This is a genomic window from Streptomyces sp. NPDC048696 (assembly GCF_043198895.1).
Classification (GTDB): Bacteria; Actinomycetota; Actinomycetes; order Streptomycetales; family Streptomycetaceae; genus Streptomyces.
In genome coordinates, this window is record NZ_JBICVJ010000013.1 from 110,788 (window position 1) to 223,047 (window position 112,260).

General features: G+C 71.8%; 103 protein-coding genes, 2 tRNA genes and 1 riboswitch (2 of these 106 cut by a window edge). Of the genes, 66 read left to right on the forward strand and 39 right to left on the reverse strand.

Features of this window, described 5'->3' with window-relative positions:
* On the reverse strand, positions 1-407 hold the 5' portion of the coding sequence (locus tag ACGFRG_RS26390) for a TetR/AcrR family transcriptional regulator (protein ID WP_361422798.1). The gene continues 235 nt to the left of window position 1, outside the view; only the first 407 of its 642 coding nucleotides appear in the window; the start codon lies at positions 405-407; the stop codon falls past the left edge of the window.
* Between the two features lie 146 nt (positions 408-553).
* Positions 554-775, reverse strand: coding sequence for a hypothetical protein (locus ACGFRG_RS26395; RefSeq protein WP_361422801.1), 222 nt, complete (start codon positions 773-775; stop codon positions 554-556).
* A 118-nt stretch (positions 776-893) separates the two neighbouring features.
* Between ACGFRG_RS26395 and ACGFRG_RS26400 the strand changes: the two genes are divergently transcribed.
* The 13 genes from ACGFRG_RS26400 to ACGFRG_RS26460 all read left to right on the forward strand — a co-directional run bounded on the left by ACGFRG_RS26400 (position 894) and on the right by ACGFRG_RS26460 (position 16,975).
* On the forward strand, positions 894-1,862 hold the full coding sequence (locus ACGFRG_RS26400) for an alpha/beta fold hydrolase (RefSeq protein WP_393267835.1): 969 nt from the start codon (positions 894-896) through the stop codon (positions 1,860-1,862).
* An 8-nt stretch (positions 1,863-1,870) separates the two neighbouring features.
* Positions 1,871-3,454 (forward strand): DUF3152 domain-containing protein, encoded by a 1,584-nt coding sequence (locus tag ACGFRG_RS26405; RefSeq protein ID WP_393267837.1) that lies wholly within the window; start codon positions 1,871-1,873, stop codon positions 3,452-3,454.
* Positions 3,455-3,542: 88 nt separating this feature from the next.
* Positions 3,543-3,638, forward strand: coding sequence for an Ms4533A family Cys-rich leader peptide (locus tag ACGFRG_RS26410; protein WP_361422807.1), 96 nt, complete (start codon positions 3,543-3,545; stop codon positions 3,636-3,638).
* A 186-nt stretch (positions 3,639-3,824) separates the two neighbouring features.
* The gene (locus ACGFRG_RS26415; RefSeq protein ID WP_393267840.1) at positions 3,825-5,543 is read left to right on the forward strand and encodes an ABC transporter substrate-binding protein; all 1,719 of its coding nucleotides are present in this window, start codon (positions 3,825-3,827) and stop codon (positions 5,541-5,543) included.
* Positions 5,544-5,545: 2 nt separating this feature from the next.
* Positions 5,546-6,535: an ABC transporter permease gene (locus ACGFRG_RS26420; RefSeq protein WP_361422813.1), complete on the forward strand. Its 990-nt coding sequence runs from the start codon at positions 5,546-5,548 to the stop codon at positions 6,533-6,535.
* Positions 6,532-7,521 (forward strand): ABC transporter permease, encoded by a 990-nt coding sequence (locus tag ACGFRG_RS26425; protein WP_361422816.1) that lies wholly within the window; start codon positions 6,532-6,534, stop codon positions 7,519-7,521. Before ACGFRG_RS26420 ends, ACGFRG_RS26425 begins: the two co-directional genes overlap by 4 nt.
* A complete protein-coding gene (locus ACGFRG_RS26430) occupies positions 7,518-9,176 on the forward strand; it encodes a dipeptide ABC transporter ATP-binding protein (RefSeq protein WP_393267845.1) in 1,659 nt (552 codons plus the stop codon). Before ACGFRG_RS26425 ends, ACGFRG_RS26430 begins: the two co-directional genes overlap by 4 nt.
* 191 nt (positions 9,177-9,367) lie before the next feature.
* Positions 9,368-11,854, forward strand: coding sequence for a DUF3492 domain-containing protein (locus tag ACGFRG_RS26435; RefSeq protein WP_393267848.1), 2,487 nt, complete (start codon positions 9,368-9,370; stop codon positions 11,852-11,854).
* Entirely contained in the window at positions 11,851-13,266 is a 1,416-nt protein-coding gene (locus ACGFRG_RS26440) for a hypothetical protein (protein ID WP_393267850.1), read from the forward strand. The genes ACGFRG_RS26435 and ACGFRG_RS26440 overlap by 4 nt, the downstream gene beginning before the upstream one ends.
* 101 nt (positions 13,267-13,367) lie before the next feature.
* Positions 13,368-14,339, forward strand: a complete 972-nt coding sequence (locus tag ACGFRG_RS26445) for an NAD-dependent epimerase/dehydratase family protein (protein WP_361430607.1) — start codon at positions 13,368-13,370, stop codon at positions 14,337-14,339.
* Positions 14,327-15,076, forward strand: coding sequence for a spherulation-specific family 4 protein (locus ACGFRG_RS26450; RefSeq protein ID WP_393267854.1), 750 nt, complete (start codon positions 14,327-14,329; stop codon positions 15,074-15,076). Before ACGFRG_RS26445 ends, ACGFRG_RS26450 begins: the two co-directional genes overlap by 13 nt.
* 72 nt (positions 15,077-15,148) lie before the next feature.
* Positions 15,149-16,327 (forward strand): adenylyltransferase/sulfurtransferase MoeZ, encoded by a 1,179-nt coding sequence (gene moeZ / locus ACGFRG_RS26455; protein ID WP_393267857.1) that lies wholly within the window; start codon positions 15,149-15,151, stop codon positions 16,325-16,327.
* Between the two features lie 162 nt (positions 16,328-16,489).
* Positions 16,490-16,975, forward strand: a complete 486-nt coding sequence (locus ACGFRG_RS26460) for a hypothetical protein (RefSeq protein WP_361430611.1) — start codon at positions 16,490-16,492, stop codon at positions 16,973-16,975.
* A gap of 32 nt (positions 16,976-17,007) precedes the next feature.
* On the opposite strand, the gene ACGFRG_RS26465 is transcribed toward ACGFRG_RS26460, so the two are convergent.
* Together ACGFRG_RS26465 and ACGFRG_RS26470 are read right to left on the reverse strand one after the other, a co-directional pair.
* Positions 17,008-18,573 carry an alpha/beta hydrolase gene (locus tag ACGFRG_RS26465; RefSeq protein WP_361430612.1) on the reverse strand — a complete coding sequence of 522 codons (1,566 nt, stop codon included), beginning with the start codon at positions 18,571-18,573 and terminating at the stop codon, positions 17,008-17,010.
* 101 nt (positions 18,574-18,674) lie between these two features.
* Positions 18,675-21,608: a lysylphosphatidylglycerol synthase transmembrane domain-containing protein gene (locus ACGFRG_RS26470; RefSeq protein ID WP_361430613.1), complete on the reverse strand. Its 2,934-nt coding sequence runs from the start codon at positions 21,606-21,608 to the stop codon at positions 18,675-18,677.
* Positions 21,609-21,856: 248 nt separating this feature from the next.
* Here ACGFRG_RS26470 and ACGFRG_RS26475 point away from each other — a divergent pair, with 248 nt between their 5' ends.
* The 5 genes from ACGFRG_RS26475 to nudC all read left to right on the forward strand — a co-directional run bounded on the left by ACGFRG_RS26475 (position 21,857) and on the right by nudC (position 32,737).
* Positions 21,857-22,333 (forward strand): MGMT family protein, encoded by a 477-nt coding sequence (locus ACGFRG_RS26475; RefSeq protein WP_393267861.1) that lies wholly within the window; start codon positions 21,857-21,859, stop codon positions 22,331-22,333.
* Between the two features lie 152 nt (positions 22,334-22,485).
* Positions 22,486-26,124: a UvrD-helicase domain-containing protein gene (locus tag ACGFRG_RS26480; RefSeq protein ID WP_393267864.1), complete on the forward strand. Its 3,639-nt coding sequence runs from the start codon at positions 22,486-22,488 to the stop codon at positions 26,122-26,124.
* A gap of 321 nt (positions 26,125-26,445) precedes the next feature.
* Positions 26,446-30,219, forward strand: a complete 3,774-nt coding sequence (locus ACGFRG_RS26485; protein WP_393267866.1) for a UvrD-helicase domain-containing protein — start codon at positions 26,446-26,448, stop codon at positions 30,217-30,219.
* Between the two features lie 10 nt (positions 30,220-30,229).
* Positions 30,230-31,648 carry a dipeptidase gene (locus ACGFRG_RS26490; RefSeq protein ID WP_393267868.1) on the forward strand — a complete coding sequence of 473 codons (1,419 nt, stop codon included), beginning with the start codon at positions 30,230-30,232 and terminating at the stop codon, positions 31,646-31,648.
* Between the two features lie 150 nt (positions 31,649-31,798).
* Positions 31,799-32,737, forward strand: a complete 939-nt coding sequence (nudC, locus tag ACGFRG_RS26495) for an NAD(+) diphosphatase (RefSeq protein ID WP_393267986.1) — start codon at positions 31,799-31,801, stop codon at positions 32,735-32,737.
* Positions 32,738-32,851: 114 nt separating this feature from the next.
* On the opposite strand, the gene ACGFRG_RS26500 is transcribed toward nudC, so the two are convergent.
* On the reverse strand, positions 32,852-33,094 hold the full coding sequence (locus tag ACGFRG_RS26500) for a mycoredoxin (RefSeq protein ID WP_361430620.1): 243 nt from the start codon (positions 33,092-33,094) through the stop codon (positions 32,852-32,854).
* 151 nt (positions 33,095-33,245) lie between these two features.
* Here ACGFRG_RS26500 and ACGFRG_RS26505 point away from each other — a divergent pair, with 151 nt between their 5' ends.
* The 5 genes from ACGFRG_RS26505 to ACGFRG_RS26525 all read left to right on the forward strand — a co-directional run bounded on the left by ACGFRG_RS26505 (position 33,246) and on the right by ACGFRG_RS26525 (position 37,108).
* Entirely contained in the window at positions 33,246-35,429 is a 2,184-nt protein-coding gene (locus ACGFRG_RS26505; protein WP_393267871.1) for an ATP-dependent DNA helicase UvrD2, read from the forward strand.
* A gap of 179 nt (positions 35,430-35,608) precedes the next feature.
* Complete coding sequence (locus ACGFRG_RS26510; protein WP_393267874.1) at positions 35,609-35,950, forward strand: hypothetical protein; 342 nt, start codon at positions 35,609-35,611, stop codon at positions 35,948-35,950.
* Between the two features lie 161 nt (positions 35,951-36,111).
* Positions 36,112-36,480 carry a WhiB family transcriptional regulator gene (locus tag ACGFRG_RS26515; protein WP_067163768.1) on the forward strand — a complete coding sequence of 123 codons (369 nt, stop codon included), beginning with the start codon at positions 36,112-36,114 and terminating at the stop codon, positions 36,478-36,480.
* Positions 36,477-36,800: a hypothetical protein gene (locus ACGFRG_RS26520; RefSeq protein WP_188276010.1), complete on the forward strand. Its 324-nt coding sequence runs from the start codon at positions 36,477-36,479 to the stop codon at positions 36,798-36,800. Before ACGFRG_RS26515 ends, ACGFRG_RS26520 begins: the two co-directional genes overlap by 4 nt.
* 122 nt (positions 36,801-36,922) lie before the next feature.
* Positions 36,923-37,108, forward strand: coding sequence for a hypothetical protein (locus ACGFRG_RS26525; RefSeq protein WP_188276009.1), 186 nt, complete (start codon positions 36,923-36,925; stop codon positions 37,106-37,108).
* A gap of 137 nt (positions 37,109-37,245) precedes the next feature.
* On the opposite strand, the gene ACGFRG_RS26530 is transcribed toward ACGFRG_RS26525, so the two are convergent.
* Positions 37,246-38,607 (reverse strand): ABC1 kinase family protein, encoded by a 1,362-nt coding sequence (locus tag ACGFRG_RS26530; protein WP_393267878.1) that lies wholly within the window; start codon positions 38,605-38,607, stop codon positions 37,246-37,248.
* Positions 38,608-38,672: 65 nt separating this feature from the next.
* Entirely contained in the window at positions 38,673-39,806 is a 1,134-nt protein-coding gene (locus tag ACGFRG_RS26535) for a ThiF family adenylyltransferase (RefSeq protein WP_393267881.1), read from the reverse strand.
* Between the two features lie 256 nt (positions 39,807-40,062).
* Between ACGFRG_RS26535 and ACGFRG_RS26540 the strand changes: the two genes are divergently transcribed.
* The 4 genes from ACGFRG_RS26540 to ACGFRG_RS26555 all read left to right on the forward strand — a co-directional run bounded on the left by ACGFRG_RS26540 (position 40,063) and on the right by ACGFRG_RS26555 (position 44,017).
* Entirely contained in the window at positions 40,063-40,659 is a 597-nt protein-coding gene (locus ACGFRG_RS26540; protein WP_361430624.1) for a M48 family metallopeptidase, read from the forward strand.
* 151 nt (positions 40,660-40,810) lie between these two features.
* Positions 40,811-42,550: a TerD family protein gene (locus ACGFRG_RS26545; RefSeq protein WP_393267884.1), complete on the forward strand. Its 1,740-nt coding sequence runs from the start codon at positions 40,811-40,813 to the stop codon at positions 42,548-42,550.
* A gap of 13 nt (positions 42,551-42,563) precedes the next feature.
* On the forward strand, positions 42,564-43,244 hold the full coding sequence (locus ACGFRG_RS26550) for an AIM24 family protein (protein WP_361430627.1): 681 nt from the start codon (positions 42,564-42,566) through the stop codon (positions 43,242-43,244).
* Positions 43,245-43,261: 17 nt separating this feature from the next.
* The gene (locus ACGFRG_RS26555; protein ID WP_361430629.1) at positions 43,262-44,017 is read left to right on the forward strand and encodes an AIM24 family protein; all 756 of its coding nucleotides are present in this window, start codon (positions 43,262-43,264) and stop codon (positions 44,015-44,017) included.
* 122 nt (positions 44,018-44,139) lie between these two features.
* On the opposite strand, the gene ACGFRG_RS26560 is transcribed toward ACGFRG_RS26555, so the two are convergent.
* Both ACGFRG_RS26560 and ACGFRG_RS26565 read right to left on the reverse strand, forming a co-directional pair.
* Positions 44,140-44,661 (reverse strand): NUDIX hydrolase, encoded by a 522-nt coding sequence (locus ACGFRG_RS26560; protein ID WP_393267888.1) that lies wholly within the window; start codon positions 44,659-44,661, stop codon positions 44,140-44,142.
* Positions 44,658-46,100 carry a zinc-dependent metalloprotease gene (locus ACGFRG_RS26565; protein WP_393267891.1) on the reverse strand — a complete coding sequence of 481 codons (1,443 nt, stop codon included), beginning with the start codon at positions 46,098-46,100 and terminating at the stop codon, positions 44,658-44,660. Before ACGFRG_RS26565 ends, ACGFRG_RS26560 begins: the two co-directional genes overlap by 4 nt.
* A 189-nt stretch (positions 46,101-46,289) precedes the next feature.
* Between ACGFRG_RS26565 and ACGFRG_RS26570 the strand changes: the two genes are divergently transcribed.
* The 4 genes from ACGFRG_RS26570 to ACGFRG_RS26585 all read left to right on the forward strand — a co-directional run bounded on the left by ACGFRG_RS26570 (position 46,290) and on the right by ACGFRG_RS26585 (position 49,662).
* A complete protein-coding gene (locus ACGFRG_RS26570; RefSeq protein WP_361430632.1) occupies positions 46,290-47,396 on the forward strand; it encodes an SDR family oxidoreductase in 1,107 nt (368 codons plus the stop codon).
* A gap of 101 nt (positions 47,397-47,497) precedes the next feature.
* Positions 47,498-47,959 (forward strand): molybdenum cofactor biosynthesis protein MoaE, encoded by a 462-nt coding sequence (locus ACGFRG_RS26575; RefSeq protein WP_361430633.1) that lies wholly within the window; start codon positions 47,498-47,500, stop codon positions 47,957-47,959.
* Positions 47,960-48,282: 323 nt separating this feature from the next.
* Entirely contained in the window at positions 48,283-48,453 is a 171-nt protein-coding gene (locus ACGFRG_RS26580; RefSeq protein ID WP_361430634.1) for a hypothetical protein, read from the forward strand.
* A 120-nt stretch (positions 48,454-48,573) separates the two neighbouring features.
* Entirely contained in the window at positions 48,574-49,662 is a 1,089-nt protein-coding gene (locus ACGFRG_RS26585; protein ID WP_361430636.1) for a PDZ domain-containing protein, read from the forward strand.
* 51 nt (positions 49,663-49,713) lie between these two features.
* Here the strand turns inward: ACGFRG_RS26585 and ACGFRG_RS26590 are convergent, their stop codons facing one another.
* A complete protein-coding gene (locus tag ACGFRG_RS26590) occupies positions 49,714-50,271 on the reverse strand; it encodes a PPA1309 family protein (protein ID WP_361430637.1) in 558 nt (185 codons plus the stop codon).
* A gap of 135 nt (positions 50,272-50,406) precedes the next feature.
* Between ACGFRG_RS26590 and ACGFRG_RS26595 the strand changes: the two genes are divergently transcribed.
* From ACGFRG_RS26595 to ACGFRG_RS26610, 4 genes are all read left to right on the forward strand, one after another.
* Positions 50,407-53,322, forward strand: coding sequence for a UPF0182 family protein (locus ACGFRG_RS26595; RefSeq protein ID WP_393267988.1), 2,916 nt, complete (start codon positions 50,407-50,409; stop codon positions 53,320-53,322).
* Positions 53,323-53,388: 66 nt separating this feature from the next.
* Positions 53,389-53,462 (forward strand) — tRNA-Met (locus ACGFRG_RS26600).
* Between the two features lie 183 nt (positions 53,463-53,645).
* Complete coding sequence (locus ACGFRG_RS26605) at positions 53,646-55,460, forward strand: sel1 repeat family protein (RefSeq protein WP_361430638.1); 1,815 nt, start codon at positions 53,646-53,648, stop codon at positions 55,458-55,460.
* Between the two features lie 121 nt (positions 55,461-55,581).
* Positions 55,582-55,658, forward strand: a tRNA-Met gene (locus ACGFRG_RS26610).
* Between the two features lie 120 nt (positions 55,659-55,778).
* On the opposite strand, the gene ACGFRG_RS26615 is transcribed toward ACGFRG_RS26610, so the two are convergent.
* A complete protein-coding gene (locus tag ACGFRG_RS26615) occupies positions 55,779-56,195 on the reverse strand; it encodes a Fur family transcriptional regulator (RefSeq protein WP_361430639.1) in 417 nt (138 codons plus the stop codon).
* Positions 56,196-56,321: 126 nt separating this feature from the next.
* On the opposite strand from ACGFRG_RS26615, the gene ACGFRG_RS26620 reads away from it, so the two are divergent.
* A complete protein-coding gene (locus tag ACGFRG_RS26620) occupies positions 56,322-57,791 on the forward strand; it encodes a catalase (RefSeq protein ID WP_361430640.1) in 1,470 nt (489 codons plus the stop codon).
* A 101-nt stretch (positions 57,792-57,892) separates the two neighbouring features.
* On the opposite strand, the gene ACGFRG_RS26625 is transcribed toward ACGFRG_RS26620, so the two are convergent.
* Both ACGFRG_RS26625 and hisN read right to left on the reverse strand, forming a co-directional pair.
* Positions 57,893-58,294, reverse strand: a complete 402-nt coding sequence (locus tag ACGFRG_RS26625; protein ID WP_361430641.1) for a CBS domain-containing protein — start codon at positions 58,292-58,294, stop codon at positions 57,893-57,895.
* Between the two features lie 241 nt (positions 58,295-58,535).
* Positions 58,536-59,336, reverse strand: a complete 801-nt coding sequence (hisN, locus tag ACGFRG_RS26630) for a histidinol-phosphatase (RefSeq protein WP_361430642.1) — start codon at positions 59,334-59,336, stop codon at positions 58,536-58,538.
* A 215-nt stretch (positions 59,337-59,551) separates the two neighbouring features.
* Between hisN and ACGFRG_RS26635 the strand changes: the two genes are divergently transcribed.
* Positions 59,552-60,190, forward strand: coding sequence for a TetR/AcrR family transcriptional regulator (locus ACGFRG_RS26635; RefSeq protein WP_393267897.1), 639 nt, complete (start codon positions 59,552-59,554; stop codon positions 60,188-60,190).
* A 54-nt stretch (positions 60,191-60,244) separates the two neighbouring features.
* Here the strand turns inward: ACGFRG_RS26635 and ACGFRG_RS26640 are convergent, their stop codons facing one another.
* The 4 genes from ACGFRG_RS26640 to ACGFRG_RS26655 form a co-directional block, all read right to left on the reverse strand.
* Positions 60,245-60,568 (reverse strand): multidrug efflux SMR transporter, encoded by a 324-nt coding sequence (locus tag ACGFRG_RS26640; protein ID WP_188275989.1) that lies wholly within the window; start codon positions 60,566-60,568, stop codon positions 60,245-60,247.
* A gap of 69 nt (positions 60,569-60,637) precedes the next feature.
* A complete protein-coding gene (gene rsgA, locus ACGFRG_RS26645) occupies positions 60,638-61,651 on the reverse strand; it encodes a ribosome small subunit-dependent GTPase A (protein WP_361430646.1) in 1,014 nt (337 codons plus the stop codon).
* Between the two features lie 15 nt (positions 61,652-61,666).
* Entirely contained in the window at positions 61,667-63,016 is a 1,350-nt protein-coding gene (aroA, locus tag ACGFRG_RS26650; RefSeq protein ID WP_393267901.1) for a 3-phosphoshikimate 1-carboxyvinyltransferase, read from the reverse strand.
* Between the two features lie 26 nt (positions 63,017-63,042).
* Positions 63,043-63,735, reverse strand: a complete 693-nt coding sequence (locus ACGFRG_RS26655) for a M50 family metallopeptidase (RefSeq protein WP_393267991.1) — start codon at positions 63,733-63,735, stop codon at positions 63,043-63,045.
* A 61-nt stretch (positions 63,736-63,796) separates the two neighbouring features.
* Between ACGFRG_RS26655 and ACGFRG_RS26660 the strand changes: the two genes are divergently transcribed.
* From ACGFRG_RS26660 to def, 8 genes are all read left to right on the forward strand, one after another.
* Positions 63,797-64,612, forward strand: a complete 816-nt coding sequence (locus tag ACGFRG_RS26660) for an SOS response-associated peptidase (protein WP_361430650.1) — start codon at positions 63,797-63,799, stop codon at positions 64,610-64,612.
* Between the two features lie 130 nt (positions 64,613-64,742).
* Positions 64,743-65,375, forward strand: coding sequence for an alpha/beta family hydrolase (locus ACGFRG_RS26665; protein ID WP_361430651.1), 633 nt, complete (start codon positions 64,743-64,745; stop codon positions 65,373-65,375).
* Positions 65,376-65,678: 303 nt separating this feature from the next.
* On the forward strand, positions 65,679-66,323 hold the full coding sequence (locus ACGFRG_RS26670) for a sigma-70 family RNA polymerase sigma factor (protein WP_393267994.1): 645 nt from the start codon (positions 65,679-65,681) through the stop codon (positions 66,321-66,323).
* Positions 66,320-66,613: a mycothiol system anti-sigma-R factor gene (rsrA, locus tag ACGFRG_RS26675; protein WP_188275984.1), complete on the forward strand. Its 294-nt coding sequence runs from the start codon at positions 66,320-66,322 to the stop codon at positions 66,611-66,613. The genes ACGFRG_RS26670 and rsrA overlap by 4 nt, the downstream gene beginning before the upstream one ends.
* Positions 66,614-66,853: 240 nt before the next feature.
* The gene (locus ACGFRG_RS26680; RefSeq protein WP_393267905.1) at positions 66,854-68,287 is read left to right on the forward strand and encodes an HD-GYP domain-containing protein; all 1,434 of its coding nucleotides are present in this window, start codon (positions 66,854-66,856) and stop codon (positions 68,285-68,287) included.
* 164 nt (positions 68,288-68,451) lie between these two features.
* Entirely contained in the window at positions 68,452-69,708 is a 1,257-nt protein-coding gene (locus tag ACGFRG_RS26685; protein ID WP_393267997.1) for an HD-GYP domain-containing protein, read from the forward strand.
* Positions 69,709-69,869: 161 nt separating this feature from the next.
* A complete protein-coding gene (locus tag ACGFRG_RS26690; RefSeq protein ID WP_361430656.1) occupies positions 69,870-70,859 on the forward strand; it encodes a hypothetical protein in 990 nt (329 codons plus the stop codon).
* A gap of 246 nt (positions 70,860-71,105) precedes the next feature.
* A complete protein-coding gene (def, locus tag ACGFRG_RS26695) occupies positions 71,106-71,738 on the forward strand; it encodes a peptide deformylase (protein ID WP_361430657.1) in 633 nt (210 codons plus the stop codon).
* Positions 71,739-71,804: 66 nt separating this feature from the next.
* Here the strand turns inward: def and ACGFRG_RS26700 are convergent, their stop codons facing one another.
* The 5 genes from ACGFRG_RS26700 to ACGFRG_RS26720 form a co-directional block, all read right to left on the reverse strand.
* Entirely contained in the window at positions 71,805-72,821 is a 1,017-nt protein-coding gene (locus tag ACGFRG_RS26700; RefSeq protein WP_361430658.1) for a ribonucleotide-diphosphate reductase subunit beta, read from the reverse strand.
* A complete protein-coding gene (locus tag ACGFRG_RS26705; protein ID WP_361430660.1) occupies positions 72,821-75,196 on the reverse strand; it encodes a ribonucleoside-diphosphate reductase subunit alpha in 2,376 nt (791 codons plus the stop codon). Before ACGFRG_RS26705 ends, ACGFRG_RS26700 begins: the two co-directional genes overlap by 1 nt.
* A 129-nt stretch (positions 75,197-75,325) precedes the next feature.
* A riboswitch (cobalamin riboswitch) is annotated at positions 75,326-75,485 on the reverse strand.
* 112 nt (positions 75,486-75,597) lie between these two features.
* Positions 75,598-77,229: a monocarboxylate uptake permease MctP gene (gene mctP / locus ACGFRG_RS26710; protein ID WP_393267909.1), complete on the reverse strand. Its 1,632-nt coding sequence runs from the start codon at positions 77,227-77,229 to the stop codon at positions 75,598-75,600.
* A complete protein-coding gene (locus ACGFRG_RS26715) occupies positions 77,226-77,480 on the reverse strand; it encodes a DUF3311 domain-containing protein (protein WP_393267912.1) in 255 nt (84 codons plus the stop codon). Before ACGFRG_RS26715 ends, mctP begins: the two co-directional genes overlap by 4 nt.
* 215 nt (positions 77,481-77,695) lie before the next feature.
* Entirely contained in the window at positions 77,696-78,460 is a 765-nt protein-coding gene (locus ACGFRG_RS26720) for a GntR family transcriptional regulator (protein ID WP_361430663.1), read from the reverse strand.
* A gap of 285 nt (positions 78,461-78,745) precedes the next feature.
* On the opposite strand from ACGFRG_RS26720, the gene ACGFRG_RS26725 reads away from it, so the two are divergent.
* The 4 genes from ACGFRG_RS26725 to ACGFRG_RS26740 all read left to right on the forward strand — a co-directional run bounded on the left by ACGFRG_RS26725 (position 78,746) and on the right by ACGFRG_RS26740 (position 83,527).
* Positions 78,746-80,029 (forward strand): extracellular solute-binding protein, encoded by a 1,284-nt coding sequence (locus ACGFRG_RS26725; RefSeq protein WP_361430664.1) that lies wholly within the window; start codon positions 78,746-78,748, stop codon positions 80,027-80,029.
* A 79-nt stretch (positions 80,030-80,108) separates the two neighbouring features.
* Positions 80,109-81,104, forward strand: coding sequence for a sugar ABC transporter permease (locus ACGFRG_RS26730; protein WP_361430665.1), 996 nt, complete (start codon positions 80,109-80,111; stop codon positions 81,102-81,104).
* Between the two features lie 29 nt (positions 81,105-81,133).
* Positions 81,134-81,988, forward strand: coding sequence for a carbohydrate ABC transporter permease (locus ACGFRG_RS26735; protein ID WP_361430667.1), 855 nt, complete (start codon positions 81,134-81,136; stop codon positions 81,986-81,988).
* A 9-nt stretch (positions 81,989-81,997) separates the two neighbouring features.
* The gene (locus ACGFRG_RS26740) at positions 81,998-83,527 is read left to right on the forward strand and encodes a glycoside hydrolase family 3 protein (protein ID WP_393267918.1); all 1,530 of its coding nucleotides are present in this window, start codon (positions 81,998-82,000) and stop codon (positions 83,525-83,527) included.
* A 194-nt stretch (positions 83,528-83,721) separates the two neighbouring features.
* On the opposite strand, the gene nagB is transcribed toward ACGFRG_RS26740, so the two are convergent.
* Positions 83,722-84,507: a glucosamine-6-phosphate deaminase gene (nagB, locus tag ACGFRG_RS26745; RefSeq protein ID WP_361433307.1), complete on the reverse strand. Its 786-nt coding sequence runs from the start codon at positions 84,505-84,507 to the stop codon at positions 83,722-83,724.
* Positions 84,508-85,011: 504 nt separating this feature from the next.
* On the opposite strand from nagB, the gene ACGFRG_RS26750 reads away from it, so the two are divergent.
* Complete coding sequence (locus tag ACGFRG_RS26750) at positions 85,012-86,478, forward strand: PAS domain-containing sensor histidine kinase (RefSeq protein WP_361433371.1); 1,467 nt, start codon at positions 85,012-85,014, stop codon at positions 86,476-86,478.
* A 209-nt stretch (positions 86,479-86,687) separates the two neighbouring features.
* Here the strand turns inward: ACGFRG_RS26750 and ACGFRG_RS26755 are convergent, their stop codons facing one another.
* Together ACGFRG_RS26755 and ACGFRG_RS26760 are read right to left on the reverse strand one after the other, a co-directional pair.
* Positions 86,688-86,945, reverse strand: coding sequence for a WhiB family transcriptional regulator (locus ACGFRG_RS26755; protein WP_004937597.1), 258 nt, complete (start codon positions 86,943-86,945; stop codon positions 86,688-86,690).
* A 315-nt stretch (positions 86,946-87,260) separates the two neighbouring features.
* On the reverse strand, positions 87,261-88,229 hold the full coding sequence (locus ACGFRG_RS26760; RefSeq protein ID WP_361433310.1) for a diacylglycerol kinase family protein: 969 nt from the start codon (positions 88,227-88,229) through the stop codon (positions 87,261-87,263).
* A 114-nt stretch (positions 88,230-88,343) separates the two neighbouring features.
* Between ACGFRG_RS26760 and ACGFRG_RS26765 the strand changes: the two genes are divergently transcribed.
* Complete coding sequence (locus ACGFRG_RS26765; protein WP_361433312.1) at positions 88,344-88,808, forward strand: hypothetical protein; 465 nt, start codon at positions 88,344-88,346, stop codon at positions 88,806-88,808.
* 74 nt (positions 88,809-88,882) lie between these two features.
* Here ACGFRG_RS26765 and ACGFRG_RS26770 read toward each other — a convergent pair whose 3' ends face one another.
* The 3 genes from ACGFRG_RS26770 to ACGFRG_RS26780 form a co-directional block, all read right to left on the reverse strand.
* Entirely contained in the window at positions 88,883-89,830 is a 948-nt protein-coding gene (locus ACGFRG_RS26770) for an RNA polymerase sigma factor SigF (RefSeq protein ID WP_393267923.1), read from the reverse strand.
* A 14-nt stretch (positions 89,831-89,844) separates the two neighbouring features.
* The gene (locus ACGFRG_RS26775) at positions 89,845-90,258 is read right to left on the reverse strand and encodes an anti-sigma regulatory factor (protein ID WP_067163834.1); all 414 of its coding nucleotides are present in this window, start codon (positions 90,256-90,258) and stop codon (positions 89,845-89,847) included.
* Positions 90,259-90,562: 304 nt separating this feature from the next.
* Positions 90,563-90,823: a UBP-type zinc finger domain-containing protein gene (locus tag ACGFRG_RS26780; protein WP_361433318.1), complete on the reverse strand. Its 261-nt coding sequence runs from the start codon at positions 90,821-90,823 to the stop codon at positions 90,563-90,565.
* Positions 90,824-90,863: 40 nt separating this feature from the next.
* On the opposite strand from ACGFRG_RS26780, the gene ACGFRG_RS26785 reads away from it, so the two are divergent.
* Positions 90,864-92,462: a Na+/H+ antiporter gene (locus ACGFRG_RS26785; protein ID WP_393267927.1), complete on the forward strand. Its 1,599-nt coding sequence runs from the start codon at positions 90,864-90,866 to the stop codon at positions 92,460-92,462.
* 3 nt (positions 92,463-92,465) lie between these two features.
* On the opposite strand, the gene ACGFRG_RS26790 is transcribed toward ACGFRG_RS26785, so the two are convergent.
* Positions 92,466-93,368 carry a pyridoxal-phosphate dependent enzyme gene (locus ACGFRG_RS26790; RefSeq protein ID WP_361433324.1) on the reverse strand — a complete coding sequence of 301 codons (903 nt, stop codon included), beginning with the start codon at positions 93,366-93,368 and terminating at the stop codon, positions 92,466-92,468.
* A gap of 196 nt (positions 93,369-93,564) precedes the next feature.
* Here ACGFRG_RS26790 and ACGFRG_RS26795 point away from each other — a divergent pair, with 196 nt between their 5' ends.
* Together ACGFRG_RS26795 and ACGFRG_RS26800 are read left to right on the forward strand one after the other, a co-directional pair.
* A complete protein-coding gene (locus tag ACGFRG_RS26795) occupies positions 93,565-94,962 on the forward strand; it encodes a family 2B encapsulin nanocompartment shell protein (protein ID WP_393267930.1) in 1,398 nt (465 codons plus the stop codon).
* A 161-nt stretch (positions 94,963-95,123) separates the two neighbouring features.
* On the forward strand, positions 95,124-96,155 hold the full coding sequence (locus ACGFRG_RS26800; protein ID WP_361433329.1) for a family 2 encapsulin nanocompartment cargo protein polyprenyl transferase: 1,032 nt from the start codon (positions 95,124-95,126) through the stop codon (positions 96,153-96,155).
* Positions 96,156-96,505: 350 nt separating this feature from the next.
* Here the strand turns inward: ACGFRG_RS26800 and ACGFRG_RS26805 are convergent, their stop codons facing one another.
* Entirely contained in the window at positions 96,506-97,081 is a 576-nt protein-coding gene (locus ACGFRG_RS26805; RefSeq protein WP_393267933.1) for a TetR/AcrR family transcriptional regulator, read from the reverse strand.
* Between the two features lie 113 nt (positions 97,082-97,194).
* Here ACGFRG_RS26805 and ACGFRG_RS26810 point away from each other — a divergent pair, with 113 nt between their 5' ends.
* The 4 genes from ACGFRG_RS26810 (at position 97,195) to ACGFRG_RS26825 (ending at position 99,761) form a co-directional block, all read left to right on the forward strand.
* A complete protein-coding gene (locus tag ACGFRG_RS26810) occupies positions 97,195-97,770 on the forward strand; it encodes a dihydrofolate reductase family protein (protein WP_393267936.1) in 576 nt (191 codons plus the stop codon).
* A 57-nt stretch (positions 97,771-97,827) separates the two neighbouring features.
* On the forward strand, positions 97,828-98,277 hold the full coding sequence (locus ACGFRG_RS26815; RefSeq protein ID WP_361433336.1) for a DUF6304 family protein: 450 nt from the start codon (positions 97,828-97,830) through the stop codon (positions 98,275-98,277).
* Positions 98,278-98,421: 144 nt separating this feature from the next.
* Positions 98,422-99,393 (forward strand): DUF1648 domain-containing protein, encoded by a 972-nt coding sequence (locus tag ACGFRG_RS26820; protein WP_393267938.1) that lies wholly within the window; start codon positions 98,422-98,424, stop codon positions 99,391-99,393.
* On the forward strand, positions 99,393-99,761 hold the full coding sequence (locus ACGFRG_RS26825) for a GntR family transcriptional regulator (protein WP_361433341.1): 369 nt from the start codon (positions 99,393-99,395) through the stop codon (positions 99,759-99,761). The genes ACGFRG_RS26820 and ACGFRG_RS26825 overlap by 1 nt, the downstream gene beginning before the upstream one ends.
* Here the strand turns inward: ACGFRG_RS26825 and ACGFRG_RS26830 are convergent.
* From ACGFRG_RS26830 to ACGFRG_RS26850, 5 genes are all read right to left on the reverse strand, one after another.
* Positions 99,755-100,165: a VOC family protein gene (locus ACGFRG_RS26830; RefSeq protein WP_361433343.1), complete on the reverse strand. Its 411-nt coding sequence runs from the start codon at positions 100,163-100,165 to the stop codon at positions 99,755-99,757. The genes ACGFRG_RS26825 and ACGFRG_RS26830 overlap by 7 nt on opposite strands.
* A 23-nt stretch (positions 100,166-100,188) precedes the next feature.
* Positions 100,189-100,830 carry a hypothetical protein gene (locus ACGFRG_RS26835; protein WP_393267942.1) on the reverse strand — a complete coding sequence of 214 codons (642 nt, stop codon included), beginning with the start codon at positions 100,828-100,830 and terminating at the stop codon, positions 100,189-100,191.
* Between the two features lie 14 nt (positions 100,831-100,844).
* On the reverse strand, positions 100,845-101,441 hold the full coding sequence (locus ACGFRG_RS26840; protein WP_361433348.1) for a hypothetical protein: 597 nt from the start codon (positions 101,439-101,441) through the stop codon (positions 100,845-100,847).
* The gene (locus ACGFRG_RS26845) at positions 101,441-103,039 is read right to left on the reverse strand and encodes a hypothetical protein (RefSeq protein WP_393267945.1); all 1,599 of its coding nucleotides are present in this window, start codon (positions 103,037-103,039) and stop codon (positions 101,441-101,443) included. Before ACGFRG_RS26845 ends, ACGFRG_RS26840 begins: the two co-directional genes overlap by 1 nt.
* Before the next feature lie 189 nt (positions 103,040-103,228).
* Complete coding sequence (locus ACGFRG_RS26850) at positions 103,229-104,107, reverse strand: AraC family transcriptional regulator (protein ID WP_361433352.1); 879 nt, start codon at positions 104,105-104,107, stop codon at positions 103,229-103,231.
* Between the two features lie 182 nt (positions 104,108-104,289).
* Between ACGFRG_RS26850 and ACGFRG_RS26855 the strand changes: the two genes are divergently transcribed.
* Positions 104,290-104,847 (forward strand): flavoprotein, encoded by a 558-nt coding sequence (locus ACGFRG_RS26855; RefSeq protein ID WP_361433373.1) that lies wholly within the window; start codon positions 104,290-104,292, stop codon positions 104,845-104,847.
* A 306-nt stretch (positions 104,848-105,153) separates the two neighbouring features.
* On the opposite strand, the gene ACGFRG_RS26860 is transcribed toward ACGFRG_RS26855, so the two are convergent.
* Both ACGFRG_RS26860 and ACGFRG_RS26865 read right to left on the reverse strand, forming a co-directional pair.
* Positions 105,154-105,714, reverse strand: a complete 561-nt coding sequence (locus tag ACGFRG_RS26860) for an NUDIX domain-containing protein (RefSeq protein ID WP_393267948.1) — start codon at positions 105,712-105,714, stop codon at positions 105,154-105,156.
* The gene (locus ACGFRG_RS26865; protein WP_393267951.1) at positions 105,711-106,973 is read right to left on the reverse strand and encodes an XRE family transcriptional regulator; all 1,263 of its coding nucleotides are present in this window, start codon (positions 106,971-106,973) and stop codon (positions 105,711-105,713) included. The genes ACGFRG_RS26860 and ACGFRG_RS26865 overlap by 4 nt, the downstream gene beginning before the upstream one ends.
* A 241-nt stretch (positions 106,974-107,214) precedes the next feature.
* On the opposite strand from ACGFRG_RS26865, the gene ACGFRG_RS26870 reads away from it, so the two are divergent.
* From ACGFRG_RS26870 to ACGFRG_RS26895, 6 genes are all read left to right on the forward strand, one after another.
* On the forward strand, positions 107,215-107,715 hold the full coding sequence (locus ACGFRG_RS26870) for an ATP-binding protein (protein ID WP_393267954.1): 501 nt from the start codon (positions 107,215-107,217) through the stop codon (positions 107,713-107,715).
* Between the two features lie 191 nt (positions 107,716-107,906).
* Positions 107,907-109,037, forward strand: a complete 1,131-nt coding sequence (gene amcB, locus ACGFRG_RS26875) for a cyclophane-forming radical SAM peptide maturase AmcB (protein ID WP_393267957.1) — start codon at positions 107,907-107,909, stop codon at positions 109,035-109,037.
* Complete coding sequence (gene amcA / locus ACGFRG_RS26880; RefSeq protein ID WP_393267960.1) at positions 109,015-109,194, forward strand: multiple cyclophane-containing RiPP AmcA; 180 nt, start codon at positions 109,015-109,017, stop codon at positions 109,192-109,194. Before amcB ends, amcA begins: the two co-directional genes overlap by 23 nt.
* A gap of 43 nt (positions 109,195-109,237) precedes the next feature.
* Positions 109,238-109,927, forward strand: a complete 690-nt coding sequence (locus ACGFRG_RS26885) for a pentapeptide repeat-containing protein (protein WP_393267963.1) — start codon at positions 109,238-109,240, stop codon at positions 109,925-109,927.
* Between the two features lie 16 nt (positions 109,928-109,943).
* A complete protein-coding gene (locus tag ACGFRG_RS26890) occupies positions 109,944-110,657 on the forward strand; it encodes a hypothetical protein (RefSeq protein WP_393267966.1) in 714 nt (237 codons plus the stop codon).
* Between the two features lie 55 nt (positions 110,658-110,712).
* A complete protein-coding gene (locus ACGFRG_RS26895) occupies positions 110,713-111,042 on the forward strand; it encodes a deoxyxylulose-5-phosphate synthase (RefSeq protein WP_393267969.1) in 330 nt (109 codons plus the stop codon).
* Between the two features lie 184 nt (positions 111,043-111,226).
* Here the strand turns inward: ACGFRG_RS26895 and sodN are convergent, their stop codons facing one another.
* Entirely contained in the window at positions 111,227-111,622 is a 396-nt protein-coding gene (gene sodN / locus ACGFRG_RS26900) for a superoxide dismutase, Ni (protein ID WP_188278399.1), read from the reverse strand.
* A gap of 166 nt (positions 111,623-111,788) precedes the next feature.
* Here sodN and sodX point away from each other — a divergent pair, with 166 nt between their 5' ends.
* Positions 111,789-112,214 (forward strand): nickel-type superoxide dismutase maturation protease, encoded by a 426-nt coding sequence (gene sodX, locus ACGFRG_RS26905; RefSeq protein ID WP_361433355.1) that lies wholly within the window; start codon positions 111,789-111,791, stop codon positions 112,212-112,214.
* On the opposite strand, the gene ACGFRG_RS26910 is transcribed toward sodX, so the two are convergent.
* On the reverse strand, positions 112,118-112,260 hold the final stretch of the coding sequence (locus ACGFRG_RS26910) for a CGNR zinc finger domain-containing protein (protein ID WP_361433358.1). The gene runs 487 nt beyond the window's last position; only the last 143 of its 630 coding nucleotides appear in the window; its start codon lies off the right edge, out of view; its stop codon occupies positions 112,118-112,120. The two genes, sodX and ACGFRG_RS26910, sit on opposite strands and share 97 nt — an antisense overlap.

Genomic DNA, 112,260 nt, shown 5'->3' on the forward strand with positions numbered 1-112,260 from the left:
CGCTCGACGCGCTCGCGCACGGCGGGCTCGTTGGTGAGGTCGGACTCGAAGACGAGCCGGAAGGCGCCGCCCTCGTCCTCCACGTACGCGAAGTAGGCGTCCATGGTGGCGGCGACGCGCAGCTTGTTGTCGCTGGTCGAGGCGAGCGCCGTGCGCACCGCCAGGAGCAGCGCCTCGCAGTGCTGGTCGAGCAGGGCGAGGTAGAGCTCCAGCTTTCCGGGGAAGTGCTGGTAGAGGACCGGCTTGGAGACGCCCGCCCGCTCCGCGATGTCGTCCATCGCGGCCGAGTGGTAGCCCTGTGCGACGAAGACTTCCTGGGCGGCGCCCAGAAGCTGATTGCGGCGGGCCCGGCGCGGCAGGCGCGTGCCCCGCGGGCGCGCCGCCTCGGTCTGCTCGATGGCTGTCACGCCGCCTCCCAAATGTTGATCTCGTGCGCGAAGCACGCGCGCCGCCATCGTACTTTTGGGTAACCCGGCTGTGCGCGGTGCGCACGCAGAATTTCACGGACCGGACAGGCTGGGTAGCTGGAGATACGCCCGGTTATCCGAACAAATCAGCGGTAGTCGTCTTCGTCGAGTGCGACGACGCGAGCCTGTTCGACGCTGTCCGCCTCGTTGGCCGCGTCCGGGTGGACGCGGGTCAGCGGCTCGTCGTGTTCCTGTCGTACGTCCGTGTGCTGCTCGGCGGCATCCGCTTCAGGGGTTTCCTCGGGGATCTCGGCGGTGTCGTCGTCTACGTCCTGGAAGGTCTCAGGGTCGCTGGGGTCGACGGGCATGGCTGCTCCCTTTAAAGAGGGCTTGCTACGAGCCTAGGGGGTGGCTCTGCGCAGCGCTATGCGATCTGTGACGGCGAACACATGAACCACGGTGTGATCGTCTCGTAACATTGCCCGCATGTCTTCGACCGAGCTGCCGGAATCCCTAGCCGCCGCCGTCGCCCCGGCACCTCGGGTGGGCGCGGTCCGGGTGGCGCCGGGCGAGGAGCTGCGTTCGGTGAGCCTGCCCGGCCTGACGCTGACCGTCCGGTCGCGCCCCGGGACCCGGCCCGGCCTGGCCCCCGCCCTGTTCGTGCACGGGCTCGGCGGGTCCTCGCAGAACTGGTCGGCGCTGCTGCCGCACCTCTGTGACCTGGTCGACGGCGAAGCCCTCGACCTGCCCGGCTTCGGGGACTCCCCGCCGCCGGACGACGGCAACTACTCGGTCACCGGCCACGCGCGCGCGGTGATCCGGCTGCTTGAGTCGGCCGGGCGCGGGCCCGTCCACCTCTTCGGGAACTCGCTGGGCGGCGCCGTCGCCACCCGCGTCGCAGCCGTCCGCCCGGACCTGGTCCGCACCCTCACCCTGATCTCGCCCGCGCTGCCCGAGCTGCGCCCCCAGCGCACCGCCTGGCCCACCGGACTGCTGGCGGTGCCGGGAGTGGCCTCGCTGTTCATGAAGCTGTCCAAGGACTGGACGGCCGAGGACCGTACGCGCGGAGTCATGGCCCTTTGCTACGGCGACCCGGGCCGGGTCGGCCCCGAGGCGTTCCGGGCGGCCGTCGAGGAGATGGAGCGCCGCCTTCGGCTGCCGTACTTCTGGGACGCGATGGCCCGCTCGGCGCGGGGCGTCGTCGACGCGTACACGCTCGGCGGCCAGCACGGACTGTGGCGCCAGGCCGAGCGCGTGCTCGCGCCGACGCTGCTCGTGTACGGCGGCCGCGACCAGCTCGTCGGCTACCGGATGGCCCGCAAGGCGGCCACCGCGTTCCGCGATTCGAGATTGCTGACCCTGCCCGACGCCGGGCACGTGGCGATGATGGAGTACCCGGAGGTGGTCGCGCAGGCGTTCCGGGACCTGGTCGACGACTGCGGAAACAGGAGCTGATCCGGGGCGTGGGACGACACAGCCGACCCAAGGGCGCCGCGTCCGGCGACCCGGGCATACCCAACGGGGACTCCGGGACGCGGACAGCGGAACCGGGGATCCCCGCCGCGTACCGGGGCGACTTCGCAGCCGAGTACGAGCACCCGGACGACCTCGGAGCCGCATTCCGGGGCGACTCCTCGGTACGCCCCACCGAGCACGGTCCGTCCGCCGACCGCTTCGCCGCACCCGCCGGGCACCCCGGCGCCGCCGATGCCGCACCCGTCGCTCCGGGCGCGGGCAGGCGCCGCCGTATCGACGGTCCCGCCACCGGGCCGATTCCGCGGGTCCGGCCGGTTCCCGGCGGCCCCGCGCCCGAGCACGTCGGCGGCTCCACCCCGGCGCACGGCGTGCCCCGGGTGCGCGGCGGCCACCCCGAACACCATGAGGGCGGCGGCGGTTGGGGCGAGCCCTCCGCCGTACGCCACGACGACTGGTACGACACCGCGCGCCCCATGGCCCCCACCGGCACCGGCCCGGCCGGTCCCGTCGGCCGCACCGGCCCGGCCGTCGGCCCTGTCGTCCGCATACCGGGACCCCGACGCGAGTACGTGGACGCCTTCGACGGGCGGGAGCGGACCGACACCTTCGAGGGACAGGGGCGGACCGATGTGTTCGAGGGGCGCGACCCGTCGGACACCGGCGCGCGGCGCACAGCGGCGCAGCCGACCGTCCCCGCGCCCCGGCCGGTCCCGGTCGAGGACCCGCACGAGCACCCGGACGCCCCCGCCGACCCCAAGCCGGTCAAGGGCAAGGGCCGCACTCTCACCGGTATCGCGGCCGCCGCCGTGACCACCGTGCTCGCGGTCGTCGTGGCCGGGCAGGTCACCTCCGACGGCGGCCACCACATCGGCGCCCAGTCCGCCGGGGACAGCAGCCGGGACGACGAGGGGACGGCCTCCCGCTCCCACAACCGGGCCACGCCCGAGCAGGCGGCCCCGGCCCAGGAGGCCTCGTACGAGCAGAAGATGGCGCTCCAGTACCCCATCGACCCGAAGCTGAAAGGTTCCGGCGACTTCGAGGCGGTGCCCGGGTTCGTGGCGGCGCCCGGCAAGGGGCGCAAGTACCGCTACCGGGTCGACGTCGAGAAGGGCCTCGGCCTGGACGGCCAGCTCTTCGCCGACGCCGTGCAGCGCACCCTCAACGACGACCGCAGCTGGGCGCACGACGGCGCGATGACCTTCGAGCGGATCTCGTCCGGACAGCCGGACTTCGTGGTCACGCTGGCGAGTCCGGGCACCACGGCGACCTGGTGCGGCAAGTCGGGCCTGGACACGACCGAGGACAACGTCTCCTGCGACTCGGCCGCCACCGAGCGCGTGATGATCAACGCGTTCCGCTGGGCGCAGGGTTCCCAGACGTTCGGGGACCGGGCGATGTACGCCTACCGGCAGATGCTCATCAACCACGAGGTGGGGCACCGGCTCGGCCACGGTCATGTGAGCTGTCGCACTCCCGGCGCCCTCGCCCCGGTGATGCAGCAGCAGACCAAGTCCCTGGACATAGACGGGATCAAGTGCCGTCCCAACCCCTGGGTCTTCCCGACTGGTTGAGACCTGTACGACCCCGCTGTCCACACTGTGGGACGGCTGTCTCAATCCTGGTTGACAGTGGACAGCGGGGCTTTGCATAGTTCTCGGCATGCCGCACCGCCCCGTCACCCCCGCACGCGCCGCCATCGAGCTGGCGCTGATCGGCGTGACCGGGCTCTGCGTAGCCGACGTTCACTGTTGCTGACGCCCACCCGCGCGCCCCTTCGTACGGTTTCGTCCGTATGTCGCGCCCGGGTACTCCGTCGTCGTTCATTCGCGCGGGCGCAGCACTCCCTCATTCTTTGAAGACTCATGACCTCGTCATGGGCCGAGGCAGACGCCCGCGTCCCGTTTGCCCCAGCCCGGCAGTCATCGAGAGGTCTTCAGTCCCATGCGCCAGATGTCCGGAAACGTCGCAAGAGCGGCAGCGATAGCCGTGGTTCTCGCCGTGGGCGCTGTCGCCTGCGGCCCCGACGACAGCGGCGCCAAGAACGCCGGGGGTACGGGCGGCAAGCCGCAGAAGGGCGGCACGCTCTCCGTCCTCAACAATGAGCCGCAGACCGACTTCGACCCGGCCCGCCTCTACACCTCCGGCGGCGGAAACGTTCCGTCCCTGGTCTTCCGTACGCTCACCACCCGCAACCGCGAGGCGGGCGCCGCGGGCACCAAGGTCGTCCCCGACCTCGCCACCGACACCGGCAAGCCCAACGCCGACGCCACGGTGTGGACGTACACCCTCAAGGACGGCCTCAAGTACGAGGACGGCACGCCGATCACCACCGCCGACATCAAGTACGGCATCGAGCGGTCGTTCGCCGCCGAGCTCTCCGGCGGCGCGCCCTATCTGCGCGACTGGCTGGTCGGCGGCGCCGACTACCAGGGTCCGTACAAGGACGGCGGCAAGGGCCTGGCGGCCATCGAGACGCCCGACGCCAAGACCATCGTCTTCCATCTGAACAAGCCCGAGGGCGAGTTCCCGTACCTGGCGACCCAGACCCAGTTCGCGCCGGTCCCCAAGGCCAAGGACAAGGGCACCAAGTACCAGGAGCACCCGGTCTCGTCCGGCCCGTACAAGGTCGTCAAGAACGAGAACAACGGCGAGCACCTGGTCCTGGAGCGCAACCCCAACTGGTCCGAGGCCACCGACGCCCAGCGCAAGGCCTACCCGGACAGCATCGACGTCCGCTCCGGGCTCGACGGCTCCGTCATCAACCAGCGCCTGTCCGCGTCCCAGGGCCCGGACTCGGCGGCCGTCACCACCGACACCAACCTGGGCCCGGCCGAGCTCGCCAAGATCGGCGGCGACAAGGCGCTCAACGCGCGCGTGGGCACCGGCCACTTCGGCTACACCAACTACATCGCCTTCAACCCGAAGGTGAAGCCGTTCGACAACCCGAAGGTGCGCCAGGCGATCGCGTACGCGGTGGACCGCACCTCGGCCGTCAACGCGGTCGGCGGCTCCTCGCTCGCCGAGCCCGCCACCACCTTCCTGCCGAACCAGAAGTCGTTCGGATACACCGCCTACGACCACTTCCCGGCCGGTGACTCGGGCAACGCGGCCAAGGCCAAGGAGCTCCTGACGGAGGCGGGTTACGCGGACGGCCTGACCGTCACGCTCACCCACTCCAACGCCAAGGGCGGCCCCAAGGGCCCCGAGGTCGCCACCGCCCTCCAGGACGCGCTGAAGAAGGCCGGCATCACGGTCAAGTTCCAGGGCCTGGAGGCCAACGACTACAGCGACACCATCCAGAGCGTCGGCAAGGAGCCCGGCTTCTTCCTGCGCGGCTGGGGCGCGGACTGGCCGTCCGGCGGCCCGTTCCTCGCGCCGATCTTCGACGGCCGCCAGATCGTCAAGGACGGCGCCAACTTCAACACCGGCTTCCTCGACGACCCCTCGGTCAACAAGGAGATCGACGAGATCAACAAGCTGACCGACCTGTCGGCGGCCGCCCCCCGCTGGGGCGCGCTCGACAAGAAGATCGGTGAGCAGGCCGTCGTGGTCCCGCTCTTCCACCCGGTCTACAAGCGGCTCGTCGGCAAGGACGTCAAGAACGTCGTCATCAGCGACTGGACCGGTGTGCTCGACATCTCCCAGGTCGCGGTCAAGTAGTCATGACCGAAGCCCTGTTGGCTCCCGACGCGGGAGCGGCCACCGCGGCCGCTCCCGTTTCCGGGGCCCGCCAGTTCTGGCGGCGGCTGCGCGCCCAGCGCGCCGTGACCGTCGCCGCCGTCGTCTTCGCGCTGCTCGTCCTGGTCGCGCTCGCGGCGCCCCTGCTCACCGCACTGGAGGGGCAGGACCCCAACGCGTTCCACCCGGGCCTCGTCGACTCGGCGGCCGGCGGTGTGCCCAAGGGCTCCTTCGGCGGGATCAGCGCCGAGCACTGGCTCGGCGTCGAGCCCCAGACCGGCCGCGATCTGTTCGCGCGGATCGTCTACGGAGCCCGGGTCTCCCTCGGGGTCGCCTTCATCGCCACCGTGGTGCAGGTGTTCATCGGCGTGAGCCTCGGCCTGCTCGCCGCGCTCGGCGGACGCTGGGCCGACCAGGTCGTCAGCCGCTTCACCGACGTGGTGGCGGCCCTTCCGCTGCTCGTCATCGGGCTCGGCCTGATCGCCGTCGTCCCGGACTCGGTGCCGCGCCCGGTACTGATCACCCTGGTCATCGCGGTCGTCGGCTGGCCCGGCACCTCCAAGATCGTGCGCTCCTCGGCCCTCGCCCTCAAGTCGCTCGACTACGTCGCGGCGGCCCGGCTCAGCGGCTGGGGCCGCCTCGCCATCGCCCGGCGCGAACTGCTGCCCGCCCTCGCGGCGCCCGTCATCACCTACGGCGTGCTGCTCGTGCCCGCCAACGTCTCGATCGAGGCGGCCCTGTCGTTCCTCGGCGTCGGCATCAAGCCGCCCACCCCGTCGTGGGGGCAGATGCTCACCGAGGCCAACACCTGGTACCAGTCGGCGCCCACCTATCTGCTGCTGCCGGCCGGTTTCCTGTTCGTGACCGTGCTCTCGCTCACCGTCGTCGGCGAAGGCGTGCGCACCGCGCTCGACCCGAGGGCCGCCTCCCGGCTCAAGGTCGGCGTCAAGTCCCGTAAGGAGGCCGCGAAGTGACCGGCTTCCTGCTGCGGCGGATCGGCGGCGCCGTCTTCGTGCTGCTGGCCCTGTCCGTCGTCGTCTACCTCGTCTTCTACGCCGCCCCCGGCAACGTCGCGCAGATCGTCTGCGGCGAGCGCTGCTCCCCGGCGCAGGTCGCCCAGGTGCACGACCGCCTCCAGCTGGGCGATCCGCTCTACCTCCAGTACTGGCACTTCCTCGAAGGCCTGCTCGTGGGCCGCGACTTCTCCTCCGGTGTCGGCGTCGTCCACTGCGACGCGCCGTGCCTGGGCCTGTCGTACCGCCAGGACTCGCCGGTCACCGACATCCTGCTGAACAAGCTGCCGGTCACCGGGTCGCTGGTCGTCGGGGCGTTCGTGCTGTGGATCGTCCTCGGCGTCGGCACCGGCCTGCTCTCCGCGTGGAAGCGCGGCTCGGCCGTCGAGCGCGGGCTGACCGGGCTCACCCTGATCGGCTTCTCCACGCCGGTCTTCGTGATCGGCCTGGTCCTGATCATCGTCTTCTGCTCGACGCTGGCCTGGCTGCCGTTCCCGCAGTACACGCCGTTCTCCGACGACCCGCAGCAGTGGTTCTGGGGACTGCTGCTGCCGTGGATCTCGCTGGCGCTGATCGAGAGCGCCAAGTACGCGCGCCTGGTGCGCAGCTCGATGCTGGAGACGCTGGCCGAGGACCATGTGCGCACCTTCCGCGCGTACGGGCTGACCGAGCGGGCCATCGTCGGCAAGCACGCCCTGCGCGGCGCGCTGGCCCCCGTGATCGCGCTGAGCGCGCTGGACGCGGGCTCGATGTTCGGCGGCGCGGTGCTCACCGAGTCGCTGTTCGGCATCCAGGGCATCGGCAAGCTCCTGGTGGACTCGGTCCGCCAGGTCGACCTGCCGATCGTGGTCGGCGTCGTCATGACGACCGGGTTCTTCGTCGTACTGGCCAATGCCGTCGCGGACGCGCTGTACGCGGTGGCGGACCGACGGGTGGTGCTGTCATGACCGCGCAGGAGACTTCCGCGACGAGCGAGGCCGCCGCGTTGGTGGAGGTGACCGACCTCTCCATCGCCTTCGGCGAGACGCGGGCCGTGGACGGGCTCTCCTTCAGCCTGGCGCCCGGCGCCGCGCTCGGCGTGGTCGGCGAGTCCGGCTCCGGCAAGAGCGCGTCCGCGTACGCGCTGCTCGGGCTGCACCGGGGCACCGGCGCCGTCGTCGAGGGCACCGTCAAGGTGGCCGGAACCGATGTCCAGCGGGCCTCGGACGCCGAACTGCGGCGGCTGCGCGGGGGAGTGGCCGCGATGGTCTTCCAGGACCCGCTCTCCTCCCTCGACCCGTACTACACGATCGGCGACCAGATCGCCGAGGTGTACCGGGTGCACCGGGGCGGCTCGCGCAAGGCGGCACGCGCGCGTGCCGTCGACGTGCTCGACCGCGTGGGCATCCCGGACGCGGCGCGCAAGGCGCGCTCGCGCCCGCACGAGTTCAGCGGCGGCATGCGCCAGCGCGCGCTCATCGCGATGGCGCTGGCCTGCGAGCCGAAGCTGCTCATCGCCGACGAGCCGACCACGGCCCTGGACGTCACCGTCCAGGCCCAGATCCTCGACCTGCTGCACGGGCTGCGCCAGGAGACCGGGATGGGGCTGCTGCTCGTCACCCACGACGTGGGTGTCGCGGCGGAGAGCGTGGACGACGTCCTGGTGATGCGGCAGGGGCGCGCGGTCGAACGCGGGCCGGTGCGCGAGGTGCTGGGCGCGCCCAGGGCCACGTACACCAAGGAGCTCCTGTCCGCGGTGCCGCGCCTGGACGCGCCGAAGACCGTCGGCGAGTTCGCCGCCGGGGAGCCGCTGCTCGAAGCCGTCGACCTGCGCAAGGTCTTCGGTCGCGGCAAGGCGTCGTTCACCGCCGTCGACGGCGTCTCGCTCACCGTGCGGCGCGGCGAGACGCTGGGTGTGGTCGGCGAGAGCGGCAGCGGCAAGACGACGCTGGGCCGGATGCTGGTGGGCCTGCTCGACACGACGTCGGGCTCCATCCGCCGCGAGGGCACGGCCGTCCAGATGGTCTTCCAGGACCCGGTCGCCTCCCTCAACCCCCGGCGCCCGATCGGCGAGTCGGTCGCCGATCCGCTGCGGGCCTCGGGCGTACGGGACGAGAAGCGCATCCGCGCGCGCGTGGGCGAGCTCCTGGAGCGGGTCGGCCTCGACCCGGACCGCTACGACCGCTACCCGCACGAGTTCAGCGGCGGCCAGCGCCAGCGGGTCGGCATCGCGCGGGCGCTCGCGGCCGAGCCGCAGCTGATCGTCTGCGACGAGCCGGTGTCCGCGCTCGATGTGACCACCCAGGCCCATGTCACCGAGCTGCTCGCCGAGCTGCAGCGCGAACTCGGGCTCGGACTGGTCTTCATCGCGCACGACCTCGCCGTCGTACGCCAGGTCAGCGACCGGGTCGCGGTCATGCGCCAGGGCCGGATCGTCGAGGAGGGCGCGGTGGACGAGGTGTACGGCTCGCCCAAGGACGCCTACACCCGGCAGCTGCTCGCCGCCGTCCCCACCGTCGACCCGGTGCTCGCCGCGGTGCGCCGCGCGGCCCGCAAGGAGCTGCGCGACCAGCTGCGCGAGCAGAGCGGCGAACGCGGCCGCGATGAACTGGCCGCGGCCTGACGCTGGGTGACCCCCCAACCCCTTAGCGCTACAAAACGCGACCGGGGTGGGAAAGTTACGTGCATTCACCCCTTCCGGTGGCGCGATGGACAACCGTCCATCGCGCCACCGTCGTATCCGCTTACGTTCTTCCCGCTGCGAGTCGCCGGTGCAACGGCGGCCGCCCACAAGGGAGATCGGGGGTGCGTTGCATGCGGATCGGACTGCTCACGGACGGCGGGTATCCGTACACGACCGGCGAGTCCAGGCTGTGGTGCGACCGGCTCGTGCGCGGGCTCGCGCGGCACGAGTTCGACATATACGCGCTGAGCCGCACGGCGGCCCAGGAGGAACGCGGCTGGGTGGCCCTGCCGCCCCAGGTCCGCCGCGTCCGCACGGCCCCGCTGTGGTCCGCGGAGGAGTGCGCCAACCCCCGCTTCGCCCACCGCGGTTACGGCCGCCGCGAGCGCGGCCGCTTCGCCGGGTGCTTCCGGGAGCTGGCGGGCGCGATCTGCGGGGACGGGGCCGGGACCGGCTCGGGCGCGGCGCCCGTACGGGGCGCGCGGGGGCGCGGTGCGGCGGCGGCCGGGCTCGCGGCCGACGTGGCGCGCACGTTCGGCGAGTTCGGGCTCGCGGCGGGCGGGGGCGCGGTGTTCGGCGTGTCGGGGCCCGGCGCCGCCTCGGCCGACGACGAGCCGCCTTCCGCCCCGGTGACCGGCGCCTCGCGGTTCGCCGAGGGGCTGTACGGGCTCGCCGACCTCGCCCGGGAGTGCGGCGGGCTGCACACCGCGCTGCGCTCCGAGACGGCCGTGCGCGTCCTTGAGGCCGCCTGCCGCGCGCCCGGCGCGAGCCGCGCCGTGCAGGCCGCGCGCGTCCCCGACTACCTCGCCTTCGCCGACCTCCTGGAGCGCGCGCTGCGGCCGCTCTCGCTCGACTGGTACGACGCGGCGAGCCTCGGCGACGTCGACCTCTGCCATGCCGCCGGCGGTGGCTCCGCCGCCCTCCCCGGTCTGCTGGCCAAACGCTTCTTCGGGGTTCCGCTGCTGGTCACCGAGTACGGCGTCCAGCTGCGCCGGCAGTACCTCGCGGCCCGCGAGGCGCGCGTTCCGGTACGGGCGCTGCTGGCCGCCTTCCACCGGCGGCTCGCGGCCGAGGTGTACGACCGGGCCGCGCTCATCACCCCCGGCAACACCCACACCCGCCGCTGGCAGGAGAAGTGCGGCGCGGACCGCGCGAAGCTGCGCACGGTGTACCCGGGGATGGCCGCCGACCGCTTCCAGGGGGTCGGCGAGGGCCCGTCCGGCGGCGACCCCGGCACGCTGGTCTGGGTCGGCCGCGTCGACCCCACCAAGGACCTCATCGCCCTGCTCCACGCCTTCACCGAGGTCCGCCGCAAGGAGCCGGACGCCCGCCTGCGGATCTTCTACGCGGGGCCGGGTGCGGGCGGTGCGGCCGGTCCGGTGTCCGGGCCGCTGTCCGGGGCGGGTCCGGTGTTCGGGGCCGGTGGGGCGTACGCGGGGGGCGCGGCGGGGTACGACGGGTCCGGCGCGGGCTCCTACGGGTCGGGCTCGGGCGGGCAGGGGAGCGGCGTCGGCGGGTTCGGCTCGGCTTCGTACGGCGCGGCTTCCCATGGCTCGGCTCCGTACAGCGCCGCTTCGTACAGCGCGGCTCACGGGTACGCGTCGCCCCACGGCTTCGGCGCGGGCGCCGGGTCGTTCGGCGATTCCGCCGGGCTGTCTCCCGAGTCGGCCGCCTATCTCGCCCACTGCCGCGCCCTCGCGGCCCAGCTCTTCCCGGACGAGGCCGCCGACGCGCACGCGGTCGGCGACAACCCGGTCTCCTTCGAGGAGATCGGCGGTCCGGAGGCCCCGGACCTGGCCGACGCGTACGCGTCCGGCAGCGTCGTCGTGCTCTCCAGCGTCGTCGAGGGCTTCCCGGTCAGCCTGGTCGAGGCGATGTTCTGCGGCCGGGCCACGGTCTCCACGGACGCGGGCGCGGTGGTCGAGGTCATCGGCGGCACCGGGCTCGTGGTGCCGCCGCGCAACCCCCGCGCGCTCGCGGACGCGTGCGTGGCGCTGCTGCGCGACCCGGAGCGGCGCGAACGGCTCGGCGCCGCCGCCCGCGCCCGCGCGCTCGAACTCTTCACGGTCGAGCAGAACCTCGCGGCATTTCGCGGCATTTACCTGGAGCTGATGTCGCACTCCCCGGTCCGCCGCGAAGAGCTCGACGACAGCGCCGACCCGGTGCCGTTCGCGCACCCCGCCGAGGCCCATGTCCCCGGCAACTGGACCACGTCGAGCACCGCCCGCCCGGCCGCCGGGCACGCCCCGAGCTGGGCGGACCCGGGTACGCGCGCGTGGCGCACGCCCGACGCGGACGCGGTCGGCGACACGCTCGGGGACGTGGACCGGGGCCGCACGGGGGTCACCGGGGCCTCCGGGCAGACGCTCCCGGCCGACCCCGACCGCCGTAACGGATCAAGCCACTCCGCTACTTGGCACTCTGGCCTCTCCCGCCCCACAGCCGCAGACTCGGCCCCGAACCTCCCGGGTCCGACCGACGCCGACTCCGACTCCGACCCCGGCCGCGCGGACGTGCGTCCGCCCCACTCCCCGCCGCCCTTCTCAGCCCCGCCCCCCTCGTCCTCGTCCGACATCGGCCGCTCCGGCTCCGCCCGCGCCGAGGAGGCGACCCGATGACCATTCCCCCCACGACCCGCCCGGCGGACGGCCCCGCCGAGAGCGACATCCCGCGCGCCCCGGAGAGCGCCGGTGCCTGGGACATCCGCTCCGAGGCCCTGCTCACCGACCCGCCCCCGAAGCGCAGCACCGGCCCCCGGCGGCCGCGCACACCGGCGCGCGTCGCGAACAACTCCCTTCTCCCGGCGCCGAGTGCGCCTGAACCGGCCACGTCACCCGAATCGCCCACGTCACTCGCAGAGGCCGAACCGCCCGAACCACCTGCGTCAGCCGAACCGCCCGACTCCGAGCGCCCCGCACCGCCCGCGTCATCCGAGTCATCCGCACCGCCCGCCCGCCCCCGCACCCGGCGCGGACCCGCCGACCCCGTCAAGGCCCTCATGCACCGCCACCGCGAACTCTGCGAGCGGGCCGTCGACCCGCTGGAGATCGCGGCCGGTCTGGAGGCGCACGGGATGACCGACCGGACCGCCGCCCGCTTCCGGCACCGGGACGTGTTCTCGCTCGCCGACGAGCTCTACGCGCGCGTGCCGCGCGGCACCGAACCGCCCGGCGGCGACGTGGAGTTCGCGCCAGGGTCCGCCGGGCGGACCCTTCGGGTGCTGCGCGCGCTGCTGCCCGGCGCGCTGTGCGCCCTGTCCGTGACGGCCGCCCGTCTCACCGTCGGCCATGTGCGGCTCTCCGTAGTGGCCGCCGGGACCGCCGTGGTCGGCGCGGCCCTCGCGTACGCCGTGCGGAGCGGCGCGCTGCGGGCCGGGCGCGGCGCCGGGCTGCCCTGGGCGCTCTGGCTCGCCGCGTACGCCGTCGTCGGCGACGGACTCCTCGACGCGCTGCTCGCCGGAGGTCCGGACGGCGCGCCCGGGCACGGCTGGGCGACCGACCCGGCCGCGGCCGTCGGCCTGACCCTCGCCGTCGCGCCCGCCACCTGGTGCGCCCGCCTCTTCGCGGTACGGGCCCGCCGCTCCCTCGCCACCAGCCGCGGCCTCGAAGAGTTCGCCGGACGCGCCCGCCCGCTGCTGCTCGGCGCGGTCGCCCTCTTCCTGGCCGCCCTCGCCGCCGTCCTGCTGATCGCCCAACTCGCGTACGGACACGGCTCGTTCGCGTCCGCGATCACGCCCGGCGCCCTGCTCTTCCTGGCCCGGCTGCTCGCCCTGCACGGCTTCGCCGCGGCGGCCGTCGCCGGGCTGCGGGCGGCCGCCTGCGCGGAGGCGACCGCCCTGGGACTCGTGCTCGCCGGGCGCCTGCCGGGCTGCGGCCTCCTCGCCCGGCCGGTCTCCGCCGCCGTCGAGGCGGGCGGCGCCGGGACCGTTCCGGCGGCCCTGTGCGCCGTCGCGGCCCTCGCCCTGCTCGTCCGGGCCACCGCGGTCCTCGCCCGCGCCTCCGCCCACTCGGACCGCCCACCGACCCTCTGACCCGCACTACACGCATTGACGCGCACTGATGCCCGAAGGAGAACGAGACACATGACCGCCCTGCCCCCGGCCTCCTGCCGATCGCACGGAAAGGCCGTGCGATGAGGGTGCTACTGCTCGGTGCCAACGGATATCTGGGCCGTTTCGTCGCCGACCGCCTGCTGGCCGACCCGGCCGTCCAGCTCACCGCGCTCGGGCGCGGCGACGACGCCGACGTACGGTTCGACCTCGCCTCCGGCAGCCCGGGAGCCCTGACCCGCTTCCTGGACGCCGTCCACCCCGGGGTCGTGATCAACTGCGCGGGAGCCACCCGAGGCGGCGCCCGCGAGCTGACCCGGCACAACACCGTCGCCGTCGCCACCGTCTGCGAGGCCCTGCGCCGCAGCGGCTGCGGCGCCCGGCTCGTCCAGCTGGGCTGCGCCTCCGAGTACGGCCCCTCGCAGCCGGGCTCCTCGACCGCCGAGGACGCCGTGCCGCGCCCCGGCGGCCCGTACGGCGTGAGCAAGCTCGCCGGCACCGAGCTGGTCCTCGGCTCCGGCCTGGACGCCATCGTGCTGCGGGTCTTCTCGCCGGTCGGCCCCGGCACCCCCGCCGGGTCCCCCCTCGGGCGGCTCGCGGAGGCGATGCGCCGCGCCATGCAGTCCGGCGACGGCGAGCTCAAACTGGGCGGCCTCGGAGTGCAGCGCGACTTCGTCGACGTACGCGACGTCGCGCGCGCGGTGCACGCCGCCTCGCTCTCCGCGGCCCAGGGCGTCGTCAACATCGGCACCGGCCGCTCGGTGAAGCTGCGCGACGCGGCCGCCGTACTGGCCCGGGTGGCCGGATACGGCGGCGCGCTGCACGAGCTGGACGGCCCGCCCGGGCTGCGGCCGGGCGTCATCGGCGCCCCCCGCCCGTCCGCCGACGCGGTCCTGGAGCACCTGGCCGCCTCCCCGGCCCCCTACCCCGACGGCTGCGGCAGCTGGCAGCAGGCGGACGTCCGCACCGCGCGCGACCGGCTCGGCTGGCGGCCGCGGATCAACCTGGAGGAGTCGCTGGCCGACATCTGGATGGAGGCGGCGTGCCGCATCTGACCACCACCGGCGCCCTGTGCGCGGCGACCTCGGGCAGGCTCGGCGTCGGGGTCCCGGGCTGTGCCCATCCGCTGGTCGCACCGGTCGAGTGGGCCGAGCTGACCCGCCCCGGCACCCCGCTGCACTGGGCCGTCCTCAATGTCGCCGACGGCCCCGGCACCCGGCCCGACCCGCACTGTCTGGAGGCCGCCGGAAAGCTCCGCAACGCGGGCGTGCGCGTCCTCGGCCACCTCGACACCGCGTACGGCACCCGCTCCTTCGGCGAGCAGATCTCCGACGCCCACCGCTTCCTCGACTGGTACCGCGTCGACGGCTTCCTGCTGGACCGCTGTCCCACGGACCGGGACGCGCTGCCCGAGGTGCGGCGCACGGTGTCGGCCCTGCGGGCCCTGTGCGACGGCGCCCACCTGGTCCTCGGCCAGGGCACCCACCCGTACCCCGGCTACGCGGAGACCGCCGACCAGCTGGTCACCTTCACCGGGCCGTGGAGCGAGTACCGGTGGTCCCAGGTGGCCGAGTGGACCGCCGACTACCCGCCGGAGAGCTTCTGCCACTTCGTCCACGGAGTGCCCCGCAGCCACCTGGAGGAGGCCCTGCGCATCGCCCGCTGGCAGGGCGCGGGAACGATCTACTTCACCGACCGCGGCGACCGAGGCGGACAGATCGACCCATTCGAGACGCTGCCCGGCTACTGGGACGAAATCGTCTCGCGGATCGGACCTGGTATCTCGGAATGAGAAGCAGCGTGGCAGTGTTACGGGGAGAACAACCGTACTGACATACCGACCGACTGCGTAATAGAGGTTCACGTGTCGCTGCCACCCCTGGTAGAGCCGGCTGCCGAGCTCACCGTAGACGAGGTCCGCAGGTACTCGCGCCACCTGATCATCCCGGATGTCGGGATGGACGGCCAGAAGCGGCTGAAGAACGCCAAGGTGCTGTGTGTGGGCGCCGGCGGCCTCGGCTCGCCGGCCCTGATGTACCTGGCCGCCGCCGGTGTCGGCACGCTCGGCATCGTGGAGTTCGACGAGGTCGACGAGTCGAACCTGCAGCGCCAGATCATCCACAGCCAGGCCGACATCGGCCGCTCCAAGGCCGAGTCCGCCAAGGACTCGGTGCTCGGCATCAACCCGTACGTGAACGTGGTCCTGCACGAAGAGCGGCTCGAAGCCGAGAACGTGATGGACATCTTCAGCCAGTACGACCTGATCGTCGACGGCACGGACAACTTCGCCACGCGATACCTCGTCAACGACGCGTGCGTGCTGCTGGGCAAGCCGTACGTGTGGGGCTCGATCTACCGCTTCGACGGCCAGGCCTCGGTCTTCTGGTCCGAGCACGGTCCCTGCTACCGCTGCCTCTACCCGGAGCCCCCGCCGCCGGGCATGGTCCCCTCCTGCGCCGAGGGCGGCGTCCTGGGCGTGCTCTGCGCGTCCATCGGCTCCATCCAGGTCACCGAGGCCATCAAGGTCCTCACCGGCGTCGGCGACGCGCTGGTCGGCCGCCTGATGATCTACGACGCCCTGGAGATGCAGTACCGCCAGGTCAAGGTCCGCAAGGACCCGAACTGCGCGGTCTGCGGCGAGAACCCGACCGTCACCGAGCTCATCGACTACGAGGCCTTCTGCGGCGTCGTGTCCGAGGAGGCCCAGGAGGCGGCGCTCGGCTCGACGATCACTCCCAAGCAGCTCAAGGAGTGGATCGACGCCGACGAGAAGATCGAGATCATCGACGTCCGCGAGCCGAACGAGTACGAGATCGTCTCCATCCCGGGCGCAAAGCTGATCCCGAAGAACGAGTTCCTGATGGGCAACGCCCTCCAGGACCTCCCGCAGGACAAGCGCATCGTGCTGCACTGCAAGACCGGTGTCCGCTCGGCCGAGGTGCTGGCCGTCCTGAAGTCCGCGGGCTTCGCGGACGCGGTCCACGTGGGCGGCGGCGTCATCGGCTGGGTCAACCAGATCGAGCCGGAGAAGCCCATCTACTAGAGCCCGTCTCCCAGAGCCCATCCAAGGGATGGGCAGGCCGTTCCCCGGCGACCAGGACATTTGTCCTGCGGGACCCGGGACGGTTCACTCTGCCGGGCACAGTGCCCCCTCAGCGAAGCTTTCTGTTGTCAGCGAGAGAGCGCACGCGAAGGGGGCACTGTGATGAGCACGGTGGCAATCGAGAACCAGGTCCGCACGGTCGGGGCCGAGGCGCGCAAGACCGAGGCGCCGCAGACCGGGACGCAGCCGCGGAGCGCGGCGCAGCCGGAGATCAAGGGCCTGCCCACCTGGTACTTCCCGCTCGTCGGCTGCTTCGCCGGGGTCTTCGACATCGCCCGCGCGTACCCGGTGGTCTACTGGGCGATCCCGGTCGTGGCCGCCCTGAACATCGTCCTCACGCTCACCGTGCTGAAGGCCCGGATGCGCTACATGAAGGCGCTCTGGAAGAACAAGCGCACCCGGCTGCTCGCGCTCGGCCTGCTCGTCATCCGCTTCGCGGTCCGCTTCGGCCTGAGCCTCGCGGGCCTCGCCATGGGCGCGGAGAGCGGCAGCCTCGTCGTCGGCGTCGTCATGGCGGTCCTGGGCACCGCGATGGCCTGGGGCGACCAGTGGCTGATCCTGCGCACCCTGAAGCGCGCCCAGGCCTGACGCACGCCCGACCGGCTGCCGCCCCCGCCGCGCTACTGGCAGACCGTCCCGGCCGCCGGAGCCTTGCCGTCCAGCAGATACGTGTTCACCGCGTCCCGCACGCATGTGTTCTTGCTGTTGTACGAGCCGTGGCCCTGCCCCTTGTACGTCAGCTCCACGCCGACGCCCGGGCCGAGCTTCTCGACCATGTGCTGGGCGCCCGCGTACGGCGTGGCCGGATCGCCCGTGTTGCCGATGACGACGATCGGCGCCGCGCCCGGCGCGCTCACGTCCGGGGTGCTCCACTGACCCGGCACGGGCCAGGAGGTGCAGCCGAGCAGCCCCCAGCCGAGGTAGTCACCGAAAACAGGGGACGCCTTGCGGAACTCCGGCAGCTTGGCCTTCGTTTGGTCCAGTGAGTAACGATCCTTGAAATCAGCACAGTTGACGGCCGTGTTGGCGGCCTGGATGTTGCTGTACGTGCCGTCCTTGGCCCGGCCGTTCATCGCGTCCGACAGAGCGAGCAGAAGGGCGCCGTCCCCGCCCTCCGCGTCGTCCACGCCCTGTTCGAGGAGCTGCCAGTACTCCTTGGAGTACAGCGACTGCGCGATGCCGTTGGTCGCCTCGGTCTGGGTCAGCAGCCGGGGGCCGCTGCCCGGGATGGGCTGCTTGTCGAGGTCGGCGAGCAGCTTGACGATCCCGGCCTCCACCTCCTTGGCGGTCGCCCCCTTCAGCCGGCACTTGTCGCCCCGGTTCACGCAGTCCTGGGCGAAGTTGTCCAGGGCGAGCTGGAAGCCCTTGGCCTGGCCGAGCGCGCCCTGCTCGGCCGTGCTGGTGGGGTCGACGACGGCGTCGAAGACGGCCCGGCCGACGTTCTTCGGGAACAAGTGGGCGTAGACCCCGCCCAGTTCGGTCCCGTAGGAGATGCCGAAGTAGTACAGCTTGTCGTCGCCCAGGACCTGGCGCATCAGATCCATGTCGCGCGCGGCGCTGGTGGTGCCGACATGGGGCAGCACCCGCCCCGAGTTGGCCTGGCAGGTCGCGGCGAACTCCTTCATGTTCTCGGTGAGGCTCTTCTCCTCGGCCGCGTCGTCGGGCGTGGAGTCCTGGGCGAAGTAGCGGTCGAGCTGGCTGTCGCTCTCGCACTCCACGGGCGCGCTGGACCCGACGCCGCGCGGGTCGAAGCTCACCAGGTCGTACCGGGTCCTGAGCTTGTCGTAGTCGCTGGCGGCGGAGGGCAGGGTGGTCACCCCGGAGCCGCCAGGACCGCCGAAGTTGAAGATCAGCGACCCGATGCGCTTGTCCTTCTGGGTGGCCTCGGCCCGGATGAGGGCGAGCTCGATCGTCCCGGCGGCGGGCTTGTCGTAGTCGAGCGGCACGCGCATGGTGGCGCACTTCCACTCGCCTCCGCCGGGCGGCGGCGAGGGCGCCTGCCCGCTCCCCTCCGCCTGGGAGGGCGCGGCGCACTTCTTCCAGCTCAGCTTCTGGGAGGCGAGCGCCGACGGCTTGGCCGGGGACGACTCCTTGGTCCCGCCGCCGGAGCAGCCGGTGGCGGCCAGCAGGACGACGGCGGTGGCGGTGGCGAGAGAGGCGGCACGCAGAGCGGCGGAGTTCTCCATGCTCTCCATCGTGGGCCCGGCGGCCCGGGCCCGCGCGCATCCGCGGGCCATGCGGGTGGCCTTCGGACGCACGCGAGGGTCGCGCACGCCCGCGCGTCAGCTCAGAGCTCGCCTCTGCGCGTCAGGTAGTTGAAGCACAGCCAGCCCGGGAGCACCGGCAGCCAGAAGGTGAGCAGCCGGTAGAGCAGCACGGCCGAGGCCGCCGTCTCGGCCGGCAGACCCGCGAAGGTCAGCGCCGTGGACAGGGCCAGCTCCACCGCGCCGACACCGCCCGGCGTGGGCGCGGCCGACCCCAGGGCGTTGGCGGTCAGGAAGACCACCGCCACGCTCGCGTAGCTGAGGGTGTTGGCGCCGGAGCCGAACGCCCGGATCGAGGCGTCGAGGCACATCACGAAGGTGCCGGTGATCAGCAGTATCCCGCCGATGCCGGTGAGCAGCTTCTGCGGACGCTGGAGCACGTCGAGCATGCGCGGCACGACACCGGCGAAGAGCGACCGGACCCGGGTGACCACGAACTTCCGCAGGAACGGGATGGCGGTCACCACCAGGATCAGTACGGCCGCCGTCAGCAGACCCGCGATCACCGTGCGGGACGGCGAGAGGTCGGGCGTCTTCTCGGTGCCCGTCACATAGCCGAAGACCAGCAGCAGCGAGATGTGCGAGGCGAGCCCGAACAGCTGGGACGCGCCCACACTGGCCACCGCGAGCCCCGGCCGCACCCCGGCGCGCTGCAGGAACCGCGTATTGAGCGCGACACCGCCGACGGCGGCGGGGGCGACGAGCTTCACGAACGACCCGGCGACCTGGGCGATCACGGCCCGCCCGAACGGCACCTTCTCGGGCACGAAGCCCAGCAGGCTCGCCGCCGCCGCCGGATACGAGAGCGCCGAGAAGAGCACGGCGGCCGCCACCCAGCCCCACTGCGCGTTCGCGACGAGTTCGCCGAACTGGATGTGGGTGATCTGCACCAGCAGGTAGTAGGCGGCGATCGCACCGGCGACGAACGTCAGCAGCGTCTTCACCTTGATGCGCTCAAGACGCACCGGCTCCACCGGCGCCTGCGGACGGATCAGCAGCACCTGACGGCGGATCTGGGTGAGCAGATCGTCCTCGCGCGCGTTCTCCAGCGCCTCGTCGATGGCCTCCTTCTCGGCCTTCTTCTCGGCGCGCACGGCCTTGCTCTCGGCGCGTCCGGCCTTGCGCTCGTCCTCGGCGCCGACGGCCGTCGCCCCTGCGGCGCTCGGCGCCGTGCCGTTCACCGCTGCGCCGTTCACCGCCGTGCCGTTCACCGTCTCGGCGTCGCGATGGCGGGCCGCGGCGGCCTCGGCGACCCGCGCCTCCTTGGCCGCCAGCGACGCCTCGATGACCGCGTCGCGCTCGCGCTGCGCCTGCTCGCGCGCCAGCTTGCGCAGCGTCGCGCGCGTGGAGCGGCTCAGCGCGATCGGCTGGAGCAGCGGGAGGCTGTCGGCGACGGTGTCCGGGCCGAGCACGTCCACCGCGGCGGCCACCGCCCGCTCGGCGCCGACCCGCAGCCCCAGGGTGACGAGCAGCTGGGCGATGTCCATCCGCAGCACCACATCACCGGCCGCGATCTCGCCGCCGCGCAGATCCGTCAGGATGACGGTGCCGGAACGATCCACCAGAATCGCGTCTCCCGCGAGCCTGCGGTGGGCGATGCGCCGCGACTTCAGCGCCCGCACCTGACGCCAGGCGCCGCGCATCAGCTCGTCGGTGATCTCCTCGTCGCCGAGCGAGTCCAGGGAGCGGCCGCCGGTGTGCTCGTACACGAGCATGACGGCGTCCGGGCCGAGTTCGGAGGTCGCGATGAGCTTCGGCGCGTTGGCCCCGGCGGCGATCGCCGCGTACGCCAGCAGCGCCTCCTGCTCCAGGGCCTGGCGCAGCGACTGGATGGAACGGCGGGTGGAGATGGAGCGCAGCGTGAGCCGGCGCCACACCCGGTAGAAGAAGCCCTGCGCCTGCTGTTCGCGGTCGACGACGGTGACGTCGAGCGGGGAGGCGTCCTCCAGCGTGACGAAGTAGCGCCGGCCCCGGTCGCCCTGCTCCATGGAGTCCGGGACGTCCTCCGCGCGCATCGCGGTCAGCGGGCGGAAGCCGACGTTGCGCAGCCCGGCGAGCAGGGTCTGCCCGGTGGGCCGGACGTTCGGCGACCCGACCGCGTACAGCGTTCCGTACGCGACGGTCCAGCCGATCAGGACCGTGACCAGGATCGAGAACGGGGTCGTCTGGCCGCCGACGAGGACGGCGAACGAGTTGAGCAGCAGAACCGCCCACAGGGCGACCCGCCAGCGGGGTCTGCGGGCCATGCCGACGGCCGTCATATAGGCGATGACCGGCGCGAGATAGCCGTGCACGGGGTCGGTGAGGCCGCCCGTGCCGGACGGCTGGGTGAGCGCGTCGGTGATCGACTCCGGCGCGGACCTGGCCACCCAGAGGTCGGTGGCGAGGGCGACCCCGTGCGCCAGCACGGCCGCCAGCACACCGTCCGCGATGCGCAGCCCGTCGCGTTTGATCAGCCGCTCGATGGCGAACGCGACCGGAAGGATCAGCACGGCGATCGAGGACACCAGACCGGCCAGCCGGATCAGCACGTCCGGTGCCTGGTCCGAGCCCTTGCTGATGTCCTGCTCCAGGCCGGACGTGGTGTGGTGGGCGATGGCGGCGATGGTGAGGACGATCGCGATGGCGAGGACGCCGCTGATCAGCCGTACGAGGTCGGAGGGGCGGTGCACGCGCGCGGGGAGCAGGGGTTCGTCCACGGAGACGCGGTCGATGGAGGCGGCGCCCGCACAGCCGTCGGGACCGGGCTTGCCGCCCGCCTTCTCGGCGTTCTTCGCGGCCTTCGCGCCCGCCGACGCGGCCGTGGCGCCCGACGGATGCCGGGGCTCACCCGCGCCGGTGGAGCCGGGCGCGGGCACGGACGCGTGATCGGACGCGGACGTGGGGCCGGACGCGGGTACGTCCGGGCGCGCCCCCGCCTGTGGGGTGCTGCTGGCCGCCGCTTCGGGTGGCTGCACGCCCCGCTCCTTCGCCGTCTGGTCCGCTGTCTCGTGGTCCGCTGTCTCGCCGGTCTGGTCTTCCGCCCGGTCTTCGTGCTCTCGTATCACCGGTCACCGCCCGGATGATGGTGGCATGACCAGGCCCCCCAGGGGGGCATCAGGGTGCGTCGAGGGGGCGTACGCGGTGCGGTACACGCCCTCCAGCCATAGTGCGCGCGGTCTGCGGGAGCCTGCTCCCGGCTCCACTGTCGGTGGCGTACGGCAGGATGAACAGGGTGAGCGATGAGCTGCCGGAACTCCCGGAGTATGCCGAACGGGTCCTGGACGTCGCCGAGCGGATCCCGCCGGGCCGGGTGATGACGTACGGGGACGTCGCCGAATGGCTCGGCGAGGGCGGGCCCCGCCAGGTCGGCCGCGTCATGGCGCTGTACGGCGGCGGTGTGCCGTGGTGGCGTGTGGTGCGCGCGGACGGCGCGCTGCTCCCCGGCCACGAGCTGCGCGCGCTCGGGCACTACCGGGAGGAGTCCACCCCGCTGCGCGAGGCGAGCCGGTCCGCCGAGGGCCATGTGCCGCGCCTGGACATGCGCCGCGCGCGCTGGGATGGCGGCGCCCTGGACGGTACGGACGAAGCGGGGAGCCGGGACGGCGGTCCTGTGGGCCGGGACGGCGGCGGGCATGCCGAGGACACCGCGCGGGCGGCGGGCGCGGAGCGCGAGGTCGGCGGCGGGGCGGCTCATATCTGACAGCTTCGACCATCGGGCGCCGGCGGGGGCGGCCACAGGCCCGTACGGATGACTCGCCGCACGACGGGTCCGCTTCGGCGTACCGTCGACAGTCGGCACGGGCATCTTCCCCACCGTCACCACCAGCACACCCACCAGGACCGGCGATCCACGTGAGCTCCTCCTCTTTCACCGGGCGTACGACGTACCCGCAGGTACGACGGCGGTCCGCCGGCGCGTACCGACTGGTGCGTACCCCGCTGAGCCCGGTGGATCCCCCTGTGCTGGACGCACGCCAGCGGGCGGTGGTTGACCATGCTCAGGGGCCGCTGCTCGTCCTCGCCGGACCCGGTACCGGCAAGACCACCACACTCGTCGAGGCGGTCGCCGCGCGCGTGGCCGCGGGCGCCGACCCCGAGCGGATCCTCGTCCTCACCTTCAGCCGCAAGGCGGCGGTCGAGCTGCGCGACCGCATGGCGCTGCGCCTGGGCGGCACCCGCGGGCCGCAGGCCACCACCTTCCACTCCTACTGCTACGCCCTGGTCCGCGCCCACCAGGACGCCGACCTGTTCGCCGAACCGCTGCGCCTGCTGTCCGGGCCCGAACAGGACGTGGCCGTCCGTGACCTGCTGGCCGGCCACCTCGGCCTGGAGAAGGCCGGACTCGACCACGTCCGCTGGCCCGACGAACTGCGCGCCTGTCTGACCACGCGCGGCTTCGCGGACGAGGTGCGCGCGGTGCTCGCCCGCAGCCGCGAACTGGGCCTGGCCCCCGACTCGCTGGCCGACTTCGCCCGGCGCACCGGCCGCCCCGACTGGCGCGCGGCGGCCGGGTTCTTGGCCGAATATCTCGACGTCCTCGATCTGCAGGGCGTACTGGACTACGCGGAACTGGTCCACCGGGCCGTCCTGCTCGCCGAGCGCGGCAGCCGCCTTGGCACGTCGTCCCACGTCTCCTCCTCCGCACCGCACGGCGCCTGGCTCGCCGACGCGTACGACGCCGTGTTCGTGGACGAGTACCAGGACACCGACCCCGCTCAGGTCCGCCTGCTGCGGGCCCTCGCGGGCGACGGCCGCACGCTGGTCGCCTTCGGCGACCCGGACCAGTCGATCTACGCGTTCCGGGGCGCCGACGTCAACGGGATCCTTGCCTTTCCGGACACGTTTCGGCGCGTTGACGGCGCTCCGGCGCCGGTCGAGGTCCTGACCACGTCCCGCCGCTCGGGCGCCGCGCTGCTCACCGCGACCCGGCTGCTGACCCGGCGGATGCCGATGCCGCGGCTGCCCGCCGAGAAGGTACGGGCCCACCGCGAGCTGACGGCGGTGCGTTCGGGGGGCCGGGTCGAGGCGTACACCTACCCGACGGCCTCCGCCGAGCTGGAGAACATCGCCGACATCGTGCGCCGCGCCCACCTGGAGGAGGGCGTGCCGTGGCATGAGATCGCGGTCCTCACCCGAGCGGGCACCCGCGCCCTGCCCGCCCTGCGCCGCGCCCTGACCTCGGCGGGCGTCCCGGTCGAGGTGGACGGCACCGACGTCCCCCTGCGCCACGAGCCGGCGGTGACACCCCTGCTGTCCGCCCTGCGGGCGGTGGCCACGGCGGCGCTGGCATCGCCGCCGCGGATGGCGGGGGAGTCGGCGGAGGAGGCCGGGGAGGCGGCGCCGGGTGCGGTGAGTCCTGCCGAAGCGGTGGCCGAGGCTGAGGCTGGAGCCGTGTCCGGGGCCGCGTCTGGGTCCGAGGCCGTCGCCGTGTCCGAGGACGCCCCTGGGTCTGAGACTGCCTCTGTGTCCCAGGCCGCCCCTGCGACCGACGCCTCCGGGCCCGAAGCCGCCCAGGACAGCGCATCGCAGGCCGACGCCTCCGCCCCGGACGGCAGCGCGCCGCAGGCCGACGCCCCGGGTCCGGACGACGACGCCCCCCAGCCCTCCGCCGCGCCCGGCTGGCTCGACCCCGAGACCGCTCTCGACCTGCTCACCTCCCCCCTCGGCGGCATGGACAGCGCCGACATCCGCCGCCTCGGCCGCGCCCTGCGCGACGAGGAGCGGGCGGCGGGCAACCGGGTGCCGCCGCCCTCCGACGTCCTCCTCGCGCGCGTGCTCGCCGAGCCCGAACGGCTCGTCGCCCACGACCCCGCGTACGCCCGGGGCGCCCAGCGCCTGAGCGCGCTGCTGCGCAAGGCCCGCGAGCTCCTGGAAGGCGGCGGCACGGCCGCCGAGGCCCTGTGGGAGCTGTGGAGCGGCACCCCGTGGCCCCAGCGCCTGGAGCGCGCGGCCCTGCGCGGCGGCGCCGCGGGCCGCAACGCCGACCGCGATCTCGACGCGGTGTGCGCGCTGTTCGACACCGCCGCGCGCGCCGAGGAGCGCACCGGCGGCCGGGGCGCCCTCAACTTCCTGGAGGAGGTCGACGCGCAGGACATCGCCGCCGACACCCTCACCCGGCGTGCCGCGCGGCCCGACGCCGTACGCCTGATGACCGCCCACCGCTCCAAGGGCCTGGAGTGGAGCCTGGTCGTCGTCGCGGGCGTCCAGGAAGGGCTCTGGCCCGACCTGCGCCGCCGCGGCTCCCTCCTGGAGGCCGACCGCATCGGCCGCGACGGGCTCGCCGAACCGCTCACGCCCGGCGCCCTGCTGGCCGAGGAGCGCCGCCTCTTCTACGTCGCCGCCACCCGCGCGCGCGACCGTGTCGTGGTGACCGCCGTCAAGGCCACGGCCGACGACGGCGACCAGCCCTCCCGTTTCCTCGCCGAGCTCGGCGAGGAGCCCAAGGACGTCACGGGCCGCCCCCGCCGCCCTCTCGCCGTCGCCGCGCTGGTGGCGGAGCTGCGCGCCACCACCGTCGACCCCGACGCGTCGCCGCAGCTGAGGGACGCAGCCGCCCGCCGCCTCGCCCGCCTCGCCGCCCTCGCCGACGACGAGGGCCAGCCGTTGGTGCCCGCGGCCCACCCGTACCGCTGGTGGGGGTTGAACGAGCCGACGCGTTCCGAGGTTCCCCTGCGCGACCGCGATCACCCGGTCGTGCTCTCCGGCAGCGCGCTCGACCAGCTCGCCAACACGTGCGCCCTGCAATGGTTCTTGGGGCGCGAGGTGAAGGCGGACGCGCCCGCCACCGCCGCACAGGGCTTCGGCAACGTCGTGCACGTGCTCGCGGACGAGGTCGCCTCCGGCCGTACGCCCGCGGACCTGGCCGTACTGATGGAACGGCTCGACTCGGTGTGGGACGCGCTCGCCTTCGACGCGCCCTGGAAGTCGCTTCAGGAGAAGAACAACGCGCGCGTGGCGCTGGAGAGGTTCCTGCGCTGGCACACCCTGGACCGCACCGGCCGCACCCCCGTCGCGACCGAGCACGACTTCGACGTGACGCTGGAGGCGGGCGAGTACGAGGTCCGCATCCGGGGCTCTATGGACCGGGTCGAGCGGGACGAGGCGGGCCGGGCCTACGTAGTCGACTTCAAAACCGGCAAGCAGGCGCCCACCGCCAACGAAGTGGCCGCGCATCCGCAGCTGGCGGTCTATCAGCTGGCGGTCGCCGAGGGCGCGGTCGACGAGGCGTTCGCGGGCGCGCGCCCGGCCCCCGGCGGCGCCGAACTGGTCCATCTGCGCCAGGCCGCGCCCAAGAAGGAGGGCGGCGAGGCGTACCCGAAGGTGCAGGCCCAGGAGCCGCCGGCGGGGGAGTGGGTCGGCGACCTGCTGGCCACGGCGGCGGGCCGCGTCCTGGACGAACGCTTCACCCCGAACCCGGGCCAGCACTGCACGACCTGCACCTTCCGTACATCGTGCTCGGCCCAGCCGGAGGGGCGGCAGGTGCTGGAGTGACGAGCCTGGAGTGCCGGACGGGCCCGACGTGACGAGGGTCACCCCCACCTGTCATGTATCCATCAGCGCCCAGCAGTCCCACAGAATTACGGATTCTCGCGCCTGTTGAGGGAGAGGCCTGACGCAGAGCGGGGGCCTGACGCCGAGCGGGGACCCGCCGCCCACGACGAGCCCCACCGCCCACGACGGGCCCCACCGCCCACGACGAGCCCCACCGCCCACGACGGGCCCCACCGCTCACGACGGGCCCACCGCTCACGGGACCTCGCCATCACGACGGGCCACCGCGCACGGAGCTTGACGACATGACGCGGACCACAGTTGTCAGTGGTCCCCGTTAGCCTCTCTGGGGTGCCCATCCTCACCGACCCCGAAGAGCTCAAAGAACTCCTCGGCATCCCGTTCACCCCGGAGCAGACGGCGTGCATCACCGCCCCGCCCGCCCCGCAGGTCGTCGTGGCCGGCGCCGGGTCCGGGAAGACCACCGTGATGGCGGCCCGGGTGGTCTGGCTGGTCGGCACCGGGCAGGTGGCCCCCGAGCAGGTCCTCGGGCTCACCTTCACCAACAAGGCCGCGGGCGAGCTCGCCGAACGCGTGCGTACGGCCCTGGTCCGCGCGGGCATCACCGACCCGGACGTGATCGACCCGGACAACCCCCCGGGCGAGCCGCGCATCTCCACCTACCACGCCTTCGCCGGGCAGCTCCTCGCCGACCACGGCCTGCGCATAGGGCTCGAACCCACCTCGCGGCTGCTGGCGGACGCCACCCGGTACCAGCTCGCCGCGCGCGTGCTGCGCGAGGCCCCCGGCCCCTACCCCGCGCTGACCAAGTCCTTCGCCTCCCTGGTCAGCGACCTGCTGGCGCTGGACGCCGAGCTCGCCGAGCACCTCGTACGACCGGACGCGCTGCGGGCGCACGACCGCGAGCTGCTGCGCGCGCTGGAGGGCGCGAAGCTCAGCAACGCCGATCTGCGCAAGGTGCCCGAGGCGGCCGAGGGAAGGCTGGAACTCCTCGACCTCACCGTCCGTTACCGGGATGCCAAGAAAAGCCGTGACCTCCTCGACTTCGGCGACCAGATCGCCCTCTCCGCCGAGCTGGCCCTGACCCGCCCCGAAGTCGGCCGGATCCTGCGCGACGAGTTCCGCGTCGTGCTGCTCGACGAATACCAGGACACCTCGGTCGCCCAGCGCCGTCTGCTCGCCGCCCTGTTCGGCGAGGGCACCGGACACGCCGTGACCGCCGTCGGCGACCCCTGCCAGGCCATCTACGGCTGGCGCGGCGCCTCCGTGGCCAACCTCGACGACTTCCCGCGCCACTTCGCGTACGCGGACGGCCGCCCCGCCACCCGCCACTCGCTCAGCGAGAACCGCCGCAGCGGCGGCCGCCTCCTGGACCTCGCCAACTCGCTGGCCGCGCCCCTGCGCGCGATGCACGAGGGCGTCGAGGCGCTGCGCCCCGCCCCCGGCGCCGAGCGCGACGGCACCGTCCGCATCGCCCTGCTCGACACCCACCAGCAGGAGATCGACTGGCTCGCGGACTCCCTCGCGCACCTCGTGCGCACCGGCAAGGAGCCCGGCGAGATCGCCGTCCTGTGCCGGACGGCGGGCGACTTCCCGCAGATCCAGGGCGCCCTCGTCGCGCGCGACATCCCCGTCGAGGTCGTCGGCCTCTCCGGGCTGCTCCACCTCCCCGAGGTCGCCGACCTGGTGGCCGTCTGCGAGGTCCTGCAGGACCCGGGTGCCAACGCCTCGCTCGTCCGCGTCCTGACCGGCCCCCGCTGGCGCATCGGCCCCCGTGACCTGGCCCTGCTCGGCCGTCGGGCCCGCCGGCTGGTCAGCCGGGACAGGGCCGGGTCGGACGACCCGGACCAGCGGCTCGCGGACGCCGTCGAAGGCGTCGACCCGGCCGAGGTGATCTCCCTCGCGGACGCCCTCGACACGTTCCTGGAGTCGGCCGACGGCGAGGACGACGGACTGCCGTTCTCCGCCGAGGCGCGCGTCCGCTTCGCCCGGCTCGCCGCCGAGCTGCGCGAGCTGCGCCGCTCGCTCGCCGATCCGCTCATGGACGTACTCCACCGCGTCCTCACCGTGACCGGCCTGGAAGTCGAGCTCTCCGCCTCGCCGCACGCGCTGGCGGCCCGCCGCCGCGAGACCCTCGCCAACTTCCTGGACACGGCCGCCGGGTTCGCCGCCCTCGACGGCGAGGCCACGCTCCTCGCCTTCCTCGGCTTCCTGCGCACCGCCGCCCAGTACGAGAAGGGCCTGGACAACGCCCTGCCCGGCGGCGAGAACACGGTGAAGGTGCTCACCGCCCACAAGTCCAAAGGACTTGAGTGGGACGTGGTCGCCGTCCCCGGCCTGGTCACCGGGACCTTCCCGTCCACCCAGCCGCGCGACGCCTGGACCGCCCAGGCCAAGGTCCTGCCGCACGCGCTGCGCGGCGACGCCCCGACGCTGCCGGGCACCCCGCAGTGGGATGCCAAGGGCCTCAAGGCGTTCAAGGAGGATCTGAAGGAGCACCAGCACACGGAGGAACTGCGCCTGGGCTACGTGACGTTCACCCGCCCGCGCTCGCTGCTCCTGGGCTCGGGCCACTGGTGGGGCCCCAGCCAGAAGAAGAGGCGCGGCCCGTCCGAGTTCCTGCACGCCCTGTACGCCCACTGCGAGAGCGGCCACGGCGAGATCGAGGTGTGGGCCGGCGAACCGGCCGAGGACGCCGAGAACCCCGCGCTGGGCGAGTCCGCCGCCACGCACGCGTGGCCGCTCCCGCTCGACCCCGCTTCCCTGGCACGCCGCCGGGCCGCGGCCGAGACGGTCCTGGCGTACCTGGACGCGGAGGGAGCACCCGCCGCGGACACGCACTACGCGCGCGAGGAGCGGGCGTTCGCGCACGAGGAAGGCGTGTACGAGGACGATGCGTACGCAGACGGCGCCTACGTAGACGGCGTCCATGAAGATGGCGCCTTCGAGGACAGCGTCTTTGAGGGCAGCGACTCCGAGGGTGACGTCCACGCGGACGGTCCCTACGAGGACGACCCCTTCGCGCCGGACGACCTGCGCGACTTCGACTTCCCGCACGACGGTACGGGCGACGACTTCGCCGACCTGTCCGCGCTGGCGGACGACTGGGACGGACTGCCGACCCAGCGCCCGGCCCCGCCGCAGCCACCCACGCACGCCCAGGCACGCCCGCACGCCCCAGCGCCCCACCCGGCCCCGCCGCAGGCCCGCGCGCACGCCGACGTGCCCGTTCAGCACAGCCGCGCCGACGCCGACCCCCCGTACGCGCTCACCCCCGAGGAGCGCCGCGCCATCAACTCCTGGGACCGCGACCTGGAGGCGCTGACCACCGAGCTCCGCCGCTCCCGCGCCGCCACCCGTGACGTCCCCGTGCCGTCCTCGCTCACCGCCTCCGAGCTGCTGCGGCTCGCCGCCGACCCCGACGGCTTCGCCCAGGAGCTGGCCCGCCCGATGCCGAAGCCGCCGCAGCCCGCGGCCCGCCGCGGCACCCGCTTCCACGCCTGGGTGGAGTCCCGGTTCGAGGAGCTGCCCCTGCCCATGCTCGGCCCCGACGAGCTGCCCGGCGGCGACGACACCGACGCGGACATCGCCGACGAGCGCGATCTGGCCGCCCTCAAGGAGGCCTTCGAGCGCTCCCCGTACGCGCGCCGCACCCCGCTCCGCACCGAAGCGCCGGTCCAGCTCACGCTCGCGGGCCGGGTGATCCGCGGCCGTATCGACGCGGTGTACGCGGGCGAGGCCCCCGGCACGTACGAGATCGTCGACTGGAAGACCGGCCGCGGCGCCACCGGCGATCCCCTCCAGCTCGCCGTCTACCGCCTCGCCTGGGCCGAACAGCACGGCGTCCCGCTGGAATCCGTCACCGCCGCCTTCCTGTACGTACGGACCGGGCAGACCGTACGTCCGGCACGCCTGCCCGGCCGCGCCGAACTGGAACGGATCCTGCTGGGCGGGAGCGAGCACGCGCGCGAGGGCGGCGCGGAACGCGGGCACGCGCGCGAGGCCGCCTTCCGCGCGTCCCCGCAGGGCCTGGCCGGGACACCGGCGGACATGCCACCACCAGCGGCCGGATAGGCTCAATGGCATGAGCGAGACCCCGGACAGCGCCGTCCAGACCGCAGTCGACGCGACCGTACGCGCGTACATCGAGCAGCACCGCGCCGCCTTCCTCGACGACCTCGCCGAGTGGCTGCGGATCCCGTCCGTGTCGGCCCAGCCCGAACACGACGCCGACGTACGGCGCAGCGCCGACTGGCTCGCCGCCAAGCTCAGGGAGACCGGCTTCCCGGTCACCGAGGTCCTGGAGACCCCGGGCGCCCCGGCCGTCTACGCCGAGTGGCCCTCCGGTGACCCCGAGGCCCCCACCGTCCTCGTCTACGGCCACCACGACGTACAGCCCGCCGCGCGCGAGGACGGCTGGCACACCGAGCCGTTCGAGCCGGAGCTGCGCGAGGGCCGGCTGTACGGGCGCGGCGCGGCGGACGACAAGGGCCAGGTGTTCTTCCACACCCTGGGCGTCCGCGCGCATCTGGCCGCCACCGGCCGCACCGCTCCCGCCGTCAACCTGAAGCTGCTGGTCGAGGGCGAGGAGGAGTCCGGGTCGCCGAACTTCCGCGCCCTCGTCGAGGCGCACGCGGACCGGCTCGCCGCCGACGCCGTGATCGTCTCCGACACCGGCATGTGGTCGAAGGACACACCTACGGTGTGTACGGGCATGCGCGGCCTCGCCGAGTGCGAGATCCGGCTGTACGGGCCGGACCAGGACATCCACTCCGGCTCCTTCGGCGGCGCCGTGCCCAACCCGGCCACCGCCGCCGCCCGCCTGGTCGCGGCGCTGCACGACGGCGACGAGCGCGTCACCGTGCCCGGCTTCTACGACGGCATCGCCGAACTGACCGACGCCGAGCGGCAGCTCGTGGCCGAGCTGCCCTTCGACGAGGAGGAGTGGCTGCGGACCGCCAAGTCGCGCGCGCCCCACGGCGAAGCCGGATACTCCACGCTCGAACGCGTCTGGGCCCGGCCGACCGCCGAGGTCAACGGCATCGGCGGCGGCTACCAGGGCTCCGGCGGCAAGACGATCATCCCGTCGTCGGCGATGGTGAAGCTGTCCTTCCGGCTGGTCGCGGGGCAGGACCCGGACCGGATCGAGAAGCTGGTCACGGAGTGGGTCGCGACGCAGGTGCCGGACGGCATCCGGCACGAGACGGCCTTCAGCGCGGGCACGCGCCCGTGCCTGACGCCGCTGGACCACCCGGCCCTGCAGTCGGTCGTACGGGCCATGGGCCGCGCCTTCGGGCAGAAGATCCGCTTCACGCGCGAGGGCGGCTCCGGCCCGGCCGCCGACCTCCAGGACGTGCTCGGCGCGCCGGTGCTGTTCCTGGGGATCTCGGTCCCCTCCGACGGCTGGCACGCGCCCAACGAGAAGGTCGAGATCGACCTCCTGCTCAAGGGCGTCGAGACCACCGCCCACCTGTGGGGCGACCTCGCGGCCGTACGCACCTGAACCAGCGGGCCGTACGAGCTGGTGGCCGCGCGGTCACCAGGTCCACGGCCCGCACCCGAGCACCACCGCTGAACGAACGCCGCTGAACCCATCCACCCGGGGGAGTTGGAAGCACCTGTGAGCACCACCAGCACCACCAGCAGTGACGCCATCGCGGACCGGCCGATCGGGCTGACCACGCCCATCGGCCTCACCGAGCCGAGCGGCATCGACCGCGCGGCGCACCACCGCCTGGACGAGGCCTGGCTGGCGGCGGCCTGGAGCCACCCGTCGACCAGGGTCTTCGTGGTCTCCGGCGGGCAGGTACTGATCGACGACACCGCCGACGGCCGCACCGAACTCGTGATGACCCCGGCCTTCGAGGCCCCCGTCACCGAGACCCACCGCTACTTCCTGGGCACCGACGACGACGGCGTCAGCTACTTCGCGCTGCAGAAGGACTCCCTGCCGGGCCGGATGGACCAGTCCGCGCGCGCGGCCGGGCTGCGCGAGGCCGGGCTCCTGCTCTCGCCCCGCGACGCGGGCCTGCTGGTCCACGCGGTCGCCCTGGAGAACTGGCAGCGGCTGCACCGCTTCTGCTCGCGCTGCGGCGAGCGCACGGTCATCGCGGCCGCCGGCCACATCCGGCGCTGCCAGGCGTGCGGCGCCGAGCACTACCCGCGCACCGACCCGGCCGTGATCATGCTGGTCACGGACGAGGAGGACCGCGCGCTGCTCGGCCGCCAGGTGCACTGGCCGGAGGGCCGCTTCTCGACGCTGGCGGGCTTCGTCGAGCCCGGCGAGTCCATCGAGCAGTCGGTGCGCCGCGAGGTCTTCGAGGAGGCGGGCGTCACGGTCGGCGAGGTCGAGTACGTCGCCAGCCAGCCCTGGCCGTTCCCCTCCAGCCTGATGCTCGGCTTCATGGCGCACGCCACATCGTCCGAGATCAACGTGGACGGCGAGGAGATCCACGAGGCCCGCTGGTTCTCCCGCGAGGACCTGAGCGCCGCCTTCGAGTCCGGCGAGGTGCTGCCCCCGTTCGGCATCTCGATCGCGGCCCGCCTCATCGAACTCTGGTACGGCAAGCCCCTGCCCAAGCCGACACACTGAGGCCCGGAGCCAGGCCCGGACGCGAGCCCGGGCGGTACGCGAAAGGCCCCCACCTGCACGGTGGGGGCCTTCGTACGCGCGCGTGGCGGACGCCTGACGGCGAAGCAGCCCGGATCAGACGCCGATCTTCTGCTTGACCTGGGCGAGCGACGGGTTCGTGAGGGTCGAGCCGTCGGCGAAGAGCACGGTCGGAACCGTCTGGTTGCCGCCGTTCGCCTTCTCGACGAAGGCCGCCGAGTCCGGGTCCTGCTCGATGTTGATCTCGTTGTACGCGATGCCCTCGCGGTCCATCTGGCTCTTCAGCCGGCGGCAGTAGCCGCACCACGTGGTGCTGTACATCGTCACAGTGCCCGGCATGCTCTCGCACTCCTCATGTTCGGCTGGATGGGTGAACGCCAAGGGATTGAACGTACGCGACCCGGCCGCCATTCCCGCGTTAATACGATGAATCTCACCCCCTGTGGACAACGCGTCCCGTCCGCCTCCGCCGACCTGGCAGCATGTTGGGGTGACAGCAGCAACGCACTCCTCCCTCTTCCCACAGGTCCCCGACTCGGCGGACGCGGTGCTCGACGGGCTCGACCCCGAGCAGCGCGAGGTCGCGACGGCCCTGCACGGACCGGTGTGCGTGCTGGCAGGAGCCGGCACGGGCAAGACGCGCGCGATCACCCACCGGATCGCGTACGGAGTGCGGGCCGGAATACTGCACCCCGGCAGTGTGCTGGCTGTCACGTTCACCAACCGCGCCGCGGGCGAGATGCGCGGCCGCCTGCGCCAGCTCGGCGCGGGCGGCGTCCAGGCCCGCACCTTCCACTCCGCCGCCCTGCGCCAGCTCCAGTACTTCTGGCCCAAGGCGGTCGGCGGCGAACTGCCCCGGCTCGTCGAGCGGAAGGTCCAGCTCGTCGCCGAGGCGGGCGCCCGCTGCCGCGTCCGGCTCGACCGCAACGAACTGCGCGATGTCACCAGCGAGATCGAGTGGGCGAAGGTCACCCAGACCGTCCCCGCCGACTACCCGGCCGCGGTCGCCAAGTCCCTGCGCGACGCCCCGCGCGACCCCGCCGAGATCTCCCAGATCTACGCGACCTACGAAGAGCTCAAGCGCGACCGAGGCGTGATCGACTTCGAGGATGTGCTGCTCCTCACAGTCGGCGTCCTCCAGGACCGGCACGACATCGCCGAACAGATCCGCAGCCAGTACCAGCACTTCGTGGTCGACGAGTACCAGGACGTCAGCCCCCTCCAGCAGCGCCTGCTCGAACTGTGGCTCGGCGACCGTGACAGCCTCTGCGTCGTCGGCGACGCCAGCCAGACCATCTACTCGTTCACCGGCGCCACCCCCGACCACCTGCTGAACTTCCGCACCCGCCACCCGAACGCGACGGTCGTCAAGCTCGTCCGGGACTACCGCTCGACACCCCAGGTGGTCCACCTCGCCAACGGCCTGCTCGGCCAGGCGCGCGGCCGCGCCGCCGAACACCGCCTGGAACTCGTCTCCCAGCGTGAGCCCGGCCCCGAACCGCTCTACACGGAGTACGTGGACGAGCCCGCCGAGGCCGAGGGCACGGCCCGGCGCATCCGCGACCTCATCGCCTCCGGGATCTCGGCCGGCGAGATCGCCGTGCTCTACCGGATCAACGCCCAGTCGGAGATCTACGAGCAGGCCCTGGCCGACGCGGGCGTGCCCTACCAGCTGCGCGGCGCCGAACGGTTCTTCGAACGGCCGGAGGTGCGCGAAGCGGGCGTGGCCCTGCGCGGTGCCGCCCGCGCCGGCGGCAACGACTCGCTGCTCGACGACGCCGTGGACCTGCCGTCCCAGGTGCGGGCCGTCCTCGGCACCAAGGGCTGGACCTCCCAGCCCCCCGCGGGTTCGGGCGCGGTGCGCGACCGCTGGGAATCGCTGGCGGCGCTGGTCCGCCTCGCAGAGGACTTCGCGCGTGCCAAGACCGGCGCGACCCTCTCCGACCTGGTCGCCGAGCTCGACGAACGCGCCGCCGCCCAGCACGCGCCGACCGTCGAGGGCGTCACCCTCGCCTCGCTGCACGCCGCCAAGGGCCTGGAGTGGGACGCGGTCTTCCTGGTCGGCCTCACCGAGGGCATGATGCCGATCACGTACGCGAAGACCGACGAGCAGATCGAGGAGGAGCGGCGCCTGCTGTACGTGGGCGTCACCCGGGCCCGGGTGCACCTGGCCCTGTCCTGGTCGCTCTCGCGGGCTCCGGGCGGACGCCCCTCGCGACGCCCCAGCCGCTTCCTCAACGGCCTGCGGCCGGGCTCCGCCGCGCTCGGCGCCCGGTCGGCGACAGGGGGCGGCACGGCCGGCGTCGAGCGCGGCCCCGCCCGCAAGCGGACCCGGCGCGGCCCGGTCCTGTGCCGGGTGTGCGGCAAGACGCTCACCGAAGCCGGTGAGATGAAGCTGATGCGCTGCGAGGACTGCCCGTCGGACATGGACGAGGGCCTGTACGAGCGGCTGCGCGACTGGCGGGCCGGCCAGGCGAGCCGGCTGGGGCAGCCGCCGTACTGCGTGTTCACCGACAAGACGCTGATGGCGATCGCCGAGGCCGTGCCGTCCACCGGCGGGGAGCTTGCGGTGATCTCCGGCGTCGGCGCCCGCAAGCTGGACCGGTTCGGCACCGATGTCCTGGCCATCTGTGCAGGTCAGGAGGTTGTGGGAGACGACGGGCAAGGTTCCTGAAAACTCGTCGAAAAAATAGTTTGCGCCCGCCCCAGGAATCCCCATAGGTTCTTAACCACGGAAACAGTGGCTTCTCAGAGGCCCTGCGGCCGTGTTCTACTTGCTGTACTTATCCGAATACGCATGGGATCAAGGCCCCCGGGCCGAGCTCCCCGAGACGCCGAGAGGAGGCGAGACCAGTGATCAGCTTCATGAACTTCACCAGCTTCAGCACCGCCAAAATGACCGATCGCTCGGTCGTCGTCACCTGCCCGCTCGGCTCTTCCTTCCAGGGCACCGGTCTGTCCACCGGCGTCTCCGGTCTGCTCGGCCTCTCGGTCGTCATTCCGTCCTCCCTGGCGAAGCCCCCCGTGCGTAACGGCAATGAGCGACCGACCCAGGCACCGGAAGCAGCAGTAGCGAAGGGGCAGGCCCAGGCCTATGCCTTCGCGGCGGCCGGTGCCGGAGCCGAGAAGCAGACGACGCAGCACCACACGATGTGGGCCTTCCGTGGGCTCGAACCCTGGAGTGATCCAGCCTGATCCAGGATCAGGCAGGCGCCTTCAGGGCCGCGGAACCCCACCAGGGATCCGCGGCCCTTCTGTTTGTCCCCGAACGGGGACGACAGCGCGAAGGGGTCTCGGTACCAGCCGAAACCCGGCCGACCGGCCGGACCGACAACAAGACGAGGAAGAAAAACACCGTGCAACTCGAAGCGCACGCCCCGTCCGTACCGCCCGCCCAGACGATCCCCCCGCCCGGTCTCACGGAGGACCCCGCCTTGACTCCCCTCACCGCGCTCACCGCGCTCGACGACGCCATCGAGAACCTCGGCGTACCCGTCCCCTGCCGCTCGTACGACCCGGAGGTCTTCTTCGCCGAGTCCCCGGCAGACGTCGAGTACGCCAAGTCCCTCTGCCGCACCTGCCCCCTGGTCGAGGCCTGCCTCGCCGGCGCCAAGGAGCGGCGCGAGCCCTGGGGCGTCTGGGGTGGCGAGCTCTTCGTCCAGGGCGTGGTCGTGGCCCGCAAGCGGCCGCGTGGCCGCCCGCGCAAGAACCCGGTCGCGGCATGAACCGCCCGGGAACCATCGACCGCCCCCTCACGAACGACCCCCAGAAGCAGGCCCCGATGACGACGTCCGCCACCGAGCCCATGGGCTCCGCGACCCCAGACTTCACCACCACCGGCGCGAACGCCTCGCGTCAGAACAGGACCCTTGAAATGCAACTCATGCCAGAAGCCCTCGCCCGTGCCCATATGCACGAGCGCCTGCGGGAAGCCGAGGTCGAGCGACAGGCCCTGCGCCTGCTCGCCGCCCGGCGGATGCAGCGCCGCGCCGAGCGCGTCTCGCTGCGTGCCCGCCGCGCCCTGGCCATGGCCGTCATGCAGTAACGGCCGTACCACCGGGCAGCGCCAGGAGTAACGAATCAGCCCGCGGGGGCCGGTCCGAACGGACCGGCCCCCGCGGTGCGTTGTGTCCCCGCAACCACCGGCCGTGGCGGTATCGTCACGAAATGGACGACCCGACTCAGCCGGTTGCCGAGACCGTTGTGTGCTCGCGCTGCGGCACGCCCGCCGAGAGCACTCCGCCGACCTGGACCTACTCCGTCGAGAACGGCACCCGTCTCTACTTCTGCGACACCTGCGCACGCGCCAACATCAGGGCGATCGAGAGCCGACTCGACTCCGTGTGGTGGTGACGGGGGAGGGGGCCCCTCCCCCCCGCCCCCGCCCCTCCCCCCCCGCCCCACTCCGCGCGCACCCCGCAGTCCGGCCTGGCCTGGCTAGACCTGGCCCGGCCCGGCCCGGCCCGGCCCGGCTCGGCTCGCCCCCGCCCCTACGCCCCAGCGGGCTGCTCGTCCTCCTCGCCGTCGGGTAGGAACCCCGGAACCCATTCCTCCAGCTCGTCCCGCAGCCGTACCGTCGCGTCCAGCTGGCACAGCACTCCGATGGTGGAGAGCGTGACGCGGTGTATCAGCAGATACGAGGGCGGCAGGTTGAGCTGCTTGCCCAGTTGATGGGCGGGGGAGCGGGGGTCGGCGATCCTGGCTGCCTGGCCGCGCATCCAGGATCGGGTGAAGGTGAATTCCTCGGCCTGTGCGGGCTCGATGATCGGGAGCAGATAGTCGAGTACCGCGTCCGGGTCGAGCTCTATCGACTCCTTGACGAAGCCCTCCTCGCACAGCAGCCCGTAGACCGCTTCCGCGTCGCCCTCCAGGGTCATCCGCAGCGAGTCGCCGATGGTCTGCGGCAGCCCGCCCGGCAGCCGGTCCACCGTTCCGAAGTCCAGCACCCCCAGTCGGTACTCGCCGCCTTCCTTCTCGGGCGGCAGCAGCCGGAAGTTGCCCGGATGCGGGTCCGCGTGGAGCAGTCCGGTCCGTGCGGGGCCCGAGAAGAGGAATCTCGCCAGCAGCTGGCCCGCCCGGTCGCGCTGTTCGGGCGTGCCGTCGGCGATCACCTCGGAGAGCGGCGTGCCGTCGATCCACTCCGTCACCAGCACCTGGTCGCGCTGGTGGACCACATCGGGCACCACCACATCCGGGTCGTCCGCGAACTCCGCCGCGTGCTCCCGCTGGGCCCGTGCCTCCAGTTCGTAGTCCAGTTCTTCGGATACCCGGTCGCGCAGCTCGGAGATGAGCGGCTTGATGTCCATTCCGGGGATCAGCGGTCCCAGCAGCCGGGCGAACCGGCTGAGCTGGGTCAGGTCCGAGAGCAGCGCCTCGCCGGCGCCCGGGTACTGCACCTTGACCGCGACCTCGCGGCCGTCGTGCCATATCGCCCGATGCACCTGGCCGATCGACGCGGCGGCGGCCGGCTTCTCCTCGAACTCCAGGAACAGCTCCCGCCAGTTCGGCCCGAGCCGTTCCGCCAGCACCGCGTGTACGGTGCGGGTCGGCATGGGCGGGGCCGCTTCCTGCAACTTGGTCAGCGCTGCCCGGTAGGGCCCCGCGATCTCTTCGGGCAGGGCGGACTCGAAGACGGACATGGCCTGCCCGAACTTCATCGCACCGCCCTTCAGTTCGCCCAGGACCTTGAAGAGCTGTTCGGCGGTGCGCTGTTGCAGCTCCCGGCCGACGATCTCCGCGGACTTGCCACCGATCCTCTTGCCCAGCCCCCAGGTGGCACGACCGGCGAAGCCAAGTGGCAGCGCGGCCAACTTGGCGGTCCGGGTGACCGCCTTCCGGGGAAGATCAGACATACGCCCCTCCAATTCCCAGCCGGCCGTGCCGCGGGTGCCTTGCGGCAGTGCGTCGTTGACAGCGGTTACCGGGCCATTGTGTCCTGCGGCTGCTCGCCCCCCGAGGCGTCCTCCCCTTCAGTGTTCCCACCAGCACCGCAGGAACAGTCGAGGCGCGCCCCGACGGGCTCGGGGCGCCAGCCGAGCAGCGGCAGCGATGTCTCCCACCGTGTGCCCGTACTCGCCGGGAGATCGCCGTCCAGGAAGGCCAGCGCGTGGGCCGCCGCCAGGCCGCCCACCGCCGTCGCGAGCGCGGCATCGCAGGCCGGGACGGCTCCCTCGCGGCGGCCCGAGCGCCACTGCGCCAGCATCCGGGGCCAGCCCGGGTCGTGCTCGGTGCGGGTGAGCGCCAGGCACCCGGCGCATCCGGTGCCGCCGGGCAGGACGAGTGGGCCCACCAGGCCGGTCGTCTCCACAACTCCCGCGTACAAGTGGGGGATTCCTGCCGCCAGCCACTCCTCGGCGGTGGTCGGATCCGGTGCGTACACCTCAAGGCCGTCCCTCGGGGCCACCACGATCAGTGACAGGCCGGGCGGTTCGGCGTCGTCGTCGGCGCGGGGTGGGCGGCCCGGTGCCGCGCTCCGCACCAGCCGCCGTGCCGCCGGGGCCCGCCGTTCGCCGACCGCCTCCTTGGGCAGCGCGCCGGGCGCGACGTCCCACGGCTGGACCGTCCCGCCGTCCAGCACTTCCACCCGGCCCACCCCGGAGGCGGCGAGCAGGGAGGCGATCGTGGCGCCGACGCGGCCCGCGCCGCGCACCTGGACCCGCAGGGACCGGCGGGCCGCGAGCCGCCGGGCGCCGCCGCCCGGTTCTCGGTGGACCAGGGAGAGCGAGGCCAGATCGGCTCTGGTCCGGTCGAAGGCGTCGGTCCGTTCGCGCAGTGCGTCAGCCTCCGGGCCCCCGGCGGTCGGATCGTCGAGCACCCCGGCTTTCGTCAACCGCTCGACCATCGCGTCCACTTGGCCGGGCGACAGATCCACGGCTCTCGCCTCCTCGTACAGCAGGGGCAGTCCGCGTGTGCCGTCGAGGAGGCCGAGGAAGCTTCCTGTCGCCGTGTCGACCGGCGACACGACCACGGCCCGTGCGGGGGTGACCCCGAATTGCACGGTGTTCCGGTTCCGCCATGCCCGGCGCAGTGCCGGTTTCACCATCGGATGCATGTCAACCCCCGTTGTCCTGCCTTGTCGTGTGTTGTCCGGACCGGGCGCGGTCGGTCGTGTGCCGGTCCAGGTCTCTGTCCGGTCACGATTTTTCGTGTGATCCGTTGCCAGAATGACCGGTGCGGGGGACGGGCGGGAGAAGTTATCCACAGGGGCGGGGTATTAGTCGTTCAAATGGTGCGCGCCCCTGAATGGATCATGGGCCAACCCTTCCGGAGGCGGGACTTCCCCCACTGACAGCGGGTAACGTCGGGGCGTGCCCGCCGACCCACTGCAGAGTGCCGGAAGCCCGCCACGCAGTCCGACAAGTCCGCCGCCCCGCGGTCATGCGACGAGCGCGGTCGAGGTGCGCAGAAGCGCCCGGCGCAGCAGGACCGTCTCGGCGTACCGCGAGGGCGACCGCACCATCGTCCTGATTCCGGCCCGGATGTCCGAGGCCGAGGAACAGCGCTGGGTGAACGTGATGCTCGACAAGCTCGCCGCCCAGGAGAGCAAGCGGATGCTGGGCGACGCGGAACTGACCGAGCGCGCCGAACGGTTGTCGGACCTCTACTTCGAGGGCCGGGCCCGCCCGGCGTCGGTGCGCTGGGTGACCAACCAGAACACCCGCTGGGGCTCGTGCACCCCGGCGGAGGGCAGCATCCGCCTCTCGCACCGGCTTCAGGGGATGCCCGAGTACGTCCTCGACTATGTGCTCGTCCATGAACTGGCGCATCTGCTGGTGCCGGGGCACGGCCCGCGGTTCTGGCGGCTCCTGGAGGCGTATCCCCGGACCGAGCGGGCGCGCGGATACCTCGAAGGAGTGGTCGCGGCCGACCGGCTTCCGTACCTGCCCGCCGCCCGCGGTGAGTGACCTCCCCGACTGTGTCCCGGACCGGTGACGAACTGTGTCCCGGAGGGGTACCGAACTGTGTACCGAACGTGTACCGGCTTGGCCGGTTGTCGCTGGCAGCCGCTAGCCTGGCGCGACCAATCACACTCGGGATGGGGGACGGTCGTCACGCATGGCCAGGCAATTCCAACGCGGCCACAAGGCCAGGATCAGTGATCTGACGGCAGGTACGGACCTGTATGTGGGCGTGCAGATCGCTGCCCCCGGACTGACCTTCGACATCAGCTGCTTCGGCCTCGACGCGAACGAGCAGCTCTCCGACGACCGGTACTTCGTCTTCTTCAACCAGCCCAAGTCGCCCGAGGAGTCCATTCAGCTGCTCGGTGCCCAGGCCGGTGACACCGAGTCGTTCCGGGTCACCCTGGACCGCGTGCCGGCCCACATCAAGAAGCTCTCCTTCACCGCGACGATCGACGGCGCGGGCCAGATGTCGCAGGTCGGGCCGGGTTACATCCGGGTCGTCGCCGGTGGCGAGGAAGTCGCGAGATACGCGTTCACGGGCGCCGAGTTCAGCACCGAACGCGCGGTCATGCTGGGCGACTTCTACCTGAAGGACGTCTGGCGGTTCGCGGCCGTGGGCCAGGGCTTCGACGGCGGCCTGGAGGCGCTGCTGAAGAACTTCGGCGGCGAGGTCGTCGAGGAGGAGCCGGCGGCGGCGCCGCAGCCGCAGGGCGCGCCTGTGGGCTTCGCCCCGCCCGCGCAGGCGGCCGCTCCCGCGCAGCCCGCCCCCGCGCCCCAGTTCGGCGCCCCGGCGGCCCCGGCGCAGCACCAACCCCCGCAGCCGCCCGCGCAGTTCGGCGCCCCGGCCCCGGCTCCCGCGCAGCACTACACGCCCCCGCAGGGGGCCACGCCGCCCCCGGCGCCCGCGCCGAGCCCGCAGATCCACTCGGCGCCGACCATGGCCGCGCCGATGACGCTGCCGCCGGGCACCGTCCCGCCCCCGGCCCCGCCCGCCCCGTACGGACAGCCCCAGCAGCCCTCGTACGGGCAGGTCCCGGGCCAGTACCCCGGCCAGGTCCCGCCGCCGGGCGCACCGGCCCCGTACGGTCAGCCCGCTCCCTACGGTCAGCCCGCTCCCTACGGTCAGCCCGCTCCCTACGGTCAGCCCGCTCCCTACGGTCAGCCCGCTCCCTACGGGCAGCAGCCCGGCTTCCCGCAGGGGATGCCGCAGCAGGGGACGCCGCAGCCCGGCGGCGGGCTCGCGGGGGCCATGCAGCTGTACAAGGAAGTGCCCACCGGGCAGCGCTGGGCGTCGCAGAACAAGCAGCTCGTGCGCGTCGACCTCGGCATGGGCGGCACTCCGGTGCTGGCCCGCCAGGGCAGCATGGTGATGTACCAGGGCAAGGTCGACTTCGGCTACAAGGGCGCCGGTTTCGCCGGGCGGCTCGTCGGCCACGCGACCGGCCAGGAGATGCAGCTCATGCGCTGCACCGGCCGCGGCCAGGTCTTCCTCGCCGAGAACAGCGCCTATCTGCACCCCATCGAGCTCCAGGGCGACGGCATCTGCGTCTCCGCCGAGCACGTCCTCGCGTTCGACGAGTCCCTTCAGTACGAGGTCCGCCGCATCGAGGGGCATGGGATCCCCGGCGGCGCGCTGTTCACGATGCTGTTCCAGGGCGCCGGCACGCTCGTGGTGATGACCCACGGCACGCCGGTCGTGCTGCCCGTCACCCCGACCACGTTCGCCGACAGCGACGCGATCGTGGCCTGGTCGGCCGCCTCGCAGGTGATCGTCTCCAGCCAGGTCCGGCTGCGCCGCAACGCCTACCCGGGCCACAGCGGCGAGTCCGTCAACCTGCAGTTCCGGGGCGCGCCCGGGAACTTCATCGTCGTCCAGCCGTACGAGGTCTGAGGGAGCCCGACCAATGAACCAGCAACTCGCGGGCTATGCCCCCACCCCCGTCGCCGCCCGGATGGAGAACCACGGCAGCGCCATGCTCAAGGTGGCCATGGCCACCGGGCAGGACCTCTTCGCGCGCGTGGGCTCGATGGTCGCCTACGAAGGCTTCATCCAGTACGAGCCGAACCCGCCCGCCGTACGCCAGATCGCCCGCGACTGGATCACCGGTGAGGGCGCCCCGCTGATGAAGTGCACCGGCGACGGGCTGCTCTACCTCGCCGACTACGGGGCCAACGTCGTCGTCATCCATCTGAACAACGACGCGCTCTCCGTCAACGGCACCAATGTGCTGGCCTTCGACGCGAGCCTGCAGTGGGGTGTCGAGCGGGTCAAGGGCCTCGCCAAGTTCGCCGGCCAGGGCCTGTTCAACGTGAAGATCTCCGGCACCGGCTGGGTCGCGCTCACCTCGCGCGGCACACCTGTCGTCGTCGACTGCGGCAGCGGCGAGGACGAGACGTACGTCGACCCGGACGCCCTCGTCGCCTGGTCCCCGAACCTCAAGGTCAAGGGCAAGCGCAGCTTCAAGGCGTCCTCGCTGATCGGCCGGGGCAGCGGAGAGGCGTTCCAGATGGCCTTCTCGGGCCAGGGCATCGTCGTCGTACAGCCGAGTGAGGACAGCACCGACCGCCTGCGGGCCCGGGGCTGAGGGGGAGCGAACACACCATGCAGAGCCCGCTTTTCAGCTACACCGAGCAGCAGTCCCAGGAGCGCTACAGCGCGCAGAACGCGCAGCTGCTGCGCGTGGTGCTCACCGGCCACGACGACATCCTCGCCCGCAAGGGCTCGATGGTCGCCTACCAGGGGCTGATGGAGTTCGACGGCGAGTACCTCTCCAGCGGCCACCAGCACGCGCGTGCCAGCACCGGCGAGGGCCTGGACCTGATGCGCGTCTCCGGCCAGGGCACCGTCTACCTCGCCAACCTCGCCCAGCACGTCCACGTAGTGGACGTGGACCGCGACGGGCTGACCGTGGACGGCGGTTACGTGCTGGCCATGGACTCCTCGCTGCACTACGAGGTCATCGCCGTGGACAGCCAGTACGGCATCTCCGGCACCGGCAAGTACCAGCTCAACATCACGGGCACCGGCAAGGTCGTCCTGATGACGTCGGGTCAGCCGCTGATGCTCCAGGTCACGCCGGACAAGTACGTCAACGCCGACGCCGACGCGATCGTGGCCTGGTCCACCTCGCTGCGGGTGCAGATGCAGGCCCAGACGCACTCCACGGGCGTGTGGCGCCGGCGCGGCAACACGGGTGAGGGCTGGGAGCTGAGCTTCCTCGGCCAGGGCTTCGCGCTGGTCCAGCCCAGCGAGGTGCTGCCGCCGCAGAACGCCGTGATCGGCCAGGGCCTGCGGGCCCAGTACGGCATGGGACAGCAGGGCGTCCACGCCCAGAACCAGGGCAACGCCTGGAGCTGAACCGGTCACCGGCATACGGCCACCGACAGCCGGTCACCGGCGGACGCTAACCAGTAAGGGGCGGTCGTCCATGGCGACCGCCCCTTACCCGTGTACTCAACGCGACCCGAGCGCGCCCGGCCTCACAGCCGGGCCCGGGTCGCCTCCACCAGCCGTACGACCGACTCGTCGGCCACCGACGCCACCTCGTCCCAGCCGTACCAGCACAGGTCCAGGGACTCGTCGCTGATCGCCTCGACGGCGTCCGCCGGGGCCAGCGCCGCGTACTGCACGTCCAGGTGCCAGTGGCAGGGCGCCGGGATCGGATGCCGGTCGAGGCGGACCGGGCCGCCCGGCAGCAGGGTGAGACCCGCGATCCCGGACTCCTCGGTGGCCTCGCGCAGCGCGGCGGCGGCCACCGAGACGTCACCCGACTCGCAGTGGCCGCCCATCTGGAGCCACATGCCGAGCTTCTTGTGCAGCGTCAGCAGCACCCGGCCGCGCTCGGGGTCGACGACCAGCGCGCTCGCCGTCAGATGACCCGCGCCGCACGCCTTCCACGTGCCGTCGGGGTGGGCCGCGAGATGGTCCAGGTACAGCCGGCGCAGCTCCGGCTGGTCCTCGTACGACTTCAGTACGAGGACGGCGTCTTCGTGCAGGCTCACTTCTCGGATTCGCCCTTGCCGTCGGTCCCGTCGTCCTTCTTGGGCTCGTCCGCCTTCGGCTCGTCCTTCGTCAGCGACGGGCCGTTCTGCTGGGCCGCCTCGCCGAGCATCTTGTCGATCTCCGAGAAGTCGAGCTGCTCGCGGTGGACGAAGCCGTCCGGGTCGTCCAGGTCCGTGGCGGTCGGCAGCATGTCCGGGTGCTCCCACAGGCCGTCGCGGCCGTCGACCCCGCGCGCGTCCGTGAGCGAGGCCCACAGGCGCGAGGCGTCGCGCAGCCGGCGCGGGCGCAGCTGGAGGCCGATCAGCGTGGCGAAGGTCTGCTCGGCCGGACCGCCGGTCGCCCGGCGGCGGCGCAGCGTCTCGCGCAGCGCGTCGGCCGACGTGAGGCGGGGCTTGGCGGCCTCGTGGACCACCGCGTCCACCCAGCCCTCGACCAGCGCCAGAGCCGTCTCCAGACGGGCCAGGGCGGCCTTCTGCTCCGGGGTGTCCTCCGGCTGGAACATGCCCTGCTGGAGGGCCTCCTGAAGCTGCTCGGGGTTGGACACGTCGAGCTGGCCCACCGCGTCCTCCAGCTTCGCGGTGTCGACCTTGATCCCGCGCGCGTAGCCCTCGACCGCGCCGAACAGGTGCGAGCGCAGCCACGGCACATGGGCGAAGAGCCGCTGGTGAGCGGCCTCGCGCAGGGCCAGGTAGAGCCTGACCTCGTCCTTCGGGACGCCCAGGTCCTTGCCGAACACTTCGATGTTCAGCGGCAGCAGCGCGGCCTTGCCGGCCGGGCCGAGCGGCAGACCGATGTCGGTCGAGCCGACGACCTCGCCCGCGAGGACGCCCACGGCCTGGCCGATCTGCTGGCCGAACATGGCGCCGCCCATGGAGCGCATCATGCCGATCAGCGGGCCCGCCATGGCCTGCATCTCCTCGGGCAGCACACCGCCCATGGCCGCGCCGACCCGCTCCGCGACCGGGTCGACGAGCTCCTTCCAGGCCGGCTGGGTCGCCTCGACCCACTCCGCGCGGCTCCACGCGACGGCGGTCGACGCGCCCGAGGGCAGCGACGTCACCCCGTCCAGCCACAGGTCCGCCAGGCGGACGGCCTCCTCGACGGCGGCACGCTCGGCCGGGCCGACGCTCTCGTCCTTGGTGCCGTCCGGGGTGCCCTGGGCCACCGTCTGACGCGCGATCTGCTTGGCCATGTCCCAGTTCACGGGACCGCCCTCGTAGCTGAGCATCTGGCCGAGCTGCTGGAACGCCGCTCCCAGGTCGTTCGGGTTCAGCGAACCGAACATCGCCGCGAACGGATTGTCCGCGCCCGCGGGCGCGGCGCCGAACCCGAACGGATTCGCCGGGCCGCCCTGGTTGCCCTTGCCCTTCTCCTTGCCCTCGTCGCCGTTCTCCGGCTCCTCCGGCGGAAGGCCGAATCCGAATGGGTTGTCACTCACGGGTTTCCTCGGCTCCTAGGGCCGTCGACTGCTGTCGACGGCGACTGCCCACCAACACCACCAGCGTAGACATCCGCGCCGGATAAGGGCTCGGTGCTCCGCCGACTCTTGGCCTGCGGCAGGATGGACGTCACCTGGTCCGTACGCGTCATTCGTGTACGTACTGAAGACAACCGCTGGAGACGCCCGGTGAGTTCCCCAGATCCGCAGGTTCGCGCAGCGCGAAACCATTCCCCCTCCGCAGCGCGGGGTCCCGTCGTCGCGGTCACCGGTGCCGCGGCCGGGATCGGCGCCCTGCTCACCGCGCGGCTCGCCGCGTCCGAGGAGGTCAAACAGGTCATCGCCATCGACGAGCGGCGGGGCGAGGTCTCCGAGGCCACCTGGCACGTCCTGGACGTGCGCGACCCGGCGATCGCCGAGAAGCTGCGCGGCGCCGATGTCGTCGTGCACCTGGCGCTCGACCTCGACCTGGAGACGGACGCCGCCGCCCGGACCGCGTACAACGTACGCGGCACCCAGACCGTGCTGACCGCCGCGGCCGCCGCCGGGGTCCACCGGGTGGTGCTGTGCACCTCCGCGATGGTCTACGGGGCGCTGCCCGACAACGACACCCCGCTGTCCGAGGACGCCGAGCTGCGGGCCACCGCCGAGGCGACCGGGGTCGGCGACCTGCTGGAGATCGAGCGCCTGGGGCGGCGGGCGCCGCGCGCCCACCCCGGCCTGAACGTCACCGTGGTGCGGCCCGCCGTCCTGGTCGGCGGCACGGACACGGCGCTGACCCGGTACTTCGAGTCGCCGCGCCTGCTGGTGGTCGCCGGATCCCGCCCGACCTGGCAGTTCTGCCATGTCGAGGACCTGTGCAGCGCCCTGGAGTACGCCGCTCTGGGGAAGGTCGAGGGGGAGCTGGCGGTCGGCTGCGACGGCTGGCTTGAGCAGGAGGAGGTCGAGGAGCTGAGCGGCATCCGGCGCATGGAGCTGCCGTCGGCGGTCGCGCTCGGAGCCGCCGCACGGCTGCACCGCATCGGGCTCACCCCGTCCCCGGCGGGCGACCTCGCGTACACGATGCACCCCTGGGTGGTCAGCGTCGGACGGCTGCGCGACGCGGGCTGGCGGCCGCAGTGGACCAACGAGGAGGTCCTCGCGGAACTCCTCGAAGAGGTCGCGGGCCGGCACACCGTGGCGGGCCGCCGCCTCGGCCGCAAGGACGCCACCGCCGCCGGCGCCGCCGGTGCGACGGTCGCCCTGCTGGGCGCGGCCGCCGTGGTCCGCAGGGCCCGCAAGCGGCGCGGCCTGTAGGACCTCCGTAGGAGGGTCTGTAGAACCCTCCTACGGAGCGTCGGGGCGACCGGGTGAAAGATCTATTACGCGATGTCAGTGGCGTACGGCACGATGGACCCATGGCACCCACGTACCCCGAGCACCCCGGCGAGCAGGCGGCGCAGGACCCGATCCGGCTGCTGGCGATCCGTGACACCCCGCTCTCCCTCGACGAGGTGTTCGGCGCCGTCGGCGACAGCGCCGCGGGCGGCACCGCGCTGTTCGTCGGCACCGTGCGCGATCACGACGGCGGCGCCGACGTGGACGCGCTGGGGTACTCCTGCCATCCCACGGCCGAGGCGGAGATGCGCCGAGTGGCCGAGAAGGTCGTGGCGCAGTTCCCGGTCCGGGCCCTGGCGGCCGTCCACCGTGTGGGCGATCTGGCGGTGGGCGATCTGGCGGTCGTCGTCGCGGTCTCCTGCCCGCACCGCGCGGAAGCCTTCGAAGCCTGCCGCAAGCTGATCGACGACCTGAAACACGAGGTCCCGATCTGGAAGCACCAGCAGTTCTCGGACGGAACAGAAGAATGGGTCGGCGCGTAGCGCCGTCATTGAGGGGTGGCGGTCGGGCGACGGGAGGGCGGGTCGGCGCGTAGCGCCGTCATTGAGGGGTGGCGGTCGGGCGACGGGAGGGCGGGTCGGCGCCGGCTGACCCCTGCCGGTCGCCACGAACGGGTGGCCCGGCGCCACCGAGGGTGAACGGGCAGGTCGCGGTGGCTGTCTGAAACCCTGTCGGGGGGATCCGCCCCGATTTGCGTAACCGCACCCCGGCCCCGAGCGTTGAACTTGCAGAGGGTTAATCTGCTGATCTGTCAGTTGCGGTCGGCCTGTGGGGTGCGGTCGCTCATCGGGGACGGGAGGACGGAATGGCTGCACTCACGTGGCTGCTGATTCCGCTTTTCGCTGCTGTCGGCGCGGCGATATGGGCGAGCTGGGCAGCCCGCAATCGCACGACCGGCGACGGCGCGGAACTCGCCGGGTACAGCAGGTTCCGCGAGGCGATGGACAAATCCCACTCCGGAACCGAGCCCGTCTGACCGCTGCGGTCACCCCCTCAAGCGCCCTGTGAACGCCCCGGCCCGTACGCGGATGTCCACGCTCCCCGGACGGACCGGCCCCGGCGGTGCACTGACAGACACGTCCCGTACTGTCGTTCCATGCCACGCCGCACCGCGACGATGCTCGCCTCCACCTTGATCCTGATCGCGCTGCTCTGCGCAGGCGTCCTCATCAAAGTGCCGTACTCGGAGATGTCGCCCGGCCCCACGGTGAACACGCTCGGCGAGGCGCGCGGCGAGCCCGTGCTGCAGATCTCCGGTCACAAGACGTACCCCACGACCGGTCATCTCAACATGACGACGGTCCGCGTCACCGGTGCGAACTACAACATGAACCTGGTCGAGGCCGTGTACGGCTGGCTGTCCCACGACAACAAGATCGTGCCGCACGACACGCTCTACCCGGACGGCAAGACCGAGCAGCAGTCCTCGCAGGAGAACGCCGAGGAGTTCAGCCAGTCGCAGGAGAGCGCCAAGGTCGCCGCGCTCAACGAGCTGAAGATCCCGGTGAAGTCCCGTGTCATCGTGGCGTCGGTGGTCAAGGGCAGCCCGGCCGAGGGCAAGCTGCACGCGGGCGATGTGATCAAGTCCGTCGACGGCGCGGCCGTCAAGGACCCGTCGGACGTGGCGAAGCTGGTCACCAAGCACAGCCCCGGCCAGAACGCGCTCTTCACCGTCATCCCGGCCAAGGACGCGGCAGCCGCCGAGAAGGCGGGCAAGGAGCCGGAGGGCTCCGAGAAGGTCGCCATCACCACCGCGAAGGCCAAGGACGGCGACCGGGCGATCGTCGGCATCCAGGCCGGGACCGACCACACCTTCCCGTTCTCCATCGACATCAAGCTCTCCGACGTCGGCGGCCCGAGCGCGGGTCTGATGTTCGCCCTCGGCATCGTCGACAAGCTGACGCCGGGCGACCTGACCGGCGGCAAGTTCGTCGCGGGCACCGGCACCATCGACGACAGCGGCAAGGTCGGCCCGATCGGCGGCATCGAGCTGAAGCTGATCGGCGCGCGCAACGCGGGCGCCCGCTACTTCCTCACCCCCGGCGAGAACTGCGCCGCGGCCGCCTCGGACACGCCCAGCGGACTGACCCTGGTCAAGGTCGCCACCATCGGCGACGCCACCAAGGCACTGGAGAAGATCCGCACGGGGGACACGGCCGGTCTGCCGAGCTGCTCGGCGAAGTGAGCGGCCGCGCCCGCCACGCGCGCGTGGCGGGCGCGGCCGCTCCCTGAGCGCCTACTCCGCGAACGTCGCGGCCAGCGCCTCGGCGAGGCCCGGGACCAGGCCGGCGCCGGTGAGCACCTCGGTCGGCGAGTCCTTCTCGCGCAGCCGCACCGCCGACTCGCGGGCGCCGTCGCGCAGCACCGCCACCGTCATGCGGACCTCCTGGCGGTCCGGGTGCTTGGCCACCCACTTCGCCAGCTGCTTGTCGCTCATGCCCTCCGGCACGGACGCCTCGGCGGACGGCGGAAGCATCAGGCGCTCGACGGTGAGGGCGCAGCCCACCACCGCGTCGGGCCAGGCGATGGTGCCGAGGAACTGGTCGAGGGCCTGGCCGGCCGGGATCTCGTCCTGCTCGATGGGGGTCAGGGGCGCGGCCGCCTCGGCCTGGTCGAGACCGAGCTGGGAGGCGAGGGAGGGCTCCTGGGTGCGGAGCTTGGCGGTGTCGACGAGGGCGAACAGGCGGGCCGGCTGATCCCAGCCGAGGCCGGCCGCGTACTCGTCGATTTCGAGTACTGCGCGGGTGAGCGGGCTCGCGGCCATCGGGGGGCCGGAGGGGGAAACGTTGGACATGAGCAATATCCTGCCCTCTCCCACCCCCGGATCGGGAACTGAGTAAAGCCTCAGTAAGTTGCATAGGTGGGCTCTACGATCGCGGGGCCTGCTCAACCACCACCGAACTTCGAGGTGCGCACCTTGGCTTTCCAGATGCCGGACCGCGGCGGAGGCCCTTCCGGGTCACGGATCAGAGTCGGCCGCCCGTCCCGCCGGGTCCGGACGCTGCTCATGACACTGGGCGTGCTGGCCGTGCTGGCCATGGCGTTCGTCATGTTCGCCGGGTTCTGGACGGACTGGCTGTGGTACCGCTCGGTGCACTACTCGTCCGTCTTCACCACCACCCTGTGGACCAAGATCGGCCTGTTCTCGTTCTTCGGCGTCCTGATGGCCGTGGCCGTCGGCCTGAACATCTGGCTGGCACACCGGCTGCGGCCGCCGCTCAGCGCGATGTCCCTGGAGCAGCAGAGCCTGGACCGCTACCGGATGGGCATCGCCCCGTTCAAGAAGTGGCTGCTGCTCGGCATCACCGCGCTCGTCGGGCTGATCGCCGGCGCCTCCGCCTCCGGGCAGTGGCGCACCTGGCTGATGTGGGTCAACGGGGTGCCGTTCGGGCAGAAGGACCCCCAGTTCCATTTGGACGTCTCCTTCTACGCCTTCGACCTGCCCTGGTACCGGTTCCTGGTCGGCTTCGGCTTCGCGGCCACCGTGCTGTCCCTGATCGCCGCCGCCCTGACGCACTACCTGTACGGGGGGCTGCGGATCACCAGCCCGGGCGCGCGCGCCACGGGCGCCGCCACCGGGCATCTGTCGGTGCTGCTCGGCGTGTTCGTCGCCCTGAAGGCCGTGGCGTACTGGCTGGACCGGTACGGGCTGGCGGTGAAGTCCAGCGACTTCAAGGCCAGCAGCAACTGGACGGGCCTGCGGTACGTGGACGCCAACGCCTATCTGCCGGCGAAGACGATCCTCTTCTGCATCGCGGTCATCTGCGCGCTGCTGTTCTTCGCGACGCTGTGGCGGCGCACCTGGCAGCTGCCGGTGATCGGCTTCGGCCTGATGGTGCTCTCGGCGATCCTGATCGGCGGGCTCTACCCGGCGATCGTGCAGAAGTTCCAGGTCCAGCCGAACGAGCAGGCCAAGGAAGCGCCGTACATCCAGAAGAACATCGACGCCACGCGCAAGGCGTACGGCATCGACGCCACCGAGGTGAAGGACTACAAGGGGGCGACGGCGTCGGAGGACAACGCGAAGCTGCGCGTCGACGCCGACACGGCCGCCAGCTACCGGCTGATCGACCCCAATGTCGTCACGCCCGCGTTCCAGCAGCTTGAGCAGCGGCGCAAGTACTACCAGTTCACCGTGCCGCTGGACGTGGACCGCTACACGGACAAGGACGGCAAGGAGCAGGACACGGTCGTCGGTCTGCGCGAGCTGAACCTCAACGGCATCGACAAGCGCAACTGGATCAACGACCACTTCACGTACACCCACGGCTACGGCGCCATCGCGGCCAAGGGCACGACGGTGGACTCTACGGGGTCCCCGGACTTCACCGAGTCCGGTCTGCCGACCACCGGGCAGATGCCCAAGTACGAGCAGCGGATCTACTACGGCGAGAAGACCGAGCAGTACTCGATCGTCGGCGGGCCGCAGAAGGAGCTCGACTACGAGGCCGAGGGCAAGGGCCAGGTGACGACGAGCTTCAAGGGCAAGGGCGGCGTGAGCCTGTCCAACCCCTTCAACCGCGCCGCGTACGCGGTGGCCTTCAGCGAGCCGCAGATCCTCTACTCGGGGGCCATCGGCGACGGCTCGAAGATCCTCTACAACCGCACGCCGAAGCAGCGCGTGGAGGCGGTCGCCCCCTGGCTGACCATCGACGCGGACTCCTACCCGGCGGTCATCAACGGGCGCATCCAGTGGGTCGTCGACGCGTACACGACGACCAACGGCTATCCGTACGCCTCGCGCACGACGCTCGGCGAGACGACGGCCGACTCGCTGACGACCCGTCAGCGTGCGGTGGTCGCCCAGCAGAACCAGGTCAACTACATCCGCAACTCGGTGAAGGCCACCGTCGACGCGTACGACGGAACGGTCACGCTGTACCAGTGGGACACCCAGGACCCGGTCCTGAAGACCTGGATGAAGGCGTTCCCCCACACGGTGAAGCCGAAGAGCGACATCTCGCCGGATCTGCTGGCCCATCTGCGGTACCCGCAGGACATGTTCAAGGTCCAGCGCGAGCTGCTGACCCGCTACCACGTCACCGACCCCGCGCAGTTCTACAGCGGCAGTGACGCCTGGCAGGTCCCGGACGACCCGACCAACAAGGACGGGGTCGCGGTGCCGCCGTACTACCTGTCCATGAAGATGCCGGGCGCCGAGACGCAGGGCAAGAAGTTCTCGCTGACGACGACGTTCACGCCGAACGGCCGGCCCAACCTGGGCGGGTTCATGGCGATCGACGCGGACGCCGCGAGCAAGGACTACGGCACCATCAGACTGCTCAGAGTCACGGACAACGTCCAGGGCCCGCAGCAGGTGCAGAGCAAGCTGAACGGTCTGCCGGAAGTCGCCGAGTTCGTACGCAACCTCAGAGGCAGCGACTCCGAGATCGACTACGGCAATCTGCTCACCGTGCCGCTGGGCGGGGGCTTCCTGTACATCGAGCCCGTCTACGCGCGCGGTGGCTCCGCCAACTATCCGCTGCTGAAGAAGGTCGGCGTCTCCTACGGGGACAAGACCGTCTTCAAGGACACCCTGGCGCTGGCGCTGAACGCGGTGTTCGGCGTGGACGGCTCCGAGCCGCCCGCGACCAAGCCGCCCACCGGCACCACCAAGCCGCCGGCCACCGGCAGCGCCACGGTGGAGCAGGCCATCAAGGACGCCCAGAAGGCGTACGACGACGGCCAGAAGGCGCTGCAGAAGGGCGACTTCACCGCCTACGGCAAGGCCCAGCAGGACCTTCAGGCGGCGCTCCAGCGGGCTGCCGACGCCGAGGCCAAGGCGAAGGGCTCCGGCGGCGCCGGAGCCACGAGCGGCGCCTCCACCGGTGGCGGGAGCGGCTGAGCGACCGAGGCGGCCAGTCCATGCGGTCGGGCTCCGTTCCGCGTCGTGATACGTTGTATTCACCGACGCGGGGTGGAGCAGCTCGGTAGCTCGCTGGGCTCATAACCCAGAGGTCGCAGGTTCAAATCCTGTCCCCGCTACTCACAGACGAGGGCCCGGATCCTTAAGGATCCGGGCCCTCGTCATGTTGTGTGCCGAATGAGGGGCGAGCGGTCGCGTGTGCTGCGTTTGGCTTATCTCTCTGTGGGCATGTCGACAAAACGCTGAAGTGACCTCACCGGCTGCGGTATACCAGGTGTACGCGGGTTGCGGGTGGTGCGACGATGGTATTTATGGGGGACAGGGCAACTCTGTTGGAGACAGGGCGGTTTGCGCAGATGCGCTCCGATGACGCCGCCGACGCCGAGACCGAGGCGCGGCACCGGCGTGCTGCCGACGGCGGCGACGCCGCGTCCATGAGCGTTCTCGGATCCCTGCTGCTGCGCCGCGGCGACCTGGACAGCGCCGAGCCCTATCTGCGCGGCGCCACCGCCGAGGGCGACCGGGCCGCGGCCAACAACCTGGGCGTGCTGCTGCACCAGCGGGGCTACGCGGACGAGGCGGCGGGCTGGTGGCGCATCGCGGCCGTAGCGGGCTCCGCCGCGGCCGCGCACGCGCTGGGGCGGCACTACCGGGAGCGGGGCGACGAGCCGGCCGCCGAGTACTGGCTGCGCCAGTCCGCCGAGCAGGGCCACGCGCTGGGCGCGTACGCGCTGGCCGACCTGCTGGAACACCGCAGCGACGTGGGCGCCGAGCGCTGGCTGCGGGCCGCCGCCGAGCAGGGCCACCGCGAGGCCGCCTACCGGCTCGCCCGGCTCATCGACCAGCGGGCCGAGCGCGACAGCGGCGAGCCTGACATCGCTGTCGAGGCCGATCAGGACACGGCGGCCGCCCTCGCCGAGGCCGAGCAGTACTACCGCCAGGCCGCCGCGCGCGGGCACCGGCGGGCCGCGCTGCACCTCGGCGCGATCCTGGAGAAGCGCGGCGAGCTGAAGGAGGCCGGGCGCTGGTATCTGACCTCGGCCAAGGACGGCGAGGCGAAGGCCGCCTGCGCGCTGGGGTTCCTGCTGCGGGACGCGGGCGACGAGGAGAGCGCGGCCGTGTGGTGGCTGCGGGCCGCCCAGGACGGCGACGGCAACGCCGCCAACGCCCTGGGCGCGCTGCACGCCGCCAGGGGCGAGCCGCAGACCGCCGAGCGGTGGTACCGGGCCGCGATGGACGCCGGGGACGACAACGGCGCGTACAACCTCGGGCTGCTCTGCACCGCCCAGGAGCGCACCGCCCAGGCCGAGCAGTGGTACCGGCGCGCGGCCTACGCGGGACACCGCGAGGCCGCCAACGCGCTCGCCGTGCTGCTGCTCCAGGCCGGGGACGCGACCGGTGCCGAGCCGTGGTTCTCCAAGGCGGCCGAGGCGGGCAGCGTGGACGCCGCGTTCAACCTGGGCATCCTCTTCGCCAGCCGCGACGACGACCGCACGGCCCTGAAGTGGTACGAGCGGGCGGCGGCGGCCGGGCACACCGAGGCGGCGCTCCAGGTCGGCATGGCGCTGCTCAGGGACGGCGAGGAGGCCGCCGCCGAGCGGCATCTGCGGTGCGCGGCGGGCGGCGGCAGCGCGGAGGCGGCGTTCCGCCTGGCCACCGTGCTCGACGCGCGCCAGCCGCCGCCCGGCGCGCCCGTGCTCGGCGAGCCGGTGGCCGAGAAGACGGAGTGCGAGGAGTGGTACGAGCGGGCGGCCGGGCAGGGCCACCGGCGCGCCCAGGTCCGGGTCGGCATGCTCGCGGCGGCCCGGGGCGACCAGGACGGCGCCGCGCGCTGGTACCGGGAGGCGGCCGAGGCGGGCAGCCGCAACGGCGCGTTCAACCTCGGGCTGCTCCTCGCGCGTGAGGGGCGCGAGCGCGAGGCCGCCTTGTGGTGGTCCCGGGCCGCCAACGCCGGGCACGGGCGCGCCGCACTGCGCCTCGCGCTGCTCGCCGCGCGCTGCGGGGAGCTGGCCGAGGGCCAGCGGTGGTGCGCGCGGGCGGTGGAGCTCGGGCCGGCGGAAGTGGCCGAGCGGGCGGGCCGGCTGCGCGAGGCGCTGCACCAGGAGCTGACGGCCTGATCCGCGCCGGGCCCGGGCGGCTGCACGCCACCCGGGCCGGGCCGCCACCCGGGCCGCCACCCGGGCTGGGCCGAACGGGTTTGCGCTGGTCGGCGCCGTGACGTACTGTTGGGTTCACCGACGCGGGGTGGAGCAGCTCGGTAGCTCGCTGGGCTCATAACCCAGAGGTCGCAGGTTCAAATCCTGTCCCCGCTACCAAGTACTCAGGGCCCGGATCCAATGGATCCGGGCCCTGAGTCGTATGCGCGGCCGCCGACAGCGGACGCAAAAGCGGGGCGGGGGCCAAAGCCCCCGCCCCGCTTTCGCGTCGATCTTGGTTTAGCCGCCCGCGCAGTTCGGGCAGATGCCCCGGTACGTGACCTCCACGTCCGAGACCGTGAAGCCGAAGCGCTCCGCGGCCGGGAGGTCGGCCAGGGGGTTGCCGGTGGGGTGCACATCTCGGATCGCGCCGCACTGGGCGCAGACGAGGTGCTGATGGGGCTGGTGCGCGTTCGGGTCGTACCGCTTGGCGCGGCGGTCCGTGGACACCTCGATGACCTCGCCGAGGGTCACCATCTCACCCAGCGTGTTGTAGACGGTCGCGCGCGAGATCTCGGGCAGCTTGGCCACAGCACGCGCGTGGACCTCGTCCGCCGTCAGGTGCATGTGGTCGCCGTCGAGGACCTCGGCCACGACACGCCGCTGTGCCGTCATGCGCCAGCCGCGTCCGCGAAGTCGTTCCAGCAGGTCACTCATAAGGGCCAGCCTAACAGCCGGGGGAACGGATCCCGAACGGGTGTGACTTTGGATGCTTACTTGACTTAGACAACGTCCATTGTAGGATCGGAAACGGCAAACGCCAAGGGACAGGACTTGCAGGAAATGACGCAGGAGGCGCACGTGACGCAGGGACCGCTCACCACGGAGGCCGGCGCGCCGGTCGCGGACAACCAGAACAGCGAGACCGCGGGCGTCGGCGGTCCGGTGCTCGTCCAGGACCAGTTGCTCCTGGAGAAGCTGGCGCACTTCAACCGTGAGCGCATCCCGGAGCGCATCGTCCACGCGCGCGGTGCGGGCGCGTACGGCACGTTCACGCTGACCCGTGACGTCTCGCAGTGGACGCGCGCGAAGTTCCTCTCCGAGGTCGGCAAGCAGACCGAGACGTTCCTGCGCTTCTCCACCGTGGCGGGCAACCTCGGCTCGGCCGACGCCGTGCGCGACCCCCGCGGCTTCGCGCTGAAGTTCTACACGGAGGACGGGAACTACGACCTGGTCGGCAACAACACGCCCGTCTTCTTCATCAAGGACGCCATCAAGTTCCCCGACTTCATCCACACGCAGAAGCGCGACCCGTACACAGGCTCGCAGGAGGCCGACAACGTGTGGGACTTCTGGGGTCTGAGCCCCGAGTCGACCCACCAGGTGACCTGGCTCTTCGGCGACCGCGGCATCCCCGCCACGCTGCGCCACATGAACGGGTACGGCTCGCACACGTACCAGTGGAACAACGAGGCCGGCGAGGTCTTCTGGGTCAAGTACCACTTCAAGACCGACCAGGGGATCAAGAACCTCACCCAGGCCGAGGCCAACAAGCTCGCCGGTGAGGACCCGGACAGCCACCAGCGCGATCTGCGCGAGGCCATCGAGCGCGGCGAGTTCCCGAGCTGGACCGTGCAGGTGCAGATCATGCCGGCGGCCGACGCGGCGACCTACCGCTTCAACCCGTTCGACCTCACCAAGGTGTGGCCGCACGCGGACTACCCGCCGATCGAGATCGGCAAGCTGGAGCTCAACCGCAACCCGGAGAACATCTTCGCCGAGGTCGAGCAGTCCATCTTCTCGCCCGCGCACTTCGTGCCCGGCATCGGCCCGTCCCCGGACAAGATGCTCCAGGGCCGCCTGTTCGCGTACGGCGACGCGCACCGCTACCGGGTCGGCATCAACGCCGACCACCTGCCGGTCAACCGCCCGCACGCCACCGAGGCGCGCACCAACTCGCGTGACGGCTACCTGTACGACGGCCGCCACAAGGGCGCGAAGAACTACGAGCCGAACAGCTTCGGCGGCCCGTACCAGACGGACCGTCCGCTGTGGCAGCCGGTGCCGGTGAGCTCCGCGACCGGCAACCACGCCGCGCCGGTGCACGCCGAGGACAACGACTTCGTCCAGGCGGGCAACCTGTACCGGATGTTCTCGGAGGACGAGAAGGCGCGCCTGATCGACAACCTCGCCGGGTTCATCGCCAAGGTCTCCCGCGACGACATCGCCGAGCGCGCGATCAACAACTTCCGCCAGGCGGACGGAGACTTCGGCAAGCGGCTGGATGCCGCGGTCCAGGCCCTGCGCGGCTGAACAGCACTGGATCGCTTGCCGTAGGCAGTCAGAGGGCCGGTTCCCTGCGGGGGCCGGCCCTCTGTGCGTGCCCGCACGCCCGCTCGCGCGCGTGCCCGGGCTCAGCCGACCAGTTCGGCCGGGTGGCGGCGGGCCGGGGCCCAGCAGCGGATGATGTCCCGCACCGAGACCACGCCCACGGGGCCGTCGCCGTCGAGGACGATCAGATGCCGGAAGCCGCCGTGCGCCATCGCCTCGGCGGCCTCGTCCAGGGTCCAGGACGGCGCCGCGAAGACGACGTCGGTGGTGGTGTGGGTGCTCGCTGTCTCGTGGTCCGGGCTCTGGCCCTGGCCGATCGAGTTGAGGATGTCGCGCTCGGTGAGGATGCCGAGCCCGCTGGTGTCGGGGTCGAGGACGACGGCCGCCCCGACGCGGCGCGCGGCCATCAGGCGGGCCGCCTGCCGGAGAGTGTGCGCGGGTCCGATGGTGAGGACCACCGTGCTCATGGCGTCACGGACGAGCATGGATGGAGCCACCTCCTTGGTGAAGTGCCGTTACTCGGTCGCGAGAACGGATTCACAAGTTCACAAGTGGGGGGACTCCTAGAGTCGCAGGAGGACAGGCCCGTCAACAAGGGGGTGGTAGAGGTCAGTTGAGGGGCGCGCAAAAGTACGAACCACGCCCCTCTCGCACCCCAGGTGCGCGCTGCCCGCGCACATCAGGCGCCCGTATCCGCCTCTCGCGCGCCCATGCGAGGCGTACGCCTCAGTCGCCCAGGCCCACGTAGTTCAGCAGCTCGCCGTGGAGCAGGCCGTTGGAGGCCGCCGCGTTGCCGCTGTGCGGGCCGGGCTGCCCGTCCAGGCCGGTGAAGACGCCGCCCGCCTCCTCCACCACGATCACGTTCGCCGCCATGTCCCACAGCGACAGCTCCGGCTCGGCGCAGATGTCCACCGACCCCTCGGCGATCATCATGTACGGCCAGAAGTCGCCGTACGCGCGCGTGCGCCAGCACTCGCGGGTCAGATCCAGGAAGTCGTCGAGCTTGCCGCGCTCCTCCCAGCCGCTCAGCGAGGAGTACGCGAAGGACGCGTCGGCGAGCTTGGACACGCTGGAGACCCGCAGCCGGCTCGCCTGCGACAGACTGCGGCCGGTGTACGCGCCGAGCCCCTTCGCCGCCCACCAGCGGCGGTTCAGGGCGGGCGCCGACACCACCCCGACCACCGGCCGGTAGCCGCCCTCGCCCGCCTCCATCAGCGCGATCAGCGTCGCCCAGACCGGCACCCCGCGTACGTAGTTCTTCGTACCGTCGATGGGGTCGATCACCCAGCGGCGCGGGCCCGTGCCCTCCAGGCCGTACTCCTCGCCCAGGATCGCGTCCCGGGGCCGGGCCCGCTGGAGATGGCCGCGGATCAGCTCCTCGGCGGCCTTGTCGGCCTCGCTCACCGGCGTCATGTCCGGCTTGGTCTCGACCTTGAGGTCGAGCGCCTTGAACCGGTCCATCGTGGCGGCGTCGGCGGCGTCCGCGAGGACGTGGGCGAGACGCAGATCATCGTGGTAGTCGGGCATGGCCACCACCGTATCGACCAGCACCTGCGGCGACCACACGGCCCGGGATGCGGACACCCCGGCGGGAGGGCCCGCGCCCGCCGGTCGGCGCCGCCTGGCGCACCGGTACGGCCCGCTCCGGCTATTGACAGTGCCGGGGCGCGCGTCAACTCTGAGGTCGGATCCTCCCCCGGGCTCCCAAGGAGCGGGGGACCCCCATCGCTTGGGGAGGCGCGATGCCCACAGCGCGAGAAGCCCTACTGGACGCCGCCGTCTCGGCACTGGGCGCACTGCCCTGGTCGGGGGTGCGGATGGTGGACGTGGCCTCGGCCGCGGGTGTGTCCCGCCAGACGCTCTACAACGAGTTCGGCAGCAAGGACGGCCTGGCCAGGGCCCTGGTGCGGCGCGAGGCCGATGTCTATCTGCGCGGGGTCGACCGGGTGCTCGCCGGCCACGCGGTGCCCGTCGACCGGCTGGTGGCGCTGGTCGACTGGACGGTCGGCTCGGCCCGCTCCAGCGCGCTCGTCCGGGCGCTGCTCACCGGCTGCTGGGGCGAGCGCCTGCCCGCCCCCCGCCCGGGCCGCGCGCCCGGCTCGCACTCGCCCGTACCGGCGCAACGGCGTGCGGACGCAGGCGTTCCGGGACCGTCCGAGCTGGTGGCCACCGTCCGGGACCGCTCGCTGGCCGCGCTGGAGAAGGAGCTCCCGGCCGTGGACCCGGGCGAAGTCGCGCGCTGCTGCGAGACGGTGGTGCGCCTCGCGCTCTCGTACGTCGTGGCCCCTGATCCGGCGAGGCCGGGGACGCCGAGCGGCGGCGGCCACGCGGCGCACGTGCGCGCGGTCCTCGCCCGTACGCCGATACGCCCCGCGCCCTGATCGCCGCGCCCTGACCGCCGTGGCGCGGACCGCGCCCGTCCCGGCCGGTCGGCGTCAGTGCGCCGACCCCGAGATCTGCAGCCCGATCACGCCCACGATCACCAGCGAGATCGACACCAGCTTCAGCGTGGAGACGACGTCGTCGAGGAAGACCATGCCGTAGATCGCGGTGCCCGCCGCCCCGATGCCCGTCCACACCGCGTACGCCGGGCCCACGTCCAGCTTCTTCAGGGACAGCGTCAGCAGCCCGAACGAGCCGAGGGCGAACGCCGCGAAGGCGATGGTCGGCCCTATCCGGGTGAAGCCGTGCGACAGTTTGAGGCAGACGGCGAATCCGGTCTCCAGGATTCCGGCGACCACCACGAGCAGCCACGCCATGTCCAGGGCCTCCCGCAACGCTAGGTGACTGCTTGTCAGAGCTAGGTGCGATTATGCACGGGGGCTCCGTCAGTCGCCCTCGTGGCGCTCCCGGGTGGCAAGGAGGCGCCGCAGCGAGTAGAGCCGCGCGGGATCCGCGTGCCCCTCGGCCACCCACGCGTCGAGCGCGCACTCCGCCTCGTCGTGGCTGCACGCGCGCGGGCAGTTCTCGGTGCCGGGCACCAGATCCGGGAAGGCCAGGATCACCCGGGCCGGCTCGATGTGGTGCAGGCCGAACGACCGTACGCCCGGGGTGTCGATCACCCAGCCGCCGTCGCTGCTCGCCAGCGGCAGGGCGAGCGCGGAGGTGGTGGTGTGCCGGCCGCGGCCGGTGACCGCGTTGACATGGCCGGTGACCCGGCGGCGGTCCTCCGGGACCAGGGCGTTGACCAGCGTCGTCTTGCCGACGCCGGAGTGGCCGACGAACGCGGTCACCTTGCCGTCCAGGTGCTCGCGCACCCGGTCCGCCGCGTCCCCGTTGTAGAGCTCCTCGCGCGAGGTGACCACATACGGGACGCCCAGCGCCCCGTACATCTCCAGGAGTTCGTCCGCCGGGGCGAGGTCGGACTTGGTGAGCACCAGCAGCGGGGTGAGCCCCGCGTCGTACGCGGCGACCAGGCAGCGGTCGATCAGGCGCGGGCGCGGCTCGGGGTCGGCGAGCGCGGTGACGATCGCCAGCTGGTCGGCGTTGGCGACGATGACGCGCTCGAACGGGTCGTCGTCGTCGGCCGTGCGCCGGAGCACGGAGCTGCGCTCCTGGATGCGCACGATCCGCGCCAGGGTGTCCTTGGCGCCCGAGAGATCGCCGACGATCATGACCCGGTCGCCGACCACCGCGGCTTTGCGGCCCAGCTCACGGGCCTTCATCGCGGTGATCGTGCGGTCCTCGACGAGGCAGGTGAGACGGCCCCGGTCGACGGTGAGGACCATCCCCTCCGCGGCGTCCTCGTGCTTGGGGCGGATGTTGGTGCGGGGACGGTTGCCCTTGCGGTTGGGGCGGACCCGGATGTCGTCCTCGTCGGGGTTCTTGCCGTAGCGGCGCATCTGCTCAGGCCCCGCTCAGTTTCCGGCTCCGGCCAGCATCTCGGTCCACATCCGCGGGAAGTCCGGCAGGGTCTTGGCGGTGGTCGCCACGTTCTCGATCCGGACGCCCTCGACAGCGAGGCCGATGATCGAACCGGCCGTCGCCATCCGGTGGTCGTCGTAGGTGTGGAAGATGCCGCCGTGCAGCGGGCGCGGGCGGATGTGCAGCCCGTCCGCGGTCTCGGTGACGTCGCCGCCGAGCTCGTTGATCTCCTTGGTGAGGGCCGCGAGCCGGTCGGTCTCGTGCAGCCGCAGATGCGCGACCCCGCGCAGCGTCGAGGGGGAGTCGGCGAGCGCCGCGACCGCCGCGATGCCCGGGGTGAGCTCGCCGACCTCGCCCAGGTCCACGTCGATGCCGTGGATCGAGCCGGAACCGGTGAAGACCAGGCCCCGGTCGGTGAGTTCGCAGGAACCGCCCATCTCCGTGAAGATCCGGCGCAGCTGGTCGCCCGGCTGGGTGGTGCGCTCGGGCCAGTCCGGGATCGTCACCTTGCCGCCGGTGATCAGGGCGGCCGCCAGGAACGGCTGGGCGTTGGAGAGGTCCGGCTCGATCGTGAGGTCACGGCCGAGCAGGGCGGACGGGGAGACCCGCCACACGTTCGGCTCGCCGCCGGTCTCCGGCTCGTCCACCTGCGCGCCGACCTGGCGCAGCATGTCGACGGTCATCCGGATGTGCGGCATCGACGGCAGCGAGGCACCGACGTGGCGTACCTCGACGCCCTGGTTGAAGCGGGGCGCGGAGAGCAGCAGGGCCGAGACGAACTGGGAGGACGAGGACGCGTCGATCTCGACCCGGCCGCCGTCCAGGGCGCCGCCGCCGTGCACGGTCATCGGGAGCGCGCCCCGGCCGTCGTCGTCGATCCGGGCGCCGAGCACGCGCAGCGCGTCGATCACCCCATTGAGGGGTCGCTCGTAGGAGCGCGGGTCGCCGTCGAAGCGGACCGGGCCGTCGGCGAGGGCGGCGACCGGCGGCATGAAGCGCATGACCGTACCGGCGTTGCCGACGTCGACGGTGGCCGGGCCGTGCAGACCGGCCGGGATGACCCGCCATGCCTCGCCGGAGCCGTCGGGGCCGCCCGCCGGGGTGGAGCTGGACGAGACCGTCTCCTCGATGCCGACGCCCAGGGCACGCAGTGCCTCGGCCATCAGCAGGGTGTCGCGGGAGCGCAGGGGCCGGCGCAGCCAGCCGGGCTCGGCGGCCAGCGAGGCCAGCACGAGCGCGCGGTTGGTGACCGACTTCGAGCCGGGCACGGTGACCGTCGCGTCGACGGCCCCGCTTGCGACGGGAGCGGGCCAGAGGGCGGGGTGGACGGGCGTTTCGGTCATGGGTCTCACTTTAGTGGGGGACGCACCTAGAGTCCGAGCAGCCACCGGCCGCCGCCGATGAGCGAGCAGACGGAGACGGCGTGGAACATGAACAGCCACAGCGCCGGTGGTACGTGGGTGAGCCGGGCCAGCTGGTCCGCGTCCGAATCGCCGCTGTTGTGGCGCCTGCGCTTCGCCTGGAGCTCGAAGGCGGGCCGTACGCCCCCCAGAAGCAGGAACCACACGACGGCGTACGCGAACACCGACTGCACATCGGGCGAGGTCAGCCAGGACACCAGCAGGAACGCGGCGCCGCTGAGGACCACGGTGAGCACGCCGTAGGCGTTGCGGATCATCACCAGCATCGCCACGAGCAGGGCCGTGGCGAGCCAGAGCAGCAGGGTGACGTGGTGCGCGGCGAGCAGCCACGCGCCGCCGAGGCCGAGCAGCGGGGGAGCGGTGTATCCGGCGGCGGCCGTAAGGATCATGCCGAGGCCGGTCGGTTTGCCCCGGCTCACGGTGAGGCCGCTGGTGTCGGAGTGCAGCCTGATGCCGTCGAGGCGGCGGCCGGTGAGGAGCGCGACCAGACCGTGCCCGCCCTCGTGGGCGATGGTGATCGCGTTGCGCGAGAGGCGCCAGACGCCGTGCGGGACGACGACGGCGAGCGCCGCTATCCCGGTGACGACGACCAGCCACTGGGCCGGTGCGGCCTGGGTGCCGAAGACGTGCAGGTCGGGCATTTTGCCGGGCATTTCCGGGACGGCTCCTCTTGATCGGCTGCCGCGTGGCAGGGTTGCTGTCATGTGTGGGAGGTATGCAGCGAGTCGTAGGCCCGAGGATCTCGCGGGAGTCTTCGAGATAGAGAAGTGGGACCCCCAGGAGACCCTGGCACCGGATTGGAACGTGGCCCCGACCAAGGAGGTCTACGCGGTCCTGGAGCGCCCACTGAAAGACGCGGATGACCGGCGTCCGGTTCGCCAGCTGCGCAAGCTGAAGTGGGGTCTGGTCCCGTCCTGGGCGAAGTCGCCGGAGGGCGCGGCGCGGATGATCAACGCGCGCGCGGAGACGGTCCACGAGAAGCCGTCCTACCGCCGGGCGTTCACGGCCCGCCGCTGCATCCTGCCCGCCGACGGCTATTACGAGTGGGTCACCGGGGCGGACGAGCGGGAGCTGGAGGTCGAGGGCAGGAAGAAGCGGCCGCGCAAGCAGCCGTACTTCATCTCGCCCGCCGACGGGTCGGTGTTCGCCATGGCCGGGCTGTACGAGTTCTGGCGCGACCGGACGCTGCCGGACGACCACCCGGCGGCCTGGTGGGCGACCTGCTCGGTGATCACCACGGAGGCCGAAACCGGACCGCTGGGCGTGGGCCCGGCCGAGGGCCCCTCGTCGCTGGCGCAGATCCACCCCCGGATGCCGCTGATGCTGACACCGGACCGCTGGGCGCAGTGGCTGGACCCCGCCCGTACGGACGTGGCGTCGCTGCGCGCGCTGCTGACGCCGCCGCCGGAGGGGCTGATGCGGGCGTACGCGGTGTCGACGGCCGTCAGCAATGTCCGCAACAACGGGCCCGAGCTGCTGAAGGAGCTGTCGGGGCCGGAGGAGGGCACGCTGTTCTGAGCGCTGTTCCGAGCCCTGCTCCTGGCGCTGTCGCGAGCGGGACCCGCTGTCCGGGACGGATCCGCTGTCCGGGCGGGACGCCTGTCCGGGCCTGCGCCGCCGCGCCCGCCCCGCCGTGCACTATGTGACGGTGACCACCACCCACGTAGTAGCGACAGCTTCCGGTGACGCCCGGATCACCTGGCACCGGGCGGCCGGCGCCCGGCTCGTGCTCGCCCTCGGGCACGGGGCCGGGGGCGGGATCGAGGCGCGGGACCTTCAGGCGCTGGCCGTCGCGCTGCCCGCGCTCGGGGTCAGCGTCGCGCTGGTCGAGCAGCCCTGGCGGGTCGCCGGGAAGAAGGTGGCGCCCGCACCCAAGACCCTCGACGCGGGGTGGCGCGGGGTGTGGCCCGCGCTCGCCGAACCGGGGCTGCCCGTCGTCGCGGGCGGGCGCAGCGCGGGCGCGCGCGTGGCCTGCCGCACCGCGACGGAGCTGGGCGCCCACGCGGTGCTCGCCCTCAGCTTCCCGCTGCACCCTCCCGGCAAGCCCGAGAAGTCCCGTGCGGACGAACTGCTGGGGGCCGGGGTGCCCACCCTCGTCGTGCAGGGCGGAAACGATCCGTTCGGGCGGCCCGGGGAGTTCCCTGCCGGAAAGTACGAGCTGGTCGAAGTCCCCTTCGGGGACCACTCCTTCGCGGTGCCCAAGCGGGCGGACATCGGTCAGGACGAGGCGTTGCGGATGATTACGGACGGCGTCGGGCGCTGGGTGGCCGCGCTCGGCTGACCGGCCGGTAACCCCGGGGAACGCCAAGTGGCCCCCCGGGAGCGGCGAGAGGCCCCCGGGAATGCCCCCCGCCGGGCCGCTGTTGTGAGGACATACGCAATAGCAAGCCTGGCCTTATGTGGAGAGGGAGTCCGTCGCATGGGTTCGACCATCTGCCCCAGCCGCTCGCACGCCGCTGACCTGGAGTGGACGGTGCTGTCGGCGGCGAAGACCGCTCCTATTCGAGCGGCGGGCGGACCGGATCGTCGTCTATCCTCCGATTCGAGCGGGTCCAGCTTCGGACTCGTCACACCGTTCGAGGAGGTGGGTCCGGTCACAGGGACCGACGACGGCCACGTGGAAGAGTCGACCGCCGAGCGCAACGCGCGCTTCGAGCGGGATGCCCTCGGCTACCTCGACCAGATGTACTCGGCGGCGCTGCGCATGACGCGCAACCCGGCGGACGCCGAGGACCTGGTGCAGGAGACGTACGCCAAGGCGTACGGATCCTTCCACCAGTTCCGGGAGGGGACGAACCTCAAGGCTTGGCTCTACCGGATTCTCACCAACACGTTCATCAACTCGTACCGGAAGAAGCAGCGCGAACCCCAGCGCAGCGCCGCCGAGGAGATCGAGGACTGGCAGCTCGCGCGCGCCGAGTCGCACATGTCGACCGGTCTGCGCTCGGCCGAGTCCCAGGCACTGGACCACCTGCCCGACTCCGATGTGAAGGCGGCCCTCCAGGCCATTCCGGAGGAGTTCCGTATCGCCGTGTATCTCGCGGACGTAGAGGGCTTTGCGTACAAGGAGATCGCGGACATCATGGGTACACCCATCGGTACGGTGATGTCCCGGCTGCACCGGGGCCGCCGCCAACTGCGCGGAATGCTGGAGGACTACGCCCGTGACCGCGGGCTCGTCCCGGCCGGCGCCGGCGATTCGGACGAAGCGAAAGGCTCGGGCTCATGAGCTGCGGAGAGCCGCACGAGACGGACTGCTCTGAGGTCCTGGACCATCTCTACGAGTTCCTCGACCACGAGATGCCCGACAGCGACTGCAACAAGTTCGAGACGCACTTCGAGGAGTGCTCGCCGTGCCTGGAGAAGTACGGCCTTGAGCAGGCCGTGAAGAAGCTGGTCAAGCGGTGCTGCGGGTCGGACGACGTGCCCGCCGACCTCCGGTCCAAGGTCATGGGCCGGATCGATCTGATCCGCTCCGGCCAGGCGGTGCCCGACCAGGACATCGTGGCCGAGGGCTGACCAGGGCTGACCAGGCGCCGCACCCGGCCGGTGCGGGACCGGCCGATAAATGGCCGAGCCGATACGAGCCCGAGCCGATACAAGGCTGAACAGAAGGGGTCGCAACCATGCGTTGCGGCCCCTTTCGTCACTCGAAGGTGCTAATCCGGCGGGACCGAAAACGGTTCAATCCGACAATGCGCCTACTCGCCGATCCGCGCGGGCCTATCCTCCCGATCCGGAGCAGGAGGGAGGCGCGCCATGGACGGATCGCAGCCACGGACCATGCCATGGGGGGCGCGTGCCGCGCTCCTGGGCGCTGTCGTGGCCGCGGGGGCGTGCGCGCTGCCCGTGGCGCTGGGGCCCGTCCCCTGGGGCGCGCTGGGGCTGCTCGCGGGTCTCTACGCGCTCTGCGAGTGGCCCGCGCGCTGCCCGCTGCTGCTCGGCCGGACCAGCGTCCCGCCGGTGTCCGGCTCGTTCTTCCCCGTCCTGCTCGCCGCCGCGTTCCTGCTGCCCCCTGCCGCCGCCGCGCTGGTCGCCGTCCCCGGCGCGCTGCTCGCGCCCGTCGAGGAGCCGCCCAGGGCCGCACGCCGCGTCTGGCGGGCCGCCCAACTGGCGCTCGCCGTGTGCGCCGCGGCCGGGGCGCACGAACTGCTCGGCGGGCGCGCGGCGCTGGGCTCCGCGGCTCGCACGCCCGCGCCCGACTTCCCGTACGCCCTGCTGCCCGCCGGGGTGGCGGCTCTCGTCTTCTGTCTGGTGCTCACGGCCCTCGACGGGCTGATCCTGTGGACCGCCGAGCGGCTGCCCGCCCGCACCGCCTGGCGCGGGCTGCTGCTGCGCTCGCTGGCCCCGTACTGCGTGCACGGCCTCGCCGGGCTGATGATGGCCGTGCTCTGGCGCAGCCGGTACGGGCCGCCCTCGGCGCTGCTCGTCCTGCTGCCGATGTACGTCTCGTGCTGGGTCTTCGCGCAGTACCACCGCGAGCACGCCGCCCACCGGGCGACCATCCGCGCCCTGGTCCAGGCCGTCGACATCAAGGACACCTACACCCGCGGCCACAGCGAGCGCGTCGGCCTCGCCTCGGTGCTGATCGCGCGCGAACTCGGCATGGCGGAGGGCCGGTTGGAGGTGCTGCGGTTCGCCGGGATCCTGCACGACGTGGGCAAGCTGGGCGTGCCCACCCGGCTGCTGCGCAAGGAGGGCCCGCTGACCCCGCAGGAGCGCGCGGTGATCGAGCTGCACCCCGAGTACGGCCATGAGATGGTGCGCGGCATCGGCTTCCTCGGGGAGGCGCGCGCCGCGATCCTGCACCACCACGAACGGCTCGACGGCAGCGGCTACCCGTACGGTCTCGCGGGGCCCCAGATCCCCGAGTTCGCGCGCGTGGTGGCCGTCGCCGACGCCTTCGACGCGATGACGTCGACCCGCTCCTACCGGCGCGCCCGGCCCGTCGAGGCGGCCGTCGAGGAGCTGGAGCGGTGCGCCGGGCGCCAGTTCGACCCGCGGATGGTGCGGGCGCTGGTGCGCGCCGTGGAGCGGCACGGCTGGCACCCGGCGGTCACGGCGGACGAGCCGGACCGGGGCGCACGTGAGGGGCGCGGAAACGTCTCGGCGGTGCGTCCCCCTGCTGACTCGAACGGGCAGGTGCTGACGGGGGTTCCGCGCGGGGCGGCCGGGTGCGGCGGTGGCGGGTGACGCACGAGCCCGACCGGGCGTCCGCCACGCGCGCGTGGTGGCGGCCGTACCGTACGCGCGCGGGGCTCGCGGGAGCGCGGCACACGCGCACGCGCGCGTGGCGAAGACCACCGCGCCGCACCCGCCCGCACCGCACGCCCTCGCACCGCACCCGTGCCCACCGCGTGCCGTTCACCGTCGTCGCCGTGTACGGGGCCGCCGCCGCGCTCGCCGTGTGGGCGCTGGGGCGGACCCTGTGGTGCGGGGTGGTGGAGCCCGGGATCGCGCTCGCCTTCGGGACGCTGGTGGCCGTCGGTGAGCTGGCCCGGTGGCGGGCCCCTGGCCAGGACCGGGAGCAGGAGCGCGAGTCCGCGCCGCTCGGCGCGGCCGGGGCCCTCGCGTACGCGCTGCTCGGCGAGAACGGCGGCACCACCACCCACCACGGCGTCCTCCAGGTCGTCGCCGTGGTGCTCGCGGCCGCGCTGGTGGGCGCCGTGCCCCATGTGGCGCTGGGTCGGGGCCCGAGCCCGGACCAGGTGGCCCGGCGGGTGCTGACGGTGGCCTTCGCGGCCGCCTGCTTCCAGCCGCTGTACAACTCCGGAACCCTGGCGCGCTGGACCGGCGACGGCCCGTACTACGCGCTCTTCCTGCTGCTCGTCCTGGTGCTCACCGCGCTGTGCGACGCGGTGCTCACCGCCGCGCTGCTGCGGGCCCGCACCTCCTTCCCGTACGCGCCCGTCCTGCGCGACGAGCTGCGCGCGCTGCTCGGCATCGGCTCGGCGGTGTGCGCGACCGGCGCCGTGATCGCGCTCGCGGTCGCGGCGGCCGGGCTGTGGGCGCTGCCGGTGTTCTGCGTACCGCTGCTGCTGACCCAGCTGGCGTTCCGGCGGTACGCGGCGGTCCGCGTCACCTACCTGCAGACCATCACCTCGCTCGCCCGAGCCACCGAGATCGCCGGGTACACCCGGCCGGGCCACGCCCGCCGGGTCGCGCGGCTCAGCCGGGCCGTGGGGCGCGAGCTGGGGCTCGGTGAGGCCGATCTCGCCGTCCTGGAGTACGCGGCCCTCATGCACGACATCGGGCAGCTCTCGCTCGTCGACCCGGTGCCCGCCGGGGCCACCGCGCCGCTGCCCCCGGCCGAACAGCGCCGGATCGCCCTGCTCGGCGGGGCGGTGGTGCGCCAGACCGGGGTACCCGCCGAGGTGGCGGTGATCGTGGAGCGCCAGGCCGACCCGTACCGCGAGCAGCCGCTGCCCGCCCGGATCGTGCGGGCCGTCAACGCCTACGACGACCTCGCGGGCGCGCAGGGGCGCCCGGGGGGCTCTCTGAGCGCCCTGGAGCAACTGCGACTCGGTACCGGACGCGACTACCAGCCCGAGGTCGTGGAATCGTTGGCCCGGGTCCTGGCCCATCAGCGGGGCGGCCCGCAGGGCCCCGGCTGAGGGGTGGCGGCGCGAGCGGGGCCGGGCGTCTTACGTCCGTGGCTCCTGGGTAACCCAGGAGTAATGAGCGGCCTTCCGGCCGGGCATGGTTGGATGCGAAAGAACCCAGAAAACTGGGCGACGAAAGACCGGAGGCAGGTCGGTCTGGGCAGGCGGGAATCGTGAGGATCTTCGGCAAGGGACGGCACCGGCCCTCCGCCTCGTGGCGGCAGGCCACGGACCGTGCGTTCACGCTGATCGGCGACGGCAGGTACGAGGACGCCGGCGCGCTGCTGACGCGCGCCGCCGACCTGGAGCCCTGGCTCTCCGAGTCCTGGTTCAACCTGGCGCTGCTGCACAAGTTCCGGCACGACTGGGAACAGGCGCGTGCCGCGGGCCTGCGGGCCGTCGCGCTGCTCGACAAGGAGACCGGCGCCCCCGACTGGTGGAACGTCGGCATCGCCGCCACCGCCCTGCAGGACTGGCCGCTGGCCCGCCGCGCCTGGCAGGCGTACGGCCTCAAGGTGCGCGGCTACCAGGAGACCGCCACCGGCACCGGCGAGCCGTCCGGCATGGAGCTGGGCAGCGCGGCCGTGCGGCTCTCCCCGGAGGGCGAGGCCGAGGTCGTGTGGGGCCGCAGGCTGGACCCGGCGCGCATCGAGGTGCTGTCGATCCCGCTGCCGTCGTCCGGGCGGCGCTGGGGCGAAGTGGTGCTGCACGACGGGGTGCCGCACGGCGAGCGCACGGTCGCGGCCGGGCCGTCGTTCCCCGTCTTCGACGAGATCGAACTGTGGGCGCCCTCGCCGGTGCCGACCTGGGTGGTGCTCCTGGAGGCCGCCACCGAGGCCGACCGGGACGCCCTGGAGCGCCTGGCCGCCGACGCCGGGTTCGCCGCCGAGGACTGGTCCTCGTCGGTGCGGCTGCTGTGCCGGGCCTGCTCGGAGTCGCGGATGCCCAGCGACGAGGGCGACGGCGAGCACCTGGACCCGCACGACCACAGCGAGCCGGGCCACCCGGGCCCCCTGGGCCACCGCACCGCCGGCGAGCTGTGGGTGCCCGAGCGCGAGTGCGGCATCGCGGCGCCCCCGGGCCTGGTGCGCGGCCTGCTCGACGGCTGGGTCGCGGACAGCCCGGACAGCCGCGAGTGGCGGGATCTCGAAGAAGTCTGCTGAGGGTGCCCTCAGGGCCTGTCCAGCGGATCTGGTCGGCACGCGGGGGGCTGGCACGCCCATCTGCGGCGTTGTCGTCGGTTGCCGACGCTCCGCGTCGCCGCCCTCCTCCGCCTTGCAGCTGGACGCACCAGCCCCCCGCTCACCAGCGCCGAAGCGTCATCCCGAGCCGAGGCCGACCAGATCCGCCGGACAGGCCCTAGGCTGTACGGGTTCGGACTCGGGAATCCAGGAAGGCGTACGGCGGAGATGTCGCAGCAGGAGACGGACCAGCAGGTCGAGAACGACGGGTTCGTCGTCGACACGGAGGACTGCGAGGAGCGCGAGGAGGCGTACCGCGCGCGGGGCACGTCCCGGCCGATCACGGTCGTCGGCAACCCGGTGCTGCACAAGGAGTGCAAGGACGTCACCGAGTTCGACGACAAGCTGGCCGCGCTGATCGACGACATGTTCGCCAGCCAGCGCACCGCCGAGGGCGTGGGCCTGGCCGCCAACCAGATCGGTGTCGACCTCAAGGTCTTCGTCTACGACTGCATGGACGACGACGGCGTACGGCACGTGGGCGTCGTCTGCAACCCGGTCCTGGAGGAGCTGCCGGCCGACCGCCGGGTCCTGGACGAGTCCAACGAGGGCTGCCTGTCGGTCCCGACCGCCTACGCGGAGCTGGCCCGCCCGGACTACGCGGTCGTCAGCGGCCAGGACGCCGAGGGCAACCCGATCCGCGTGCGCGGCACCGGCTACTTCGCCCGCTGCCTCCAGCACGAGACGGACCACCTGTACGGGTACCTGTACATCGACCGCCTCTCCAAGCGCGACCGCAAGGACGCGTTGCGTCAGATGGCGGAGAACACCCCTCGTTACGAGGTCGTTCCGAACGCGTAGACGCTCGTACGCAGGTGAAGGGCCCCGCACCGACGATGGTGCGGGGCCCTTCACCGTATAGGCGCTTTAGAAGTCCTCGTCGAAGCCCACCGAGCCCTCGACCGCCACCTGGTAGGCGGACGGGCGGCGCTCGAAGAAGTTCGTCAGCTCCTGGACGCCCTGGAGCTCCATGAAGGAGAACGGGTTCGACGAGCCGTACACCGGGGCGAAGCCGAGGCGCTGCAGGCGCTGGTCGGCGACGCACTGGAGGTACTCGCGCATCGACTCGGTGTTCATGCCCGGCAGACCGTCGCCGCACAGGTCGCGGCCGAACTGGAGCTCCGCCTCGACGGCCTCCTTGATCATGTCGGTGACCTGCTGCTGGAGCAGGTCGTCGAAGAGCTCCGGCTCCTCCTTGCGGACGGTGTCCACGACCTCGAAGGCGAAGTTCATGTGCATCGTCTCGTCGCGGAACACCCAGTTGGTGCCGGTGGCGAGACCGTGCAGCAGACCGCGCGAGCGGAACCAGTACACGTACGCGAAGGCGCCGTAGAAGAACAGGCCCTCGATGCACGCCGCGAAGCAGATCAGGTTCAGCAGGAAGCGGCGGCGGTCGGCCTTCGTCTCCAGCCGTTCGAGCTTCTCCACCTCGTTGATCCACTTGAAGCAGAACTGCGCCTTCTCGCGGATGGAGGGGATGTTCTCCACCGCGTCGAACGCGGCCGCGCGGTCCTCCGGGTCGGGGAGGTAGGTGTCGAGCAGCGTCAGATAGAACTGGACGTGCACGGCCTCCTCGAAGAGCTGACGGCTCAAGTAGAGCCGCGCCTCGGGGGAGTTGATGTGCTTGTACAGCGTCAGCACGAGGTTGTTCGCCACGATCGAGTCGCCGGTCGCGAAGAACGCGACCAGGCGGCCGATCATGTGCTGCTCGCCCGGGGACAGCTTGGCGAGGTCGGCGACGTCGGAGTGGAGGTCGACCTCCTCCACGGTCCAGGTGTTCTTGATCGCGTCCCGGTAGCGCTCGTAGAAGTCCGGGTAGCGCATCGGACGCAGGGTCAGCTCGAAGCCCGGGTCGAGGAGGTTCTTGTGTTCGGTGGGGCTCATTACTGGCAGGCCTCGCAGGACTCGGGGTTTTCCAGGGAGCAGGCGATCGCGTCGGCGTCGGGGGCCGCCTGCTGGACGGGGATGGTGGCGCTGGCCTGGGCGGCGCGGGCGATCCGGGTCGCCGGGCGCGAACGCAGGTAGTACGTCGTCTTCAGCCCCTGCTTCCAGGCGTACGCGTACATCGACGACAGCTTGCCGATGGTGGGCGTCTCCAGGAACAGGTTCAGCGACTGCGACTGGTCCAGGAACGGGGTGCGGGCCGCGGCCATGTCGATCAGGCCGCGCTGCGGGATCTCCCACGCCGTGCGGTACAGCGCGCGCACGTCGGCCGGGATCCAGCTGAAGTCCTGCACCGAGCCGCTGGCCTCGCGCAGCGCCTCGCGGGACTGCGCGTCCCACACGCCGAGCTTCTTCAGGTCCTCCACCAGGTAGCCGTTGACCTGGAGGAACTCACCGGACAGCGTCTCGCGCTTGAAGAGGTTGGAGACCTGCGGCTCGATGCACTCGTACACACCCGCGATGGACGCGATGGTCGCGGTCGGGGCGATCGCGAGCAGCAGCGAGTTGCGCATGCCCACCGCGGCGATGCGCTCCCGCAGGGCGGCCCAGCGCTCGGGCCAGTTGAGCTCGACGTCGTAGTGGTCGGGGTGCAGCACGCCGCGCGCCGTGCGGGTCTTGTCCCAGGCCGGCAGCGGGCCGGACCGCTCGGCGAGGTCGGTGGACGCCTCGTACGCGGTCAGCATGATCCGCTCGGCGAGCCTGGTGGACAGGGCCTTCGCCTCCGGGGAGTCGAAGGGCAGGCGCAGCTTGAAGAAGACGTCCTGCAGACCCATCGCGCCCAGCCCCACCGGACGCCACTTGGCGTTGGAGCGGCCGGCCTGCTCGGTCGGGTAGAAGTTGATGTCGACGACGCGGTCGAGGAAGGTCACGGCCGTGCGGACGGTCTCGTCCAGGCGCTCCCAGTCGATCTCGCCGGAGGCGAGCACGAACGCGCCGAGGTTGACCGAGCCGAGGTTGCAGACGGCCGTCTCGCCGTCGTCCGTGACCTCCAGGATCTCCGTGCAGAGGTTCGAGGAGTGGACCGTGTGGCCGGGCTCCGCCGTCTGGTTGGCGGTGCGGTTGGAGGCGTCCTTGAAGGTCATCCAGCCGTTGCCGGTCTGGGCCAGGGTGCGCATCATCCGGCCGTACAGGTCCCGGGCGGGGATGGTCTTCTGCGCCAGACCCGCGGCCTCGGCCTTGCGGTAGGCGGCGTCGAACTCGTCGCCCCACAGGTCGACCAGCTCCGGCACGTCGGCCGGCGAGAACAGCGACCAGGTGCCGTCCGCGTCGACGCGGCGCATGAACTCGTCCGGGATCCAGTGCGCCAGGTTGAGGTTGTGCGTGCGCCGGGCGTCCTCACCGGTGTTGTCGCGCAGCTCCAGGAACTCCTCGATGTCGGAGTGCCAGGTCTCCAGGTAGACCGCGGCCGCGCCCTTGCGCCGCCCGCCCTGGTTGACCGCCGCGACCGAGGCGTCCAGCGTCTTCAGGAACGGGACGATGCCGTTGGAGTGGCCGTTGGTGCCCCGGATGAGCGAACCGCGCGAGCGGATGCGGGAGTACGACAGGCCGATGCCGCCCGCGTGCTTCGACAGGCGCGCCACCTGGTGGTAGCGGTCGTAGATCGAGTCCAGCTCGTCGAGCGGCGAGTCGAGCAGGTAGCAGCTCGACATCTGCGGGTGGCGGGTGCCGGAGTTGAAGAGCGTGGGGGAGGACGGCAGGTAGTCCAGGCGGCTCATCAGGCCGTACAGCGCGGCGACCTGGTCCAGGGCGCGCACCGAGTCGTCCTCGGCCAGGCCCGAGGCGACCCGGAGCATGAAGTGCTGCGGGGTCTCGATGACCTGGCGGGTGATCGGGTGCCGCAGCAGGTAGCGGGAGTAGAGGGTGCGCAGGCCGAAGTAGCCGAAGCGGTCGTCGGCGCCCTCCGCGAGCGACGCCTCGACCAGCGCGTCCAGGCGGGCGCGGTGCAGCCGTACGAAGTCGGCGGTGCGGTCCGCGATCAGGCCCTCACGGTGGCCGACCTCGACCGACTCGGAGAACGACACCGAGCCCTGGGTCGCGGCCTCCTCGGCGATCGTGACCGTCAGCAGCCGGGCGGCGAGCCGGGAGTACGCCGGGTCCTCGGAGATGAGACCGGCGGCCGCCTCGGTGGCCAGCCCACGCAGCTCCGCCTCGTCCGAGCGCGCGTTGCGGCCGCGCAGCGCGGCGGCGGCGACACGGCCGGGGTCGGTGTCCGGCAGATCGGCGGTGAAGTCCGTCAGGGTCCGCAGCAGGGCGGTCCCGGGGGCATCCGCCGGCTCTTCGATCGCTGATGCGGGATCCGCTGGGGCGATGGTCACGTGGGGGCACTCCTCGCTCGGCACGGGGCCTCGGGGAGCGTGCGGGCACACGGAGACACCCCTTGCGGGGGTACGCCGCGTCCACTTGCCCATTCCGCGAGGCCCTGGACGTCTGGCACCCGGGCCGGCCGGCCAGGGCGCGCTGTCGGCAGGTCCTCGGACTGACCAGGTACGTGAATGCGTACAAGTACACCGTTGCGGGACAGTTCCGGATTTGCACCGGATTCCCCTGCGGCGACAGCGAGCACGAGCATACATCTTGTGCCGGGCCGACGCGGCACCCCCACATGTTGTGTCGCGGTGAGATCGCGGGGTGGCAGAGCGTCAACTCGCCTTCTCAGAACACGACAACGGGCCGCCGGGATTCCCGGCGGCCCGTGTGCGTACGGCGAGGGGTCGGCTCAGCGCGCGGAGCCCGCCGTCGCGGGCGGCAGCTCGCTCTGTACGCCCGGGTCGCCCGCGTCCGCCGTGTAGTCCTCCGGGGACGTCTCGTCGACGCCGTCGGGGGCCTTCAGGGCCCGCAGGGCGACCGTGAGGACCACGGTGACGGCGACGTTCAGGGCGAACGCGGTGAGGCCGATGTAGCCGATCTCACCGATGCCGGGGATCTCCTTGGAGCTGCCGCCGAAGTGCTTCTGGGTGGGGGAGGCGACCCCGTACGCGGCGAGCGTGCCGTACGCCATGCCCACCGCCCAGCCCGCGAGCAGCGCCCAGCGGTGGAACCAGCGGGTGAACAGACCGCCCACCAGTGCCGGGAATGTCTGCAGGATCCAGATGCCGCCGAGCAGCTGGAAGTTGATCGCGACCGTCTTGTCCATGGTCAGGACGAAGACCAGCGCGCCCACCTTCACCAGGAGCGAGACCAGCTTGGAGACCTTGGTCTCCTGCTCGGGCGTGGCGTCGGGCCTGATGAAGTCCTTGTAGATGTTGCGGGTGAACAGGTTGGAGGCCGCGATCGACATGATGGCCGCCGGCACCAGCGCGCCGATGCCGATCGCCGCGAACGCCACGCCCGCGAACCAGTCCGGGAACATGTCCTCGAACAGCTGCGGGATCGCCAGCTGGCCGTTCTTGACCTTGACCCCGGCCGCGATCGCCATGAAGCCGAGCAGCGCGAGCAGGCCCAGCATCAGCGAGTACAGCGGCAGGATCGTGGTGTTGCGGCGGATCACGTTGCGGCTGCGCGAGGAGAGCGTCGCCGTGATCGAGTGCGGGTACATGAAGAGCGCGAGCGCCGAGCCGAGCGCGAGCGTGGCGTACGTCCACTGGCTCTTGTCGCCGGGCACCAGCGCGCCCGTGGGCTTCCCGGCCGCGTTCGGGGTGTCGAACTTGTGGCGGGCGGCGGCGAAGATGTCGTGGAAGCCGCCCAGTTTGATCGGGATGTAGATGATCGCCACCAGGATGACGATGTAGATCAGGGCGTCCTTCACGAACGCGATCAGCGCGGGGGCGCGCAGGCCCGAGGAGTACGTGTACGCCGCGAGCACCGCGAACGCGATCAGCAGCGGCAGGTCCTTGAGGAACCAGTTGCCGGACCCGCCGACGCCCATGACGTCGAGCACCGCCTGGATGCCGACCAGCTGGAGCGCGATGTACGGCATGGTGGCGAGGATGCCGGTGACCGCGACCGCGAGCGAGAGGCCCTTGGAGCCGAAGCGGCCGCGCACGAAGTCCGAGGTCGTCACATAGCCGTGCTTGTGCGAGACCGACCAGAGCCGGGGCAGGAACGTGAAGATCAGCGGGTAGACGAGGATCGTGTACGGCACGGCGAAGAACCCGGCCGCGCCCGCCGCGTACACCGCCGCCGGGACCGCCACGAACGTGTACGCCGTGTACAGGTCGCCGCCGAGCAGGAACCAGGTGATCCAGGTGCCGAACGAGCGCCCGCCCAGGCCCCATTCGTCGAGGCTCTGCTCGTTCTCGGCCTTGCGCCAGCGCGCGGCCATGAAGCCGATGACCGTGACGGCCAGGAAGAAGAAGATGAAGACGCCGAGCGCGACGCCGTTGACGCCGCCTTCTGCCGCGAGAGTCACTTCGAAGCACCTCCGCTACGGGTGCGCTGGTCGTGCTGCCACAGCTTGTACGCGAGCATGGTGAGCGCGGTCGAGATGAGCACCCACAGCATCTGGTACCAGTAGAAGAACGGGATCCCGATGAAGGCCGGGTCGGTCTTCGCGTACGAACCGACCCAGAGCATCGCCACGAAGGGCGCGATCAGGCAGAGCGCGATGACCACGCGCACGGGCGTGATCAGCGGTCTCTGCTCCGGTGTGGACTGCGGCATGTGGTGGCTCCGTCCCCTCGCTGGTCACCTGCGTAATGCGCAGGCAATCTAGGGGACGGAATCCCGCCCCGGGAACCCCTGTACCGGATACCGGACGCGGGGCCGGGGCCGGGCCGCCGGATATGTCAGTCGTTCGGCCGCTTCAGCCTCGCCACGCTGTGCTGTCCCGGGGGCTGACCCCCGGACCCCCAGCCGGTTCCGGGCGTCGGCTCGGGTCAGTCGTTCGGCCGCTTCAGCCGCGCCACGAACTTGTAGCGGTCGCCTCGGTACACGGAGCGCACCCACTCCACCGGTTCGCCGTCGCCGTCCAGGGAGTGGCGCGAGAGCATCAGCATCGGCAGGCCCACGTCCGTGCCGAGCAGTCCGGCCTCGCGCGGGGTGGCCAGCGACGTCTCGATGGTCTCCTCGGCCTCGGCGAGCCGCACCCCGTACACCTCGTTGAGCGCGGTGTAGAGAGAGGTGTACTTGACCAGTGAGCGGCGCAGGGCCGGGAAGCGCTTGGCGGACAGGTGGGTCGTCTCGATCGCCATCGGCTCGCCGCTGGCCAGGCGCAGCCGCTCGATGCGCAGGACCCGCCCGCCGGTGGTGATGTCGAGCAGCCCCGCCAGGGTGTCGTCGGCCGTGACATAGCCGATGTCCAGCAGCTGGGAGGTCGGCTCCAGGCCCTGGGCGCGCATGTCCTCGGTGTACGAGGTGAGTTGCAGGGCCTGGGACACCTTGGGCTTGGCGACGAAGGTGCCCTTGCCCTGGATGCGCTCCAGGCGGCCCTCGACGACCAGCTCCTGGAGGGCCTGGCGCACGGTCGTGCGGGAGGTGTCGAACTCGGCCGCGAGCGTGCGCTCCGGCGGCACCGGGGTGCCGGGCGGCAGGGTCTCCGTCATCTCCAGCAGATGCCGCTTGAGGCGGTAGTACTTGGGCACGCGAGCGGTACGGGCGCCGGCGCCCGCCTCAGTCTCCGTACCGCTCCCGTCGGTGGCCATGGCCCGCCCTCCCGAGTGCTGCGCTGCTGCCGTCACCGGCTCCTCCGTCTGTCGCGGCTCACATGGTGGCACGGACCGGTCACGGGTCGTCCCCTCCCTTCCAGGTGTCGGTCCGATAACGGACGCGACAGCCCTTCTTATACACCCTTGACACCCCTAAAGGTCTAGGCCAAGCTCCCGGTACTGGTCTAAACCATTAAAGACCAGGTCCCAGCCCCACAGGCAGTACTCGTCGTATGTCTTCGCGGTGGGCGGGGGGTTGCAGCATCCCTTGAGGAGGGTGGCGTGAAGCGCAAGCTCATCGCGGCGATCGGCGTCGCGGGCATGTTGGTCGGCGTCGCGGCGTGTGGTTCGGACGACAAGAAGGACGACGGCGCCAAGGGCGGCGACGCCAAGCAGCTGACGGTCTGGCTCACGGTCGACGCCCAGAAGAACTGGCCGGACCTGGTCAAGGCCGCCGACGACGCCATCGTCGCCAAGCACCCCGGTCTGAAGATCAGCCACGAGTACTACGGCTGGCCGGACAAGAACGCCAAGCTCGACGCGGTCCTCGCCACCGACAAGGCCCCCGACGTCGTCGAGATGGGCAACACCGAGATGCTCGACTACTCGGTCAAGGGCGCCTTCGCCGAGGTCGACCCGTCGAAGTTCGACAACTCCGCCGCCTGGCTCGACGGCCTCAAGGCCTCGGTCATGTACGACGGCAAGACCTACGGCGTCCCCTACTACGCCGGTGGCCGCACCGCGACCTGGCGCAAGGACATCGCGGCCGCCGCGGGCGTCACCGCCACCCCGAAGACGTACCCCGAGCTGACCGCCGACCTGGACAAGATCCAGGCGAAGCAGGGCGACAAGTTCAGCGCCTGGTACCAGCCGACCCGCGACTGGTACGCGGCCATGTCGTACGTGTACGACGCCGGCGGCTCCATCGCCAAGGAGGACGGCGGCAAGTTCAAGGCGAACCTGTCCTCGCCGGAGTCCCTCAAGGGCCTGAACGAGTACAAGAACATCCTCGACAAGTACATGCACGGCGACAAGACGAAGGACGAGTCCGACCGTCCGATCGTCTACGGCCAGGGCAAGTCCAACCTGATCTTCAGCTCCGCCTGGGAGGGCGGTAGCGCGGCGCTGCCGGAGAACGACAAGGTCGGCAAGCTCGCCGACAAGATCGAGTCGTTCGTGATGCCCGGCCCGTCCGGCAAGGCCATGCCGGTCTTCCTCGGCGGCTCCGACCTGGCGATCCCGGTCAAGTCCAAGGCGCAGCCCCTCGCCGCCGAGTGGATCAACGCGTTCACCGGCACCGAGGGCCAGAAGGGCCTGATCGCCAAGCAGAACCTGCCCAACAACAAGACGGCGCTCGCCCCGCTGAAGTCGGACCCGAAGACGGCGGTCGCCGCCACCGCGGCCGAGTCCAGCTGGTTCGTGCCGATGGCGCCGGGCTGGGGCCAGGTCGAGAAGGCCAAGGTCCTCCAGGACATGCTCCAGGCCATCGGCACCGGCAAGAAGTCGGTCGAGCAGGCCGCGAAGGACGCGGACACCGCGATCGACAAGGTCATCAACACCAAGTGACCTGTGGGCGAGGGCCCCGTCGGACAGCGACGGGGCCCTCGCCCGGCCAGTACCGGAGAGGGACCGCTAGGAGCGCGCGATGAGTGCCGCAGAGACAACCACCGCCAAGGTGCCGCCGGCGCGGCGCGACCCACGACCGGGTGGGGATCCGGGGAAGCCGGAAGGGCCGGGCAGAAAGCGTGGCGTGGGCCAGGCGGCGGTGCCCTGGGCGCTGCTCGCCCCGTGCCTGCTCGCGCTCGCCGTCGTACTCGGCTATCCGCTGGTACGCCTGGTCACCCTGTCCTTCCAGAAGTTCGGCCAGCCGCAGCTGTGGGGCTTCAAGAGCCCCGAGTCGGTCGGCTTCGACAACTTCACCAACGTCCTGGGCGACCACGAGTTCTGGACCGTCGTGGTGCGCACGGTCCTGTTCGCCTTCACCGCGGTCGTGCTGACCATGGTGCTCGGCATGCTGGTGGCCCTGCTGCTCCAGCGGGTCTCCGGCTGGGTCAAGACCCTCGTCAACATCGCCCTGGTGGCGAGCTGGGGCATGCCCGTCGTCGTCGCCATCACCATCTTCAAGTGGATGTTCGACAGTGACTTCGGCGTACTGAACTGGCTGCTCAGCCGGTTGCCCGGGGTCGACATGGACGGCCACAACTGGTTCGCCAGCGGCCCCCAGGGCCTTGCCGTGATCATGCTGGTCGTGGTGTGGGGCGCGGTGCCGTTCGTCGTCATCACGCTCAGCGCGGGCCTCACCCAGGTCCCCAAGGAGCTCGAAGAGGCCGCCCGGCTCGACGGCGCGGGCGCCTGGGGCGTGTTCCGGCACGTCACCCTGCCGATCCTGAAGCCCGTCATCGTGATGCTGGCGACGCTTTCCGTCATCTGGGACATGGGTGTCTTCCCGCAGGTCTTCGTGATGCGCGGCGGCCACCCGGAGCCCGAGTTCCAGCTCCTCACCACGTACTCGTACGACAAGGCGTTCGTGGTCAACGACTACTCGCAGGGCGCCGCGATCGCGCTGCTCACCGTGCTGCTGCTGCTCGGTGTGATCGCGGTGTACATGCGCCAGATGCTGAAGATCGGGGACGTCGAGTGAGCGCAGCGATCGGAAAGGACGAAGTAACCGTGGCTGCCTCCGTACCGGCGCCCGCGCGAGCGCGCCGCAAGAAGAGCAAGCTCGGCTGGAACCTGCTCGGCCTGCTCGTCTTCGCCACCGCCGGCTTCCCCGTCTACTGGATGCTCAACACGGCGCTGAAGCCCGCCAAGGACGCGATCGACCCGAACCCGCACTTCTTCCCGCGCACGTTCACGCTGGAGAACTTCCGCCGGGCGCTGGACATCGGCGACTTCTGGGGTTCGATCGGCCGCTCGCTGATCGTCTCGGTCGTGGTCGTGCTCATCGGGGTCGCGGTCGGCCTGCTCGCGGCGCTCGCCATCTCGCGGTTCGCCTTCCGGGGCCGCAAGATCGTGATCATCGGCATCCTCGCGGTGCAGATGATCCCGCTGGTCGCGATGATCATCCCGGTCTTCCTGCTCCTCAACGACCTCGGCCAGTACGACAAGTTGTCCGGCCTGATCCTCACCTACCTCACCTTCATCCTGCCCTTCACGGTCTGGACGCTGCGCGGCTTCATCGTCAACGTCCCCAAGGAGCTGGAGGAGGCGGCGATGGTCGACGGGTGCAGCCGCACCGGCGCGTTCATCCGCGTGGTGTTCCCGCTGCTCGCCCCGGGCATGGTGGCCACCTCGGTTTACGGCTTCATCCAGGCGTGGAACGAATACCTCTACGCCCTGATGCTGATGAGCCAGAACCACCAGACCGCCACCGTCTGGCTCTCCAGCTTCACCACCCAGCACGGCACCGAGTTCGCCCCGATGATGGCCGGCTCCACCATGATGGCCGTCCCCATCGTGGCGCTCTTCCTCCTCGTCCAGCGCAAGATGGCCGCGGGTCTGACGGCCGGCGCCGTGAAGGGATGACGCCGCCCCATGACGACGATCGCACGCAGCACCACTGGGTCCGATTCAAAAGACGGGCTCACCCGTGACGCCCTGACCGTCCTGCAGCCCGGATTCGTCGGCACCAGCGCCCCCGACTGGCTGCTGCGCCGGATCGGGGAGGGCCTGACCTCGGTCGGCCTGTTCGGCCGCAACATCGCCTCGGCCGGGCAACTGACCGCGCTCACCGCCCAGTTGCGGGCCGAACGCGGTGACGTCCTGGTCGCCATCGACGAGGAGGGCGGGGACGTCACCCGCCTGGAGGTCCGCACCGGCTCCTCGTTCCCCGGCAACCTCGCGCTCGGCGCGGTCGACGACACGGCGCTGACCCGGGACGTCGCCCATGAACTGGGCCGCCGCCTGGCCGCCTGCGGGGTGGACCTGAACTGGGCCCCCTCGGCGGACGTCAACTCCAACCCGGGCAATCCGGTCATCGGCGTACGGTCGTTCGGCGCCGACCCGCAGCTGGTCGCCCGGCACACCGCCGCGTACGTCGAGGGCCTGCAGGCCGCCGGCGTCGCCGCCTGCACCAAGCACTTCCCGGGCCACGGCGACACCGCCGTCGACTCGCACCACGCGCTGCCCCGCATCGACGTGGACCTCGACACGCTGCACGCCCGTGAACTGGTGCCCTTCCGCGCCGCGATCGCCGCGGGTTCCAAGTCGGTCATGAGTGCGCATATTCTTCTTCCCGCGCTCGACCCGACCCGCCCGGCGACGCTGAGCCCGCGTGTCCTGACCGGACTGCTGCGGGACGAACTCGGCTACGACGGGCTGATCGTCACCGACGCCGTGGAGATGCAGGCCATCGCCTCGACGTACGGCATCGAGCGCGGTTCGGTCCTCGCGATCGCGGCGGGCGCCGACGCGTTGTGCGTCGGCGGCGGCCTTGCGGACGAGGACACCGTGCTGCGGCTGCGCGACGCCCTCGTCGCCGCGGTACGGGCCGGCGAACTGCCCGAGTCACGCCTGGCGGACGCGGCGGCGCGGGTGCGCGCCCTCGCGTCCTGGACCCGGCGGGCCAGGGGGGACGTTGCGGGGCCGGGCGCGGACGTGCAGGAGGGGACCGCGCCCGGCACCGACATCGGCCTGATCGCGGCGCGCCGCGCGGTCCGGGTCACCACGTCACCCGGGTACGCCCCGCTCGACTCCGCGCCGTACGTGGCCGCCTTCACCCCGGTCGCGAACATCGCGGTCGGCGACGAGACGCCGTGGGGGGTGGCCGCGGAGCTTTCCGCGCTGGTTCCGGGGACGGGGACGGGGACGTTCGACGAGTCCGGCACCGCCGAGGACGTCCTCGCGGCGGCCGGGGCGCGGCGGATCGTCGCGGTCGTGCGCGACGAGCACCGGCATCCGTGGATGTCGGCCGCGCTCACCGGGCTGCTCGCCGCCCGTCCCGACACGGTGGTGGTCGAGATGGGGGTTCCGCAGGCCCCGCCGCGTGGGGGTCTGCACATCGCGACGCACGGCGCGGCGCGGGTGTGCGGGCGGGCGGCGGCGGAGGTTGTGGCGGGGGTCTGACCCCCCACCCCGCCCCTTCCCGAAACCCTGCCGGGGGCTGTCGTTCGTCTGCGGGCCGTCTTGGGCTGGTCGCGCAGTTCCCCGCGCCCCTACAGGAGGGCCCGAAGGGCCCATTAAGGGGCGCGGGGCTGTGTCGATTTGCGGCTCCGCCGCGTGGGCGCGAGCAACCCAGCACGGTCCGCAGACGAAAGCGACTACAAGCCTTGCCACACCGGCTTGTTGGCATAGGTGTGGCGGAAATAGTGCGCCAGCTTCAATTTGGACGCGGCGGCCTCGTCGACCACCACCGTCGCGTGCCGGTGGAGCTGGAGTGCCGAGGCGGGGACGACCGAGGCGACCGGGCCCTCCACGGTCTGGGCGACCGCCTCGGCCTTGCCCTCGCCGGTGGCGAGCAGCACCAGGTGCCGGGCCTCCAGGATGGTCCCGATGCCCTGGGTGATGACATGGTGCGGCACCTGCTCGATGTCGTCGTCGAAGAAGCGCGCGTTGTCGATCCGGGTCTGCTCGGTCAGCGTCTTGATCCGGGTGCGCGAGGCGAGCGAGGAGCAGGGCTCGTTGAAGCCGATGTGCCCGTCGGTGCCGATGCCGAGGATCTGGAGGTCGACGCCGCCCGCCTCGGCCAGCGCCCGGTCGTACGCCTCGCACGCGGCCTGGACGTCCGCCGCCGAGCCGTCCGGACCCAGGAACGAGTCGGCCGCGAGCCCCAGCGGCTCGACGACCTGGCGCAGCACGGTCGCGCGGTACGACTCGGGGTGCCCGGCCGGCAGTCCGACGTATTCGTCGAGCTGGCAGACGCGGGCCCGCGAGACGTCGACGCCGCCGGCGGCGACCTTCGCCGTCAGCGCGTCGTAGATGGGCAGCGGGGTCGAGCCGGTGGCCACGCCCAGGAGGGCGTCGGGCTTGCGGCGCCACAGGGCCGCGATGGACTCCGCGATGAGCTCGCCGCCCGCCTTGGCGTCCGGGACGATGACAACTTCCACGTGGGCCTGCCGATCTGGAGACGTGAGGACTGGTGTCCGGTGACCAGCCCGGTAACGGGTTCGGTTCCGATGAAACCGATATGTGGTATAGACCAATCTAGCAGAGTTGGCCGCCTTCCGACCGGCTGTCGCGCCTTCTGTCATGGTCGGCCGCGAGGGTTTCCGGAACGCATACGGAGACCGCCATTCGGAGGCATCGCGCATGACGGCGCGGAACGTGGCACCCTGGGCCGGGGCGTCCGTGGCCGGGACGCGTCAACGCAAACCGATGGACAGCCAGGAATGGTCTAGTCCACAATGGCCAGCAGACCTCCGGCCTCCCCGCACAGGAGACCGGACGAGGTGCGCGGCACTCTCTGCCCTGACCGGGCCGGGCACCTCCCGTAAGGCCGAGGGGCACCGCACACCCGTCGGCCGGCAATATCCGGGCTGCGGTGCCGGACGGGCCGAGGGTCCCGACCCGGCGCCGCGGCCCGCGCGGGTACCCTCGCTGACGTGCCCTCCATGAACGACCTCGTACGCCAGCACACCGCTCTCAGTGAGTCCGACCTGGAGTGGCTGCACCTGCTGGTCTCGGAGTGGCAGCTGCTCTCCGACCTCTCCTTCGCCGACCTGGTGCTGTGGGTCCCGACCCGGGACGGCACCCGGTACGTGTCCGTCGCGCAGATGCGGCCCAACACCGGACCCACCTCCTACCAGGACGACATGGTCGGCCACCTGGTCCCGCGCGGCCGCCGCCCGCTGCTCGACGCGGCCCTCGACGAGGGCCGGATCGTGCGCGAGGGCGACCCCGAATGGCGCGAGGAGGTCCCGGTCCGGGTCGAGTCCATCCCCGTACGCAGGGAGGGCAGGGTACTGGGAGTGATCGCGCGCAACACGAACCTGCTCACCGTGCGCACCCCCTCCCGCCTGGAGCTGACCTACCTCCAGTCCGCCTCGGACCTGGCGCAGATGATCGCCGCCGGGTCGTTCCCGTTCCCGGGGCAGCAGGTCGACATGGACGCCTCCCCGCGCGCGGGCGACGGGCTGATCAGGCTGGACGCGGACGGCATCGTCCAGTACGCCTCGCCCAACGCCCTCTCCGCCTACCACCACCTCGGCCTCGCCTCCGACCTGGTCGGCCAGCACCTCGGCGAGCTCACCGCCCAACTCGCGCCCTCGCGCGGCCCGGTGGACGAGGCGATCGCCAAACTGGCCAGCGGCTACGCCCCGCGCGAGACCGAGGTGGAGGGCAGTGGCGGGGTCATCCAGCTGCGCGCCATCCCGCTCAAGCCCAAGGGCACCCGGATCGGCTCGCTCGTCCTGCTGCGGGACGTCACGGAACTGCGCCGCCGCGAGCGCGAGTTGATCACCAAGGACGCCACCATCCGGGAGATCCACCACCGGGTGAAGAACAACCTCCAGACGGTCGCGGCCCTGCTGCGCCTCCAGTCGCGCCGGATCGAGTCGGAGGAGGGGCGCGAGGCGCTGAACGAGGCCGTGCGCCGCGTCGGGTCGATCGCGATCGTGCACGAGACGCTCTCGCAGAACCTGGACGAGCGCGTCGAGTTCGACGAGATCGCCGACCGGGTGCTCGCGATGGTCGCCGAGATCTCCCCGGGCAAGGTCACCTGCCGGCGCACCGGCCGGTTCGGCATCCTCGACGCCGAGGTCGCCACCCCGCTCTCGATGGTCCTGACCGAGATCCTGCAGAACGCCCTGGAGCACGCGTTCGCGCCGGGGGAGCAGGGCACGGTCGAGGTCTCCGCCGTGCGCGGCGGCACCCGCGAGGACACCCGGCTGCTGATCACCGTGCGCGACGACGGCCGCGGGCTGCCCGCGGGATTCGACCCGCAGAAGGCCGGGAACCTCGGCCTCCAGATCGTCCGGACCCTGGTCGAGGGCGAACTGGGCGGCGCCTTCGACATGGTGGCGGGCCCCGAGCGGGGCACCCAGGTGGTCCTCGACGTACCGGTCCGGGCGGAGAAGTAGCCCGTACCGGGAAGACCGGGAAGCGGGCCGGGGAATCATCCGTACCCGATCGGACGTACGCGTTCGTGAACACCGCACACAGCAGCGAGCCCCGGACCAGTGATCGGTCCGGGGCTCGAATGCTGTGGGTTACTGCTGCGCGCTGCGGCTCGGGGGGCGGTGAGTGCGTACTCGCTGTACGCGCCGCGCGGGCCTAGGCAGAGGGGGGATCAGGCGGTCGCGTTGCGCGCCCGGTTGCGAGCGGCACGGCGCTTCATCGCGCGGCGCTCGTCCTCGCTGAGGCCACCCCAGACGCCGGAGTCCTGGCCGGACTCAAGCGCCCACTGCAGGCACTGCTCCATCACGGGGCAGCGGCGGCAGACGGCCTTGGCTTCCTCGATCTGCAGCAGCGCAGGACCGGTGTTGCCGATGGGGAAGAACAGCTCGGGGTCTTCCTCACGACAAACGGCGTTGTGACGCCAGTCCATGGCTGCTACCTCTCTTGGTATTTCATGCGGTTGCTTGTGAATGTGAACGCTTTCACGAATCCCCCCGCAAGGGAAGGGCCGACTTCCAGGTGAACTGGTTGTGGTCCGAAGTTGAGGAGGGGTTCTGGCTCTCACGGAGGCCGGTGTTGCGGGCCGTCCCGATCGCCATGTAGAGATTCGCAAACCTCGGCGGCGGATACAACCCCTTCCGGAAAGTTTTTTTTGATTCCTCGGTGTCGACTGGGTCACAGTCGTACTTCTATGGGGTGGGGCCCAGCCCAAACGTTCGAGTTAAAGGACTTTCGGCCCTTCCACTCACACAATCACACGCAGTGCCCGGCGTACGCCTGTGAACGTCACGCTGGTACGCAGACCCAGGTGGTCGCCGTCCATCTGGAAGGGGAGCGGGGCCTTGGAATGCAAGGTGAAGTCCGTGAGGTCATGCATGGAGACGGCGTGCTTGCCGTGTGGACCCTTTTCGGGTGTCGAGGTGAGCAGCTGGGTCGCGTAACGGGTCGCCGTGGACACCGACAGCCTGGTGAGAGCCAGCACGTCGAGGGCGGTCTCGAAGGACGCGTCCGGAGCCGCGAACACCGGGCGATTGCCCAGGTAGGTCCACGGGGCGGTGTTGCACACTATCGACATCACCAGGTCCTCGACCGGGTCCTGGCCCGGCCGCTCCAGGGTGATCGGGCCGTGTCTGCGGTGCGGCTCGGAGAAGAACTGTCTGGCCACCTGGCGCAGATACAGCGCGTGCGTGGAGCGCTTTCCGCGCTCCCGCTGCTGTTCGACCCGGCCGATGACCCCGGCGTCGAATCCGAATCCGGCGCAGAAGGTGAACCAGCGGGACGGAACGCCCTCGTCCTCGGTGCCCGGCGTGCCGGCCGCGAGGCCCAGGCTCACCGTCCGGCCACGCTCCTCGCGCAGCGCGTCCAGGAGTATGCCGGTCGCCTCCACCGGCTCGTTGGGCAGGCCGACCGCGCGCGCGAAGACATTGGTGGAGCCGCCGGGGACCACGGCGAAGCTCGGCAGGTTCTCCGGGTCCGGGCCGTTGTGCAGCAGACCGTTGACGACCTCGTTGACGGTGCCGTCGCCGCCGAGCGCCACGACGAGGTCTATGTCGCTGTCGTCCGCCGCCCGCCGCCCGAGATCGCGGGCGTGCCCCCGGTACTCCGTGGTCACGACCTCCAGCTTCATCTCGCTGGCCAGGGCGTGGATGAGGACATCACGGGTGCGGGCACTGGTGGTGGTAGCCGCCGGGTTGACCACGAGAAGTGCACGCATGGTCGCCAGGGTACCTACCGGGCGGTACCGGGCGCAGTCCCGCCCCTGTGTGACGTCCCCGTCACCTCCCCGGGCGCAGCCGAGATCCTTCGGGTACGGGGCTACCCTGCTGGGGTGAGTACTGAGCAGCACCCCGACAGCGAGCAGCAGCACGACGGCGCCGGCGACCCGGCCGGGCCGCGCCCCCGCCGGCTCACCCAGGCGGCCGCGATCGCCGCGATCGAGGGCCTGGCCCTGGTCGGTGTCGGCCTCTACATGCTGATCATCGGGCTGATGGGCAGGCCGCACCAGCCGCGCACGGCGGAGACGGGCGGGGTGACCATGATCGTCCTCGGCCTCATTCCGCTGCTGGCCGCGCGCGGGCTCCTGCTGCGCCGCCGCTGGAGCCGCGGGCCCGCGCTGATCACCCAGATCCTGGCGCTCCCGGTGGCCTGGATGTTCCTCACCGCGAACGGGCCGTCGATCCCGGTGGGCATCGCGGTGGCCGTGGCCGCGGTGACCGGCCTCGTGCTCCTGGTCAACCCGGCCACGGCCCAGGCGCTGGGCGTACGGGGCGCGGGCGGGACGGACGAGCCCTAGGGCCGGTCCGGCGGATCTTGCCTGGGACGCGCTCCAGTCCCAGAGGCCGCTGCCCGGTAGGCCCTGCGCCGGGCCTACTCCTCCACCAGCAGCTTCTCGCGCAGCTGGGCCAGGGTGCGGGCCAGCAGGCGGGAGACGTGCATCTGCGAGATGCCGACCTCCTGCGCGATCTGCGACTGCGTCATGTTGCCGAAGAACCGGAGCAGCAGGATCCGCTTCTCCCGCGGCGGCAGGTCCTCCAGGAGCGGCTTGAGCGACTCCCGGTACTCGACGCCCTCCAGCGCCTCGTCCTCGGCGCCCAGGGTGTCCGCCACCGCCGGTGACTCGTCGTCCGTGTCCGGGACGTCGAGGGAGAGCGTGGAGTACGCGTTGGCCGACTCCAGGCCCTCCAGGACCTCTTCCTCGGAGATGCCCAGGCGCTCCGCCAGCTCGTGCACCGTGGGCGAGCGGCCGTGCTGCTGGGAGAGCTCGGCGGTCGCCGTGGTGAGGGCGAGCCGGAGCTCCTGGAGGCGGCGCGGCACCCGGACCGCCCAGCCCTTGTCGCGGAAGTGCCGCTTGATCTCGCCGACCACCGTCGGGGTCGCGTACGTCGAGAACTCGACACCGCGCTCCGGGTCGAACCGGTCGACCGACTTGATCAGGCCGATCGTGGCGACCTGGGTGAGGTCGTCGAGCGGCTCGCCCCGGTTGCGGAAGCGCCGGGCCAGGTGCTCGACCAGCGGCAGATGCATCCGGACCAGCTTGTTGCGCAGCTCGGCCTTCTCCGGCGAGCCGTCCGGAAGCTTGCGCAGCTCGATGAACATCGCCCGCGCCCCGCTGCGGTCCTGCGGGTCGTGGTGCTGTCGCGTGTGCTCGATGTGCTCGCTCATGTGGGCCGCCCGCTCTGCCTGCCGCGTCTGCTCCGCCACGGCCTTGAGGCCGTCAAGTCCGTCCACCGGGTGCGGCCGGGCCTGCTGCTCCGGGATTCCCGCGGAGCGCCGCGTTTCCGGCAGCGTCTGGGGGATGCGCTCGTCGTCCCGCACCGGACCCTCCCCGCTCACGCCGGTCCGGGTCCCGCGCCGCGCTGTTTGTACAGGCTGATGGAGACCGTACGGTCGTCGGCGACCGAGGAGTCGACCTTCCCGGCGAGCGCCGAGAGCACCGTCCACGCGAAGGTGTCGCGCTCGGGCGCGCGGCCGTCGGTCGTCGGCGCGGAGACCGTGACCTCCAGCGAGTCGTCGACGAGGCGGAAGACACAGCTCAGTACGGAGCCGGGAACGGCCTGCTGGAGCAGGATCGCGCAGGCCTCGTCGACCGCGATACGCAGATCCTCGATCTCGTCGAGGGTGAAGTCCAAACGTGCCGCGAGGCCGGCCGTGGCCGTACGCAGCACCGACAGGTAGGCACCCGCGGCCGGCAGCCGGACTTCCACGAAGTCCTGATTCCCGGGCTCGCCTGCGATCTGGGACACCCTCACCTCCAAGGTGGCACAAGCTCTCTCGGGCCCCGGCGGAGGGGACGCCTCCGGGGCCATGCGGTACGTATTGCGGTGATCGTGCGTCGTCCACGCGATCGTGTGTGCTCGGGGGGCGACGCTATCGCGATCCATGGTGCCGTGTCGCCGGGACCCCTCCCGGCAGGTGTCACTCATGGTAAGCATATGAGCACGGACAGTGGCTAGGGGTGTGCGGTGCCCAATTGCTGTGAACCGGCGCCGGGTTGACGTACCCAGGCCGAAGGCCGTCGAACCGTCGAGGTCCGCCCGACCTCGGGGCTCACACCAGGAGGTTGTCCACAAAGCACCAGCGCCAGTTCTCGCCGGGCTCCAGCGTGCGCATCACCGGATGGCCGGTCTGCTTGTGGTGGGCGGTCGAGTGGCGCATCGGCGAGGAGTCGCAGCAGCCCACATAGCCGCAGACCAGGCATTGCCGCAGCTGGACGTAGTGGGTCCCGGCGGCCCGGCACTCGGGGCACGTGTCGCTCAGCGGCGCGGGCTCGGGGCGCGGCAGTTCGGCGACGTGCGGGCACTCGCTCATGATTGCCAGGTTACGACGGTCCGGCTGTGAGGGGGCTGGGATGGACGCACTGCCGTTGGTGGCACTGGTGGCGGGCAGCGCGGCGGTGGCCGGGGCGGCCCGCCGCACACCGGTGCCGGCGCCGCTGCTGCTGGTCGCCGCGGGCCTGGTCGCGGCCTATGTGCCGGGCGTGCCGGAGTACGCGCTCGACCCGCACGTCGTGCTGCCGCTGATCCTGCCGCCGCTGCTGTACACGGCGGCCGTGGACAGCTCGTATCTGGACCTGCGGGCCAATCTGCGGCCCGTCGCGCTGCTCTCGGTCGGTTACGTACTGTTCGCGACCCTGGCCGTGGGCTGGCTCTCCTATCTGATGGTGCCGGACCTGCCGCTGACCGAGGCGCTGGTGCTCGGCGCCGTGGTGGCGCCGCCGGACGCGGTCGCGGCCACCGCGATCGCCCGGCGGCTGGGCCTGCCGGGCCGGATCACCACGGTCCTGCAGGGCGAGTCGCTGGTCAACGACGCCACCGCGATCACCGCCTACAAGGTGGCGCTCGCGGCGGCCGTCGGGGAGGGGGCGACCTGGGCGGGCGGGGTGCGGGAGTTCGCGCTCGCGGCGGTCGGCGGGGTGGGGATCGGCCTGATCCTGATGGCGCCGATCCACTGGCTGCGCGCGCATCTGAGCGAAGCGCTGCTCCAGAACACGCTCTCGCTGCTCATCCCGTTCGTCGCGTACGCGGCGGCCGAGCAGGTCGGGGCGTCCGGGGTGCTCGCCGTGGTGGTCGTGGCGCTGTACCTGGGCCATCGCTCCTGGCAGGTGGACTTCGCGACCCGGCTCCAGGAGGCGGCGGTCTGGAAGATGGTCGCGTTCGTCCTGGAGTCGGCGGTGTTCGCGCTCATCGGGCTGCAACTGCCGGTCGTGCTCAGGGGCCTGGGCGCGTACGAGGGCTGGGAGGCGGCGCTGTACGCGGTCGGGGTCTTCGCGGCGGTCGTCGCGGTCCGCTTCGTCTGGGTCTTCCCGGCGACGTTCCTGCCCCGGGCGCTCTCGGAGCGGATCCGCACGCGCGAGCCCGACACCAACTGGACGGCTCCGGTGATCGTGGGCTGGGCGGGCATGCGGGGCGTGGTCTCGCTCGCCATCGCGTTCTCGATCCCCATGACCACCCACGACGACCTGCCGTTCCCGGCGCGCGACCTGGTGCTGTTCCTGACGTTCACGACGGTCATCGGCACGCTGGTGGTGCAGGGGCTCACGCTGCCACCGCTGATCCGGGCACTGAAGCTGCCGGGGCGCGACGAGCGGGCCGAGACGCTGGCCGAGGCGCAGGCGCAGAGCCAGGCATCGACGGCCGCCGAGCGCCGCCTGGACGAACTCCTGGCCGACGAGGCGAACGCGCTGCCCGCGCCGCTCGCCGACCGGCTGCGCACGGTCCTGGAGCGGCGCCGCAACTCGGTCTGGGAGCGCCTGGGCGAGGTGAACGCGGTGACCGGCGAGTCGGCCGACGACGTCTACCGCAGGCTGTCGCGGGAGATGATCGGCGCCGAGCGCGAGGTCTTCGTCCAGCTGCGGGACGCGCGGCGGATCGACGACGAGATGCTGCGCACGCTGCTGCGCAGGCTGGACCTGGAGGAGGCGGCGGCATACCGGGAGGGCGAGTCGTGACCCTTACAGGGGCTGGCCCGTGATGACGGCGGCCACCGTCGTTCCCTTCGGGAACGAGCCCTCTTCGGTGAGCGCGAGCAGCCCGTACAGCATTTTGGCGACATAGAGACGTTCGACGGGAAATGCGTGGCGATCCTCGAAGTCGGCCGCGAAGGCGTCGAGTTCGGGGGTGGTACGGGCGTATCCGCCGCAGTGGAAGCGCTCGTCCAGGGACCAGTTGGCGGTGGGCGCGCCGAGGGTGCGCCGCTGCAACTCCCGTATCTCGTCCGCCAGGAACCCGCCCCGCAGCACCGGGAACCCGAGCGCGCGCCGGCCCTCGGCGAGCCCGGCGGCGAGCCCGGCGAGGGTGCCGCCGGTCCCGCAGGCGACGGCGACGACATCGGCGAGGCCGTGCAGCTCGCGCCCGAGGGCGGTGCAGCCCCGCACGGCCAGGGAGTTGCTGCCGCCTTCGGGGACGACGTACGGGTCGCCGCCGAACAGTTCCTTGAGGCCGTCAAGCACCTCGGGCTCGGCCTTGCGCCGATAGGTCGAGCGGTCGACGAAGTGCAGCCGCATCCCGTCCGCCGCGCACCGGGCGAGCGACGGGTTCAGCGGCCGGCGGGCGAGCTCGTCGCCCCGGACGACCCCGATGGTGGGGAACCCGAGCAGCCGCCCGGCGGCGGCCGTGGCGCGCAGATGGTTCGAGTAGGCCCCACCGAAGGTGAGCACCGGCCGACCGGCCGCCTCCTGCAGGTTCAGGGCGAGCTTGCGCCATTTGTTGCCGGGCAGCGCCGGATGGATCAGGTCGTCGCGCTTGAGGAGGAGGCGTACGCCGTGACGGGTGAAGCGCTCGTCCTCGATCCGTTGCAGTGGCGAAGGGATGTGCGGCCGCAGACGGGTGGTGAGGTCGAGCGCTGGTGGGGTCACGCGTCCATTGTCGCCTTCCGCGTCGTTTCGGCGGCTCGGCGACCCTCGGCTCGGGCGTGATCTTCCGGGGAAGCGCAACATGCCCCGCCGACGCTGTTGTATTCCCACTCATTTGTGTAATGGCGTCGGCACGGTCCGTGCTGGAAGGCTTCTCGCCGCAGGTCAGCTCATGATCGGAAGATCGAGAGGGAATCACATGTCGGTCGAGGCAGCGTCCGAGAACCGTGCGCAGCAGAGTCTTGGTACGGCGGCGGCGCGGAATCTGGCGACCACCACGAAGTCTGTTCCCCAGATGCAGGAGATCACCTCTCGGTGGTTGCTGCGGATGCTGCCGTGGGTGCAGGTGCAGGGCGGTACGTATCGGGTGAACCGGCGGCTGAGCTACTCGGTGGGTGACGGGAAGGTCACCTTCGTGCAGACGGGTGAGCGGGTGAGTGTGATCCCGGCGGAGCTGGGGGAGCTGCCGGCGCTGCGGGATTACGAGGACGAGGCGGCGCTGGGGGAGTTGGCGAGCCGGTGTGAGCAGCGGGAGTTCGCGGCGGGGCAGGTGCTGGCGGCGGCGGGTGACCCGGTGGACGCGGTGTTTTTGCTGGCGCACGGCCGGGTGGAGCGGATCGGGACCGGCCCGTACGGGGACGAGGCGGTCCTGGGCGTCTTGGCGGACGGGGCGTATCTGGGTGAGCAGGCACTCGTGTCCGGCGAGGCGGTGTGGGACGCGACGGCGCGGGCGGCGACGGCGTGCACGGTGCTGGTGCTGAGCCGCGCGGATGTGCTGAACCTGGCGGAGCGGGCGTCGTCGCTGCACGAGCATCTGGCGGCGGTGGCGTTGCTGCCGCAGCAGCGCACCAACAAGTACGGCGAGGCGGCGATCGATCTGGCGTCCGGGCATGTGGGCGAGCCGGTCATCCCGCACACGTATGTGGATTATGAGGGCGCGCCGCGTGAGTACGAGCTGTCGGTGGCGCAGACGGTTTTGAAGGTTCATTCGCGGGTGGCGGATCTGTACAACCAGCCGATGAACCAGACGGAGCAGCAGTTGCGGCTGACGGTGGAGGCGCTGCGGGAGCGGCAGGAGGACGAGCTCGTCAACAACCGGGAGTTCGGGTTGCTGGCGAACTGCGATTACGCGCAGCGGCTCCAGCCGCACGACAGCGTGCCCCTGCCGGATGACATGGACGAGCTGCTGTCGCGGCGCCGGGGCAGCAAGATGTTCCTGGCGCATCCCCGGGCGATCGCGGCGTTCGGCCGGGAGTGCAACAAGCGCGGTCTGGTGCCGGAGTCGATCGAGATCGACGGCCACCGCATCTCGACCTGGCGCGGAGTGCCGATTTTCCCGTGCTCGAAGATCCCGGTCACTCCCGAGCGGACGACGTCGATCATCTGTATGCGTACGGGCGAGGACGAGCAGGGCGTGATCGGACTGCGCCAGAGCGGGATCCCGGACGAGATCGAGCCGAGTCTGTCGGTGCGCTTCATGGGGATCGACGAGCAGGCCATCATCTCCTACCTGGTCACCGCCTACTACTCGGCCGCGATCCTCGTGCCGGACGCGCTCGGCGTGCTGGAGAACGTCTTTGTCAGCCGCTGGCGCTGATCCGGCGGACCCCGTGTGGGCGGTCGGCGACTGGGAGGTTCGCCGGCCGCCCGCCCGGCCACGGCGAGCGTGCGGGCCGTGGTCGTACGGGCGGTGACCGCACGGGCGGAGCGCATCGGCCACGGCGTATCGAACACGGCGAGAGGAATGTCGAGTTGGTCATGGGGGAAGCCGTCGAGGGACGCGAGGCCGTCGATCTGTTGGAGCGGACCCGGATGGCGGTCAATCCGTATCTGCGGGCCACCGTCGAGACGCTGCCCGGATCGATACGGCGGGTCGCGATGTACCACTTCGGATGGGAGCACGCCGACGGCACACCGGCCGCCGGGCAGGCCGGCAAGGCGATCCGGCCCGCGCTGGTCCTCGCGGCCGCCCGCGCGCTCGGCGGCGACCCGGAGCACGCGCTGCGGGCCGCGGCCGCCGTGGAGCTCGTCCACAACTTCACGCTGCTGCACGACGACGTGATCGACGAGGACGCCACCCGGCGCCACCGGCCCACCGCCTGGACCGTGTTCGGGACACCGGACGCGATCATCGTCGGGGACGCGATGCTGGCCCTGGCGCTGCGGCTGCTCGCCGAGGACGGCCATCCGGCGGCCCCGGCCGCCTCGGCCCGTCTGGCGTCCTGTGTGATCGAGCTGTGCGCGGGGCAGCAGGCGGACTGTGCCTTCGAGCAGCGCGGCCCGCAGGAGGTGTCGCTCGACGAGTGCATCGACATGGCGATGGCCAAGACGGGTGCGCTGCTCGGGTGCGCGTGCTCGCTGGGTGCGCTGTACGCGGAGGCCGGGCCCGAAGAGGTTTCGGCGCTGGACGCGTTCGGGCGGGAGGCGGGGCTCGCCTTCCAGCTCATCGACGATCTGATCGGCATCTGGGGCGACCCCGGGCGTACCGGGAAACCGGCCGGGGCCGATCTCGCCGCGCACAAGAAGTCGCTGCCGGTGGTGGCCGCGCTGACCTCGGGAACGCCCGCCGCGACCGAACTGGCCGAGCTGTACCGGGGGCCGATGGGGGCGGCGGCGGTCCGGCGGGCGGCGGGGGCCGTCGACCGGGCGGGCGGGCGTGACTGGGCGCAGATCCATGCGGCCGATCGGATGGCCCGGGCGCTGGACCAGCTGTCCCGGGCCGTGCCCGATCTCGCGGCGGCGGGGGATCTGCTGGCGCTGGCGGAGTTCGTGACCCGCCGGTCGCGCTGAAGGCTTGCCCGAGGGGGGGCGAGGGCCCCGGGGCTGCCGCGGGGTGGGGTCGAGGGCCCCGGGGCTGCCGCCGGGGCTCTCGATCCCTGACTCGGGGAGAGCCAACCCCAGGATCGAGCCGGTCAGTTGAGGCGAGCTTGAGCGCGCGGTGGGACGGGCCTTGTTGGTTGGCTGCGGGCCGGTGGGGGCTGGTCGCGCAGTTCCCCGCGCCCCTAAAGGGATCCGGGACCGCACTGGCCCCCCACACCCCCCGCGCCCCTTAAGTGGCCCGGGACTGTTAGTCGACCCGCAGCCCCCGCGCGCCTAAAGGGACCCGGGACCGCCATCGGCCCCCCACAGCCCTGTGACCCTCACTGGCGGCCAACCACCCTCTCCACCAGTACCTCCACCAACCGTTCCGTTGTGTCCTGCGCCAGTACGCCCGGGAGCGTGAGGTGTTCCAGCAGGAGGCCGGTCATGGCGAAGTAGAGGATGCGTACCGTGTCCGCGTCGCCGGGGAGGCCCGAGTCCAGGTGGAAGCGGACGTTGGCTTCCAGCTCGGCGCGGATCGCCTCCGTCAGGGCCTCCCGCAGCTCCGGTCGCCGGGTGGCCTCCAGGCGGAGTTCGAGCAGCGCCAGATAGCCCGTGCGCTCCTTGACCGTGCGCCGCAGCACCCACTGCATGAGCGAGGCGACCAGTTCGCGCGAGGGCGCCGGCCGCAGCGCCTCGGCCACCTCGGCCGGATCCGGTGTCATCCGTACGTGGATGTGCCGGCCGGCCTGGGTGAACAGGTCGTCCCTGCTGGTGAAGTAGTTGGACGCGGTGCCGATCGGCACCTTCGCCTCGGTGTCGACGGCGCGGAAGGTCAGCCCGCGTGCCCCCTCGCGCGCCAGCACCTCGATCGCCGCGTCCACGAGCGCCGTCCTGCGTTCCGGGTTCCTCGCCATTCGAGCTCCTTCTCCATTTCCGGGTCCGCCCCCTTGCCTAACCACTACAGACGAAGTACTTTACGTGAAGTGGTTCGGCACTCCGGCCACCATCCCGAATCGAAGAGGCCAGTTTGCGCAAGCTTTCGTACTACATCGCCCTCTCCATCGACGGCTTCATCGCCGCTCCGGACGGGGCGTACGACTTCTATCCCTTGAGCGAGGAGTTCGTCGGCTTCATGGCCGGGGAGTTCCCCGAGACCCTGCCGACCGGTGCCCGCAAGGCGCTCGGCGTCGACGAGGCGCCCAACTCGCGGTACGACACGGTGCTGATGGGCCGGGGGACGTACGAGCCCGCCCTCCGGGAAGGCGTCACCAGCCCGTACGCCCATCTGCGGCAGATCGTCTTCTCGCGCAGCCTCGGCGAGTCGCCCGATCCGGCCGTGGAGGTCGTCGCCGGGGACCCGGTGGCGTATGTGCGCGAGCTCAAGCGCGAGGCGGGTCTTGGCATCTACCTCTGCGGCGGCGCCGACCTCGCCGGGCAGCTCATCGACGAGATCGACGAGCTGGTGATCAAGAGCTATCCGGTCGTCGCGGGCGCCGGAATCCCCTTGTTCCGGGCCGAGTTCGGCCCCCGCTCGTTCGTGCCGAACGGCAGCCGTTCCTTCGAAAACGGTACAGTCGTCACCACTTACACAAGGAAGCGCTAACTCCCATTTCGGTCACACCCTGTGACGAACAGCAGGGTACGCCGCTAATCTCCGCCCATGACACCACAGTCCTGGGCGGGCTGGTACCGAGACCGCCATGGATCCGAAGCGCTGACCATCACTGCCGACGGGGCGCGCCTGCGCACCCGTATCAGGGGGGTCGACTTCGCCGGAGCGGGGTTCGACTCGCTCGGCCCGGTAGCGGTACCGGGCATACCGGCGGAGGGCTCGTTCGCGCTCGACGGCGGCACTCTTCGCGACTTCGTCCTGGAGTGGGACATGCCGGTACCGGTCGCCTGTGCCGACGGGGCGGTCCAGCACGCCACCCTGAGCTGCCTGCTCTCCCTCAAACCGCCGGAGCCCGAGGTCGGGCTCGCGCTGCACCTCGGGGGAGCGGTGTACGCCTCGGGGCGCGCGGCGCTGGACTTCGGCTCGGTGCTCGACGACATCCGGCGTCAACTGCCGTCCGGCGCACGGCTCCAGCCGTCGGTGCTCGAACGCACCTGACCGTCACCGGCCCGATTCATGTTCCTGGCGCGGGTGGTTGAGCGCCGTCCGCGTCAGGAACCCGTCAACAAAGGCAAGTCGGGCTGGCCGGTTCCCTCATCGGCTCGTCATTGTTCTACTACTATGAGAACAATGAAGGTGACGATGAATCGTGCGCGATACCGACTGGTGGCCCTGGCCGCGCTGCCGTTCCTGCTGGCCCTCGCCGTCGACCTGATCCTCTTCGCCGTCCTGCGCGACCGTCTGCCGGACCGGCTGGCCAGCCAGTTCAACGGCAGCGGCGGCGCCCCGAGCGACTACTCCAGCCCTGCGTCGTGGGTGACCGTGGACGTCGGCCTCTCGGTCGCGCTCACCGTCGTCTGGGGCGCGATCGCCGCGACGGCCGACTTCACGGTGCGCGGGGCGCGTTGGGCGTTCGGCGCGGGGTACGCGGTGGCGGGCCTCGTCGGCTATCTGATGGCGGTCGTGCTGGATGTGAACCTGGACGCCGTCGACGGCAGCGAGGCGCGGCTGCCGCTGTGGCACTTCGCGGTGGGCGTGGGGGTGGGCGCGCTCGCGGCGGGGGCGGGCGCGCTGCTGCTGCGCCTGGTGGAGCTGCCCGACGCCGTGCCGTCGCCGGGGCCGGGCCTGGTCGAGCACCTGGACCTCGCCGAGAGCGAGGTGGCGGGCTGGGCGCGGCGGGCCCCGTCGCGGACGCTGTGCGCGGTCGGCTGCGCGCTGCTCGCCGCCGGTGGCGGGCTGACGTATGTGTACGACTGGGCCCGCGCCGCCGCGCCGCTGGTCAGCGGAGTGCTCACGCTGCTCTGCTCGTGCGCGTACGTCACGGTCGACCGGCACGGGCTGACCGCCCGCCCGACCGTGCTGCCCTGGCCGCGGGTGCGGATACCGCTGGCGGAGGTGGACCGGGCGGTCAGCCGGGAGGTGAAGGCGCTCGCGGAGTACGGTGGCTGGGGCTACCGGGTCCGGCCCGGCCGGTCGGGTCTCATCCTGCGCTCCGGCGAGGCGATCGTCGTACGGCGCACCGGTGGACGGGAGTTCGCGGTGACGGTGTCCGACTCGGCGACGGCCGCGGCCCTGCTCAACACGCTGGCCGAGCGCGAGGCGGTGAGGCGCTGATGCTGTTCCGGGTGGACCCGGCCTCGCCGCTGCCGCTGGCCGACCAGATCGCCGCCTCGGTGCGCCGGGCGATCGCCGAGGGCACGGTGGACCCGGGCGAACGCCTGCCCGCCGCGCGCGCCCTCGCGAACTCGCTGGGCGTCAACGTCCACACGGTCCTGCGCGGCTACCAGCGCCTGCGCGAGGAGGGCCTGATCGAGCTGCGGCGCGGCCGGGGCGCGGTGGTGGTCGACACGACGTCGAACCGCGCCCGGGCCCAGCTGCTGGTGCGCGTACGGGAACTGGTCGACGACGCGCGGCGGTTGGGCCTGAGCGAGGACGAGGTGGTGCACCTGGTCCGCGTGGGCCTTCAGCCGGGGGCTCAGTAGGTCTGGAGCTCCACCAGGTTGCCGTCCGGGTCGTGCAGGTGGGCCGTGCGCAGGGTGGGTCCCCACTGCGGCCGGTCCTGGGCCGGGGCCACGACCGTGGCGCCCTCGCCGACACACAGCTCCACGGCGGCGTCCAGCGCCCGCGTACCGTCGACATGGATGACGATCGACCCGCCACCCGATGGCGCGTTCTCGCCCCCGACGGCTCCGGCCATGGCGTCCCTGGAGAAGAGCGCGAAGGCCGTACGCCCCTCGCAGTCGTCCCAACTGGCATAGCCGGACGCCTCGTTGCCCCGGGCCAGGGCGCATCCGGTCAGCTTGGGCAGCACGGCCGCGTAGAACCGGAAGGTCGACTCGTAACGCTCCACCAGGAGCCGGGTGTACGGAGGTTCAAGAGGTGCCATGGCCTGAATCTACCCCGGAGCCCTCAAGTCGTCCGACGCACCCGGGCGTCGGTGATCACGCCCTCGCGCACGGTGTACGTGCCGGAGTAGGTGCGCGTGGAGTCGTCCTTCTGGTGGGCGGTGATGTCCACGTACACGGTGTCGCCCTCGATGGACAGGACGGTGGCTTCGGCCTGCCGGGTGTCGGAGAAGCCGGAGACGTACGTGGAGTAGTCCTGGCCGAGGTTCCTGCCGCCCAGGCGCCACGCGGTGCTGTAGTCGCCGCTGTTGAGCGCGGCGTAGTAGGCCGTGACCGTGGCGCCCGGGGTGGTGGTGGACGGGTTCGTGTAGGTGGTCGGAGCGTCGGTCGCGGCCGTCCGGTCGGTGGTCGGCGCCGCCGTGCCCGGCTCGGTGGCGCCCGGGAAGACGGATGTGTCCGTCGGGGTGTCCGTGGTGAATCCCGGGGACGGCCAGGGCGGCGCCGACGGGTGGTGGCCGCCGCCGCTGTCGCGGGCCAGCCACCAGATGCCGGTGCCCGCCGCCCCGCACAGCAGGACCGCGACGAACACCACGATCAGCACGCGCCGCAGACTGTCGTCCGGGGGCGGCTGCCCCGGACCCCCGAAGCCCTCGCCGCCCGACGGCCCCTGTGCCCAGCGCTGCGCGTCCGCGTCCCAGTAGTCCATGTCACTCGCACTTCTCAGCCGGTCAGTTGGGCGATGGTCTCGACGACCGCCGTGGCCGAGGCGAGCCCCGCGGCGGCCGTCGCACCGAGAGTCAACCGGTCGCGCAGCCACTGCAGACGGTCCCGCCGGACCTGACCGGTCGTGGTCACCCCTTCTTCGATCTCGCTCAGTCCCTCGTCCAGTTCGGCGATGTCCGGCGTCCGGTTGAGCATGCCGAGGTGGTCGCGCAACGTCCGGATGGCGGTGGCGAGTTCGGCGGGCGCGTCGAGCAGCTGCGTCGAGGCGTCGACGGCGCGCGCGTCCGTGCCCGAGGCCGCCGCGCCGCCCGACATCACGCCGATGCCGATGCCACCGGGGACGCTCGTGGGCGCGGCCGCGCCCGGGTGGGCGGCCGGTGGCGGCGTCCCCCTGCGCCGCGAGCGGTCCTCGGCGGACGCCCGGTCCCCGGCGGCCGCCGCGCCGCCGGTCATCACGCCGATCGAGATGCCGCCGGAGGGTGGGCCTCCGGTCGCCGGCGCATCCGTGCGCGGGGCGCCGGAGGACGAGCCCTCGGTCGTCGTCGCATCCGCCTGCGGGTGCGTCTCCTCATTGGTCTCCGGGTCCCGCGCCATCACTTTCCGCCTTCCCGGTGCGTCGCCGACGCCTGTTCGCCCGTCGCGACCGCACCCCCGCTCATCGCCCCGATGAACACCCCGCCACCGCTCACGGTGATGATCTGCTGCTCGAAGTCGCCGGTCTCGTAGTTCTTGGCGCGCAGCGCCTCCCGCACCCCGCTCGCGATCCGGTCCTGGACCGTGCGTACGTACCGCTTGACGTCCATGTCCTGGAAGACGGACAGATCGGCCGGGCTGCCCAACTCCCGTACGGAGGTGGCCGGTCCGTCCGGCAGGGCGTGCCGGGGGTTGGCCAGCCAGGTGCGGAACTCGGAGACGGCGGTGCGGACCAGGGAGGTGGCGGCGGCGAAGTTCGCGGTGGGGGCCGCGAGCAGACCCCGGACCGTGTCGCGCAGGACGTCGCCGTCGCCGCGCCCCTCGATCACGTCGACGGCCCGGAACTCCAGCCGTACGGGGGTGAGGACATGCGGCACGACCTCCAGGACGAGCATCCCGCCCTGGGTGTGGACACGGACCAGGACCGAGACCACGACCTGCTCGTCCCAGGTGCCGATCCGGATGCGCAGGAAGTGGCGGCGCGCCTCGCCGCCCTCGCCCACGGCCTCGTCGAGGTGACGGCGTACGGTCGGCTGGTCGTACGCGACCTTCCAGCGCGCCACCCCGGTCGGCAGATAGACGAACTCCTCCACTTCGAGCTCGCGCAGCCGGTCGCGGCTGGTGGCGGCGGCCGAGGTGCGCAGGGCTTCGAGCTGCGGCTTGATGAGGTCGATGACCTCGCGCCCGGTCAGCGGGCCCGCCCCGGTCTCCGGCTCCGCGTTCTTGCGCTTCTTCAACTCCATGACCAGCGACCACTGTTCGGCGTACGGCTTGCCGGCGCCGATGAACGGGCGGAACGGGTCGTAGATCGTGAGCGAGGCGTACTGCTCGCGGTCGATGGCCTCGCCGATCCGCCGGTAGCGGTGCGGCAGCCGCTCGCGGCGCGTGCCGGGGTACGCCGCGGAGCCCAGCTCATGGCGCATGATGGCGGTGACGTCCGCGCGATACGCCCACACGGGCACCACCAGGAGCAGCGGGAACACCACGCCCGTCCAGGCGTCGGCGCCGCTGAACAGCGCCCACAGCGCGGCGACCCAGTACACCAGCGCCACCACGAACGGCACCAGCGGCAGCAGCATCTGCAACCGGCCCCGGGTGGCCTGCTTGACCATCGTGCGGTCGAGCGTGAAGACCGCGACACCGAGCCCGGTCCCGGCGCGCACGCCTCCGAGGATGAGGCAGACGACCGCGTACGCCAGCCAGCCGGGCAGCGGCAGTGCGTGGTCCGAGCCGACCCCGGCGATCCAGAGCGTGATGAACACGGCCCAGATGCCGAGGAGCATGAGCGCGGTCTCCGCCTCCTTGCGGCGGGCGCGCAGGGCGTGCGCCAGGACCGGCAGCGCGTCGATGCCGAGCGAGAGGGCGATCGGGCGCTCCTCGTGCTGCACCAGCTCCTCGATCACCCGGCGGCGGAAGTCGCTGTCGAGGTAGACGCCCGCGCACAGCAGCCGGGTCGCCTCGGTGCGGGCGGCGCCGGGCTCAGTATTCGTCACGGGCATGTGGTCCCCTGTCCCACGGCAGCGATCGGGTACGGGGGCGTGTCGTCGACGACCCCTGGCGAGCGAGGACCGTATCGGCCGGGTCGGCGGGCGTCTTGGACGAAATTGACGTGGCTCCGGCGCATCCCGTCCGCCCGGTTCGGGATCCGGTTCTGGTTCCGGTTGTGGTTCCGGTTCTGCTCCCGGTTCTCACAGCGTCAGCGCTCCCTCCACCCGTCGGGCCTGGACCATCCGGCCGGGGGTGGTGCCGGCCAGGGCCCGGAACTCGCGGTTGAGATGGGCCTGGTCGTAGTAGCCGCAGACCGCCGAGGTGTCCGCGAGGCCGGCGCCTCCGCGGGCGAGCATGGCGACCGCGCGGTTGAAGCGCAGGACCCGGCCGTACGTCTTGGGGGTGAGGCCGATCTGCTGGGTGAACCGGCGGATCAAGTAGCTCTTGCTCCAGCCGACTTCGGCGCTGATGCGCGCGACCGGGATCGTCCCGGCCGAGCCGACGAGCAGCCGGTAGGCGTGGCCGACCTCCGGCGCCGGGTCCGGGCCGCTGTCGAGGCGCGCCAGGAGCGCGGCGTCCAGCAGGTCGAACCGCTCGGCCCAGTCCCCGGTGGCGGCCAGCCGCTGCACCAGTACGGCGGCGCCGGGGCCCAGGATGTGGTGGAGCTCGACCACGTGATTGGTCAACTCGCCCATCGGCAGGGCGAACAGCCGGTACGCGCCCAGCGGGGTGAGCTCAAGGCGGATCGCCTCCTGGCCGCCCGGGTGCCCGGCGAGCGTGGGTCTGTCATCGAGCCCCACGACCAGCGACCCGATCCGCCCGCTGCCCGCACCCGGCAACCGCAGCCGCCGGACCTGCGCGAACGGCTCCGCGAGGCTGATCACCACGACGGCCCGGCCGGTCGGCAGCAGCCGGACCTGGTACGGCGAGGTCGCCGCGTCCCAGTAACCCGCGTAGCTGCACAAGAACGGCCGCAGCGCCGGATGCCAGGGCCGGGTGACCCGCCACAGCCCCCCGGCCCGGGCGAACCGCACTCCGGGCCCGACGGGGTGGCCACCGCGTCCTAAGTGGAGCGCCAAAGAACCCCCTCATGCCGTGCCGGCCACGGCGCGCGCGGCCGTCGTCCTCTGCCCGTCCAGCTTCTCCGGTCCGGGCGTTCCCCTACCCCGTCGGGACCGGGTTGTTACCGGATAGGTGCGTTGGGGCGGCCGTGCGGGGGCGGTTGCGCGGGGCGGACGGAGCGGGGTGGGATGGGGCCATGATGATCTCTCGCACCCTGTACCTGTTCTGTTCGGCGGCGCCACCGGTCTTCGATGTCGCCCGGGTTGTCGAGGATGCTCAGCGGGACGGCTGGGACGTGTGCCTCGGGCTCACGCCGACCGCGGCGCGCTGGCTGGGGGAGAGTCTGGCGGGTCTCGCGGTGCTGACCGGCCACCCGGTGAGGTTCGAGTACGAGCTTCCCGGCGAGCCGGACGTGTGGCCGCAGGCGGACGTCATTCTCTTCGCCCCGGCCACCTTCAATTCGGTGAACGCCTGGGCGCAGGGCCTGACGAGCAGCTTCGTGGTCGGGGTCGCGGCCGAGGGGATCGGCAAGGGGATCCCGATGGTGGCGATGCCCTGTGTGAACGCCGCGTATGTCCAGCACCCCGCGTTCGAACGGTCGGTGGAGACACTGCGCGGGGCCGGGGTGACGGTGTTGTACGGCGAGGACGGGCTCGTACCGAACCAGCCGGGTGAGGGACGGCCGGGCGGCTATCCGTGGCGGCTCGCCCTCGACGCGTGCGACGCGGTCGGGCAGCGCCTGCCGTCCGGACCCTGACACGGCGTGGCCTACCGCGCGGCCGACCGGCGCCGCCGCACAGCGACGAGGGTCCATCCGCCACGGCGGATGGACCCTCGATTGCGGTCACGGCCACCGAAGGAGGCCGGACGCCCTGACCAAAGATCAGGGCCTTCTTCGTCTCCAAGTAAACGGCCAGGTCCGTGACCTGCCGGGATCTTCCCTTCAGGTCGCTGACCTGGCCTTTTCGTGATTGCTGGCGACAGGTCGCGATGGTCTTGATCGGGTGTCCTGCGGACTGTGTGCGGACTGCTGGCGGGGGCGCTGAACGGACATGCGGGGTGCTCAGCGCGCGCTCTGATCTCCCTGGCGGCCACCGACGTGTGGCACTGCGGGCAGGATCGGTCGGCCGTCACGGAGATACCGAGGGTGGCCGTCGTCGAGGGCGTCGAGGGCGGCTTCGAGCCGGTGGCTCAGCCGGTCGCGTAGCCAGGCGCCGGCCTGGTGCGGGGGCACGAAGGCCAGCTCGGACAGTTCCTCATCTTGGGGGCGTAGGGCAGCGGCCTCGTCGTGGTCGAGGGTTCCACCGTCGAAGATGAAGGCGATCTGGTCGTCCCAGGGGCCATGGGGTGCCACCCAGTCGACGACGAGCAGCCTGTGGAGCGGGGCGTCGAGGCCGAGTTCTTCCTTCAGCTCGCGGCGGGCCGCTTCGTCGGGGGCTTCGTTGTCTTCGGCCATGCCGCCGGGGAGGTCCCAGCCGGGTTTGTAGGTGGGGTTGACCAGGAGGATGTTGCCGTCGGGGTCGCGCAGGAGGACATCGGCGGCGACGCGTTTGCGGGCCTGGGTGGCGTTGCCTTCGGCGAGGTAGGCGTTCCAGGCGTCGGGGTCGGCGGGGGTGGGCCTCATGGTGCGGTGCCTTTGCTGGGCGGCTGGATGATGTCGGCGAGCAACAGCATTCTGGCTCGCCGTACGTCGGCGAAGCGCGCCAGGAAGTTTCGTACGGGCGGGTATCCGCGATGCGGGGCCAACAGGTCTTGAAGCATGTCGAGTTGGTGGACGACGCGCACAGAGCCGAGGCCGGGGTCGGCGGTGAGTAGGTCATGGCCCACGTGCAAGGCGGCATCCAGTTCGCGCCGGTGGACGTGGATCCCGACCAAAGTGATCCGGCTGAGCGCGAGAGAGCGGGCGCGGCCGGTTTCCCGTAGGGCGATGGCTCGTTCGGCGTGCTCCAGAGCCGCGTCGTACCCGTGCAGGTCTCGGTGGATGAGGGCGGATTCGCTGGCGAGCGCGGCGGCGTCGAAGGGGCTGAGCCAGGGGTGCTCGGCCTCGGCGGCCGTCTGCAGCATCTGGTGGGCCTGGGAGAGTGCCCGTGCCGCAGGAGTGGTCTGGGAGGCGGCGGCCAGGGCCCTGGCCTTCATGGTGTGCAGACGGGCGGTGAGGGCGGGGATTCTGGGGCCGTGGCCGAGGATGTCAAGGCCGGTGGCGGCCCAGTGGGCGGCGGCTGCGGGCTCGCCGGTCTGCAGGGCGAGGTGGCTGTTGCTGGCGGCGATGTTGGCGGCCAGGGTGTGGTCGCCGGAGGTACGGGCCAGAGGCAGTGCGCGGGTGAAGTGGCGTTCGGCGAGGTCGTCGCGGCCGGAGTCGTGGGCCATCCAGCCCGCCATCTCGGTCAGCGCGGCGGCAGCCGCGAAGACCTGCGGGTTGCTGTCGGCGTCGACCAGGCGTGGGGCGATGTTGCTGGTCAGGTGCCGTACGACGGCGCCGTACAGGCGGGTGCCGCCGGTCTGGCGGTCGGCGTTGCGGAAGGCGTCCATCGCGGCCACGTCGTCCTCGTCGGCCGAGACCGGGGGTGAGTGGCTGGGGGGTGGTGTGGCGGTGGGTTCCCAGGGGCGGGGGGCCAGGCCGAGGAGGCGGCCCGGGATGTGGAAGGCATCCGCGACCTGCTCGAAGATGACGAGCTTTTCGACCCGGATCTTGCCGTTCATGTAGTCGTAGAGCCGCCCTTGGGTGATCTCCACGGCGGAGGCGATGCGCCGTGTGCTGATGCCCCGGTGGTTGAGGAGGCGGAACAGCGCGCCCATGTCGCGCCGGGTGCAGGCGTCGAGGAGCCGTTCGTCGCAGAGGAGGCCGGCGACGACGTTGCGTGGATCTCGTGGTGGGTGGCTCATGGGTTCTCCCCCGTACGCAGCTGGTTCGAGGTTATGACCAACGAGCGTGAGGTGACTCCGAGTTGGGGTCACCTGGCGGAGTCTCGCGCATGCGGGGGCCGGTCCTTAACTGGTTCTCGCCGTTCGGAGCCGCCCAATCCGCAGCCTGCCGCTGGCTCCGGCGGTGTCGATCGGCGGCTCCGTCCTCCCGTCCCCCGAGGAGGAGGAGCTGCCGTCCGCCCCCAGCTGAGGAGCAGTCCTTATGCCCACGCGCCGAGCTCGCATCGCCGTTCCTGGAGATCCCTCCGCTGTCGCCTTCGCCCGTGATCGCGTCCTGACGCAGGTCCGCGGCTGGGGCGTACCGCTGAACGCGGAGAAGCGCGAGGCGCTCAAGCTGGTCGCCTCGGAACTGATCACCAACGCCGTTGTGCACAGCGAGGGCCTGGCCATGGTCGGCCTTTACTACGACCAGGACGGAGGGCGGCTCCTGCTCGTCGTCCATGACAGCAACCCCGAACCCCCACGCCGCGTCGATGCCGCCGCCGACGACGAGAGCGGGCGCGGGCTCGCCCTGGTCGCGGCCCTGGCTGCCGAACATCACTGGGAGCCGACCGGCAGGGGCAAGAAGGTATGGGCTGCCTTCGAGGTGCCCGCGCCGCCATCCCCGGCACGCGCCGCGCTGTTACGGCGCCGACTCCGGACGCTCACACCACGGCCGTACGCCCCTGGTTCGCGCCTGCTGGCAGTGGTCGTCGGCCTGTGAGCGGCAGGCGTCATGCCGCCGCGCGAGGGCCGATCAGGCGCCCGCGGGTGGGGTTCTTCGCGGCTGTACTCGGCCTGTGGCTGACCCCATCCGCGGCCCTCCTGTCTCCCCATGCAGCGGACCTGTTCGCCCGTGCCCAGCCCCACCCCGGTCAGTACCGCAGACCACGACCTGATGCGAGAGGAACAGCCATGACGACGACGTACATTCAGCTCGCCACGCGCCTCGCGGCCGTACCCCGAGCGGTGATCGTGCAGCCGACGACGCTGTGCCAGCCGCTGGACTGCACCTACTGCTACCTACCGTTCCGCAGGCAGCAGCACCTCATGACGCAGGCGGTGGCCCAGGCTGTGGCGAGCACGGTCAACGGCTGGGCGGTACGAGACCCGCTGTTCGAGGTGGTCTGGCACGGCGGGGAGCCACTCTCCGCCGGGCGCGACCACTTGGGCAAGCTGATGGCCCCGTTCGCCGGGGTGAAGCACACCCTCCAGACCAACGCCGCGCTCCTGGACGACGCCTGGTGCGAGTTCCTCTTGGAGCACGACGTCGGCGTGGGGGTGAGCATCGACGGCCCGGTGGACATGAACAGCCACCGCGTCACCCGCGCCGGCCACCCGGCCCATCGGGTGATCATGCGGGGCATCCAGCGCCTCTGCTCCCACGGCATCCCGTTCTCCGCCATCGCCGTCGTCGCCGAACCCGACCCCGCCCGAGCCTTTGCCCTCTACGACTTCTTCGCCGACCTCGGCTGCCACTCCCTCGGCGTCAACGTCGAGGAACAGGAGGGCGCGAACACGGCCGAGAAGACGCTGGACTCGGTGAGGGCCGCCGAGTTCTGGGCGGCCCTCACCGCAGCCTGGGAAGCCAACCCCGTCATCCAGCTCCGTGAGGTCTCGCGTGTACTCGACTTCGCCAGCGCGGTCCTCGGTGGTGAACCGGTACCGGGCCCGGCTGCCGAGCCGTGGGACCCGCTCCCGACGATCGCGTACGACGGCGGAGTCGTACTCCTGTCCCCCGAACTGGCGGGGTTCACCGACGACCGCTTCGGCGACTTCACCACCGGCAACGTCCTGCACCACGAACTCGACCAGCTGCTGGCCGAGGCCACCGACCGCACTCCGTGGCTGGCCGAGTTCTGGCGCGGGGTGGATACCTGCCGCGCCACCTGCCCGGCCTTCGCCTTCTGCGGCGGCGGCCACCCGGCCAACCGCTACTTCGAACACCACGGCCGCTTCGACGGCACCCGCACTGCCTACTGCACCACCGCCAAGATCGCCCTACTCGAAGGAGTCACCCGCCATGTCCGAAACCACCGCGACTGACCTCGTGCTCAACGCGGCCGACGGCCTCCGTGCCCTGATAGTGATGGCACCACCCACCGTCCTGGTGGGGAAGTTCGACAACCGGCCCACCTGGTCCAACGCCACCCCAGCGTTCGACAACCGTCCGACCTGGGACAACTGGAACAAAAAGAAATAGCCCGGCAGGCCGCTCCCGGCCGCCGGAGAGATGGAGCACCACTGTGGACAGCCGCACCTTCGGCCGAGTGACGCTGACCCTGCCCGGTCTGGACGAGCCCGGCCTGCACCTGTCCAACGTCCAGTCTCTCGACGGTGGCCGGGGCGCCGTGCAGGACTTCCAGTACGCCGACGCCGACCTGCGCATGCTCGACCTCGCGGACACCCAGCTCCTGCGGGGCCGGGTCACCGACTTGCGCACCGGACGCGCCAGCTTGGACCAACTCCAGCTGAATTCGATCGAGTTCAGTGGCTGCGACTTTGGCTCGGCCCAGTGGCGCAAGAGCAAACTCTCCCGGGTCGCCTTCCGTAACTGCAAGATCATGGGCGGCGCCCTGGACGCCCTGACCCTCGATGACGTCCTCTTCGAGAACTGCAAGCTCGACTACACGGCCTTCTCCGGCCTCCGTGCCACCGGCCCCGTCGTGTTCTCCCAGTGCGTCCTCACCGAGGCGTCCTTCACCGAATGCGACCTCACCGACGCTGTCTTCGACGGCTGCACCCTGCGCCTGACCGAATTCGCCAAGGGCCGCTACAAGGGCCTGGACCTGCGCGGCAACGACCTCTCCAGCCTCCTCGGCGTCGCCAGGCTCTCCAAGGTCCTCATCGACCGCGCCCAGCAGTTCGAACTCGCCCAGGCGCTCCTCACCGAACTCGACGTCACGTACGGCGAAGACCTCGACGAACTCCGATGATCCGGAGGAACCCCGCATGACCCTGGCCATCGCGGCCATCGACCCTGCCGCCCTGCGCAAGCGCTGCGAGGTCACCACCCTGCGCACGATGCGCGGAGACTCCCCGTATGAGGAGGGCGCGGTCGTCCCCGCCGGTCCTTGGACGGCCATCTCCGACGAGACCGCGCGGGACCTGACCGCCGCCGCAGCCCAGGCCCGCGACAGCACGCTGGTGGAACTCGTCCAGGTGCCGCAACCCACCGGCCCGCTCGCCGCCCTCGCTGAACCACTGGGCGACCCGGCCGCCCTCCACCTCGGTCAGGCCCGCGCGCCTGCCGATGCCCTCACTACGACCGGAAACCACGAGTACGGCCGCCGCATCGGCCTCCACGTCGACAACTGGGACCGGCTCTCGTACGCGGCCAAGCACACCGGCCGCCGACGGCTGTGCCTCAACCTCGGCCCCGGAACCCGCTACCTCCTTCTGGCCGACCTCGACATCCGTGCCATGTGCCGAGCCGTCCACCAGGACTTCGAACGCCGCTACCCGCACACCGATGACCTGCGGCAGTACGTCACCGGGGGCCACCTGGTCCTGTGCTTCCGCCTACGCCTGGAGCCCGGCGAGGGCTACATCGCTCCCACCGAACTCACCCCGCATGACGGCTCCACCGAAGGCCAGTCCGAACCGTCCACCGCCGCGTTCTGGCTCGGGCATTGGCCGCGTGGGACTCTCCCCTCTCCGGTGTGAGCCATGTCCCTTCATCGGGTCGATCACGCCACTGTGTGGTGTCTACTCTGCCTGCATGGCTTATGCGAAGACTTCGTACGTCTGCCTGCCCTGCCGGGCTTCGTACAAGCAGCCCTATGACCGCGACCGGCAGCGGATCTGTCCGCGATGTGCGGAGCCGATGGTTCATGTCGGTTCGGCCTTCGCCGCGCCGCGACGGCGGGACGCCGCCGCCTGGCGCACGCTCGCGGTGCTGCTGCACGCGGGGGTGCGCTTCCACAAGAGCTGCTGTGGCGGCCCCGGTTACCGCCCCCGCTCCCTGCACGAGGTCCGCGAGCGGATGACGTACGCGCGGCGAACCGGCAGGCCCTTCGCCGAGGTGCTCGTGCTCCACGACCTGCCGTGACCGGGCACCGCAGCGCCTGGGGTGGAGTTCTGGGGCTACCTCCGCCGGCGCGCACCTCTGCCCGGGAGCAAAAAAGACCGCACCCGGACCGTCATGGACGCCGTTCTCGGCGGCCTGCGGACCGGGTGCGGACAGGTGGCCGACTTGACCCGCGAAACCGCAGGTCAGGCGGCCTGACCAAAGATCAGGCCTTCTTCGTCTCCCAGAAGATGCGGTCGATCTCGGCGATCAGTTCGAGCGCCTTCTCGCCGGTCTTCGGGTCCGTCGACGCCTTGGCGGCCGACAGGGCCTTCAGGGTGTCGTTGACCAGCTGGTGGAGCTGGGGGTACTTCTCGAAGTGCGGGGGCTTGAAGTAGTCGCTCCAGAGCACCGAGACGTGGTGCTTGGCGAGCTCCGCGCGCTGCTCCTTGATGATCGTGGCGCGCGCGCGGAAGTGCGCGTCCTCGTTGGCCTGGAACTTCTCCTGCACGGCCTTGACCGACTCGGCCTCGATACGGGCCTGGGCCGGGTCGTACACGCCGCAGGGAAGGTCGCAGTGGGCGCTGACCTTCACCTTGGGGGCAAACAGGCGGGAAAGCATTGAGCTGTCCTTCCTCGTGATCGTCTTCTCAGGTGGGACATTACTCGGTGAGTGACCTGTTTTCGCGAGTGCCCCCGGGGGCTTAGGACAAAAGTCCAGGGTCACCATGGGACTCGTGGCGGAACGTACCGTGGGTGTGGACCGGGAACCGGGAGGTGGGTGGCGGATGACGGATCAGGGGCGGGAGCCGAAGGTGCCGTTGGGGATCGCGGAGGTGACGGGGACCTCCATGGTGCCGACGCTGCTCCACGGCGATCAGCTGCTGGTGCACTACGGCATTGAGCTGAGGGCGGGGGACATCGCGGTGCTGCGGCATCCGCTCCAGCAGGACCTGCTGATCGTCAAACGGCTCATCGAGCTGCGCGAGGGCGGCTGGTGGGTGCTCGGCGACAACCCGGACGACGAGGTCGTCGACAGCCGGGCGTTCGGGACCGTCCCCGGCGAGCTCGTCCTCGGGCGGGTGCGGGCCCGCTACCGGCCGATCACCCGGGGGCGTCAGCGCTCGCTCGGGCTGCTGCTGTCCTGGCTGGCCACGGCGGTGCGGCCGGTGTTCGCCGACCGGTCGGTCTCCAGGCGCTTGCGGGCCCGGTAGGCGGCCACGTTCGCCCGGGTGGCGCAGCGGTCCGAGCAGTAGCGCC

What these genes read in the sequence shown, in the direction of transcription:
- ACGFRG_RS26395 (WP_361422801.1), bottom strand. Translation starts at nt 775, where the DNA reads ATGCCCGTCGACCCCAGCGACCCTGAGACCTTCCAGGACGTAGACGAC.
- ACGFRG_RS26400 (WP_393267835.1), top strand. Translation starts at nt 894, where the DNA reads ATGTCTTCGACCGAGCTGCCGGAATCCCTAGCCGCCGCCGTCGCCCCG.
- ACGFRG_RS26410 (WP_361422807.1), top strand. Translation starts at nt 3,543, where the DNA reads ATGCCGCACCGCCCCGTCACCCCCGCACGCGCCGCCATCGAGCTGGCG.
- ACGFRG_RS26415 (WP_393267840.1), top strand. Translation starts at nt 3,825, where the DNA reads ATGCGCCAGATGTCCGGAAACGTCGCAAGAGCGGCAGCGATAGCCGTG.
- ACGFRG_RS26420 (WP_361422813.1), top strand. Translation starts at nt 5,546, where the DNA reads ATGACCGAAGCCCTGTTGGCTCCCGACGCGGGAGCGGCCACCGCGGCC.
- ACGFRG_RS26430 (WP_393267845.1), top strand. Translation starts at nt 7,518, where the DNA reads ATGACCGCGCAGGAGACTTCCGCGACGAGCGAGGCCGCCGCGTTGGTG.
- ACGFRG_RS26435 (WP_393267848.1), top strand. Translation starts at nt 9,368, where the DNA reads ATGCGGATCGGACTGCTCACGGACGGCGGGTATCCGTACACGACCGGC.
- ACGFRG_RS26440 (WP_393267850.1), top strand. Translation starts at nt 11,851, where the DNA reads ATGACCATTCCCCCCACGACCCGCCCGGCGGACGGCCCCGCCGAGAGC.
- ACGFRG_RS26445 (WP_361430607.1), top strand. Translation starts at nt 13,368, where the DNA reads ATGAGGGTGCTACTGCTCGGTGCCAACGGATATCTGGGCCGTTTCGTC.
- ACGFRG_RS26460 (WP_361430611.1), top strand. Translation starts at nt 16,490, where the DNA reads ATGAGCACGGTGGCAATCGAGAACCAGGTCCGCACGGTCGGGGCCGAG.
- ACGFRG_RS26465 (WP_361430612.1), bottom strand. Translation starts at nt 18,573, where the DNA reads ATGGAGAACTCCGCCGCTCTGCGTGCCGCCTCTCTCGCCACCGCCACC.
- ACGFRG_RS26475 (WP_393267861.1), top strand. Translation starts at nt 21,857, where the DNA reads ATGAACAGGGTGAGCGATGAGCTGCCGGAACTCCCGGAGTATGCCGAA.
- ACGFRG_RS26490 (WP_393267868.1), top strand. Translation starts at nt 30,230, where the DNA reads ATGAGCGAGACCCCGGACAGCGCCGTCCAGACCGCAGTCGACGCGACC.
- ACGFRG_RS26500 (WP_361430620.1), bottom strand. Translation starts at nt 33,094, where the DNA reads ATGCCGGGCACTGTGACGATGTACAGCACCACGTGGTGCGGCTACTGC.
- ACGFRG_RS26520 (WP_188276010.1), top strand. Translation starts at nt 36,477, where the DNA reads ATGAACCGCCCGGGAACCATCGACCGCCCCCTCACGAACGACCCCCAG.
- ACGFRG_RS26525 (WP_188276009.1), top strand. Translation starts at nt 36,923, where the DNA reads ATGGACGACCCGACTCAGCCGGTTGCCGAGACCGTTGTGTGCTCGCGC.
- ACGFRG_RS26530 (WP_393267878.1), bottom strand. Translation starts at nt 38,607, where the DNA reads ATGTCTGATCTTCCCCGGAAGGCGGTCACCCGGACCGCCAAGTTGGCC.
- ACGFRG_RS26535 (WP_393267881.1), bottom strand. Translation starts at nt 39,806, where the DNA reads ATGCATCCGATGGTGAAACCGGCACTGCGCCGGGCATGGCGGAACCGG.
- ACGFRG_RS26545 (WP_393267884.1), top strand. Translation starts at nt 40,811, where the DNA reads ATGGCCAGGCAATTCCAACGCGGCCACAAGGCCAGGATCAGTGATCTG.
- ACGFRG_RS26550 (WP_361430627.1), top strand. Translation starts at nt 42,564, where the DNA reads ATGAACCAGCAACTCGCGGGCTATGCCCCCACCCCCGTCGCCGCCCGG.
- ACGFRG_RS26555 (WP_361430629.1), top strand. Translation starts at nt 43,262, where the DNA reads ATGCAGAGCCCGCTTTTCAGCTACACCGAGCAGCAGTCCCAGGAGCGC.
- ACGFRG_RS26575 (WP_361430633.1), top strand. Translation starts at nt 47,498, where the DNA reads ATGGCACCCACGTACCCCGAGCACCCCGGCGAGCAGGCGGCGCAGGAC.
- ACGFRG_RS26580 (WP_361430634.1), top strand. Translation starts at nt 48,283, where the DNA reads ATGGCTGCACTCACGTGGCTGCTGATTCCGCTTTTCGCTGCTGTCGGC.
- ACGFRG_RS26585 (WP_361430636.1), top strand. Translation starts at nt 48,574, where the DNA reads ATGCCACGCCGCACCGCGACGATGCTCGCCTCCACCTTGATCCTGATC.
- ACGFRG_RS26590 (WP_361430637.1), bottom strand. Translation starts at nt 50,271, where the DNA reads ATGTCCAACGTTTCCCCCTCCGGCCCCCCGATGGCCGCGAGCCCGCTC.
- ACGFRG_RS26595 (WP_393267988.1), top strand. Translation starts at nt 50,407, where the DNA reads ATGCCGGACCGCGGCGGAGGCCCTTCCGGGTCACGGATCAGAGTCGGC.
- ACGFRG_RS26605 (WP_361430638.1), top strand. Translation starts at nt 53,646, where the DNA reads ATGGTATTTATGGGGGACAGGGCAACTCTGTTGGAGACAGGGCGGTTT.
- ACGFRG_RS26615 (WP_361430639.1), bottom strand. Translation starts at nt 56,195, where the DNA reads ATGAGTGACCTGCTGGAACGACTTCGCGGACGCGGCTGGCGCATGACG.
- ACGFRG_RS26620 (WP_361430640.1), top strand. Translation starts at nt 56,322, where the DNA reads ATGACGCAGGAGGCGCACGTGACGCAGGGACCGCTCACCACGGAGGCC.
- ACGFRG_RS26625 (WP_361430641.1), bottom strand. Translation starts at nt 58,294, where the DNA reads ATGCTCGTCCGTGACGCCATGAGCACGGTGGTCCTCACCATCGGACCC.
- hisN (WP_361430642.1), bottom strand. Translation starts at nt 59,336, where the DNA reads ATGCCCGACTACCACGATGATCTGCGTCTCGCCCACGTCCTCGCGGAC.
- ACGFRG_RS26635 (WP_393267897.1), top strand. Translation starts at nt 59,552, where the DNA reads ATGCCCACAGCGCGAGAAGCCCTACTGGACGCCGCCGTCTCGGCACTG.
- ACGFRG_RS26640 (WP_188275989.1), bottom strand. Translation starts at nt 60,568, where the DNA reads ATGGCGTGGCTGCTCGTGGTGGTCGCCGGAATCCTGGAGACCGGATTC.
- rsgA (WP_361430646.1), bottom strand. Translation starts at nt 61,651, where the DNA reads ATGCGCCGCTACGGCAAGAACCCCGACGAGGACGACATCCGGGTCCGC.
- aroA (WP_393267901.1), bottom strand. Translation starts at nt 63,016, where the DNA reads ATGACCGAAACGCCCGTCCACCCCGCCCTCTGGCCCGCTCCCGTCGCA.
- ACGFRG_RS26655 (WP_393267991.1), bottom strand. Translation starts at nt 63,735, where the DNA reads ATGCCCGACCTGCACGTCTTCGGCACCCAGGCCGCACCGGCCCAGTGG.
- ACGFRG_RS26660 (WP_361430650.1), top strand. Translation starts at nt 63,797, where the DNA reads ATGTGTGGGAGGTATGCAGCGAGTCGTAGGCCCGAGGATCTCGCGGGA.
- rsrA (WP_188275984.1), top strand. Translation starts at nt 66,320, where the DNA reads ATGAGCTGCGGAGAGCCGCACGAGACGGACTGCTCTGAGGTCCTGGAC.
- ACGFRG_RS26680 (WP_393267905.1), top strand. Translation starts at nt 66,854, where the DNA reads ATGGACGGATCGCAGCCACGGACCATGCCATGGGGGGCGCGTGCCGCG.
- def (WP_361430657.1), top strand. Translation starts at nt 71,106, where the DNA reads ATGTCGCAGCAGGAGACGGACCAGCAGGTCGAGAACGACGGGTTCGTC.
- ACGFRG_RS26700 (WP_361430658.1), bottom strand. Translation starts at nt 72,821, where the DNA reads ATGAGCCCCACCGAACACAAGAACCTCCTCGACCCGGGCTTCGAGCTG.
- ACGFRG_RS26715 (WP_393267912.1), bottom strand. Translation starts at nt 77,480, where the DNA reads ATGCCGCAGTCCACACCGGAGCAGAGACCGCTGATCACGCCCGTGCGC.
- ACGFRG_RS26720 (WP_361430663.1), bottom strand. Translation starts at nt 78,460, where the DNA reads ATGGCCACCGACGGGAGCGGTACGGAGACTGAGGCGGGCGCCGGCGCC.
- ACGFRG_RS26730 (WP_361430665.1), top strand. Translation starts at nt 80,109, where the DNA reads ATGAGTGCCGCAGAGACAACCACCGCCAAGGTGCCGCCGGCGCGGCGC.
- ACGFRG_RS26740 (WP_393267918.1), top strand. Translation starts at nt 81,998, where the DNA reads ATGACGACGATCGCACGCAGCACCACTGGGTCCGATTCAAAAGACGGG.
- ACGFRG_RS26750 (WP_361433371.1), top strand. Translation starts at nt 85,012, where the DNA reads ATGAACGACCTCGTACGCCAGCACACCGCTCTCAGTGAGTCCGACCTG.
- ACGFRG_RS26755 (WP_004937597.1), bottom strand. Translation starts at nt 86,945, where the DNA reads ATGGACTGGCGTCACAACGCCGTTTGTCGTGAGGAAGACCCCGAGCTG.
- ACGFRG_RS26760 (WP_361433310.1), bottom strand. Translation starts at nt 88,229, where the DNA reads ATGCGTGCACTTCTCGTGGTCAACCCGGCGGCTACCACCACCAGTGCC.
- ACGFRG_RS26780 (WP_361433318.1), bottom strand. Translation starts at nt 90,823, where the DNA reads ATGAGCGAGTGCCCGCACGTCGCCGAACTGCCGCGCCCCGAGCCCGCG.
- ACGFRG_RS26785 (WP_393267927.1), top strand. Translation starts at nt 90,864, where the DNA reads ATGGACGCACTGCCGTTGGTGGCACTGGTGGCGGGCAGCGCGGCGGTG.
- ACGFRG_RS26795 (WP_393267930.1), top strand. Translation starts at nt 93,565, where the DNA reads ATGTCGGTCGAGGCAGCGTCCGAGAACCGTGCGCAGCAGAGTCTTGGT.
- ACGFRG_RS26800 (WP_361433329.1), top strand. Translation starts at nt 95,124, where the DNA reads ATGGGGGAAGCCGTCGAGGGACGCGAGGCCGTCGATCTGTTGGAGCGG.
- ACGFRG_RS26805 (WP_393267933.1), bottom strand. Translation starts at nt 97,081, where the DNA reads ATGGCGAGGAACCCGGAACGCAGGACGGCGCTCGTGGACGCGGCGATC.
- ACGFRG_RS26815 (WP_361433336.1), top strand. Translation starts at nt 97,828, where the DNA reads ATGACACCACAGTCCTGGGCGGGCTGGTACCGAGACCGCCATGGATCC.
- ACGFRG_RS26820 (WP_393267938.1), top strand. Translation starts at nt 98,422, where the DNA reads ATGAATCGTGCGCGATACCGACTGGTGGCCCTGGCCGCGCTGCCGTTC.
- ACGFRG_RS26825 (WP_361433341.1), top strand. Translation starts at nt 99,393, where the DNA reads ATGCTGTTCCGGGTGGACCCGGCCTCGCCGCTGCCGCTGGCCGACCAG.
- ACGFRG_RS26830 (WP_361433343.1), bottom strand. Translation starts at nt 100,165, where the DNA reads ATGGCACCTCTTGAACCTCCGTACACCCGGCTCCTGGTGGAGCGTTAC.
- ACGFRG_RS26835 (WP_393267942.1), bottom strand. Translation starts at nt 100,830, where the DNA reads ATGGACTACTGGGACGCGGACGCGCAGCGCTGGGCACAGGGGCCGTCG.
- ACGFRG_RS26840 (WP_361433348.1), bottom strand. Translation starts at nt 101,441, where the DNA reads ATGGCGCGGGACCCGGAGACCAATGAGGAGACGCACCCGCAGGCGGAT.
- ACGFRG_RS26845 (WP_393267945.1), bottom strand. Translation starts at nt 103,039, where the DNA reads ATGCCCGTGACGAATACTGAGCCCGGCGCCGCCCGCACCGAGGCGACC.
- ACGFRG_RS26855 (WP_361433373.1), top strand. Translation starts at nt 104,290, where the DNA reads ATGATCTCTCGCACCCTGTACCTGTTCTGTTCGGCGGCGCCACCGGTC.
- ACGFRG_RS26860 (WP_393267948.1), bottom strand. Translation starts at nt 105,714, where the DNA reads ATGAGGCCCACCCCCGCCGACCCCGACGCCTGGAACGCCTACCTCGCC.
- ACGFRG_RS26865 (WP_393267951.1), bottom strand. Translation starts at nt 106,973, where the DNA reads ATGAGCCACCCACCACGAGATCCACGCAACGTCGTCGCCGGCCTCCTC.
- ACGFRG_RS26870 (WP_393267954.1), top strand. Translation starts at nt 107,215, where the DNA reads ATGCCCACGCGCCGAGCTCGCATCGCCGTTCCTGGAGATCCCTCCGCT.
- amcB (WP_393267957.1), top strand. Translation starts at nt 107,907, where the DNA reads ATGACGACGACGTACATTCAGCTCGCCACGCGCCTCGCGGCCGTACCC.
- amcA (WP_393267960.1), top strand. Translation starts at nt 109,015, where the DNA reads ATGTCCGAAACCACCGCGACTGACCTCGTGCTCAACGCGGCCGACGGC.
- ACGFRG_RS26890 (WP_393267966.1), top strand. Translation starts at nt 109,944, where the DNA reads ATGACCCTGGCCATCGCGGCCATCGACCCTGCCGCCCTGCGCAAGCGC.
- ACGFRG_RS26895 (WP_393267969.1), top strand. Translation starts at nt 110,713, where the DNA reads ATGGCTTATGCGAAGACTTCGTACGTCTGCCTGCCCTGCCGGGCTTCG.
- sodN (WP_188278399.1), bottom strand. Translation starts at nt 111,622, where the DNA reads ATGCTTTCCCGCCTGTTTGCCCCCAAGGTGAAGGTCAGCGCCCACTGC.
- sodX (WP_361433355.1), top strand. Translation starts at nt 111,789, where the DNA reads ATGACGGATCAGGGGCGGGAGCCGAAGGTGCCGTTGGGGATCGCGGAG.